At 60.4% G+C, this 83,990-nt stretch carries 80 protein-coding genes, 2 pseudogenes and 1 riboswitch (1 of these 83 running past the window's edge); of the genes and pseudogenes, 36 read left to right on the top strand and 46 right to left on the bottom strand.

What is annotated here, in order from left to right; all coding sequences use genetic code 11:
- Positions 1-149: 149 nt before the first annotated feature.
- The 21 genes from cobT to pduF form a co-directional block, all read right to left on the bottom strand.
- A complete protein-coding gene (gene cobT, locus ABLV76_RS10835) occupies positions 150-1,205 on the bottom strand; it encodes a nicotinate-nucleotide--dimethylbenzimidazole phosphoribosyltransferase (protein WP_023319039.1) in 1,056 nt (351 codons plus the stop codon).
- Between the two features lie 43 nt (positions 1,206-1,248).
- A complete protein-coding gene (gene cobU / locus ABLV76_RS10830) occupies positions 1,249-1,794 on the bottom strand; it encodes a bifunctional adenosylcobinamide kinase/adenosylcobinamide-phosphate guanylyltransferase (RefSeq protein ID WP_064150807.1) in 546 nt (181 codons plus the stop codon).
- A complete protein-coding gene (locus ABLV76_RS10825) occupies positions 1,788-3,311 on the bottom strand; it encodes a cobyric acid synthase (protein ID WP_049092079.1) in 1,524 nt (507 codons plus the stop codon). Before ABLV76_RS10825 ends, cobU begins: the two co-directional genes overlap by 7 nt.
- Entirely contained in the window at positions 3,308-4,132 is an 825-nt protein-coding gene (locus ABLV76_RS10820; RefSeq protein ID WP_049092080.1) for an energy-coupling factor ABC transporter ATP-binding protein, read from the bottom strand. The genes ABLV76_RS10825 and ABLV76_RS10820 overlap by 4 nt, the downstream gene beginning before the upstream one ends.
- An 8-nt stretch (positions 4,133-4,140) precedes the next feature.
- On the bottom strand, positions 4,141-4,818 hold the full coding sequence (locus tag ABLV76_RS10815) for an energy-coupling factor ABC transporter transmembrane protein (protein ID WP_049092081.1): 678 nt from the start codon (positions 4,816-4,818) through the stop codon (positions 4,141-4,143).
- The gene (locus tag ABLV76_RS10810; protein WP_004205507.1) at positions 4,805-5,086 is read right to left on the bottom strand and encodes an energy-coupling factor ABC transporter substrate-binding protein; all 282 of its coding nucleotides are present in this window, start codon (positions 5,084-5,086) and stop codon (positions 4,805-4,807) included. Before ABLV76_RS10810 ends, ABLV76_RS10815 begins: the two co-directional genes overlap by 14 nt.
- A 1-nt stretch (position 5,087) precedes the next feature.
- Entirely contained in the window at positions 5,088-5,825 is a 738-nt protein-coding gene (gene cbiM, locus ABLV76_RS10805) for a cobalt ECF transporter S component CbiM (RefSeq protein ID WP_004205506.1), read from the bottom strand.
- Positions 5,825-6,535, bottom strand: coding sequence for a cobalt-factor II C(20)-methyltransferase (locus ABLV76_RS10800; RefSeq protein WP_060656701.1), 711 nt, complete (start codon positions 6,533-6,535; stop codon positions 5,825-5,827). The genes cbiM and ABLV76_RS10800 overlap by 1 nt, the downstream gene beginning before the upstream one ends.
- Entirely contained in the window at positions 6,532-7,326 is a 795-nt protein-coding gene (locus ABLV76_RS10795; protein ID WP_017899205.1) for a sirohydrochlorin cobaltochelatase, read from the bottom strand. The genes ABLV76_RS10800 and ABLV76_RS10795 overlap by 4 nt, the downstream gene beginning before the upstream one ends.
- Before the next feature lie 10 nt (positions 7,327-7,336).
- Positions 7,337-8,122 carry a cobalt-precorrin-6A reductase gene (locus ABLV76_RS10790; RefSeq protein ID WP_205426324.1) on the bottom strand — a complete coding sequence of 262 codons (786 nt, stop codon included), beginning with the start codon at positions 8,120-8,122 and terminating at the stop codon, positions 7,337-7,339.
- A complete protein-coding gene (locus ABLV76_RS10785; protein ID WP_049003250.1) occupies positions 8,119-8,844 on the bottom strand; it encodes a precorrin-3B C(17)-methyltransferase in 726 nt (241 codons plus the stop codon). The genes ABLV76_RS10790 and ABLV76_RS10785 overlap by 4 nt, the downstream gene beginning before the upstream one ends.
- Positions 8,844-9,899 (bottom strand): cobalt-precorrin 5A hydrolase, encoded by a 1,056-nt coding sequence (gene cbiG, locus ABLV76_RS10780; protein WP_182937131.1) that lies wholly within the window; start codon positions 9,897-9,899, stop codon positions 8,844-8,846. The genes ABLV76_RS10785 and cbiG overlap by 1 nt, the downstream gene beginning before the upstream one ends.
- Positions 9,880-10,653 carry a cobalt-precorrin-4 methyltransferase gene (locus tag ABLV76_RS10775; RefSeq protein WP_004149602.1) on the bottom strand — a complete coding sequence of 258 codons (774 nt, stop codon included), beginning with the start codon at positions 10,651-10,653 and terminating at the stop codon, positions 9,880-9,882. Before ABLV76_RS10775 ends, cbiG begins: the two co-directional genes overlap by 20 nt.
- Entirely contained in the window at positions 10,646-11,215 is a 570-nt protein-coding gene (locus ABLV76_RS10770; RefSeq protein WP_023319048.1) for a decarboxylating cobalt-precorrin-6B (C(15))-methyltransferase, read from the bottom strand. Before ABLV76_RS10770 ends, ABLV76_RS10775 begins: the two co-directional genes overlap by 8 nt.
- The gene (locus ABLV76_RS10765; RefSeq protein ID WP_043520809.1) at positions 11,205-11,810 is read right to left on the bottom strand and encodes a cobalt-precorrin-7 (C(5))-methyltransferase; all 606 of its coding nucleotides are present in this window, start codon (positions 11,808-11,810) and stop codon (positions 11,205-11,207) included. Before ABLV76_RS10765 ends, ABLV76_RS10770 begins: the two co-directional genes overlap by 11 nt.
- Positions 11,804-12,943 (bottom strand): cobalt-precorrin-5B (C(1))-methyltransferase CbiD, encoded by a 1,140-nt coding sequence (gene cbiD / locus ABLV76_RS10760; protein ID WP_048295501.1) that lies wholly within the window; start codon positions 12,941-12,943, stop codon positions 11,804-11,806. The genes ABLV76_RS10765 and cbiD overlap by 7 nt, the downstream gene beginning before the upstream one ends.
- Positions 12,940-13,575, bottom strand: coding sequence for a cobalt-precorrin-8 methylmutase (locus ABLV76_RS10755; protein WP_004205491.1), 636 nt, complete (start codon positions 13,573-13,575; stop codon positions 12,940-12,942). The genes cbiD and ABLV76_RS10755 overlap by 4 nt, the downstream gene beginning before the upstream one ends.
- A 10-nt stretch (positions 13,576-13,585) precedes the next feature.
- Positions 13,586-14,545: an adenosylcobinamide-phosphate synthase CbiB gene (gene cbiB / locus ABLV76_RS10750; RefSeq protein ID WP_048295502.1), complete on the bottom strand. Its 960-nt coding sequence runs from the start codon at positions 14,543-14,545 to the stop codon at positions 13,586-13,588.
- Positions 14,542-15,918, bottom strand: a complete 1,377-nt coding sequence (locus ABLV76_RS10745; protein ID WP_048325584.1) for a cobyrinate a,c-diamide synthase — start codon at positions 15,916-15,918, stop codon at positions 14,542-14,544. The genes cbiB and ABLV76_RS10745 overlap by 4 nt, the downstream gene beginning before the upstream one ends.
- Before the next feature lie 92 nt (positions 15,919-16,010).
- Positions 16,011-16,189: riboswitch (cobalamin riboswitch) on the bottom strand.
- A 280-nt stretch (positions 16,190-16,469) separates the two neighbouring features.
- Positions 16,470-17,381, bottom strand: coding sequence for a regulatory protein PocR (pocR, locus tag ABLV76_RS10740; protein WP_004205486.1), 912 nt, complete (start codon positions 17,379-17,381; stop codon positions 16,470-16,472).
- A gap of 188 nt (positions 17,382-17,569) precedes the next feature.
- Positions 17,570-18,370, bottom strand: a complete 801-nt coding sequence (gene pduF / locus ABLV76_RS10735) for a propanediol diffusion facilitator PduF (RefSeq protein WP_004105118.1) — start codon at positions 18,368-18,370, stop codon at positions 17,570-17,572.
- 525 nt (positions 18,371-18,895) lie between these two features.
- Here pduF and pduA point away from each other — a divergent pair.
- The 21 genes from pduA (at position 18,896) to ABLV76_RS10630 (ending at position 35,673) form a co-directional block, all read left to right on the top strand.
- Entirely contained in the window at positions 18,896-19,180 is a 285-nt protein-coding gene (gene pduA, locus ABLV76_RS10730) for a propanediol utilization microcompartment protein PduA (RefSeq protein WP_001183618.1), read from the top strand.
- Positions 19,177-19,989: a propanediol utilization microcompartment protein PduB gene (pduB, locus tag ABLV76_RS10725; RefSeq protein ID WP_004205485.1), complete on the top strand. Its 813-nt coding sequence runs from the start codon at positions 19,177-19,179 to the stop codon at positions 19,987-19,989. The genes pduA and pduB overlap by 4 nt, the downstream gene beginning before the upstream one ends.
- An 18-nt stretch (positions 19,990-20,007) precedes the next feature.
- Positions 20,008-21,672, top strand: coding sequence for a propanediol dehydratase large subunit PduC (gene pduC / locus ABLV76_RS10720; protein ID WP_004105132.1), 1,665 nt, complete (start codon positions 20,008-20,010; stop codon positions 21,670-21,672).
- Positions 21,673-21,682: 10 nt separating this feature from the next.
- Entirely contained in the window at positions 21,683-22,357 is a 675-nt protein-coding gene (gene pduD / locus ABLV76_RS10715) for a propanediol dehydratase medium subunit PduD (RefSeq protein ID WP_043520824.1), read from the top strand.
- 14 nt (positions 22,358-22,371) lie between these two features.
- Positions 22,372-22,893, top strand: coding sequence for a propanediol dehydratase small subunit PduE (pduE, locus tag ABLV76_RS10710; RefSeq protein WP_004205482.1), 522 nt, complete (start codon positions 22,372-22,374; stop codon positions 22,891-22,893).
- A gap of 15 nt (positions 22,894-22,908) precedes the next feature.
- Positions 22,909-24,741 carry a propanediol dehydratase reactivase alpha subunit PduG gene (pduG, locus tag ABLV76_RS10705; protein WP_108433604.1) on the top strand — a complete coding sequence of 611 codons (1,833 nt, stop codon included), beginning with the start codon at positions 22,909-22,911 and terminating at the stop codon, positions 24,739-24,741.
- On the top strand, positions 24,731-25,081 hold the full coding sequence (gene pduH, locus ABLV76_RS10700) for a propanediol dehydratase reactivase beta subunit PduH (protein ID WP_004205479.1): 351 nt from the start codon (positions 24,731-24,733) through the stop codon (positions 25,079-25,081). Before pduG ends, pduH begins: the two co-directional genes overlap by 11 nt.
- Positions 25,082-25,100: 19 nt before the next feature.
- The gene (pduJ, locus tag ABLV76_RS10695) at positions 25,101-25,376 is read left to right on the top strand and encodes a propanediol utilization microcompartment protein PduJ (RefSeq protein WP_001057755.1); all 276 of its coding nucleotides are present in this window, start codon (positions 25,101-25,103) and stop codon (positions 25,374-25,376) included.
- A gap of 3 nt (positions 25,377-25,379) precedes the next feature.
- Complete coding sequence (locus ABLV76_RS10690; protein ID WP_085955473.1) at positions 25,380-25,862, top strand: BMC domain-containing protein; 483 nt, start codon at positions 25,380-25,382, stop codon at positions 25,860-25,862.
- Positions 25,862-26,494, top strand: coding sequence for a phosphate propanoyltransferase (locus tag ABLV76_RS10685; protein ID WP_064150829.1), 633 nt, complete (start codon positions 25,862-25,864; stop codon positions 26,492-26,494). The genes ABLV76_RS10690 and ABLV76_RS10685 overlap by 1 nt, the downstream gene beginning before the upstream one ends.
- Positions 26,491-26,982 (top strand): microcompartment protein PduM, encoded by a 492-nt coding sequence (gene pduM, locus ABLV76_RS10680; RefSeq protein ID WP_080841392.1) that lies wholly within the window; start codon positions 26,491-26,493, stop codon positions 26,980-26,982. Before ABLV76_RS10685 ends, pduM begins: the two co-directional genes overlap by 4 nt.
- Before the next feature lie 3 nt (positions 26,983-26,985).
- Positions 26,986-27,261, top strand: a complete 276-nt coding sequence (pduN, locus tag ABLV76_RS10675; RefSeq protein ID WP_000549823.1) for a propanediol utilization microcompartment protein PduN — start codon at positions 26,986-26,988, stop codon at positions 27,259-27,261.
- Positions 27,262-27,270: 9 nt separating this feature from the next.
- On the top strand, positions 27,271-28,281 hold the full coding sequence (pduO, locus tag ABLV76_RS10670; protein ID WP_348878306.1) for a two-domain cob(I)yrinic acid a,c-diamide adenosyltransferase PduO: 1,011 nt from the start codon (positions 27,271-27,273) through the stop codon (positions 28,279-28,281).
- A complete protein-coding gene (pduP, locus tag ABLV76_RS10665; RefSeq protein ID WP_348878305.1) occupies positions 28,278-29,672 on the top strand; it encodes a CoA-acylating propionaldehyde dehydrogenase PduP in 1,395 nt (464 codons plus the stop codon). Before pduO ends, pduP begins: the two co-directional genes overlap by 4 nt.
- Before the next feature lie 11 nt (positions 29,673-29,683).
- Positions 29,684-30,796 carry a 1-propanol dehydrogenase PduQ gene (gene pduQ / locus ABLV76_RS10660; RefSeq protein WP_348878304.1) on the top strand — a complete coding sequence of 371 codons (1,113 nt, stop codon included), beginning with the start codon at positions 29,684-29,686 and terminating at the stop codon, positions 30,794-30,796.
- A complete protein-coding gene (gene pduS / locus ABLV76_RS10655; RefSeq protein ID WP_348878303.1) occupies positions 30,793-32,148 on the top strand; it encodes a cobalamin reductase PduS in 1,356 nt (451 codons plus the stop codon). The genes pduQ and pduS overlap by 4 nt, the downstream gene beginning before the upstream one ends.
- Before the next feature lie 2 nt (positions 32,149-32,150).
- On the top strand, positions 32,151-32,705 hold the full coding sequence (pduT, locus tag ABLV76_RS10650; RefSeq protein ID WP_348878302.1) for a propanediol utilization microcompartment protein PduT: 555 nt from the start codon (positions 32,151-32,153) through the stop codon (positions 32,703-32,705).
- Positions 32,705-33,055, top strand: coding sequence for a propanediol utilization microcompartment protein PduU (gene pduU / locus ABLV76_RS10645; protein WP_004205469.1), 351 nt, complete (start codon positions 32,705-32,707; stop codon positions 33,053-33,055). The genes pduT and pduU overlap by 1 nt, the downstream gene beginning before the upstream one ends.
- Before the next feature lie 4 nt (positions 33,056-33,059).
- Positions 33,060-33,500 (top strand): propanediol utilization protein PduV, encoded by a 441-nt coding sequence (pduV, locus tag ABLV76_RS10640; RefSeq protein ID WP_065878777.1) that lies wholly within the window; start codon positions 33,060-33,062, stop codon positions 33,498-33,500.
- Positions 33,500-34,714 (top strand): acetate/propionate family kinase, encoded by a 1,215-nt coding sequence (locus ABLV76_RS10635; protein WP_048295864.1) that lies wholly within the window; start codon positions 33,500-33,502, stop codon positions 34,712-34,714. The genes pduV and ABLV76_RS10635 overlap by 1 nt, the downstream gene beginning before the upstream one ends.
- Before the next feature lie 92 nt (positions 34,715-34,806).
- On the top strand, positions 34,807-35,673 hold the full coding sequence (locus ABLV76_RS10630; protein WP_065696839.1) for an L-threonine kinase: 867 nt from the start codon (positions 34,807-34,809) through the stop codon (positions 35,671-35,673).
- A gap of 3 nt (positions 35,674-35,676) precedes the next feature.
- Here the strand turns inward: ABLV76_RS10630 and cobD are convergent, their stop codons facing one another.
- Together cobD and amiC are read right to left on the bottom strand one after the other, a co-directional pair.
- A complete protein-coding gene (gene cobD, locus ABLV76_RS10625) occupies positions 35,677-36,753 on the bottom strand; it encodes a threonine-phosphate decarboxylase CobD (RefSeq protein WP_043520857.1) in 1,077 nt (358 codons plus the stop codon).
- A 17-nt stretch (positions 36,754-36,770) separates the two neighbouring features.
- Positions 36,771-38,024, bottom strand: a complete 1,254-nt coding sequence (amiC, locus tag ABLV76_RS10620; protein WP_017899228.1) for an N-acetylmuramoyl-L-alanine amidase AmiC — start codon at positions 38,022-38,024, stop codon at positions 36,771-36,773.
- A 227-nt stretch (positions 38,025-38,251) separates the two neighbouring features.
- Here amiC and argA point away from each other — a divergent pair, with 227 nt between their 5' ends.
- Both argA and ABLV76_RS10610 read left to right on the top strand, forming a co-directional pair.
- On the top strand, positions 38,252-39,583 hold the full coding sequence (gene argA / locus ABLV76_RS10615) for an amino-acid N-acetyltransferase (RefSeq protein WP_004149616.1): 1,332 nt from the start codon (positions 38,252-38,254) through the stop codon (positions 39,581-39,583).
- A gap of 229 nt (positions 39,584-39,812) precedes the next feature.
- Entirely contained in the window at positions 39,813-40,133 is a 321-nt protein-coding gene (locus tag ABLV76_RS10610; RefSeq protein WP_017899229.1) for a hypothetical protein, read from the top strand.
- Between the two features lie 57 nt (positions 40,134-40,190).
- Here the strand turns inward: ABLV76_RS10610 and recD are convergent, their stop codons facing one another.
- The 12 genes from recD to rppH form a co-directional block, all read right to left on the bottom strand.
- A complete protein-coding gene (recD, locus tag ABLV76_RS10605) occupies positions 40,191-42,035 on the bottom strand; it encodes an exodeoxyribonuclease V subunit alpha (RefSeq protein ID WP_108433608.1) in 1,845 nt (614 codons plus the stop codon).
- Positions 42,032-45,568 carry an exodeoxyribonuclease V subunit beta gene (recB, locus tag ABLV76_RS10600; protein ID WP_017899231.1) on the bottom strand — a complete coding sequence of 1,179 codons (3,537 nt, stop codon included), beginning with the start codon at positions 45,566-45,568 and terminating at the stop codon, positions 42,032-42,034. Before recB ends, recD begins: the two co-directional genes overlap by 4 nt.
- Positions 45,565-48,450 carry a pitrilysin gene (gene ptrA, locus ABLV76_RS10595; RefSeq protein WP_017899232.1) on the bottom strand — a complete coding sequence of 962 codons (2,886 nt, stop codon included), beginning with the start codon at positions 48,448-48,450 and terminating at the stop codon, positions 45,565-45,567. Before ptrA ends, recB begins: the two co-directional genes overlap by 4 nt.
- Before the next feature lie 120 nt (positions 48,451-48,570).
- Positions 48,571-51,948, bottom strand: a complete 3,378-nt coding sequence (gene recC, locus ABLV76_RS10590) for an exodeoxyribonuclease V subunit gamma (protein WP_348878301.1) — start codon at positions 51,946-51,948, stop codon at positions 48,571-48,573.
- A gap of 12 nt (positions 51,949-51,960) precedes the next feature.
- Positions 51,961-52,284 (bottom strand): prepilin-type N-terminal cleavage/methylation domain-containing protein, encoded by a 324-nt coding sequence (locus ABLV76_RS10585; protein WP_004205450.1) that lies wholly within the window; start codon positions 52,282-52,284, stop codon positions 51,961-51,963.
- A complete protein-coding gene (locus ABLV76_RS10580; RefSeq protein ID WP_017899234.1) occupies positions 52,269-52,676 on the bottom strand; it encodes a DUF2509 family protein in 408 nt (135 codons plus the stop codon). The genes ABLV76_RS10585 and ABLV76_RS10580 overlap by 16 nt, the downstream gene beginning before the upstream one ends.
- A complete protein-coding gene (locus ABLV76_RS10575) occupies positions 52,673-53,230 on the bottom strand; it encodes a prepilin peptidase-dependent protein (protein WP_004205448.1) in 558 nt (185 codons plus the stop codon). The genes ABLV76_RS10580 and ABLV76_RS10575 overlap by 4 nt, the downstream gene beginning before the upstream one ends.
- Positions 53,227-53,778, bottom strand: a complete 552-nt coding sequence (locus ABLV76_RS10570) for a prepilin peptidase-dependent protein (RefSeq protein WP_004205447.1) — start codon at positions 53,776-53,778, stop codon at positions 53,227-53,229. The genes ABLV76_RS10575 and ABLV76_RS10570 overlap by 4 nt, the downstream gene beginning before the upstream one ends.
- A 189-nt stretch (positions 53,779-53,967) precedes the next feature.
- Positions 53,968-54,762 (bottom strand): thymidylate synthase, encoded by a 795-nt coding sequence (gene thyA, locus ABLV76_RS10565; protein WP_023319077.1) that lies wholly within the window; start codon positions 54,760-54,762, stop codon positions 53,968-53,970.
- A gap of 6 nt (positions 54,763-54,768) precedes the next feature.
- Entirely contained in the window at positions 54,769-55,644 is an 876-nt protein-coding gene (lgt, locus tag ABLV76_RS10560) for a prolipoprotein diacylglyceryl transferase (protein WP_064150842.1), read from the bottom strand.
- Between the two features lie 243 nt (positions 55,645-55,887).
- Positions 55,888-58,134 carry a phosphoenolpyruvate--protein phosphotransferase gene (ptsP, locus tag ABLV76_RS10555; RefSeq protein WP_004205444.1) on the bottom strand — a complete coding sequence of 749 codons (2,247 nt, stop codon included), beginning with the start codon at positions 58,132-58,134 and terminating at the stop codon, positions 55,888-55,890.
- Between the two features lie 12 nt (positions 58,135-58,146).
- Positions 58,147-58,677, bottom strand: a complete 531-nt coding sequence (rppH, locus tag ABLV76_RS10550; RefSeq protein WP_004205443.1) for an RNA pyrophosphohydrolase — start codon at positions 58,675-58,677, stop codon at positions 58,147-58,149.
- Between the two features lie 453 nt (positions 58,678-59,130).
- Here rppH and ABLV76_RS10545 point away from each other — a divergent pair.
- The 5 genes and pseudogenes from ABLV76_RS10545 to ABLV76_RS10525 all read left to right on the top strand — a co-directional run.
- A pseudogene (locus ABLV76_RS10545) lies at positions 59,131-59,271 on the top strand (hypothetical protein); the annotation flags it as partial.
- An 88-nt stretch (positions 59,272-59,359) separates the two neighbouring features.
- Positions 59,360-60,055, top strand: coding sequence for a DNA mismatch repair endonuclease MutH (gene mutH / locus ABLV76_RS10540; RefSeq protein ID WP_023319078.1), 696 nt, complete (start codon positions 59,360-59,362; stop codon positions 60,053-60,055).
- 63 nt (positions 60,056-60,118) lie between these two features.
- A complete protein-coding gene (locus ABLV76_RS10535; RefSeq protein ID WP_004205441.1) occupies positions 60,119-60,832 on the top strand; it encodes a TerC family protein in 714 nt (237 codons plus the stop codon).
- Between the two features lie 123 nt (positions 60,833-60,955).
- Positions 60,956-61,174: a YgdI/YgdR family lipoprotein gene (locus ABLV76_RS10530; protein ID WP_002915974.1), complete on the top strand. Its 219-nt coding sequence runs from the start codon at positions 60,956-60,958 to the stop codon at positions 61,172-61,174.
- 221 nt (positions 61,175-61,395) lie between these two features.
- Positions 61,396-62,436 (top strand): NADP(H)-dependent aldo-keto reductase, encoded by a 1,041-nt coding sequence (locus ABLV76_RS10525; RefSeq protein ID WP_017899237.1) that lies wholly within the window; start codon positions 61,396-61,398, stop codon positions 62,434-62,436.
- Positions 62,437-62,634: 198 nt separating this feature from the next.
- Here the strand turns inward: ABLV76_RS10525 and lplT are convergent, their stop codons facing one another.
- The 3 genes and pseudogenes from lplT to ABLV76_RS10510 all read right to left on the bottom strand — a co-directional run bounded on the left by lplT (position 62,635) and on the right by ABLV76_RS10510 (position 66,507).
- A complete protein-coding gene (gene lplT, locus ABLV76_RS10520; RefSeq protein WP_023319080.1) occupies positions 62,635-63,828 on the bottom strand; it encodes a lysophospholipid transporter LplT in 1,194 nt (397 codons plus the stop codon).
- Positions 63,821-65,980 (bottom strand): bifunctional acyl-ACP--phospholipid O-acyltransferase/long-chain-fatty-acid--ACP ligase, encoded by a 2,160-nt coding sequence (gene aas / locus ABLV76_RS10515; RefSeq protein ID WP_004205437.1) that lies wholly within the window; start codon positions 65,978-65,980, stop codon positions 63,821-63,823. Before aas ends, lplT begins: the two co-directional genes overlap by 8 nt.
- A gap of 262 nt (positions 65,981-66,242) precedes the next feature.
- Positions 66,243-66,507, bottom strand: a pseudogene (locus ABLV76_RS10510) (hypothetical protein).
- Positions 66,508-66,600: 93 nt separating this feature from the next.
- Here ABLV76_RS10510 and galR point away from each other — a divergent pair.
- Positions 66,601-67,617 carry an HTH-type transcriptional regulator GalR gene (galR, locus tag ABLV76_RS10505; RefSeq protein ID WP_002915981.1) on the top strand — a complete coding sequence of 339 codons (1,017 nt, stop codon included), beginning with the start codon at positions 66,601-66,603 and terminating at the stop codon, positions 67,615-67,617.
- Here the strand turns inward: galR and ABLV76_RS10500 are convergent.
- The 4 genes from ABLV76_RS10500 to ABLV76_RS10485 form a co-directional block, all read right to left on the bottom strand.
- Positions 67,578-68,057 (bottom strand): GNAT family N-acetyltransferase, encoded by a 480-nt coding sequence (locus ABLV76_RS10500; protein WP_017899241.1) that lies wholly within the window; start codon positions 68,055-68,057, stop codon positions 67,578-67,580. The genes galR and ABLV76_RS10500 overlap by 40 nt on opposite strands.
- Positions 68,054-68,827 (bottom strand): GntR family transcriptional regulator, encoded by a 774-nt coding sequence (locus tag ABLV76_RS10495; RefSeq protein WP_004205433.1) that lies wholly within the window; start codon positions 68,825-68,827, stop codon positions 68,054-68,056. The genes ABLV76_RS10500 and ABLV76_RS10495 overlap by 4 nt, the downstream gene beginning before the upstream one ends.
- 67 nt (positions 68,828-68,894) lie before the next feature.
- Entirely contained in the window at positions 68,895-70,322 is a 1,428-nt protein-coding gene (locus ABLV76_RS10490; protein WP_049004102.1) for a glycoside hydrolase family 1 protein, read from the bottom strand.
- Between the two features lie 7 nt (positions 70,323-70,329).
- Complete coding sequence (locus ABLV76_RS10485) at positions 70,330-71,667, bottom strand: PTS transporter subunit EIIC (protein ID WP_004205429.1); 1,338 nt, start codon at positions 71,665-71,667, stop codon at positions 70,330-70,332.
- 299 nt (positions 71,668-71,966) lie between these two features.
- Here ABLV76_RS10485 and ABLV76_RS10480 point away from each other — a divergent pair, with 299 nt between their 5' ends.
- The gene (locus ABLV76_RS10480; protein WP_074384267.1) at positions 71,967-72,968 is read left to right on the top strand and encodes a LacI family DNA-binding transcriptional regulator; all 1,002 of its coding nucleotides are present in this window, start codon (positions 71,967-71,969) and stop codon (positions 72,966-72,968) included.
- Here ABLV76_RS10480 and lysA read toward each other — a convergent pair.
- Positions 72,961-74,223: a diaminopimelate decarboxylase gene (lysA, locus tag ABLV76_RS10475; protein ID WP_004205426.1), complete on the bottom strand. Its 1,263-nt coding sequence runs from the start codon at positions 74,221-74,223 to the stop codon at positions 72,961-72,963. The two genes, ABLV76_RS10480 and lysA, sit on opposite strands and share 8 nt — an antisense overlap.
- Before the next feature lie 136 nt (positions 74,224-74,359).
- Here lysA and ABLV76_RS10470 point away from each other — a divergent pair, with 136 nt between their 5' ends.
- A complete protein-coding gene (locus ABLV76_RS10470) occupies positions 74,360-75,286 on the top strand; it encodes a LysR family transcriptional regulator (RefSeq protein WP_049115755.1) in 927 nt (308 codons plus the stop codon).
- Here the strand turns inward: ABLV76_RS10470 and ABLV76_RS10465 are convergent.
- The gene (locus tag ABLV76_RS10465; protein ID WP_004205421.1) at positions 75,252-75,965 is read right to left on the bottom strand and encodes an aspartate/glutamate racemase; all 714 of its coding nucleotides are present in this window, start codon (positions 75,963-75,965) and stop codon (positions 75,252-75,254) included. The genes ABLV76_RS10470 and ABLV76_RS10465 overlap by 35 nt on opposite strands.
- Before the next feature lie 139 nt (positions 75,966-76,104).
- Here ABLV76_RS10465 and ABLV76_RS10460 point away from each other — a divergent pair, with 139 nt between their 5' ends.
- The 5 genes from ABLV76_RS10460 to ABLV76_RS10440 all read left to right on the top strand — a co-directional run bounded on the left by ABLV76_RS10460 (position 76,105) and on the right by ABLV76_RS10440 (position 81,112).
- On the top strand, positions 76,105-76,431 hold the full coding sequence (locus ABLV76_RS10460) for a cupin domain-containing protein (RefSeq protein WP_060656725.1): 327 nt from the start codon (positions 76,105-76,107) through the stop codon (positions 76,429-76,431).
- Positions 76,432-76,883: 452 nt separating this feature from the next.
- Entirely contained in the window at positions 76,884-77,774 is an 891-nt protein-coding gene (locus ABLV76_RS10455; protein ID WP_004205419.1) for a sugar ABC transporter permease, read from the top strand.
- A complete protein-coding gene (locus tag ABLV76_RS10450; RefSeq protein WP_017899247.1) occupies positions 77,767-78,669 on the top strand; it encodes a carbohydrate ABC transporter permease in 903 nt (300 codons plus the stop codon). Before ABLV76_RS10455 ends, ABLV76_RS10450 begins: the two co-directional genes overlap by 8 nt.
- Positions 78,670-78,681: 12 nt before the next feature.
- A complete protein-coding gene (locus ABLV76_RS10445) occupies positions 78,682-79,809 on the top strand; it encodes an ABC transporter ATP-binding protein (RefSeq protein ID WP_004205417.1) in 1,128 nt (375 codons plus the stop codon).
- A 16-nt stretch (positions 79,810-79,825) separates the two neighbouring features.
- Entirely contained in the window at positions 79,826-81,112 is a 1,287-nt protein-coding gene (locus ABLV76_RS10440) for an ABC transporter substrate-binding protein (RefSeq protein ID WP_004205415.1), read from the top strand.
- Between the two features lie 71 nt (positions 81,113-81,183).
- Here ABLV76_RS10440 and ABLV76_RS10435 read toward each other — a convergent pair whose 3' ends face one another.
- Positions 81,184-82,527: a carbohydrate porin gene (locus ABLV76_RS10435; protein WP_127113174.1), complete on the bottom strand. Its 1,344-nt coding sequence runs from the start codon at positions 82,525-82,527 to the stop codon at positions 81,184-81,186.
- A 121-nt stretch (positions 82,528-82,648) separates the two neighbouring features.
- Positions 82,649-83,990, bottom strand: the 3' portion of a protein-coding gene (locus tag ABLV76_RS10430; RefSeq protein WP_017899250.1) for a glycoside hydrolase family 32 protein. It continues 92 nt past the right edge of the window; 1,342 of the gene's 1,434 nt are visible here — the last part of the coding sequence; the start codon falls outside the window, past its right edge; it ends in the stop codon at positions 82,649-82,651.

The raw sequence follows: 83,990 nt of genomic DNA, 5'->3' as shown, positions 1-83,990 counted from the left end.
CTCGTCGGGCTCATAACCCGAAGGTCGTCGGTTCAAATCCGGCCCCCGCAACCAACATCATAAACACCCTCAAGGGTGTTTTTTTGTTTCTGCCGCCGGCAAAACCTCTGCCGAAAACGGGAACGGCCATTGCCGCCCCCATCTCCTGCTTACCCCTTAGGTAACACAATATTGCTGGCCGCCAGCATGCCCATGCGATGGTACATCGCACAGGCCGCCTCGACGATCGGCATCGCCAGCGCCGCGCCGCTGCCTTCCCCCAGCCGCATACCCATATTGAGATACGGTTCGAGTCCGAGGTGCGCCAGCGCGATACGCGCCCCCTTCTCCGCCGAATAGTGGGACGGGATCAGATACGGTTTTACCGCCGGCGCTATCCGGCACGCCGCCAGCGCCGCCGCGTAAGAGAGAAAGCCATCCAGCACCACCGGCAGCCCGCAGGACGCCGCCCCCAGCATGACGCCGGTCATCCCCAGCAGATCAAATCCACCGACTTTGCTCAGCACGTCGAGGCCATCCTTCGGGTCGGGCTGATTAAGGGCGATAGCCCGCCGCACGACCTCCACCTTGTTGCCAACCTTCGCCAGCGGCAAATTGGCGCCAATCCCGACCACCTCCTGCGCATCGCTGCCGGTCAGGACGCTGACCATCGCCGCCGCCGGCGTGGTATTGGCCATCCCCAGTTCGCCGACGCCAAACAGAGTCACGCCCTCCTGCGCCAGCGCGCGGGTGTAGCGCATCACCTCCAGCAGCAGCTCCTGCCCCTGCTCGCGGCTCATGGCCGGGCCGCGGGCAATATTGCCGCAGCCCCGCGCCACCCGCATATTCACCACGCCGGGCAGCGGTTCGCTATCGATCCCGACATCAATCACGTGCACTTGCGCCCCGGCCTGGGCGGCGAGCACGCAGACGCCGGTGGTGCCGCGGGTCATATTGGCGGCCTGGATGGCCGTGACCGCCTTCGGCGAAATCGCCACCCCTTCGTCCCACACCCCATGGTCGGCGCACATCACCAGCAGGGCCTTTTTCGCCACCTGCGGCTGGCCGCCCAGGCCGGGCATTCCCGCCAGCTGCACCGCCAGCGCCTCCAGACGCCCGAGGCTGCCGGGGGGTTTGAGTAAGCCGTCGATGTGTTGCTGTGCCCGCGCCATGGCGTCGGCGTCCGGCGCGGGGATCGCCCGCAGTACCTCGTTTACGCTTTGCATACAGAATCCCTGCCAGGGCTGGCCCGGTCGGCCAGCGATTGAGTTATTTGATTTTGACGCCGATGCCGGAGACCACCAGCCAGACCGCATCCGCCGCGGCCGCCAGGCGCTGATTGACCCGCCCGGCGATATCACGAAAATGCCGCGCCAGGCGGTTCTCCGGCACAATGCCCATCCCCACCTCGTTGGTCACCAGCACGACGTGCGCCGGGCAGCGCTGACAGGCGGCAATCAGCACGCCAATTTCGTCATCAATAGCCCGCTCCATGGCGGCGTAATCCCAGCCGTCGGGGTCGCTGTCGCCGCCGAGCGCGAACAGCAGGTTGGTGACCATGGTGGTAATGCATTCCAGCAAAATCGCCTCCTCTGGGGCGCTATCCGGGGTGATCAGTTCATCAAGCTGCTGCCAGCGCTCGGCGGTGCGCCAGTGGGCGGGCCTGCCGTCGCGATGATGCTGGATCCTTGCGGCCATCTCGTCGTCAAATATTTGCGAGGTGGCGATATATAAAACCTGCGGCGCATCGGCAATCAGCGCCTCGGCATGGCGGCTTTTGCCGCTGCGCGCGCCGCCGGTAACCAAAGTCAGCATAGGGGCTCCTGATGTTGGCGCATGATGGCGTAAATTTGATCGATGGCGATATGTTCGCGCATGGCATCGGCCAGCAGGTCAAACTGGCGGGTTTTATAGCGGGCATACTCAAGGGCGCTGTCCAGCGGCGCCAGCCCTTTGCGCTGACGCAGGCCGTTGAGCAGCGCGCGGGTAAAGGCATCGTTGTCGAACAGGCCGTGCAGATAGGTGCCAAACGCCAGGCCGTCGTCGCTGACCGCGCCGTCTGCCACTGACTGTCCCGCTTTATGCAGCTGCAGCAGCGGCGCGCAGCCTGCCTCACGGCGCGTCTCGCCCATATGAATTTCGTAGCCACTGACCCGCAGCCCCGCCGCGTCGGCTAACCAGTCCGGGAGGTTAGCCTCCAGGGTCGCCTGCACCTGAGTGGTGGTTTTGCGCTGGGCGAAGTGGGTCACGGTCTTCAGCACCCCCAGTCCGGGCTGGGTGCCAAGGCCAGACTCCACCTCATCGATAATGGTTTCGCCGAGCATCTGATAGCCGCCGCAGATCCCCAGCAGCGGCACCTTGCGCAGCCGGGCCTGCTCGACCGCGTGCGCCATGCCGCTTTCACGCAGCCAGCACAGATCGCCGAGGGTATTTTTACTGCCCGGGAGAATGACCAGGTCGGCGTCGGCCAGCGCCTGCGGGTCGCGGACATAGCGCACCCGGACGTCAGGCTGCGCCGCCAGGGCGTTAAAGTCGGTAAAATTGGCGATATGCGGCAGGTGAACGACGGCGATGTCGATATCGCGCCGGTCGGTGCGGTGGTATTTCCCGGCCTGCAGCGCGACGCCGTCCTCATCCTCAAGGTCAACTTCAAGCCACGGCATAACGCCCAGCACCGGCACGCCGGTCAACGCCTCGATCTGCTCGATCCCCGAGCGCAGGAGCGCCACATCGCCGCGGAATTTATTGATAATCACGCCTTTCACCCGCGCTCGCTCCTCGGGCTGCAGCAGCGCCAGCGTGCCGTAAATCGCGGCAAATACCCCGCCGCGGTCGATGTCGGCCACCAGGATCACCGGGCACTGCGCCATTTCGGCCATGCCCATATTGACGATATCGCGGTCGCGCAGGTTAATTTCCGCCGGGCTGCCGGCCCCTTCCAGCACCAGCGCCTCATACTCCCCGGCCAGGCTCTGGTAGACCGCGAGGATCTGCTCGCGCAGGCGTGGCTTGTACTGGTGATAGCTCACCGCGTCCATGCTGGTCGCCACCTCCCCCATCAGCACCACCTGCGCCTGACGGTCGCTGGTGGGCTTGAGCAAAATCGGATTCATGCGGACATCCGGGGCGATCCCGGCTGCTTCGGCCTGGAAAATCTGCGCCCGGCCCATCTCTTTGCCATCCGGCGTAATGCCGGAGTTCAGCGCCATATTCTGTGATTTAAACGGCGCGGTGCGCAGTCCATCCTGATAAAAAATGCGGCACAGTCCCGCCACCAGCACGCTTTTCCCGACGTCGGAAGCGGTGCCCTGTAACATAATCGCCAGCGTCATGACGCCTCCTTAATCGCGCCTATCGCATCGTTGCGCATCCGCTGAAAAAACTCCGCTTCGGTTTTACACAGCGGCAGCCCCAGTTCGCTATGAAGTTTCACCAGCCACGGCTGGGTCAATCCCGCCCGGGCCATGGTCTCCGCGCAGGCAAACACCTCGCCGGGCTCCCCTTCGGCCAGCACTTCGCCGTGCCGCAGAACGTAAACGGCGTCGCTCACCTCATAGATCAGATCGATATCGTGGCTGGAGATCACTACGCGCCGCCCCTGCCCGACAATGCGCCGGATGATGGCGATCATCTGCGCGCGCCCGCGGGGATCGAGGCCCGCGGTGGGCTCGTCAAGCAGCAGGTAGCGCGCCTGCAGCACCAGCGCCCCGGCGATCGCCACCCGTTTTTTCTGCCCATGACTGAGGCACTGGATCGGCTGCTGGCGAAACCCCTGGGCATCGACGAGGGTCAGCGCCTCATCCACCCGGCGGGCGATCTCCTCTTCCGCCACCCCGAGGTTACGCAGACTAAAAGCGATATCGCTGTCGATATCGGTATAGAAGATTTGCTGGTCCGGATCCTGAAACACCGTCGCCACCTGCTGGCGCAGCGCCAGCAGACCGCGCTTGCTGTAATCCAGCGCCTCTCCCTGCCACAGCACCGCCCCCTGCTGCGGGCGCAGCAGGCCGCTCAGGTTCATAAACAGCGTCGACTTTCCGCAGCCGTTGGCCCCCACCAGGCCGGTCACCGCATGGCGGGAAAAATCCAGCGTCAGCCCTTTAAGCACCGGCTCATCCTGATAGCGAAACCAGAGATCGGTTGTGGCAAGCATACTTATCCTTAGAGGTGAAAATCACCCTGGTACAATTTGATATCCAGCGCCGTGCTCATCTGTTGATAGCGCAGGAGGACGCGGGTGAACAGCAGTCCCACCAGCATCGCCAGCGAGCGATAGCCCTGCGGCACGCTACCATAGCCAAAACGCAGGGTTTGCGCGCGGTGAATCGCCATCGCCTCGTCCAACAGAATAAAAATGAAGCGCCAGGTCAGCAGGATCTGCTCCGTCAGCAGCCGCGGTACACGACCGCGCTTGAGTAAAATAATCAACTGCGGGAAAGGCAGATTGAGCACCAGCCAGAGCGTCGCCGCCATCGCCGCCAGGCTGCGCCAGAAAGTCTCCCCGGCCACGGCCAGCCCCTGGGCGGAAATCCCTATCGAGAAAGCGCCCAGCCGAAAGCTCGCTAACAGCATCTGCGGGTCGCGGCTGACGCTGAACAGAATGGTCAGCACGCCGACCAGCAAAAAGCCAAAGGGCAGCGCCATCCAGCGGCACCAGCGCTTGAATGAGACCCGTAGCAGCCAGCAGGTCAGCGCGGCGGTTAGCGCCAGCGTCAGCGCCTGGCCCCATGCCGGAAGCGTAAAGGCCAGCGCCATCAGCAGCAGCCAGAGCAGAAACTTCCGCTCTGGCGCCACCTGCAGCCAGCGGCTCTGGTAGCTGAGTCGGTCAAACCCGGTCATCACGGCGCTGTCTGCCCCTCGCATATCCGAGAATGTAAAAAATCACCGCCGCGCCCAGCGAGCCCTGCAGGGTAAACAGCAGGCTCTCAATCTCGCCGCTCGCCGGTTCATATAGCGGCTGGAACCAGGGTTGATAATCCGGCGCCACCGCCTGGATCTGGCTCTCCGCTTCGCCGTCCGAGCCGCCAAACTCGCCGCCGTGGTTAATAAAAAATGGCAGGATCATCAGGGCGACCACCATCGCCAACAGGATCAGGGTCTTTTTCATATTAATGTCCCTCCGCGGCGATCAGTCGCCGTTTGGTTAGCTGATCGTAGATCATCACGGTGAGCAACCCTTCCGCGATGGCGATCGGGATCTGCGTCAGGCAGAAGATGCCCATAAACTTGGCGATCGATCCACCTGCTCCGGTTGCCGGATCGGGAAAGGCCACCCCGAGCTGGACGGAGGTGACAAAGTAGGTCATCAGATCCGCCAGCATGGCGCAGAGAAAGACCCCGACATCGCGACGGATCCCCGCCCGACAGGCCAGCTTCCACACCAGATAGCCGACCATCGGACCGATCACCGCCATCGACATCCCGTTGGCGCCAAGGGTGGTCAGGCCGCCATGCGCCAGCAGCAGCGCCTGGAACAGTAGAACGATCGCCCCCAGCACCGCCACTACGCCCGGCCCGAAGAGGATCACCGCCAGACCAACGCCGGTGGGATGCGAGCAGCTGCCGGTCACCGATGGGATCTTCAGCGCCGAAAGAACAAAAATAAACGCCCCGCAGAGAGCCAGCAGCACCTTCTGATTGCTCTCTTCCTGGACGATACGCCGCAGGCGCACCAGGCCGTACCACAGGCAGGGTAAAAACAGCAGCCACCACGCCAGCGCCCACATCGGCGGCAAAAAGCCCTCCATGATATGCATGGCGAACGCCTCCTGTGGGACGATGATCAGCAGAACAGCAGCCGCCAGCCCCCCATACGAAAGCTGCTTCAGCGATTGCACCTGATTCATTACGCCTCCTCCCACTGTTTGTTAACCAGGATGGTCGAGAAATAGGGCAGCGGCTGGTCATCGCTGACCTCGCGCAGGCTGCGCCAGCACTGCTCACCCGGCAGGGTGGCCTCTGACATCATCAGCGCCGCATCCAGCAGCCCCGCCTGCGCCAGCAGCGCCTTAATGCGGGCGAAGCGGCCGTAGACTTTCATCAGAACCAAACTGTCATGCTGGCGCAGCGCCGCGGCAATGTCCGCTTCCGGTGCGGTGCAGGAGATCACCGCCAGCGACTGCTGCTCCATGGCCAGCGGGGTTTTCGCCCGCGCAGCAATGGCGGCGAAGGAGGTAACGCCAGGGACAATCTCCAGCCAGTCCGGGCAGCCAATCCGCTGCAGCAGAAAGACCCAGGTGCTGAACAGCATGGCATCGCCGAGGGTGATAAATCCGACCTGCCTGCCCGCCGCCACTTCCTGGGCCAGCGCCGCGGCGACATCGTTCCACACCGCCTCTTTTTCCGCGCTGTCGGCGCTCATCGGAAAATGGCAGCAGCGGACCTCCGTGTGTGCGCCAAGGTACTCGCGCACGATGGAGAGGGCCAGGCTGTCGCCGCCTTTGCGACCGGCTGGCGCATACAGCACATCCAGCTGGCCGAGGATCCGCGCCGCACGCACAGTGATCAGATCGGCCGCCCCCGGCCCGGTGCTCAGGGCGTACAGTTTGCCGCTCATGCTGCTTTCTCCATCGCGTTATTCAGCGCCTGCTGCAGATGGGCGACGAACATCGCCCGCACAGCCGGATTTTCCCCTAACCCGCTCAGCCACGGCGTGGCCGTGATACCGGCGGCATTGAACAGCGTTTTCCAGGAGTCCTCTTCGTCCGAGGCCATATCGTTAATGGCGTGATCGCCGGCCACCAGCATCAGCGGCATCAGGTGCACGCCGGTCACGCCCTGGCGAGCGAGTTCGTTAATCACGATGTCCACTTCGGGATAGCTTTCCACCGCCCCCACCCGCGCCGGAAAACCCTGCACAGCCATCATATGATCCAGACAGGCGTAGGCCGCGAAGGCGTGGTGGCTGGCGCCATGCCCCATAAATACCACTCGCTCCGTCGCCGCCAGCGGCGGCATCTGCTGGCGCAGGGCCTGCATTAGCTGCACGTAATCGCCATGACCGCTCAACAGCGGCGCGCCCAGCGTCAGACGCTGAAAGCGCGGGCGCATGCTCTGCACTTCGCGAACGATCTTCTCGTACTCGTCGCCGTTGATAATGTGCAGGGACTGGATCGCCACATCCTGGTACCCCTGCTCGGCCAGCTTTTGCAGGGCCTGCAGCGGGGTATCGATATGGATGCCATCGCGCTGCTGCAGTTTGCGAATAATCATCCCCGAGGTGAAGGCGCGAAACAGCGTGCGGTCCGGGCAGCTGGCGGCCAGATCGCGCTCGCAGGCAGCGATGTTCTTCTCGCGGGTGTCGTGATAGCTGGTGCCAAAGCTCACCACCAGAAGTGCTTTTTTCATATCCTGTTCCTCAAGTCGCCGACAGCCAGCGCGTCAGCCGCGCAGCGAAATCGGCCTGGCTTTGCAGTAATTCATCGCCCGTCACCAGCGGCGCCGGACGGGTAATGACGATGCAGGGGATCCCCGCATCGAGACAGGGTTGTACTTTTTCCTGATAGCCCCCTTCCGCCCCAGAGGCTTTCGTCACCACGACGTCGGCCCGGCACTGGCGATAAAAGGCGGCGTTAAATTCAGCGCTGAACGGCCCGCAGAGGGCAAAGATCTCCCCCACGCCAAATCCCAGTTCGCTGCAGTGCTGAACTACCTCCGGCACCGGCAGCACCCGGGCAAGCAGCGTTTTATCCGCCAGCCCCGCCCGCCAGGCCGCCAGATCTTTGCTGCCGGTGGTCAGCAGGATCCGCTCGCCGAGGCGATGGGCTACCGCGCAGGCCTCGTTCAGATCGCCGACGACGTGAAGAAGCGGATGGCGCAGATCGCTCAGCTGCTCCGGCCTTTGATAGCGGCTGAGCAAGACTCCGACGCTGGCGCAGGCGCGTACAATATTCTCGCTGACCACCTCGGCGTAGGGGTGAGAGGCGTCGATTACCCAGCGGGTGCGTTGCGCCTTCAGCCACTCCGCCATCTGCTGCCACTCCATGCGCCCGCAGCGCACCTGGCCGCGAATATCCCCCGCCAGCTGCTGACCGGTGAGCGTCGCCACCGACAGGGTGTAGCGCACGCCGGCGGCGTCCAGCTGCTGGCAGATCGCCCGCGCATCGCTGGTGCCTCCGATAACCAGCACGTCGCCGTGGTTCACAGCGCGTAGCCTCGCGGGGTAATCATCAGACCGTTATCGATGTATGTCGCTTTGTTGCCGACGATCACCAGGCTGGTCATATCCACCGGGGCGAAATCCATCTCCCCGAGGGTGGTCAGCCATTTCTCCTGCTTTTTACGCCCGGCGGATTTGACCACGCCAACCGGCGTATCCGCGCTTTTGCTGGCCGCCAGCAGCGCAAAGGCGCGCGCCAGATGCCCTTCGCGGCCGCGGCTGCGGGGGTTGTAAAAACAGATAACGAAGTCCGCTTCCCCGGCGGCGACAATGCGTTTTTCAATCACCGACCACGGCGTCAGCAGATCGCTGAGGCTGATATGGCAGAAATCATGCATCAGCGGCGCGCCGAGCAGCGAGGCGGCGGCGATACTGGCCGTCATCCCCGGGATCAGGCGGACCTCAATGTCCAGCTGCTGCTTATTAACCAGCTCCAGCACCAACCCCGCCATGCCGTAGATGCCGGCGTCGCCGCTGCTGATCAGCGCAACGTTGTGCCCGGCCTGCGCCAGCTCGATGGCCGCCTGGCAGCGTTCAATCTCTTTGCACATGCCGGTTTTGATCACCTGCTTGTCACCGGTAAAGGCTTTTACCAGGTGGGTGTAGGTCTTGTAGCCCACCACAATCTCCGCCGCCTGCAGGGCCTCCACGGCTTCCATGGTCATCATCGCCTGCGAGCCAGGGCCAATTCCGATTACGCTTAACATCAGTGTGAAACTCCCAAAGTAATAGTGACGCCCTGCTCGCGCAGGGTTTCGCCGGACAGGTTTCCCTGACTCAGCAGCCAGGCCACCGGGCCGGAGACGCTGCCGACGCCGACCGTCTCCCGGACAAAAGACGAGGCCGGAAAGCGGTGCTCGTGCTCGCGCAGCGCCTCGGCGCTGAAGGTTTCGAACGGCACCCGGCAGCGATGAGCCAGCTGGCGGAGCCCCGGCTCGTTTGCCTTCAGGCTCACGCTGCCGATCGCTTTCAACGCCAGTGGGTCAAGGCGCTGGGCAGCAAGCTGGCGCTCCAGCAGCGTACTGAGCAGCGCGCAGGGGGTGTCGCGCCGGCAGCCGATCCCCGCCACCACCCGCTGGGGCACCAGCTTCCAGTGAGGTATCGGCAGCGGCGGCAGCGACCGGCGCAGGGTGATGCAGATCAGCGCGTCGAGCGACGGCAAGCGCGTAAGGTTCCTCACCGGAATAAAGCCGCGCTGGTCGCAGCGGCTTAGCGCCTCGGTAAATTCAGCGTCGCACCACAGTCCCACCCGCTTACCGCTCACCAGCATCTGATTAACGGTTTTCACCGTCGCGCGAAAATCGGTCATCCGGGCGTTCAGCTCAACAGCCAGTGTGTCGAGGGCGGCCAACTCGTTGACGTCGGTTGCGGTGGTGATCACCGGGTCGGCGCCGAGCATCCCGGCGAGATAGCGGGTCAGGGCATTGGCCCCCCCGGCATGGCCGGAGATCAGGCTGATGACGTGCCGGGCGCGCTCATCAATCACCACCACCGCCGGGTCGCTGAGCTTGTCATTCACCAGCGGCGCCAGCACCCGCACGGCAATCCCGGTGGCGCCGATAAAAATCAGCGCCGAAAAGCTGCTGAACGCCTCGCGGGCAGCGCTGGCAAAGCCGCCGTTAAAGGGGATAAACCCCTCCTCCTGCAGCGCCTCGCTGGTGTAGCAGGTGAGCGGCAGCATGGCCGCCAGCCTTTTTGCCAGCCGCACGCCGCCGGGCGTCAGGCAAAACAGGGCAATGGATTCAGGCTTTACGGTATTCATGGCTAAAATCCGCTGCGTACAGTTTGGAGTAGTGATACTCATCGCCGAGGAAGGGACCGACGAGGATCAGCGCCGTTTTGCGGATCCCGGCGTCGCGTACCTTATCGCCGATGTCCGCAAGGGTTCCGCGGACGGTCTGGCTTTCCGGCCAGGTGGCCTTATAGATCACCGCGACCGGGGTGGTCGCCGGGTAGCCGCCCTCCACCAGCCGCTCCGCCACCCGGTGAATACGCTGCACTGACAGGTAAATCGCCATCGAGGTCTGGTGGCTGGCAAAGGCCTCCAGCTGTTCGCGCGCAGGAACCGGCGTGCGCCCTTCCAGACGGGTAATAATCAGACTTTGCGATACCTCGGGCACCGTATATTCCACCCCCAGCTCCGCCGCCGCCCCGAGGAAGGCGCTGACGCCCGGCACCACCTGCCAGCGGATCCCGCGGCGGGTCAGCTCTTCGCCCTGCTCGCGCACCGAGCCGTACAGCGAGACGTCCCCCGTCTGCAGGCGCACCACCGTTTTTCCCGCCTTCACGCCCGCTTCCATCAGATCGAGGATCTGCTCCAGATGCAGCGCGGCGCTGTCGTGACACTCCGCCTGTGGCGGACAGTAGGCCAGCAGCTCGGTGTTGATCAGCGACCCGGCGTAGATCACCACCTGCGCCTGCTGCAGCAGACGGTAGCCTTTGAGAGTAATCAGTTCGCGATCGCCAGGACCGGCGCCGACGAACCACACGCAATGGGGATCAAAAGTCTCAGCCATGGTTTCCTTCCTTCTGACAGGCGATGACAAAAACGGGATTATGGGGTTTGAAGTAGTGGCCGCTGCCCAGCGTGGTCAGCGATGAGACGTTCAGCTGCAGGCAATCAATCTGTGTAATCCCCCGCTGCTGCAGATAGTCGAGAGCCGCATTCAGGTTCTCCTGCAGGATAAAAGTCATCACCAGACGGCCACCGGGATAGAGCTGCTGCCACGACCAGTCAATGAGCTCGTCGAGGCGGCCGCCGCTGCCGCCCATAAAAATGGCGTCGGCGCGTTCGGTCATCACCATCGGCGCTTCGCCGGGCAGGATCTCAATATTGCCGCAGGCGAAATGCTGGCGGTTTTCGTCCAGCAGCCGGAGAGCCGCGGGGTTGCGTTCGATGGCGGTTACCTGCAAAGAGGGATACTGCAGCGCCGCCTCAATCGACACGCTGCCGGTACCGGCGCCGATATCAATCAGGTGGCTTGCCCGGTGTAGCTCAAGTTTGGCCAGCGCCAGCGCGCGAACCGCCTCTTTGGTCATCGGCACCTTCTCGCCGCGCAGAAAAAGCTCATCTTTCATCGAGGATCACCACCGCGTTCATCTCATATTCACCGTCGACCTCACTGACCGGTAGCCAGTGGATCCGCTCGTTATCCATCGCCAGATTTTCGCCAATCACCATCCAGCGATACCCTTTACCCCGCGCCGCCAGCTGGGCGGCGATTTCCCGCGGCCCGCAGCGCCCGTCGGTCACCATCGCCACCTTGCGCTGGCGCGCCAGCTCATCAAAACAGACGTCCCGTCCGTGGCTGCTGGTCAGCCAGATATCGTTCATATCGATACCGGCCTTCGCGCAGAGATACTGCACCGCGCTGATGCCGGGGATAATGCGCACGCGCTCGATGCCAAAGTGGGCGATCAGCCGCGTGCCGATGCCGTAAAAGAGCGGGTCGCCTGAGGCCAGCACCACCACCTTCTGCGCTGCGCGTTCGCCGAGCCAGACCAGCAGTTCGGCAATATTGGCGCCCAGCGCAAACCGTTCGCCGCGAAATCCGGGGAACTGCTCTAAATGCCGCTTACCGCCTACCAGCGCATCCGCGCTGGCGACCGCATCTTGCGCCGCCGGCGTCATCAGATGCAGGCCTGACGGCCCCATGCCGACCACCGTTAACATGACATCTCCCGCGCAATCTCGGCGATCGGCCGATTGCTGCCGAGGACCTTGTTATCAAAGGAGAACATGATGGCGTCGCAGACGGGCGGCGCTTTGGTAAAGCGCAGCATCTGCATCACCCGCAGACAGATGCGTTCAGCAAGATGGTTATAGATAGGCTGAAAACCGTACGCGTCGATGTGCTCCATCGCCGCTTCGGTGGTATCGCATTCGCTCACCAGCTGCAGCAGCGCCAGCGGTGCCCCCTGCAGCGCCAGATGCGCGACCAGCGTTTCCATGCGCGCATCGGCGATATGGCTGTGGGTATGGAAGATCCCGGCGGCGACTTTAATCAACTTGCCGGGATGGCCAATCAGCACAATCTGACGGAACCCGAGGCGCACGGCCTCTTCAATCATGTAGCCGACGAAGTTGCTCATGGTGACCACCACCTGCGAGTCGATGCCCATCTGCTCACGGACGAAGCGCTCGCCGTGGTTCCCCGGCACCAGCACCACGCGCTCCAGTCCGGCGGCGCGTTTGATCTCCAGCTCGAGGGAGAGCGAGCGCTTCCAGCTCTCTTCCGACATCGGGGTGACGATCCCGGTGGTGCCGATAATCGAAATCCCGCCGAGGATCCCCAGCCGCGCGTTATAGGTTTTTTGCGCCCGCACCTCGCCCTCCGGGGCGAAAATCTCTACCGTCGCCCCGCGCGACGGGCCAATCGCCTCGCGCACCGCCGACTCGATGGTGTGCCGCGGGGTGCGGTTAATCGCCGGGCTGCCGATGGGCAGGCCGATCCCTTTGCGGGTGACTGTGCCGATACCTTCGCCGCCGCGCAGGGTTATCTCGCCGGAGTCGTCGAGCGTCACGCGGGCGAAAATCAGCATCCCGTGGGTGGCGTCAACGTCGTCGCCGCCGTCTTTACGGATGGCGGCGATCGCCTGCTGCCCTTCGACGTGCGGCGACTCGACGTTAAGGCACAGGGTCACGCCGGAAGGGGTGACAATGGAGACCTGATGAATGAGGTGCTGGCGCATCACCATCAGCGCCGCCACCTTTGCCGCCGCCGTGGCGCACGAGCCGGTGGTGTAGCCCTTGCGCAGGGCTTTGCCGTGATGCCACACCGGGTCGTCAAAGGCCTGATCGCTCATTGCGCCTCCCGCAGGTGGTACAGCAGGGCGTTCACAATTGCTGCCGCCACGTTGCTTCCCCCTTTGCGGCCGAGCGCAGCGATAGCCGGCAGGCCGCTCTCGCTGAGCGCCGCTTTCGACTCCGCGGCGCCGACGAACCCGACCGGCACCCCCACCACGCCGCCGATAGCCGTTTCGCGGTGTTCCAGCAGGCGAAACAACGCAGTTGGCGCATTGCCAAAGACAAACACTTTCTCCCCGGGCTCCTGCACCGCAATATCCACCGCCGCCATCGAGCGGGTCATCCCCCGGCTTTGCGCCTCGCGCACCACCCGCGGGTCGCTGATATAGCAGCGGCATTCGCCGCCAAAGCGGGCTAACAGGGTTTTGTTGATCCCGGACAGCGCCATGGTGGTATCGGTATACAGGGTGCAGGGCCGGCTCAGCGCCTCGCTCAGAGCGATCAGGGCATCCGGAGAAAACCACAGAATATCCAGCCACTCGAAGTCAGCGGTGGTGTGGATCACCCGCTTGATAATCGCCTCGTGCAGCGGGCTGGCGAAACGGTAGTCCGGTCGCGTTTCGGCGATGATCTCGCTGATAATGTCGAAGCTTTTCGCCTCAATCGCCTGCGGTTGTTGTATGTACTGCATCAGGTTCTCCTCAGGCCGCGCCGACCAGCCAGTAGCGCAGGCCGATAAACAGCGCCAGCGCCAGGGTTGACGCCACCCACATCAATCGAATGGTTCGGGAAATATCGTCCACCGCAATGTCGCGGACGGCGTCGCCTATCCAGGGTTTTTCAACGCGCTGGCCGAAGTAGTCGTTCGGGCCGCCAAGGCGGATCCCCAGCGCGCCGGCGACGGTCGCTTCCGGCCAGGCGCAGTTAGGACTGCTGTGCTGATAGCGATCGCGCCAGCCCGTCCGCAGCGCCCGGGCGCCATCTTCCCGACATACCACGGCGGCGAGGCTAAGCAGCAGCCAGCTCAGCCGGGCGGGAAGGAAGTTGGCCACATCGTCAAGACGGGCGCTGACCATGCCGATCGCCCGGTATTTTTCGTGCTTATAGCCGACCATGGAATCGAGGGTGTTGACCGCCTTATAGGCCATGGCCAGCGGCGCGCCGCCGAGCAGCAGGAAGAAGAGCGGCGCGATAATGCCGTCGACGGTGTTTTCCGCCACGGTTTCCACCACCGCGCGGTTAATCTGCTGCGGCTGGAGCTGTGTGGTGTCGCGCCCGACAATCCACGACAGCTTGCTACGGCTTTCCGCCAGATCCCCCGCGCGCAGCGGTCGCTCGACGTCCCGCGCCGACTGCGCCAGACAGCGCCCCGCCAGCACGGTGAAGATCATCCATACCTCCACCAGCCATCCCAGCCAGGGGTGGATCCCGCGCGCCAGCGCCAGTACGCCCCAGGCCACAGCCCACGTCAGGCCGGTCACCACCAGCCACATCACCCCGCCGCCAATGCGCAGCGCCCGCTCGCTATGGCAGACCCGCCGCACCACGCACTGGCTGATGTTGATCAGACGACCTATCCAGCGCACCGGATGCGGCCAGTGCGGCGGATCGCCAATGACGACATCGAGTATCCAGGCCACACACCAGGCGAGAAGAGTCATAGCGTCCTCCTTGCCGCCTGCAGCCAGTGGTTGAGCATGGTGGGTCGCTGGGCAAAATGGACATGGAGATAGCTGGCAAAGGCGCTGCCGGACTGCCATCCTCCCTGCCACTGCTGAAGCGTCTTGCCGTCCCGCTGTTTACGGCAGGCCAGCACGGCGGCGGTGGCGGGAGTAAAATCGGAGTAATGAAATTCATGGCCGCGCAGCCACTCGCCGGGGGCGGCCAGCAGCGTCTGCTGCTGCGCCTGCGCTTCGCAGTAGCCGAACCGGGTCAGACGCGTCCCCATCCGGCTGTAGCCGGGAATGATATCCGCCATCGCATAGCGCTCGCCGCCGGTGACCTCCAGGGCGGAGCCCAGATACATCAGGCCGCCGCACTCGGCGTAGATCGCCACCCCGCGCCGGTGCGCCGCGCGGAGCTGCGCCAGCATCTCCTGGTTGGCTGACAGGCCGGCCGCGTGCAGCTCCGGGTAGCCGCCGCCAAGCCAGATCATCTGGCAGGTCGGCAGCTGGCGATCGCGCAGCGGGCTAAAGCGCACGATCTTCACGCCGCAGCGGACCAGCAGCGCCAGGTTATCGGGATAATAAAAATTGAAGGCCTCGTCGTCGGCGAGGGCCAGCGTCAGCCCTTCGCCGGCGTCGGCGGCAAGCTGCTCCCCCCACTCGCCGGCCGGCAGGTTCGCCAGTTCGCTGAGGGACAGCAGCCGGTCGATGTCGAGGGTGCGCCCCAGCAGGCTGGCAAAATCCCGCCATGCCTGTTGATTAACCACCGACTCGCGGGCGGTCACCAGCCCCAGATGCCGCTCGGGCAGCGCCACGCCTTCCACGCGCGGCACATAACCGAGCACCGGCGCCTGGCAGTAGCGCTCAATGGCGCTTTTCAGCAGCTGGAAGTGGGTGTCGCTGTTGACGCGATTAACGATCACGCCGGCGATATTGAGGGCCGGATCAAAATGTTGAAAGCCCATCACCGTGGCGGCGATGGAGGTCGAGACCGCTTTGCCATCCACCAGCAAAATCACCGGGCAGCCAAGCTGTTTGGCCATCGCCGCGCTGCTGCAGTAGTTGGGGTCGGTGCCGTAGCCGTCATAGAGGCCCATCACCCCTTCAATGACTGCGATATCGGCCTGCTGCAGCTGGTCGGCAAACAGCGCGTTGAGTATCGGGGCGGGAAGCATAAAGCTGTCGAGATTGCGGGAGGCGACGCCGCTGATGGCGGTGTGCCAGGCGGTGTCTAAATAGTCTGGCCCCACTTTACAGGGTTGCACCCGCAAACCGCGCTGTTGGAGCAAGCTGAGCAGGCCGAGCGTCACGGTGGTTTTGCCACAACCGCTACCGGTACCCGCAAGAATGAACGCACGCCTGGTTGCCATACCCTGTCCTGTTCAGGTGGTCAGAGTATAGCTGCGCGCATGCCTGGTCCTGCGACCACGCACCGCTAAGCCACCCACTTCCCACCGAAGTTGTTGGTCTGTTACCGGCAGGCAGGTCTTCTGGCTTAGCTTCGTTCTCGCCCGCCCTTCCCAATCTTACGATCAGTGGTTTTTACGGGGTCGTCAGCATCACAGCAGCGGGGGCTGCGGGGGATTGACACCCCCTTCCCTGACACCAAACTGGTGTCGAACCTGTCGGTTTTATTCGCCGATGCGCCCTGCATCGGCGGTTAATGTTTCAAGCTTACTTTTACCGCCTTATCCCCCGCCAGAATGACGCCTGCGGAGTGAAGCGGTTTTGAATAATCATCGGTCTCGTATTAACGGACACTCTATCCCATCACAAAAATAAAAACTGGTGTAGTTTATCCCTCGAATATCATTATTTTGTTGCGCTATGACAATTTATTGCTCTACTGTCGTTTTTTTCATTTTATAATGATGAAGATACTCCGGGATATCAAAAATCGGCAATAGCAAAATATTGTCATTTAAAATGACTCAGTTTGTGATCCGGCATTAATTTGCTGACGAAACGCCTGCGGCGTTACCTGATAGGTCTGGCGAAACACTTTACAAAAATAGCTGGTTTGCGAAAAACCTAAATTCCGCGCAATGCTGGCAATGCTCCAGTCGCTGTGGCAAAGCAGCTCTTTTGCGCTCGCCATCCGCTGCTGATTGACCCAGGCGTTAAAGCCGATCCCCTGATATTTTTTAAACAATTTGCTGAAGTAGTACGGGCTGAGATAGACGTGCGCCGCCACCTCCTCCAGACGCAGTTCATCAGAGAGATGCGCGTCGATATAGCGCAGCGCCTTCTTCATTTTGCCATCGTGCGGCGAGGCCGCCCGGCTGCTCTGCGCCGGGTCGTTCTGCGGCGGGTTATCCTTGATAACCACGAAGTTAAGCTGTTTTTTCAGGCAATTCTCGACGATCAGCTTGAGCAGATCCGCAGAGGCGATAACCCGCGAATAGTCCATCTCAGGCACATCGCGAAACGCCTGAACCAGCGCCGGATCGTCCTGCCAGCGGTCATCCACGTTAAGGATGTCCACCAGTTCGATATCGTTGCTCAGACGAACCTGGCCGCAGAGCACAAAGCCCACAAGGTGCCCGGCGATAACCAGCGGAATGGAAAAATCGGTTAACCCGGCGTGGCAGCGGTAGATACAGAGCGCATCGGTTTTCGAGGCCTCGAGGCCGCCGCAGCGGTCGCTCATGCGACAGCGGGAGCTGTGCTGGGGGTGCTGGCGCATCAGTTGGCAGAAAGGGGTGAAGTTAAACAGTTCAGATATTTCATCACCGTGAATATTGACAACCACAACCGCCAGACTGGTGGCCTGCGCAAAATCCTGTGCGATTTTATTAATGAGTTCTGAGTTCAGTGTGCTCGCAGAAATCATGATAAAACCTCTCAGTTAATTTTTTGTTATAAATAAAACATTTCTTTAATATTCACTTCCTTTCATCATCATTTACCGCCAACGATAAAAGAATATTACGATAGCAAAAGTCTCCCATCCGTGGGAGACGTTTTTAGCCAGTTCGTGATACCGGTTCATGAAAATTTTTCGCTATTTCAGCGGATGCATTAATCCTCTAATTTACAGGTATTACACGGTAGATTATTACCAATCAGATAACGATAGATGGCCGCGCCGAGACAGGCGCCGATCAGCGGCGCAATAATCGGCACAATAAAGTACGGTATATCCCTTCCGCCGGTCATCGCGATATCGCCCCAACCCGCCATCCACGTAAACAGCTTCGGCCCAAAATCACGCGCCGGATTCATTGCAAAGCCGGTCAGCGGCCCGGTTGAAGCGCCAATGACCGCCACCAGCAGGCCGATCAGCAGCGGGGCCAGCGGCCCTTTCGGTACGCCGTTGCCGTCGTCGGTCAGCGCCATAATCATCCCCATCAGCATGGAGGTGATCACCACTTCAACCAGCGCCGCATGCCAGATGCTCAGCGATGCCGCCGGGTAGGTGCTGAAAATACTCGCCAGCTGCAGGCTCTCTACGCTGCCGCGCGCGATATGGTGGGCGGATTCAAACTCGGTAAACATCGTGCTGTACAGCACATAGGCCAGCACCGCGCCGCCAAAGGCGCCGGCAACCTGTGAAACGATATAGGGGAAAACTTTTCGTCCGGGAAAGCAGGCAAACAGCCATAACGCGACGGTCACCGCCGGGTTGAGATGGCCGCCGGAGATCCCCGAAGTCAGATACACGGCAAGCGAGATCCCCAGCCCCCAGATAATGCATATCTCCCACAGTCCGAGGCTGGCTCCCGCTACCTTTAACGCGCTCAGGCAGCCGATGCCGAAAAACAAAAATAGCCCGGTGCCCAAAAACTCGGCGGTACATTGCGCTTTTAACGAATCATTCATTATGACACCTTCTTAGCAGAGTTCGTGTCCTGACCAGCCAACATCCTGCTGGCAGTAGAGTACAACGGGCACCACTATATGAACTCCCGTCCGCAAATTGTTGGCAACCTGCTGACGGCAGCCTCCGGAAAATTCGGGCATCAATAACAAATTATTGTCATTAAATAACGCAGAATTGCATTGCTCACGCGCGGCTTTCGCCATTATGCCACCACCATGGCATGCAAAAATATTGCTAAAACCAGCTCATCGTTTTCCAACAAACATCACAAATCAGTTTCTCGCGCATAGCAGATAAAATTGAAATCGTCATGAACAAATTTGTAAATATGGAATATACAAAACAAGATAATCACATCAACACAAATAAAAATATTAATTAACATCAAACACTTAAATAAATAAAAGACAATTTTATATTATCCAATACCCACTATTTTTTCACCATCACATTGAAGTCAGCCATTCTTTTTCCTCGCATCTTCTTATAGTCCCCACTATCGGAACACTCCATGCGAGGTCTTTATGCAACAAGAAGCACTAGGAATGGTAGAAACCAAAGGCTTAACCGCAGCCATAGAGGCCGCTGATGCAATGGTTAAGTCAGCCAATGTGATGTTAGTGGGCTATGAAAAGATTGGCTCCGGGCTGGTCACCGTCATCGTGCGCGGCGATGTTGGCGCGGTGAAAGCGGCCACCGATGCCGGGGCCGCCGCCGCACGTAACGTGGGAGAAGTGAAAGCCGTACACGTCATCCCACGCCCTCACACCGATGTAGAAAAAATCTTACCGAAGGGAATTAGCCAATGAGCAGCAATGAGCTGGTTGAACAGATCATGGCTCAGGTGATTGCCCGTGTGGCAACGCCGGAACAGCAGGCCATCCCTACTGAAAACCATCCAATACGAGAGACAGCTATGGCAGAAAAAAGCTGCAGTTTAACGGAATTTGTCGGGACCGCCATTGGCGACACCCTTGGCCTGGTGATCGCCAACGTCGATACCGCCCTGCTGGACGCGATGAAGCTTGAAAAACGCTATCGCTCCATCGGCATTCTCGGCGCCCGCACCGGCGCAGGCCCGCACATTATGGCGGCGGACGAAGCGGTGAAAGCCACCAACACCGAAGTGGTCAGCATTGAGCTTCCGCGTGATACCAAAGGCGGCGCGGGCCACGGTTCGCTGATTATTTTAGGCGGCAACGACGTTTCCGACGTTAAGCGCGGTATCGAAGTCGCCCTGAAAGAGCTCGACCGCACCTTTGGCGATGTTTACGGCAATGAAGCCGGACATATCGAGCTGCAGTACACCGCCCGCGCCAGCTACGCCCTGGAAAAAGCCTTCGGCGCGCCGATTGGCCGCGCCTGCGGCATTATCGTCGGCGCACCGGCCTCCGTTGGCGTGCTGATGGCCGATACCGCCCTGAAGTCAGCCAACGTAGAAGTCGTGGCGTATAGCTCTCCGGCGCACGGCACAAGCTTCAGTAACGAAGCCATCCTGGTGATTTCCGGCGACTCCGGCGCGGTCCGCCAGGCAGTCACCTCCGCGCGCGAAATCGGTAAAACCGTCCTTGCGACCCTCGGTGCTGAACCGAAAAACGATCGCCCCTCCTACATCTGATACCCGCGAGGCTGATTCATGAGATCGAAAAGATTTGAAGCACTGGCGAAACGCCCTGTGAATCAGGACGGCTTCGTTAAGGAGTGGATCGAAGAAGGCTTTATCGCGATGGAAAGCCCGAACGATCCGAAACCGTCGATAAAAATCGTTAACGGCGCGGTGACCGAGCTGGACGGGAAACCGGTGAGCGATTTTGACCTGATCGACCACTTTATCGCCCGCTACGGTATCAACCTGAATCGCGCCGAAGAAGTGATGGCGATGGATTCGGTCAAACTGGCCAATATGCTCTGCGATCCGAACGTCAAGCGTAGCGAAATCGTCCCGCTGACCACCGCGATGACGCCGGCGAAAATTGTCGAAGTGGTTTCGCATATGAACGTGGTTGAGATGATGATGGCGATGCAGAAAATGCGCGCACGCCGTACCCCGTCTCAGCAGGCGCACGTCACTAACGTTAAAGATAACCCGGTACAGATTGCCGCCGACGCCGCTGAAGGCGCATGGCGCGGGTTTGACGAACAGGAAACCACCGTTGCGGTAGCGCGCTATGCGCCGTTCAACGCCATCGCGCTGCTGGTCGGCTCGCAGGTAGGCCGTCCGGGCGTGCTAACCCAGTGCTCGCTGGAAGAAGCGACCGAACTGAAGCTTGGCATGCTGGGCCACACCTGCTACGCCGAAACCATTTCCGTCTACGGTACCGAGCCGGTCTTCACCGACGGTGACGATACGCCATGGTCGAAAGGTTTCTTAGCTTCGTCCTACGCCTCCCGCGGCCTGAAAATGCGCTTCACCTCCGGCTCCGGCTCCGAAGTGCAGATGGGCTACGCCGAAGGCAAATCCATGCTGTATCTGGAAGCGCGCTGCATCTACATCACCAAAGCCGCCGGCGTTCAGGGGCTGCAAAACGGCTCGGTAAGCTGCATCGGCGTACCGTCTGCGGTGCCGTCAGGCATTCGCGCGGTGCTGGCGGAAAATCTGATCTGTTCGTCGCTGGATCTGGAGTGCGCCTCCAGTAACGACCAGACCTTCACCCACTCCGATATGCGTCGTACCGCGCGCCTGCTGATGCAGTTCCTGCCGGGAACCGACTTCATCTCCTCCGGTTATTCCGCGGTGCCGAACTACGACAACATGTTCGCCGGTTCCAACGAAGATGCCGAAGACTTTGACGACTACAACGTTATCCAGCGCGACCTGAAGGTCGACGGCGGTCTGCGTCCGGTTCGCGAAGAAGATGTTATCGCCATCCGTAACAAAGCCGCCCGCGCGCTGCAGGCCGTGTTTGCCGGAATGGGGCTGCCGCCGATTACCGATGAAGAAGTGGAAGCCGCGACCTACGCCCACGGTTCGAAAGATATGCCGGAGCGCAATATCGTCGAGGACATCAAGTTCGCCCAGGAGATCATCAATAAAAACCGCAACGGCCTGGAGGTGGTGAAAGCGCTGGCGCAGGGCGGGTTCACCGACGTGGCCCAGGACATGCTCAACATCCAGAAAGCCAAGCTGACCGGGGACTATCTGCATACCTCCGCAATCATCGTCGGCGACGGACAAGTGCTATCAGCCGTCAACGACGTTAACGATTATGCCGGTCCGGCAACGGGCTATCGCCTGCAGGGCGAACGCTGGGAAGAGATTAAAAACATCCCTGGCGCTCTTGATCCCAACGAGATTGATTAAGGGGTGAGAAATGGAAATTAATGAAAAATTGCTGCGCCAGATAATTGAAGAAGTGCTTAGCGAAATGAAGGGCAGCGATAAACCGGTCTCGTTTCATGCGCCGGCGGCCTCGACTGCGCCGCAGGCAACCGCGCCTGCTGCCGACGGCTTCCTGACGGAAGTCGGCGAAGCGCGTCAGGGCACGCAGCAGGACGAAGTGATTATCGCCGTCGGCCCGGCTTTCGGCCTGGCGCAGACCGTCAATATCGTCGGCATACCGCATAAGAGCATTTTGCGCGAAGTGATTGCCGGTATTGAAGAAGAAGGCATTAAGGCGCGCGTGATCCGCTGCTTTAAATCCTCGGATGTCGCCTTTGTGGCGGTGGAAGGCAACCGCCTGAGCGGCTCCGGCATCTCTATCGGCATCCAGTCAAAAGGCACCACCGTTATCCACCAGCAGGGCCTGCCGCCGCTCTCTAACCTGGAGCTGTTCCCCCAGGCGCCGCTGCTGACCCTGGAAACCTATCGTCAGATTGGTAAGAACGCCGCCCGCTATGCGAAACGCGAATCGCCGCAGCCGGTCCCGACGCTGAACGACCAGATGGCGCGGCCAAAATACCAGGCGAAATCGGCCATTTTGCACATTAAAGAGACCAAGTACGTGGTGACGGGCAAAAACCCGCAGGAACTGCGCGTGGCGCTTTGATAAAGGATAACTCCATGAATACCGACGCAATTGAATCGATGGTGCGCGACGTATTAAGCCGTATGAACAGCCTGCAGGGCGAGGCGCCAGCGGCGGCTCCGGCGGCTGGCGGCGCGCCCCGTAGCGCAAAGGTCAGCGACTACCCGCTGGCGAATAAGCACCCGGAATGGGTGAAAACCGCCACCAATAAAACGCTGGACGACTTTACGCTGGAAAACGTGCTGAGCAATAAAGTCACCGCTCAGGATATGCGTATTACCCCGGAAACGCTGCGCTTACAGGCTTCTATCGCCAGGGACGCGGGCCGCGACCGGTTGGCGATGAACTTCGAACGCGCCGCCGAACTGACCGCGGTACCGGACGATCGCATTCTTGAAATCTACAACGCCCTCCGCCCCTATCGCTCGACGAAAGAGGAGCTGCTGACGATCGCCGACGATCTCGAAAGCCGCTACCAGGCGAAGATCTGCGCCGCTTTCGTTCGCGAAGCGGCAACGCTGTACGTCGAGCGTAAAAAACTCAAGGGCGACGATTAATTACAGGGGCATGTGATGCGATATATAGCTGGCATTGATATCGGCAACTCATCGACGGAAGTCGCCCTGGCGACCCTGAATGAGGCTGGCGCGCTGACGATTACGCACAGCGCACTGGCGGAAACCACCGGGATCAAAGGCACGTTGCGTAACGTGTTCGGCATTCAGGAGGCCCTCGCTCTCGTTGCAAAGCGCGCGGGGATCAATGTCAGCGATATTTCGCTCATCCGCATTAACGAAGCCACGCCGGTGATTGGCGATGTGGCGATGGAAACCATTACCGAAACCATCATCACCGAATCAACCATGATCGGCCATAACCCGAAAACGCCCGGCGGCGCGGGGCTTGGCGTGGGCATCACCATTACGCCGCAGGAGCTGTTAACCCGCCCGGCGGACGCGCCCTATATCCTGGTGGTGTCGTCGGCGTTTGACTTTGCCGATATCGCCAGCGTGATTAACGCTTCCCTGCGCGCCGGATATCAGATTACCGGCGTCATTTTGCAACGTGACGATGGCGTGCTGGTCAGCAACCGGCTGGAAAAACCGCTGCCGATCGTTGACGAAGTGCTGTACATCGACCGCATTCCGCTGGGGATGCTGGCGGCAATTGAGGTCGCCGTCCCGGGGAAGGTCATCGAAACGCTCTCTAACCCCTACGGCATCGCCACCGTATTCCACCTCAACGCCGAGGAGACGAAAAACATCGTCCCGATGGCGCGAGCGCTGATTGGCAACCGTTCCGCCGTGGTGGTCAAAACGCCATCCGGTGACGTCAAAGCGCGCGCGATACCCGCCGGTAACATTGAGCTGCTGGCCCAGGGCCGGAGCGTGCGCGTGGATGTCGCCGCCGGAGCCGAAGCCATCATGAAAGCGGTCGACGGCTGCGGCAAACTCGATAACGTCACCGGCGAGTCGGGGACCAATATCGGCGGCATGCTGGAACACGTGCGCCAGACCATGGCCGAGCTGACCAACAAGCCCAGCAGCGAGATTTTCATTCAGGATCTGCTGGCCGTTGACACCTCGGTTCCGGTGAGCGTCACCGGCGGTCTGGCCGGGGAGTTCTCGCTGGAGCAGGCCGTGGGCATCGCCTCCATGGTGAAATCTGACCGTTTGCAGATGGCGATGATTGCCCGCGAGATCGAGCAGAAGCTCAATATCGACGTACAGATCGGCGGTGCAGAGGCCGAAGCCGCCATTCTCGGCGCGCTGACCACCCCCGGCACCACGCGTCCGCTGGCGATCCTCGACCTGGGCGCAGGCTCCACCGATGCCTCCATCATCAACCCCAAAGGCGAAATCATCGCCACTCACCTCGCCGGAGCTGGCGATATGGTGACGATGATCATTGCCCGCGAGCTGGGGCTGGAGGATCGCTACCTGGCGGAAGAGATCAAAAAATATCCACTGGCGAAAGTCGAAAGTCTGTTCCATCTGCGCCACGAGGACGGCAGCGTGCAGTTCTTCTCCACGCCGCTGCCCCCCGCCGTATTCGCCCGCGTCTGCGTGGTGAAACCGGACGAACTGGTGCCGCTTCCCGGCGACTTAGCGCTGGAAAAAGTGCGCGCCATTCGCCGCAGCGCCAAAGAGCGCGTCTTTGTCACCAACGCCCTGCGCGCGCTGCGCCAGGTCAGCCCGACCGGCAACATTCGCGATATCCCCTTCGTGGTGTTGGTGGGCGGCTCGTCCCTCGATTTTGAGATCCCTCAGCTGGTCACCGATGCGCTGGCGCACTACCGGCTGGTGGCCGGGCGAGGAAATATTCGCGGCAGCGAAGGCCCCAGAAACGCGGTAGCTACCGGGCTGATTCTCTCCTGGCATAAGGAGTTTGCACATGGACAGTAATCACAGCGCCCCGGCTATTGTGATCGCCGCCATCGACGGCTGCGACGGCTTGTGGCGCGAAGTGCTGCTGGGTATCGAAGAGGAAGGCATTCCTTTCCTGCTCCAGCATCACCCGGCCGGGGATGTCGTGGACAGCGCCTGGCAGGCGGCGCGCAGCTCGCCGCTGCTGGTCGGCATCGCCTGCGACCGCCATACGCTGGTCGTGCACTACAAGAATTTACCCGCATCGGCGCCGCTTTTTACGCTGATGCATCATCAGGACAGTCAGGCCCACCGCAACACCGGTAATAACGCGGCACGGCTGGTCAAAGGGATCCCTTTCCGGGATCTGAATAGCTAAGCAACAGGAGAACAGCAGTATGAATAACGCACTGGGACTGGTTGAAACAAAAGGGTTAGTAGGCGCCATTGAAGCCGCCGATGCCATGGTGAAATCGGCCAACGTGCAGCTGGTCGGCTACGAAAAAATTGGCTCGGGTCTGGTGACCGTCATGGTTCGCGGCGATGTCGGCGCGGTCAAAGCGGCGGTGGATGCGGGCAGCGCGGCGGCAAGCGTGGTGGGTGAAGTGAAATCCTGCCACGTGATCCCGCGTCCGCACAGCGACGTTGAGGCCATTTTACCGAAATCAGCCTGATTGATGGCGAATAAGGAGCACCGCGTGAAGCAATCACTGGGATTACTTGAAGTTTGTGGTCTGGCACTGGCTATTAGCTGCGCCGATATCATGGCGAAATCCGCTTCTATCACGCTGGTCGCCCTCGAAAAGACCAATGGTTCAGGCTGGATGGTCATTAAAATTACCGGTGATGTGGCCTCAGTACAGGCGGCCATCACCACCGGTGCACAGTTTGCCGAACAGCGAAACGGTCTGGTGGCTCATAAAGTCATCGCCAGACCCGGAGAAGGGATCCTGCCAGCAGAGGCTCCCCCACCCTCCGTCATGGAACCTGAGCCTGAAGAGTCAGAGACGGCTGATGTCGTTTCTGAAGCGCCAGCAGAAGAGCCCCTCCAGCAACAAGGCGTGGTGAGCTGCAACCTGTGCCTGGATCCAAAATGTCCGCGCCAGAAGGGCGAGCCGCGCACCCTTTGCATTCATCCCGGCAAGCGAGGTGAAGCGTAATGGATAAACAGCTTCTCGAATCAACGGTCAGTAAAGTCCTCGACGAGATGCGTCTGCGGCCCATTCCGCTGGGGGTTTCAAATCGTCATATCCACCTGTCGGCGTCGGATTATGAACGCCTGTTTCCCGGTCATCCCATCAGCGAGAAAAAAGCGCTGCTGCAGCCGGGACAGTACGCTGCGGAGCAAACCGTCACCCTGGTAGGGCCGAAGGGGCAGCTTAAAAATGTGCGCCTGCTCGGCCCGCTGCGCTCGGTAAGTCAGGTGGAAATCTCGCGTACCGATGCCAGAACCCTGGGGGTGGCGGCGCCGCTGAGAATGTCCGGCGATCTGAAGGGGACGCCGGGCATCCGTCTGGTCAGCCCTTTTGGCGAGCTAGAACTCTCGACAGGGGTTATCGTCGCACAGCGGCATATCCATATGTCGCCGCTCGATGCGCTGATCCTGCGGGTCTCGCACGGCGATATGGTTTCGGTGGCCATTGAAGGCGACGAGCGCGGGCTGATCTTCAACAACGTGGCGGTTCGCGTTTCACCGGACATGCGTCTCGAAATGCACATTGATACCGATGAAGCCAACGCCGCCGGCGCTGATAACCCGCAGGCCTTTGCCCGGCTGGTAGGCCCGCGATGAACGGCGAAATTCTGCAGCGCATTGTGGAGGAGATTGTCTCCCGGCTGCAGCGTCGCGCCCATAGCACGGCGACGTTGAGCGTTGCGCAGCTCCGTGATGCCGACTGTCCAGCGCTGTTCTGTCAGCACGCCTCGCTGCGCATTCTGCTCGTTGACCTGCCGCTGCTGGCTCAGCTTGCTGATGCGGAAACCGACGATGCCGCGGCGCGGAAAATTCACGAGGCGCTGGCTTTCGGCATCCGCGTGCAGCTCACCCTGCACAGCCAGCTGCTGCCGGTTATCCCGCTCAAAAAACTGGCGCGCCTGCCGGTGATATTCACCGACGAGCGCGGACGGCCGCTGATCCTGCATGCAGGTTCAGTGCTGAGCTATCGCGACGTCGCGCAGCTGGGCCAGGGGCGTCTGGTTATCCACCGCAAATGCATCGTGACCGCGCTGGCGCGCGAAGCGGCACAGGCGCGGCATATTCAATTCATTAAGCAGGAGTAAATCATGCATCTGGCACGAGTCACGGGCGCGGTTGTCTCCACGCAAAAATCGCCTTCCCTGATCGGCAAAAAGCTGCTGCTGGTGCGGCGGGTCAGCGCCGATGGCGAACTCCCCGCCTCCCCCACCTCCGGCGATGAAGTCGCCGTCGATTCCGTCGGCGCGGGGATCGGCGAGCTGGTTCTGCTCAGCGGCGGCTCCAGCGCCAGGCACGTTTTTTCCGGGCCAAACGAGGCCATCGACCTCGCCGTTGTCGGCATTGTCGATACGCTTTCACGTTAAGGAGCGAATATGGCGATTTATACCCGAACGGGTGACGCTGGCACCACCTCACTCTTTACCGGCCTGCGGGTAAGCAAAACGCATCCGCGGGTTGAAGCTTACGGCACGCTGGACGAGCTGAACGCCGCGCTGAGCCTGTGCGCCTGCGCCGCCGCGGATCAAAATCACCGCGCCTTACTCGAGGCCATCCAGCAGCAAATATTCTGGTTTAGCGCAGAACTGGCCAGCGACAGCGAACAGCCGTCGCCCAAACAGCGCTACATCAGCAGCGAGGAGATTTCCACCCTGGAAGCCGCTATCGATCGGGCCATGGCCCGCGTCGAACCGCTGCATAGCTTTATTTTACCCGGCCGCTGCGAAGCCGCGAGCCGCCTGCATTTTGCCCGCACGCTGGCCCGCCGCGCCGAACGCCGTCTGGTTGAGCTGGCGGCGGAAGTTAACGTGCGCCAGGTGCTGATGCGCTACATCAACCGCTTATCAGACTGCCTGTACGCCCTGGCCCGCGCGGAAGATAGCGATGCGCACCAGAACAATATTATCCGTGAGGTGAGCAGGCGCTATCTGGCCGCCAGCCAGCCGAGCCACAGCAAGGAGACGACGCCCGTGGCGCTCTCATTCCACGATCTGCACCAGCTCACCCGCGCCGCGGTTGAGCGCGCGCAGCAGCTTCAGGTGCCGGTGGTGATTAGCATCGTTGATGCCCACGGTACGGAAACCGTCACCTGGCGGATGCCGGACGCCCTGCTGGTCAGCAGCGAACTGGCGCCGAAAAAGGCCTGGACCGCGGTGGCGATGAAAACGGCGACCCATGAGCTGAGCGATGTCGTTCAGCCGGGCGCGGCGCTTTACGGCCTCGAAACGCATTTACAGGGAAAAGTGGTCACCTTTGGCGGCGGTTACGCCCTGTGGCGCGACGGCTTATTAATTGGGGGTCTTGGCATCAGCGGCGGCAGCGTTGAACAGGACATGGACATAGCACAGACCGCCATTGCGGCCATTAACGTGGGAACACATCAATGAATACTTCTGAACTCGAAACCCTGATTCGCACCATTCTTAGCGAGCAATTAACCACGCCAGCGCAAACGCCGGTCCAGCCGCAGGGCAAAGGGATTTTCCAGTCCGTCAGCGAGGCCATCGACGCCGCGCACCAGGCGTTCTTACGTTATCAGCAGTGCCCGCTAAAAACCCGCAGCGCCATCATCAGCGCAATACGTCAGGAGCTGACGCCGCTGCTGGCGAGCCTGGCGGAAGAGAGCGCCAATGAAACGGGGATGGGCAACAAAGAAGATAAATTCCTGAAAAACAAGGCCGCGCTCGACAACACGCCGGGCGTAGAAGATCTCACCACCACCGCGCTGACCGGCGACGGCGGCATGGTGCTCTTTGAATACTCACCGTTTGGCGTTATCGGGTCCGTCGCGCCAAGCACCAACCCGACGGAAACCATCATCAACAACAGCATCAGCATGCTGGCGGCAGGCAACAGCGTCTACTTCAGCCCGCATCCGGGAGCAAAAAAGGTCTCTCTCAAGCTCATCAGCCTGATAGAGGAGATTGCCTTCCGCTGCTGCGGCATCCGCAATCTGGTGGTCACCGTGGCGGAACCGACGTTTGAAGCCACCCAGCAAATGATGGCCCACCCGCGCATCGCGGTGCTGGCCATTACCGGCGGCCCGGGTATTGTGGCAATGGGCATGAAGAGCGGTAAAAAAGTGATTGGCGCAGGCGCAGGCAACCCGCCCTGTATCGTTGATGAAACGGCGGATTTGGTGAAGGCGGCGGAAGATATCATCAACGGCGCTTCGTTCGATTACAACCTGCCCTGCATCGCCGAGAAGAGCCTGATTGTGGTGGAGAGCGTGGCTGAACGCCTGGTGCAGCAAATGCAAACCTTCGGCGCGCTGCAGCTCAGTCCAGCCGATACCGACAAACTCCGAGCCGCCTGCCTGCCTGAAGGCCAGGCAAACAAAAAACTGGTCGGCAAAAGCCCGTCGGCCATGCTGGAAGCTGCCGGGATCGCCGTGCCGGCGAAAGCGCCGCGTCTGCTGATTGCTATCGTCAACGCCGATGACCCGTGGGTCACCAGCGAACAGCTGATGCCGATGCTGCCGGTAGTGAAAGTCCGCGATTTCGATAGCGCGCTGGCGCTGGCCCTCAAGGTTGAAGAGGGGCTGCATCATACCGCCATTATGCACTCGCAGAACGTGTCGCGCCTGAACCTCGCGGCCCGCACCCTGCAAACCTCGATATTCGTCAAGAACGGCCCCTCCTATGCCGGGATCGGCGTCGGCGGCGAAGGTTTTACCACCTTTACCATTGCCACGCCAACCGGTGAAGGGACAACCTCGGCGCGCACCTTTGCCCGCTCCCGGCGCTGCGTGCTGACCAACGGCTTTTCCATCCGCTAACCGAGGTCGCGATGAATACTTTCTCACTACAAACGCGGTTGTACAGCGGTCAGGGCAGTCTGGCGGTGCTCAAGCGCTTTACCAATAAGCACATCTGGATAATCTGCGATGGCTTTCTGGCGCGTTCGCCGCTGCTGGATACCCTGCGTAACGCGTTGCCCGCAGATAACCGCATCAGCGTCTTTAGCGAGATAACGCCGGACCCTACTATCCATACCGTGGTGCAGGGGATTGCGCAAATGCAGGCCCTGCGTCCGCAGGTGGTCATCGGCTTCGGCGGCGGTTCGGCAATGGACGCGGCGAAAGCTATCGTCTGGTTCAGCCAGCAGAGCGGCATCAACATCGAAACCTGCGTGGCCATACCAACCACCAGCGGCACCGGCTCGGAAGTGACCAGCGCCTGCGTAATTAGCGACCCGGATAAAGGCATTAAGTATCCACTGTTCAACAATGCGCTGTATCCGGATATGGCGATCCTGGACCCGGAGCTGGTGGTCAGCGTACCGCCGCAGATTACGGCCAACACCGGTATGGACGTGCTGACCCATGCGCTGGAGGCGTGGGTTTCGCCGCACGCCAGCGACTTTACCGACGCGCTGGCGGAAAAAGCCGCCAAACTGGTGTTCCTGTATCTGCTCACGGCGGTGGAAAAAGGTGACTGCGTGGCGACGCGTGGGAAAATGCATAACGCCTCAACCCTCGCCGGGATGGCCTTCAGCCAGGCGGGATTAGGGCTTAACCATGCCATAGCTCACCAGCTTGGCGGGCAGTTTCATCTGCCGCATGGCCTGGCCAACGCGCTGCTGTTAACCCAGGTTATCCGCTTTAACGCCGGCAATCCACGCGCCGGCAAACGCTACGCGCGGCTGGCCAAAGCCTGCGGCTTTTGCCCGGCAGAAGCCAACGACATCACGGCGATCAATGCGCTGATTCAGCAGATCGAACGACTCAAGCAGAGCTGTGCGCTTCCCTCGCTGGCCGTTGCGCTTAAAGAAGGAAGATCCGACTTTTCCGCACGTATTCCGGCGATGGTGCAGGCCGCGCTGGCGGACGTCACGTTGCGCACCAACCCGCGCCCGGCTAGCGCCGGGGAAATTCGCGAACTGCTGGAGGAACTGCTATGAATAGCGCGGTCAACGCGGTTGAAATAACCCATAGCGCCGATGAAATCCGCGAGCGCGTGCGCGCAGCGGGCGTCGTCGGCGCGGGCGGAGCGGGGTTTCCCGCCCACGTTAAGCTACAGGCGCAGGTAGAGATTTTTCTGGTCAACGCCGCCGAGTGCGAACCGATGCTCAAAGTTGACCAACAGCTGATGTGGCAGCAGGCTGCTCGCCTTGTGCGCGGCGTGCAGTACGCCATGACGGCGACCGGCGCGCGCGAAGGGGTCATTGCCCTGAAAGAAAAATACCGCCGGGCTATCGACGCCCTTACCCCGCTGCTGCCTGCCGGTATCCGTCTGCATATTCTGCCGGATGTCTATCCCGCGGGCGATGAAGTGCTGACCGTCTGGCTGGCAACCGGTCGCCGGGTCGCGCCCGCCGCGCTGCCGGCCAGCGTCGGCGTGGTGGTCAATAACGTACAAACGGTACTGAATATTGCCCGTGCGGTTGAGCAGCAGTTTGCGGTGACCCGCCGCACGCTGACCGTTAACGGCGCGGTCGCCCGACCGCTGACCGTCACGGTCCCCATCGGCATGCCGCTGCGCGAAGTACTGGCGCTGGCGGGCGGCGCGACGGTCGATGACCCCGGTTTTATTAACGGCGGTCCGATGATGGGCGGCCTGATCACCTCTCTCGATAACCCGGTGACCAAAACCACCGGCGGCCTGCTGGTGCTGCCGAAAAGCCATCCGCTTATTCAGCGGAGAATGCAGGACGAACGCACGGTGCTTTCCGTGGCTCGCACCGTCTGCGAGCAGTGCCGGCTGTGTACCGATCTCTGCCCACGGCATCTGATCGGCCACGAACTCTCTCCGCACCTGCTGGTGCGGGCAGTGAACTTTCATCAGGCCGCTACGCCGCAGCTGCTGCTTAGCGCCCTCACCTGCTCGGAGTGCAACGTCTGCGAAAGCGTGGCCTGCCCGGTCGGCATTTCGCCGATGCGCATCAACCGCATGCTGAAACGCGAGCTGCGCGCGCAAAACCAGCGCTATGAAGGGCCGCTGTATCCTGCCGACGAAATGGCGAAATACCGCCTCGTACCGGTGAAGCGATTGATCGCCAAACTGGGATTAAGCTCCTGGTACCAGGAGGCGCCGCTGGTTGAAGACGAACCATCGGTAGAAAAAGTGACTTTGCAGCTGCGCCAGCATATCGGCGCCGGCGCGGTGCCCAACGTTGCGGTTGGGGAACGCGTTACGCGCGGACAATGCGTTGCCGATATTCCGGCAGGCGCATTAGGCGCGCCGGTTCACGCCAGTATTGACGGCGTTATTGCGGCCATCAGCGAACAGGCCATCACGGTTGTAAGAGGTTAACCATGTCTCAGGCTATAGGAATTTTAGAACTCACCAGCATTGCCAAAGGGATGGAACTCGGCGATGCGATGCTGAAAAGCGCCAACGTTAATCTGCTGGTCAGCAAGACCATCTGTCCGGGGAAGTTTTTGCTGATGCTCGGCGGCGATATCGGCGCTATCCAGCAGGCCATTGAAACCGGTACGTCGCAGGCCGGTGAGATGCTCGTCGACAGCCTGGTGCTGGCGAATATTCATCCCAGCGTACTTCCGGCCATCAGCGGCCTGAATAACGTCGATAAGCGTCAGGCGATAGGTATCGTCGAAACCTGGAGCGTGGCGGCCTGCATCAGCGCCGCTGACCGGGCGGTAAAAGGCTCAAACGTCACCCTGGTGCGGGTGCATATGGCCTTCGGCATCGGGGGTAAATGCTACATGGTGGTGGCGGGCGACGTTTCTGACGTCAACAACGCCGTGACGGTTGCCAGCGAAAGCGCGGGCGAAAAAGGGCTGCTGGTTTACCGCTCGGTGATCCCGCGCCCGCATGAAGCCATGTGGCGACAGATGGTGGAGGGATGATGGAAAGACAGCCAACAACGGATCGCATGATTCAGGAATACGTTCCCGGGAAACAGGTTACCCTCGCGCACCTGATTGCCAATCCGGGGAAAGATCTCTTTAAGAAGCTGGGTCTGCAGGATGCGGTATCCGCCATTGGCATCCTCACCATTACGCCCAGCGAGGCGTCGATTATCGCCTGCGATATCGCCACTAAATCCGGCGCAGTAGAAATTGGTTTTCTTGACCGCTTTACCGGCGCCGTGGTGCTGACCGGCGACGTTTCCGCCGTCGAGTATGCCCTCAAGCAGGTGACGCGCACGCTGGGTGAAATGATGCAGTTTACAACCTGCACTATCACCCGGACGTAACGCGATGAAACGTCTGATGCTTATCGGTCCCAGCCAGTGTGGGAAAACCTCGCTCACCCAGGGTCTGCGAGGTGAAGCGCTCCATTACAAGAAAACTCAGGCGATTGAGTGGTCGCCAATGGCCATCGACACGCCGGGCGAATATCTGGAGAACCGCTGCCTTTATAGCGCCCTGTTAACCAGCGCCTGCGAGGCCGACGTTATCGCGCTGGTGCTGAATGCCGATGCCCAGTGGTCGCCGTTTTCTCCGGGGTTTACCGTCCCGATGAATCGCCCGACCATCGGCCTGGTCACCAAAGCTGACCTCGCTGACCCGCAGCGTATCTCGCTTATCGGAGAGTGGCTTAAGCAGGCTGGCGCCCGGCAGATTTTTGTTACCAGCGCGCTGAATAACCTGGGTCTTGATGCCGTGCTGGATTTTCTGAATTCGAAGGAACCTTTATGATGTCTTACAAAATCATGGCCATTAACGCCGGCAGTTCATCGTTAAAATTCCAGCTGCTGGAGATGCCGCAGGGCGACATGCTCTGCCAGGGATTAATCGAACGTATCGGCATGGCAAACGCCCAGGTGACTCTCAAAACGCCGGAGCAGAAATGGCAGGAGACGGCGCCGATCGCCGATCACCGTGAAGCCGTCACCCTGCTGCTTGAAAAGCTCCTCAACCATCGGATTATCCAGAGCTTGCAGGATATCGATGGCGTCGGCCACCGCGTGGCGCACGGCGGGGAGCGCTTTAAGGATTCGACGCCGGTCACCGATGAAACCTTAGCGGAAATCGAGCGCCTGGCAGAGCTGGCCCCGCTGCATAACCCGGTAAATGCCTTAGGCATCAAAGTGTTCCGCCAGCTGCTGCCCGACGCGCCGTCGGTGGCGGTGTTTGATACCGCTTTTCACCAGACGCTGGATGAGCGCGCCTTTATCTATCCGCTGCCGTGGCGCTACTACAGCGAGCTGGGCATTCGCCGTTACGGCTTCCACGGCACCAGCCATAAGTACGTCAGCGCGACGCTGGCGGAAAAGCTGGGCGTACCATTGAGCGCTCTGCGCGTAGTGTGCTGTCATCTCGGCAACGGCAGCAGCGTTTGCGCCATCAAAGGCGGGCGTTCGGTTAACACTTCAATGGGCTTTACGCCGCAGTCTGGGGTGATGATGGGCACCCGCAGCGGCGATATCGATCCGTCGATTCTACCGTGGCTGGCGCTGCATGAGGGTAAAACGCCGGAGCAGCTGAATCAGCTGCTGAATAACGAGTCCGGCCTGCTGGGCGTTTCCGGCGTCTCGCACGATTATCGCGATGTCGAGCAGGCGGCGGACAGCGGTAATCGTCAGGCAGCCCTGGCGCTCTCGCTGTTTGCTGAGCGCATTCGCGCCACTATCGGCAGCTATATTATGCAGATGGGCGGCCTGGACGCGCTGATCTTTACCGGCGGCATCGGCGAAAACTCCGCCCGAGCCAGGAGCGCCATCTGCCATAACCTGAATTTCCTCGGGCTCTCGGTCGATGAAGAGAAAAACCAGCACAACGCCACCTTTATTCAGGCCGAAAATGCGATGGTCAAAGTGGCGGTGATCAAAACTAATGAAGAGCTGATGATCGCCCGCGATGTGATGCGCCTGGCGCTGCCGCAGGCGCGCGAGCTGGCGGTACCAGCCTAAACGACGCCTCTCCCCTTTGCGGAGAATCATGGTAACCGGCGGGTCGCCGTGCCACTATGCGCCCTGGCGAAGGTAAGCGGAAAGGTGAAAACGTGGCCGTTGCACAATGTCCCGCCTCATGCGGAGAACTTATCCAGGGCTGGATCCTCGGCAGCGAGAAGCTGGTCTCCTGCCCGGTGGACTGGTACAGCACCGTCGAGGTCGAGACCGGCAAACCGCGCAACGATGAGCGGCCGCTGTCGCGGGCGATGGTCGACCAACTGCTGGCCCACTGGGGCTACCCGGCGGCGCTGAGTCAGCAGATCCGCATCACCCTGCACTCGACGATCCCGGTAGCCAAAGGGATGGCCAGCAGCACCGCCGATATCGCCGCCACCGCGGTGGCCACCGCCCATCATCTGGGCCACGCGCTGGATGAGCCGACGCTGGCGCGTCTGTGCGTCGCGCTGGAGCCCACCGACAGCACCCTGTTCCACCAACTGACGCTGTTCGATCATAATACCGCCGCTACCCAAATCGCCTGCCCTGCGCCACCGGCGCTCGACCTGTTAGTGCTGGAGAGCCCGCTGACGCTGCGTACCACCGACTACCATCAGCTGCCGCGCGAGGCGGGTCTGCTGGCTAACGCCTCCCGGCTGCAGCTGGCGTGGGAGAAAGTGCAGCAGGCCTGCCAGCATGGCAGCCCGCAGCTGCTGGGCGAAGCGGCCACTATTAGCGCCATCGCCAGCCAGCAGCTGTTGCCCAAGCCGGGGTTTGACGCGCTGCTGGAGCTGGTGGAAAGCGCAGGATTGTATGGCCTCAACGTGGCGCACAGCGGCAGCGTCGTCGGCCTGCTGCTGGACCGCCGTCGTCATGACGTGGATTTTTTGCAATGGCGGCTGGCAGAGCGCGGCATCGCCGCCCACTGGCCGCAACAGCATCTGCTGGCGATGGTGCCGGGGGGCGTCACCCTGCAGTAGGGCTCAGGCCAGCGCCCGGCGCAGCGCCGCCAGCAGCTGGTCGTTTTCGCCGGCGCTGCGGATCGCCACCCGGAAATAGCGGCTATCCAGCCCCGGGTAGTTGGCGCAGCTGCGGATCAACACGTGCTGGCGCAGCAGGGCGTATTGCAGGTCAAGATCGGGTCTGTCACAGCGCAAGAACAGGTAGTTGGCGCGCCCGGGCCACACGGTCAGCCCGGCCATCTCCTGAAGCTGCGCGTAGAAACGCGCTCCCTCCTCCTGCAGCCACTGCCAGGTGGCCCGCTGATACGCCCGGTCCTGAAGAATGATCTCCCCGGCCAGAGCGGCATAGGCATTGATGGACCATGGCATTTGTCGCTCGCGCAGCCGGGCCACCGCCCGGGCGTCAGCGTTGAGCAGGTAGCCTAGACGCAGCCCCGGAATAGCATAAAATTTGGTCAGCGAGCGCAGAACCCAAACGTGCGGATACTGCGCCAACAGGGGAATAAACCCCGGCTGATCGGGAATAAAGTCGAGGAAGGCTTCATCGAGGATCAGGCTGATATTCAGCGCCCGACAGCGTTGCGCAATGGCTTCCAGCAGGCCACGCTCCGGCAGCAGACCAGTGGGGTTGTTCGGGGTGCAGAGAAACAGGCAGTCCAGCGCCGGCGTGAGAGCATTGAGGATCCCGTCGGTCAGCTGCCAGCCATCGCGCTCCTGCAGGGCATACTCCACCACCTCGCAGTCCACAGTCTGCAGCGCGCGCCGGTACTCTGCGAATCCGGGAATGACGATCATCGCCCGCCGCGGCTTAAGGCCGTGGACAAGGGTGAAGATCGATTCAGTTTCGCCGTTGCCGGCGAGGATATGCGCCGCCGGCAGCCGATGGTGGGCTGCCAGCGCCTGATGCAGCTGTTGATACTCAACGTCAGGGTAGCGCTCGGCGCAGCCGGGATTGTCGACGATCGCCTGCCTGAGCGAGGCGGGCATTCCCAGCGGATTGATGTTGGCGCTAAAGTCCAGCAGTTCGCCGGGCGCAATGCCCAGCAGGGCGGCGGCCTCGCGGATATTGCCGCCATGGGCGCTTTTCAGTAAGGCCATGTCCCTTTCCTGTGTGGTTATCCGCGGCGGGCCAGCGTCGCACCGTCGGCGAAGTAGGCTTTAATCCCGGCGAGGATCGACTCGGCCACCTGCTGCTGGAATTTGGCCGTTTTCAGCTTCCGCTCCTCTTCCACGTTACTGATAAACGCCGTCTCCACCAGAATGGAGGGGATATCCGGCGCCTTCAGCACCGCAAAGCCCGCCTGCTCTACCCGGTTCTTGTGCAGGTTATTGATATTGCCCATTTTCTCCAGCACTGCCTTACCAAATTTGAGGCTGTCGGCGATGGTGAGGGACTGCACCATATCGAACATGGTGTGGTCGACATAGCGATCGCCGCTCTTGCTGACCCCACCGATCAGATCCGAGGCGTTCTGCGTCTGGGCGAGATATTTTGCCGCGGTACTGGTGGCCCCCTTGGTGGAGAGCGCAAACACCGAGGAGCCGCTGGGCTGGCGGCTGGTAAAGGCGTCGGCGTGAATCGAAACGAACAGGTCGGCGCGCTGCTTCTGCGCCTTGGCGACACGCACCTTCAACGGGATAAACACGTCTTCGTTGCGGGTCATATAGGCCTTCATATTGCCTTCTTTGTCGATTAGCGCCCGCAGGCGGCGGGCAATTTGCAGCACCACGTCTTTCTCGCGGGTGCGATACTTGCCCACGGCGCCAGAGTCTTCGCCACCGTGGCCGGGATCGAGCATGATGACAATCGGCCGGTCGCGCCCGGCTTTGCCCGGCTGCGGCCCGCTTTGCGCCGGCGGCACCTGTCGCTCCAGATCGCCTTTGTTGTAATCCTCGAGCAGCGCCAGTAGCGGATCCTGAACATCGGTGGCGTTGGCGGGGTAGAGATCCATCACCAGACGCTCTTTAAAGCCAGCTACCGGCGCGAGGGCAAACAGCTGCGGCTTAACGTTCTGCTTGAGCTCGAAGACCATGCGCACGGTTTGCGGATCAAACTGGCCCACGCGGGCGGACTTAATAAAGGGATCGTCATCGCGGATCTGCCCCCCCATGCCTTTCAGCACCGAGTTGAGATTAACCCCTTCCAGATCCACCACCACCCGTTCCGGATTACTGAGGGCAAACTGCCGGTATTTCAGCACATGATTCGATTCCACCGTGACGCGCGTGTAGGTCGATGCTGGCCAGACGCGAACAGCGACCACCCGCGCGGCGGCGGCCAGCCCAACGGGGCTCACGCTCATTAACCACATGGCGCCCGCGCCCTGCAGCAGACGGCGACGGCTTAATCCAGAGTTGTTTCCCGACATGCCACTCCCAAGCAATAAAAACGCATTTATACCCAAAACAAACAGATTGACCAGAAACTTTAACGAAAGGCATATAACCTGTCATCTATAAAAGGGTAAACATTCATTGACACCCTGCGCCGGGTCACATGTTTTTCGTGGCTTAGCCTCAAATTGGGGCTTGCGTTTAACGGCAAAACAGAATAAAAATACAATAATTACGAATAATCATGCATTGAGGGTTTGTCATGGTGAAGGAACGTCGCACTGAACTGGTAGAAGGATTCCGCCATTCTGTTCCCTATATAAATGCCCATCGGGGAAAAACGTTTGTCATCATGCTGGGCGGCGAAGCCATTGAGCATGAAAATTTTTCAAATATTGTCAATGACATAGGACTATTGCATAGCCTGGGCATTCGCCTGGTGGTGGTCTATGGCGCCCGCCCGCAGATTGACGCTAATCTCGCCGAGCACCACCACGAGCCGGTCTATCACAAGCAGACGCGAGTGACTGACGCCAAAACGCTGGAGCTGGTTAAGCAGGCGGCGGGGATGCTGCAGCTGGAGATCACCGCCCGCCTGTCGATGAGCCTCAACAACACCCCGCTGCAGGGGGCCCATATCAATGTCGTCAGCGGCAACTTTATCATCGCCCAGCCGCTGGGCGTCGATGACGGCGTCGATTATTGCCACAGCGGGCGCATTCGCCGCATTGACGAAGAGGCGATTCATCGCCAGCTCGACAGCGGCGCCATTGTCCTGATGGGGCCGGTCGCGGTGTCGGTCACCGGCGAGAGCTTTAACCTGACTTCGGAGGAGATCGCCACCCAGCTGGCCATCAAGCTGAAGGCGGAGAAAATGATCGGCTTCTGTTCGTCGCAAGGGGTTTACAACCAGGCCGGGGAAATTGTCTCTGAACTGTTCCCCAATGAAGCGCAGGCCCGCGTCGAAGAGCTGGAAGCGGACGAAGATTATAACTCTGGCACCGTGCGCTTCCTGCGCGGGGCGGTGAAGGCCTGCCGCAGCGGCGTGCGGCGCTGCCACCTGATCAGCTATCAGGAAAATGGCGCGCTGCTGCAGGAGCTGTTCTCACGCGACGGCATCGGCACCCAAATCGTCATGGAGAGCGCGGAGCAGATCCGTCGGGCGACCATCAACGATATCGGCGGTATTCTTGAGCTCATAAGCCCGCTGGAGCAGCAAGGCATCCTGGTGCGCCGCTCCCGCGAACAGCTGGAGATGGAGATCGACAAGTTCACCATTATTCAGCGCGATAACACCACCATCGCCTGCGCCGCCCTCTACCCTTTCCCGGAAGAGAAGATCGGCGAAATGGCCTGCGTGGCGGTGCATCCGGATTACCGGAGCTCGTCGCGGGGAGAGGTGCTGCTGGAGCGTATTGCCGCCCAGGCCAGACAGATGGGCCTGAGCAAGCTGTTCGTGTTAACCACCCGCAGCATCCACTGGTTCCAGGAGCGCGGCTTCACGCCGGTGGATATCGACCTGCTGCCGGAGAGTAAAAAGCAAATGTATAACTATCAGCGCCGGTCGAAGGTGCTGATGGCCGACCTCGCTTAGCTCCTTCTCCCCCCTTTCTAACGGCCCGGGATAGCGCGACGCTCATCGCGTTATCCCCGAGGCCGGTATCCCCCTCTTCGCGCCGATCTGACGTGCGGCACGCGGGCTAAATTCCTGGTTTCCGCGCAGACCATATCTTTCTCGCTGGCTCACCGATATGCTACTGGCTGTCGACAGGATATCGACTGGCGCCACGGTCACCACCCGCCCTGCAAGGATCGCTTAACGAATGGAAACCCAACCGAACTGGCTGGTCAGACATATCAACCTCATTACCGCCGCGGTCGCCCTCTATCCGTGGTTGCTGTTGATTTTGTTGCTCTGGGACAACCAGCGCCATCATCAGAATGGCTATGCCGCGCTTGGCGCCGCCGTGGCGATATTATTTCTGCTGGCCCTGACGTCCGGCATGAATCTTCTCATCTCCTCGCTGGTGATTTTTTGTGCCCGCTGTTCCACCCCACCGCTGGCCGGCGGCGCAGCAGTCCGCTTTTTCGCCATGAACTCGATCTCGGCGCTCTGGCTTATCCCTCTGTTCTTCAGTTACTGATTTTTCCGCCAGCCCGGGCAACGGCTGCAGCATTTTCCATCGCCCGGACCCGGCGTCTCAGGGGGCTTCGCGCCCGGCGAAAATCTCCGCCAGGCCGCTGCGCCGCTCGGTGCGGGTCACAATGGCCTGGGAGAGCACCTGCTCGTCGGCATAGAGCGACAATCGCCGTTTTGCGCGGGTGATCGCGGTATAGACCAGTTCGCGTGTCACCAGAGGAACGCTGCGCGCCGGCAGGATCAGCGCCGCATGGTCGAACTCGGAGCCCTGCGATTTATGCACGGTCATCGCCCAGGCGGTGTCATGCTCCGGCAGGCGGCTCGGCTGCACCGACTTGATGACGCCGTCGGGCATCAGGAACCATACCCGCAGCTCGCCGTTGCGCTCCAGGGCGATGCCGATATCGCCGTTAAACAGCCCCAGCGCGCTGTCGTTGCGCGCGATCATAATCGGCCGGCCGTCATACCAGCGGGAGTGGCGCGGCAGGGCGATCGCCCGCTGGCGGTTGAGCCGCTGCTCCAGCCGCTCATTGACGCCGCTCACGCCGTACGGCCCTTCCCGCAGCGCGCACAGCAGCTGAAATTCGCTGAAGGCGGCCAGCATGGCCTGCGGTTCCGCCCGCTCGCGGCGCAGCTGCAGGTAGTGCTCATAGCCCTGCTGGGCCGCGCCGAGCATGGCTTCGTACTCTTCGGTCGTACTGAGGGGATGAAGCGCGATATCGTCAAACGGCTGGCGCAGCGTGGCCTTCACCGCCGCGCGCGCGCCAGCGTTCACCGCCCGCGCCAGGCTCCCGATGCCGGAGTGACTGCCGAAGCGATAGCTCTTTTGCAGCAGGCACAAGCTGTCTCTCAGCGCGCCAGCGATAGCCCCCTCGCCCGCTGGTACCGGCGAACCGGTCAGCCGGGTCAGCTCCTGCGCCCGCGCGGCGGTGTAGCCCGAGCTCGCCCAGGCGCAGATATCGCCCAGCACCGCCCCCGCTTCTACCGAGGCCAGCTGGTCACGATCGCCGAGGAAGATCACCCGCCCGTGAGCCGGCAGCGCGTCGATGAGCCGCGACATCATCGGCAGGTCGATCATCGAGGCTTCATCCACCACCAGCACGTCGAGATGCAGCGGGTTGCCGGCGTGATAGCGCATGCGCTGGCTGCCTGGCTGGGCGCCCAGCAGACGATGCAGCGTGCTGGCCTCGGTGGGAATCAACGCTTTCTGCGCGTCGGTCAGCGGCAGTTTTCTCAGCGCCGCGCCCAGCGATTCGGTCAGGCGCGCCGCCGCTTTCCCCGTCGGCGCCGCCAGACGAATACGACAGCGCGGACTATCTTCAATCTGGATCAGCGCCGCCAGAAGTTTGGCCACGGTGGTGGTCTTCCCGGTCCCGGGACCGCCGGAGATCACCGAGATGCGGCGGGTCAGCGCCACCGCCGCGGCAACTTTTTGCCAGTCGGTTTCGCCGGTAGCAGGGAACAGGGCATTGAGGGTTGCCGCCAGCCGGGCCTCATCCATCTCCAGCACCCGGTTGGCTTCGTTGAAGAAGCGGGCGACGGTCAGCTCGTTGCGCCACATCCGGTTCAGATAGAGCCGGTCGCCGCATAAAATCATCGGCGCCGGGGCATCGCCGCAGCTCACCGCCGACGAAGCGAGCAGCAGCGCGGGCCAGTCCTCCGGCGCGCCGGCGTCGGCCAGCAGCCGATCGCGGATCTCCCCCGCTTTCCCGCTGAGCGCCTCGTCGCCGCTCAGCCGCGAGAGCGGCAGGCACACGTGCCCCTCGCCGGCATCGCGGCTCAGCAAGGCCGCCGCCAGCTTGACCGCCGGCGGATCGTTTTGCGCCACCATCAGGGCAAACTGGACGTCCAGCGGCCGCAGCAGACGCTGCTCCACCGCCGCCAGCAGTAGTTGATCAAAAGTCATGAGGCCTCCTCCTGAGTTTCTCCGGCAAAAAGCTGATCCAGACCGTCAATCAGCGGTCGCACCGGCCGGGTAGTGAAGATCCCCTGCCCCCCCTCCTGACCGTCCATGCCGCGCAGGAAGAGATAAATCACGCCGCCGAAGTGGCGGTCATAGTCGTAATCGGCCAGCCGGTGGCGCAGATAGCGGTGCAGCGCCAGGCTGTACAGCTGATACTGCAGATCGTAGCGGTGGGCCCGCATCGCCTGCTCCATCGCCGGCCGGGTATAGGCCTCGCGATCTTCCCCCAGCCAGTTGGATTTGTAATCCAGCAGGTAATAGCGGCCTTCGTGGCGGAAGACCAGATCGATAAAACCCTTCAGCATGCCGCGCACCTGGCGGAAATCCAGCGGCGGCGTGTCGGCGGAAAGGGGATCGTACTGGCGGATAAGCGCATCAAGGCGCTCCGCCGTCAGCAGCTGCGCGATGGGCAGGTAAAATGCCATTTCCACCTGTTTATCCCGCGCCGCAAGCTGATTGAGCGCGATATCCGGCCCCGGCAGGCGGGTCTTCAGCACGCCCCCCAGCCAGTCGGTCAGCACCGGCGCCCACTGTGCGTCAAATCCGCTCAGCTGCAGTTTCTCCGCCATCCATCCGTCCGGCACCGGCTGGGTAAAGTCCAGTTCCTCAAACAGACTGTGCAGGAAGGTCCCCGGCGCAGCGCCGCGCGGGAACTGGTGCGGGGTCAGCTGCGGCTCTTCCACCACCTCGCCGACGCCGACGGCATCGATATCCAGACGTGGCAGCAGATCCTGCCCGCTGCTGAAGCCATGCTGCTGCAGACCGGAATAGCTGGTTACCCGCCAGTCATCGGCGATGCGGCGCTGCAGCTCGCGCGCCGATAGCGGGGGGATGCTCGCCGCCGGCGCCTGCCACGGGGTCAGATCCAGCTCGCCCGGCCTCTGCAATGCAATATCGCCATGGCAGAAGTCCGCTAAGCGCGCGGCCAGCCCGGCGGCATCCATGGCTTCGCCCGCCTGCAGCAGCCGCCCCAGGGCGCTCAGATGAAAATCGCTGTTGCCGGACTTTCGGCTGCTGAGGGGCGCTACGCCGAGGCTGCAGTGCCAGACCGCGCGGGTCAAGGCGACGTACAGCAGGCGCAGATCTTCCGCCAGCCGTTCCGCCTCCGCCAGTTCGAGGCTGGCCTCATCCTGGCCCAGATCCAGCACCGCCGCGAACGTCTCGCGATCGTGATAGAACGCCTGGTCCTGTTTGCGAAACCGGGCGATAAACGGCAGCCAGACCAGGGGATATTCCAGCCCTTTTGACTTATGAATAGTGACGATTTGCACCAGGTGCTTATCGCTTTCCAGACGCATCTGCTGGCTGGCAGCGTTGCTGTCCGGCTCGGCGATATGCTGCGTCAGCCAGCGCACCAGGGCATGCTCGCTTTCCAGCTGGCTGGCCGCCTCCTGCAGCAGTTCGCTGATGTGCAATATGTCGGTTAAGCGCCGCTCGCCGCCCCGGGTCGCCAGCAGGTTCTCGGCGATATGCCGGGCCGTCATCAGCGCCCGCAGCATCGGCATCACCCCGCGCTGACGCCAGATCTGGCGGTATTCACTGAACTCCTCCACCAGCGCGTCCCACGCCTGCTCATCTTGATTGAGATTTTCAATATCCCGCGCGGTCAGGCCAAACATCGAGGTCGCCAGCGCGCTGCGCAGGGTATTTTCCCGCTCCGGGGACAACACCGCCTGCAGCAGCCAGAGCAGCTCTTGGGCCTCCAGCGTCTCAAAAACGCTGTCGCGGTTGGAGAGGTAGACCGAAGGGATGCCCAGCGCCTGCAGCGCTTCACGCACCTGCGCCGCCTCCAGCCGGTTGCGCACCAGCACGGTAATATCCGAAGCCTGCACCGGGCGCGAGGTTTCCCCACGCCACAGCAGCGCGCGCCCCTGCTGACCAGCGCTTAGCCAGTCGCGGATCTGCGTGGCGCAGAGCTGCGCCATAAACGTCTGATAATCGCCGGCGCCCACGGTGTCGCCGGGCATCAACCAGACGTTCATCGCCGGTACGTCCGCCGCGTCAACGGTAAAGCGCAGCCCCTGGTTCTTCGCCGCCGCCTTCACCGGCAGGAACGGGATCTCGCGAAACATGAAGGGGTTATCGCTGAGGCTGAACAGCCGGTTGACGCTGCCCACCATGCCCGGCGAGGAGCGCCAGTTGGTGTCTAGCGTGTAGTGCGCAGCAACGTCGCCGCGCGCTTTCATATAGGTAAAGATATCGGCGCCGCGAAAGGCGTAGATGGCCTGCTTCGGATCGCCGATCAGCAGCAGCGCCGTCTCCGGCTGCTGGCGCCAGATACGGCGGAAAATCCGGTACTGTTGGGGGTCGGTGTCCTGAAATTCGTCGATCATCGCCACCGGAAAACGCTGGCGAATGGCGCTGGCCAGCGCCTCGCCGCTGTCGCCGCGCAGCGCCTCGTCAAGCCGGCTGAGCATATCGTCAAACCCCAGCTCGCCGCGGCGGCGCTTTTCGCGCGCGACCGCATCGCGGATCTCGACCATCGCTCTCGCCAGCACCAGATCGGTGAGCGTCAGCGACGAGGCCAGCAGCGATTCTACGGCGCTAAACAGAGGATGTACGGGCGGTTCGCCACCGGCTTTGGTACGCTCAAGCAGAAACGACTGGGCAAATTTCTCCAGCGCGTCGGGTAACTGATAGCTCAACGTCTCTTCCTGCGCCCAGGCGGTCACTTTCTCAAGCCATTTGCCCTGGTTGCCGCGATTGAACTTCCGCCGGTCAAGACCCGAATCTTCAAGCACGCCTTCGATCTCGCCCACCTGCTCGCGCCACTGCTGCTTGAGCGAGTCAATGCGGTCGATGATTTGCTGATGGCGTTCGGCCAGCGTCTCGTCGGCGGCTGGCGGCGACTTAAGCTGCGGCGCTTCGCCCTGCAGCCAGCGGTCAAGGGACTTCAGCAGATCGCGCGGCCCTTTCCAGACATCGTGTATCACCGCCGCGATATCGCGGGTCAGCGGATAACAGTGACGGCGCCAGAAGTCGGCGCAGGCCTGATAGCGCAGGCGGGATTCATCCTCTATCAGCTGCTGCTCGAACAGCATGCCCGATTCGAAGGCGTTAAGGCTCAGCATCCGCTGGCAAAAACCGTGGATGGTGAACACCGCCGCCTCGTCCATCTGCCGTTCAGCCAGCAGCAATGTCTTTACGGCGTCGTCTTTATCGACGATCTCCGCCAGCAGCGCGCTGTAGAGCGGGTTATCGGATTCACCGCGCATACAGGCGATGCGCAGCTCGTGGATGTTGCTGCGGATACGCCCGCGCAGCTCTTCGGTCGCCGCCTCGGTAAAGGTCACCACCAGCAGTTCTTCAACGCTGATGGCGCGGGGATAGGCTGCCTCGCCGCCCAGCCCCAGCAGCAGCCGCAGATACAGCGCGGCGATGGTAAAGGTTTTTCCGGTGCCCGCAGAGGCTTCTATCAGGCGCTCGCCCCTCAAGGGCAAGCGCAGGGGATCCAAAGACTCAGCGGTGTCGGTCATTCATTCTCTCGCATCAGGGGTAAGGATTGCTGCAATGCGCTGACGTTTTCCCACACTTTGCCGCCTGCCGGCTGGGCATAGTCCGCTTTGCCATTCTGGCTACCGGAAATCTGGGACAATATCGTCATGCCCTGCGGCTCCACCACCGTCTGATGGAAGAAGTCAGCAAGTTTTTGCGGCGTCAGCAGTTTAATCTGAGCCACTACTTTATCACGTGAATCAAAACGCATATTACCGCGATCGAAATCTTTGCTCAGTTTCGATGCCTCTTCGCCCAGCGTCTGCGGCGCCTGCATCATCTGGCTTATCACCGCTTGCTGGAGCTGGGCAAACTCTTCCGGCTTCATCGCCCGCAGCTTCGCCTCCGCGGTGGGGAAGAAGGCCTGGAACCGCTGCCAGAGGAAAGCCGGCTGCTTATCGCTACTTTGCAGCAGGAAGCCCATGCCCCACTGACGTCCCACGTTCATCGGGAAGGCAAAGACCGCGTAGCCGAGCTGCTCTTCGGTACGCAGCTGGTTATAGAACCACGGCTGAATAATCTGTCCCAGCAGGGTGCTGGCGGCGGTGCTGCTGAACTCATCCACGTTGGGCGGCGCGAACACCGCGGCCAGCGCAGAGTCGGTGCTGTTGCCCGTTTTGTTGAAGATCGCCAGCTGCTGCCGGTTCACCACTACATCTTTATTGCGGCACCATTCGTTGCCGTCAGCGCCCAGCTGCTGCTGGATCTGGCGAGCCAGCGTCGTGGCGGCATCGGCGGACATATTGCCGATCACCATCAGTTCAGGGCGTCCCTTGGTTTTCAGGTTGGCGCGGTAGTCGAGCACCTCCTGCAAGGTGATGGAAGGCAGCAACGCCCGGCGTACTTCGCGCTGGAAATACGGAACCTGGGAGACCATCTGGATCGGCATTATCGCCTGATCGTAGGCTTTGCCCTTCTCAGCGGAGTCCATCATTTGCGCATACCACGATTTGGCCTGCTCCAGCTGCTCCTCGGTCGGCGTATAGCTGAAGTACCCCTGCAGCAGGTCGCTGAACAGCGCCGGCAGGTGCTGGGTGTAGCCGTTGGCATTGACCATTAACCCGTTATTGGCGCCGGTGGAGAACGAAATGCCGCCGACCGCCGCCTGGTTACTGAGCTGATCGAGGGCGATGCCGGCGAGATAATCGTTGAGGGCAAACATCACCTGCCGGCGAGCGCTGTCCATCGCCTGGGGATTACGCAGCACCAGGGAGATATCCGCCTTCGGCTCGCTGGCGAAATACTGGCTCGGGGCATAAACCACCCGCAGCGTCGGTTCATCGAGGATCAGCTGCGGGTGCGGCCAGGCTTTATCGCTTTTGATGAGGGTGAAATCATCCGGAATATAGGGGTTGAGCACCGGCAGCTGCAGCTTGATGGCCTGCGCTTTTTGCTGCCAGTCAGCGAAGGTCTGCTCGCTAATCTTATCCACCTGATACGGCGCATCGACAAAATAGGCGGTCTTGTTATGCGGTTCCTGCGGGCTGATATACCAGATGCGCGCGTTCTGCGGGGTCATCATCGCCAGCCGGTCTTTAATCGCCTGCGGGTCGTACCGATCGGCAATGTTGACCACGTCCAGCGCATGCTCGACCGGCACCCGGATCATGGTATCCGCCAGCCATTCCACGTAATCCATATCACGGTTGATCGACGGATAGCGGAAATCCAGCGCCAGCACATGCGCCAGCTCGTCAAAGTAACGTTTGTCGACGCCCTGGGTACGCAGGAGGTCGAGGTAGCTGAATATGGCCGCCGTCACTTCGTCGCGGTGCGCCAGGCCTTTATCGGTGAGGGTGGCAGAGATCGCCAGCACGCCGCTGTTGCCGTTCACCACCGGGTCAGAATCCGCGCGGATGCCTTCCGCCAGTCCCTGCTTTTGCAGCCAGTCGGAGAGCGTCCCCGGGCTGCGGTTGCCGATCAGGTAAGTGACCAGCTCATCGGTTTTGCTGCGGAAGCGATCGCTGTTGTTGTCGATGCGAAACTCGACGCGCAGCACTTTACGCGGCATCGCCGGCACATAGTGAATAATGATGCCTTTTTGCGCATCGGTTACCACCGGCACGCTTATTTCCGGCCTGCTGATTTGACGATTCGGCACGCGGCCAAAGGTGTCAGCGGCCATGCGCGCCAGCTCCGGCAACGGCTTGTTGCTGTAGATCACCGCCTTCATCAGATTGGCGGAGTACCAGCTATCGCGGAAGGTATGCAGCGCATCAAGTACCGGGCTGCCGGGCTTATCGCTGAGCGTCTCGAGGTTGCCGCCAGAAAAGTGGGCCGCCGGGTGAGCCGGGTTAATGGTTTCTGCGCTGACCTGAGCCATGCGCATCCCGTCTCGCGTCCGGGCCATGGTTAGCTCGGCGTTGACCGCGTTACGTTCGCGGTCGGCATATTTTTTATCCAGCAGCGGCGCGGCAATGGCATCCGCCAGGCGGTCTACGGCCCCGTCCAGCGCATTATTCTCCACTTCGAGATAGAACGCGGTGCGGTAGGGCGCGGTGCTGGCGTTATGGCTGCCGCCGTGCAGTTTAAGAAACTCTGCCAGACTGTCAGGCTGGGGATATTTTTGTGACCCCATCAGCGTCATATGTTCCAGAAAATGCGCCAGCCCCTGATGATCGGCCGGATCCTGCAGGGATCCCACCGGCACCACCAGCGCCGACAGCGATTTCACCGCCTGCGGATCGGAAACCAGCAGCACGACCATGTCGTTATCAAGACGGATCGCCTGATACTGACGCGTATCTTTTTCGCTTTTGCGGATCGTCTCCTGAACAGGCTGCCATCCGGTGTCGGCCTGACTAAACGGCGCCCAGAGGGCGGCCAGCACAACAAAAATCTTGAACCATAAACTGCGGGGCATTCACGAACCTCATCATTAACAAACTTGCGCTGCACAGCGTGCAGCCTTTTATGTCCATCAGTCCGTGATACGTTGCGCATAATAAATGAACCGCCATTCACTGCGCAATTTTTATACTATTTAAATTTGTGTGGACTGATGGTAACGATATAGCGGTAACAGATAACGCTGCGTCTGGGCAATGATTTCTTCGTAATGCGCCGGCTCCAGCGAACGCCACAGGCGTTGATACCAGATATCGGCCCCCTCCCCGCTGACCACCATGTTACCTTCGTAGGTCTGCAGGAATTTGCTCCGCGCTTTCTGCTGCGTCTCTTCGTCCATTAAAATGACATCCTTTTCGGCGTCATAACAGGCTTTCAGCCAGGCGCCACCGCTTTCCGGCAGCAGCAGCAGCGGCTGCGACATCCCCAGCAAATAGCCATCCACCAGCTCATTCAGGTACGCCTGCGCCTCGGCGGGCGCCAGCGGCGGAAAACGCCACTCTCCCTCTTTACGCACAAACAGCCGGCTCTCGCCGGTACCGCCGCTGGCACAGTAGACAAGGTGTTCCAGCCAAAGTTGCATCCCCTGGGAGACGCTCAGCAGCGAAGGCCGCCAGCGCAGCAGCCCGTCCGGCTGCACCTGCTGCAGCCAGCCGGTCAGATTTACGCCGCCGCACTGGAGATCGATCTCCATGCTCTGCGCCTGCTGGCGCTCGGCCATCACCCGCTCGGCCAGGGCCTGCATCTCCAGTCGCTGCGTCTCCCACACCAGTTCGCCAAAGGCGCCATACGGCAGCTCGCCGGCGGCGCGGAAGCGGCGGAACATGGCCGAGACGTCCTGCTCCTCGATAAGGGTATTAAGCAATTGCTGGTTCAGTTGATAACGGCTCAGCCCTTCCAGGGTGAAGGGCTCGTCATCGGGAATATCATCCTCTTCCGCACGGAAATTGACCCGCAGACGCTGCTGAAAGAACGCGCGAACCGGGTGCTGCCAGAAGCGCAGGAGCTGCTCGAACGGCAGGCTGTCTATCGGCGGCGGGGTAAGCGGTTGAATGAAGTCGCTATGCGCCTCCCCCTGCTGGCCGGCGGCAGCCAGCCATTCCCGGGCGTAGCTCTTATTCTCGTTATCCTGGAAATTAGCGACGTCGAACGGCATGCGGGTATGCAGATGGGTGATGTGGGCTTTAACCCGCGCCTCGCTGGCGTCGCAATCAAGCTCCTCATCGCCGGCGAGACAGTGGCTCTGGCCGACGTAATCCACCAGCTCCTGCACCAGCACCGAGGGAAAGCGCTCGCTGTTGTCCTGGATAGAACGGCCGATGTAGCTGATATACAGCGTCTGTTCGGCGGACATCAGCGCCTCCAGGAACAGGTAGCGGTCATCATCGCGCCGGCTGCGGTCGCCGCGCTGCGGCTTCTGGCTCATTAAATCAAAACCCAGCGGCGGCAGCGTTCGCGGATAAACCCCATCGTTCATCCCCAGCAGGCAAACCACTTTGAAAGGAATAGAGCGCATCGGCATCAGGGTGCAGATATTGACCGGGCCGGCGAGAAAGCGCTGGCTGATCCGTTGCTGATCGAGGCGCTGGGCCAGCTCATCGCGCAGCAGCGTCAACGGCACCTGGTCGCCATACTGCGCCTCCAGACCGCTATCAATCACCGCCAGCCACTGCTGCTCAATCAGCGCCAGCGCCGCTTCGGTCTCACTGTCCGGCAGAAAAAAGTCATTCAGCAGATCGCGACAGACCGGCAGCCACTCCGCCAGCGGCCGCTGTTGGGCGAGACCGCGTCGCCACAGGTTAAGCTGCATCAGCAGCGATGCGAGGTTACCTACCAGCTCGGCGATCAAACCGCTGGATTCGTCATAGGGCAGCACCGACTGCCATTCGCCCTCCCGGCTGTCCATCGCGTAGCCCAGCAGCATGCGGGTAAGGCCGAACCGCCAGGTGTGCTGGCCGGTCGCCGGCAGGTCCAGCTCACGGACGTTGTCGTCATCCATTCCCCAGCGGACCCCGGACTCGTTGACCCACTGGCGCAGGTAGCGCAGACCCTCTTCATTGATGTTAAAGCGCGCCGCCAGCACCGGCACGTCCAGCAGCGCCAGCACATCTTCGCTGGCGAAGCGGCTGTCGGGCAGCGAGAGCAAAGTGATAAACGCCTGCAGCACCGGGTGCGACTCGCGGGCGCGGCGATCGTATATCGCCCACGGCAGCCAGCGGTCGCCGCTGGCGGCGCCAAACACCGCCTGTATATAGGGGCTGTAGCTGTCGATATCCGCCACCATGACGATGATATCCCGCGGCGTGAGCGTCGGATCCGCCTCCAGCATCGCCAGCAGCCGATCGTGCAGAACCTCCACTTCACGCTGCGGACTGTGGCAGACATGAATGCTCAGGCTGCGGTCATCCTGCGCCAGCGGACGTTTGTCGCGACTGTGGGCGAAAGCCTCCGCGCTCTGCCCGGCCACCGCCGCGTTGCGCAGTTCCAGGATATCCGACTGTAGATTATGCAACAGGTTATCGGGAACGATATCGACAAAGGCGTCCAGCTCCTCATAGCGCTCCAGCCCCGCCAGCAGGTAGATATAATCGCGCCCCAATTTACCCCAGGAGGCGAGCAACGGGTTGCCGACATCCTGCTCCCCGGCGTCATTAAACAACCCCGGCGCCTGCTCGGTGTCGCGAAACAGGGGTAGCGCGCGCGCCTCGCGGTGATGGCGCCGCTGACGCGATAGCAGCTTCGCCAGGAACGCCGGATCTTTAATATCACCCCAGTAATAGCGGCAGGGGTTGGTGAACAGCACATAGACATCGACATGCTTACCCAGCGCCTGCAGCGCCTGAAGATAGACCGGCGGCAGCGCGGAAATTCCACAGATAAAGACGCGCGACGGCAGCCCGGCGGGCGGTTCATCCGCCTTTTCCAGGGCGCTGATAAAGCGCTGATAGAGATTGGCGCGGTGCCACTGCGGCTGCCCCAGCTCGGCGGTATAGCGCACCAGCGCTTTCCACAGCGGCGCCTGCCACTGCTGGGCGTCGCCGAGGCCGTCAACCCGCTGGTCGGCCTCCCAGCGCATCAGCCATTCCGGGCGATAAACCAGATATTGGTCATAGAGGTCCGCTACCCGGGCGGCCAGCTGAAACAGCTTGCGCTTGTCGCCGTCATCGCTCAGATACTGGCGCAGCAGGATAAAATCGTCCTCTTCCAGGTGCTGCGGCAGGAGAGTCATCAGCTTCCAGCTCATGCTCTGCTTGCTGAAGGCGCTTTCGCCAGGGATATCCTTCAGGACGCGCACGAACATATCCCAGATAAAGCTCGCCGGCAGCGGGAACTCGATGTTGGCGGCAATGCCGAAGCGCGAGGCCAGGGTCATCTGCAGCCACTGCGCCATACCGGTACTCTGCACCAGCACCATTTCAGTCTGAAAAGGGTCATCCAGCCGCTGGCGCTCGACGATAAACTCCATCAACGCTTCGAGAACATCCAGCCGGTTTGAGTGGTAAACCCTTAACATAATTGCTCCTGACTACTGGCTGACCGGGCAATGCAGCCGGGTCATCTGCGCCCGCTTTGCAACGGGCATACTGATCGTTACCGTGATGCTGACACATCTTTGCGCCGATGTCTGCATACGGCTTACCTGTCCGCCTGCCGGCGGAGACGGCGCAGAGAGCTGACTATAGCGCCAGGCGTCGCGCCATAGCTGACGCGTCTTGTTCAGCTGGTGGACCCCTTGCGCCATTCCGCGCTGATAGCCGCCCAGCGCGGTGACCGTTAGCACCATCAGCGCCATCGCCAGAACGGTCTCCGGCAGGCTAAAACCCCGCTGGCGCTTCATGGCATTTGACATAGGCTCACCTCCCTGAGCGGGCAAAAATCGCTCCAGCCATGGGCGGAGAAATGCACTTGCCCGCCGCGCACCTCGCCGGACTGCCAGACCTGCACCTCGCCGCTGGCGCTGCTGAGCAGCAGCGAACCGTCGTCGAAGATGCGCAGACAGGCGCGCCAGCCCTGCTGCGCCTGCTCGCGGCAGGCCAGCGGCGCCTGCGCCGACCAGGCCTGCTGTTTTCCCCACTGTAGCGCCGAATGGGCCACCGCCGTATCGCGGATCGCCTGCGTTTCGCTGGTGGTTTGCGCCAGCAGCGCCCGCTGCTGCAGGTTAAGCCCCTCCAGGAGCAGGCTGCCGAGAGTCAGCAACAGGAGCACCATCAACAGCGACGACATTCCACGCTGGCGGATCACAGGTTATACCCCGTCACCCGCTGCTCCACCTCGGCCGCCAGACCCATCTGCCGGGCAGAGCGCGCTGCCAGCGTCACGCTCAGTTCCGGCGCGAAGCCCTCGGTCAGCCGATGCTGCACCGCAAAGCGCGTCACCACGATAGCGGCCGGATTGGTGATTTTCTCCCATCCGCTTCCGCGGCAGTCGCTGGCTCCGCGCAGAGTCTCCAGCGCGCCGTCGCGCAGGCGAAAGCCGGTGCTCTCCGCCGCTGCCGCGGGGGAGGTTTCCCATGTCCCATTGCTGTTCGCGTCCCAGCGCACAATCAGGCACTCGCCGTCGGCGGCGAGCTCCAGCCCGGCTCCGCCGCACACTCCCCGGCAGTATCCGGCGCGCTGCAGATGCTTCCCCACGGCATGCACCCGCTGCCACAATTCGTTCTCCAGGGCCAGCTGTTCGCCCTGACGCAGAATATGGCGCTGCAGAGCGGGTAGAAAGCGGCAGGCGCCGATCAGCAGCAGCGAGCCTATCGCCATGGCAATAAGCGCCTCCGCGAGGGAAAATCCGCGGCGGCTCACTGACATCCTCCTGCGCTGTCACTGCGGCATAAACGAATCCGCCCCCAGTGTGAAATCACAATGCTCCAGCTGCCGGCCTCGCTCTGCAGACGCAGATTCCCCGCCCAGGCGGTGCTGCGCAGGCCATAGAATCCCAGGCCAGGGGTGACGCCTGCCAGCGAGATCCCCGGCCAGCGCGGGCGCAGCGTTAAGGGCGACCCGGAGGCGCACGCCGGCCCCTCCCCCTGGGCACTCAGGCACCATCCCTCTTCATCCTGGCCGACGCGAAGCACGCGGTCCCGGTTGTAGGCGTTGGCGTCATCGCGCAGGAAAACCAGGAAATCCCGCACCTGAACGGCGGTTTGCCACAGTCGTTGCTGCTGCTGCCAGCGCTGCCAGCCGTACAGGCCGCCGACGCTGAGGATCATCATTAACGTCAGCGTCACCAGGGTTTCCATCAGGGTATAACCATGTTCTCTGTTCATGGCGCAGAGTATGCCGCTGCGGTTAGCCCTGGCGCGACGACGGAAAATGGCTTTCCCGGCCAGACACGCAAAAAAGGTTTGCATGACCAACAGCAGAACATTTTTTTGCGAGCCTCTTTCCAGCTTTCCCGCCCACCAACGCCTGCGGCCAGCGGGCGGGATGAAGCGTTCCTATCGTAATGGCAACGAGGGTAGCCCCCCTATTCAGGTGGTGAAAACGGCATAAAAAAACCGGCGCCATCAGACGCCGGTTGGTCATATCTGCAGAGGGGGTTAAATCGCCACCGGCGCTTTGATTCCCGGGTGCGGATCGTAACCTTCAATCTCGAAGTCTTCAAAGCGGTAGTCGAATATCGACGCCGGCTTGCGTTTGATGACCAGCTTCGGCAGCGGACGCGGTTCGCGGCTCAGCTGCAGATTGGTCTGCTCGAGATGGTTGCTGTACAGATGAGTGTCGCCACCGGTCCAGACGAAATCGCCGACCTGCAGATCGCACTGCTGCGCCACCATATGCACCAGCAGCGCGTAGCTGGCGATGTTGAACGGCAGGCCGAGGAATACGTCGCAGGAGCGCTGATACAGCTGGCAGGAGAGCTTGCCGTCAGCGACGTAGAACTGGAAGAAGGCGTGGCACGGCGCCAGGGCCATTTTATCCAGCTCGCCGACGTTCCACGCCGAGACGATGATCCGGCGGGAGTCCGGGTCGTTTTTCAGCTGGTCCATCACTGTGCTGATCTGGTCGATATGACGACCGTCCGGCGCAGGCCAGGAACGCCACTGTTTGCCGTAGACCGGTCCCAGGTCGCCATTTTCATCTGCCCACTCGTCCCAGATGGTGACGTTGTTGTCGTGCAGATAGGCGATGTTGGTGTCGCCCTGCAGGAACCACAGCAGTTCATGGATGATGGAGCGTAAATGACAGCGCTTGGTGGTCACCAGCGGGAAGCCTTCCTGCAGGTTAAAACGCATCTGATGGCCGAAAATAGAGATCGTGCCAGTGCCGGTGCGGTCATTTTTTGGCGTGCCCTCGGCGAGCACTTTCTGCATCAAATCAAGATACTGTTTCATGGTTCCTCAAGAATTCAGTTGCTGCGGACGGTGGCGGTAAGCCCAAACCATCATGATGATACCCGCAAGCACCATCGGGATCGAAAGAATCTGCCCCATGCTGATGTACTGCACCCAGCCGCCGGTGAACTGGGCGTCGGGCTGGCGGAAGAATTCCACGATAATGCGGAACAGGCCGTAGCCAATCAGGAACAGGCCGGAAACGGAACCGGTCGGGCGAGGTTTACGGATAAACAGGTTCAGGATCAGGAACAGCACCACGCCTTCCAGCGCCAGCTCGTACAGCTGCGACGCGTGGCGCGGCAGCGCGCCGTAGGTATCGAACAGCGATTGCCATTCCGGATGGCTCGGCAGCAGCGCCAGGTCTTCGGCACGGGAGCCCGGGAAAATCATCGTGTAGTGGAAGCTCGGGTCCACTCGGCCCCACAGCTCGCCGTTGATAAAGTTGCCCAGACGCCCGGCGCCAAGGCCAAACGGGATCAGCGGCGCGATAAAATCGGAGACCTGGAAGAAGGTGCGTTTGGTGCGTCTGGCGAAGATAATCATCACCAGGATCACGCCGATCAGGCCACCGTGGAACGACATGCCGCCGTCCCAGACGCGGAACAGATACAACGGATCGGCAAGAAATACCGGCAGGTTGTAGAACAGCACGTAACCGATACGGCCGCCCAGAAAGACGCCGAGGAAGCCCGCGTAAAGCAGGTTTTCCACTTCATTTTTCGTCCAGCCGCTGCCCGGACGATTCGCCCGACGGGTGGCCAGCCACATCGCAAAGACAAAGCCCACCAGGTACATCAAACCGTACCAGTGGAGGGAGACCGGGCCTAGAGAAAAAATGACCGGATCGAACTCCGGAAAATGCAGGTAGCCACTATTCATCTGTCACCATAAAGACTTGTTATTCCGCCGAAAGTGGACAGCGGTGATGATCCATGCCCGATTCAAACGGGCACGCCGAAGGAGGCGAATCATAGCATAAGCCAGGAGTGCGATCCGCGCCGGCGTGTAAAAGATATGTATACGGATGCTAACAGAAGCCGTTTCACCGGCTGTACTGTATTTTGCCGGATGGTGTGAACAGAGTATTCCCGGGTTACGGCTTACGCCTCACCCGGGCTATCGCTACCGCCCGCCGCGGATCAGGCCGCCGAGACCGCGACGCTCCATAAAGGCCGCCACCTGATGGCGCACCTCGGCAGTCATCTGGGCTTCGAGGCTGCGACGAGACAGCTCCTGCGCCTCTTCGATATCGATGCGGCGCAGCAGATATTTCACCCTCGCCACCGAGCGGCCGTTCATCGACAGGTGGCGATAACCGAGACCGACAAGGATCGTCACGCACATCGGGTCGCCTGCCATCTCGCCGCACAGTCGCAGATCGATGCCAAAGCGCTCCGCGTCATGAGCGATCATCGCCAGCGCCCGCAATACCGCAGGATGCAGGCTGTCATACATGCTGGCGACCCGGGTATTGTTACGGTCGACGGCCAGCAGGTACTGGGTCAGGTCGTTCGTTCCTACCGAGATAAAATCGATCCGGCTGGCCAGCTGCGGCAGCATAAAGACCATCGACGGCACCTCCAGCATCACCCCCAGACGCGGACGCGGGATGGCGTAGCCGATCATCTCTTCCACTTCCCGACTGGCGCGGTCGATCAGTCGGCGGGCCTCATCGACCTCTTCCAGACTGGTCACCATCGGCAGCAAAATGCTGAGGTTGCCGGTGGCGGCGTTGGCGCGCAGCATCGCCCGCACCTGGATCAAAAAGATCTCCGGCTGATCGAGGGTGATGCGGATCCCGCGCCAGCCGAGGCATGGGTTCTCTTCACTGATCGGCATGTACGGCAGCTGTTTATCCGCGCCGATGTCCAGGGTACGCAGGGTCACCGGTTTGCTGTTAAACATCTGCAGCATGCCCTGATACTGGGCGACCTGCTCCTCTTCAGAGGGGAAGCCGCTCTGCAGCATAAAGGGAATTTCGGTACGGTACAGACCAATGCCGTCCACAAAACTGCCGAGCTTCTCTTCGTGCTCCGGGCTTAAGCCGGCGTTGAGCATGACTTTTACCCGCTCGCCGCTTTTCAACTCCGACGCACGCTGGAGATCGTCCTCCGCCAGGCGGCTGAGCTCGTTCTCTTCACTGATAAGGCGCTGATATTCCTGTAACAGAACAGGTTCAGGATCCACCAGCAGCTCACCGCGATAGCCATCGACAATCAGCGTATGGCCATGCAACAGCGAGGGCTGAATATCGGCGCCCATCACCGTTGGGATGCCAAGGGCCCGCACCATAATGGCGGCATGGGAGTTGGCGGCGCCATCGCGCACTACCACGCCGGCCAGGCGATCCTGCGGCACTTCGGCGAGGGTGGTGGCCGACAGCTCGTCCGCCACGAGGATAATGCGCGCCGGCCAGGTGTTGGGGCCCTGAATACTGTCGTCGAGATGGAACAGCAGACGCTGACCCAGCGTGCGCAGGTCGCCGGCCCGCTCTTTCAGATAGCCGTCGCTCAGCGCGGCAAACTGTTCGGCGAACTTCTCAATGATCTTTTTGACCGCCCACTCGGCGACGGCGCCTTTGTCGACTTCGGCAAAGAGCTCGCGACGCAGGCGGGCGTCGGAGAGCAGGTGCGAATAGAGATCGAAGATCGCCGCCGTCTCTTTTTGCGCGCCGGCGGCGTAGCGTTTGCTGTAGCGACGAAACTCGTTGGCCGCTTCTTCCAGCGCGCCGGTCAGGCGTTCACGTTCCGAGGCGGTATCCAGCGTCGAGGCTTCATACACCTGTTCCATCAGCGGCAGGCTGACGTCCATCCAGCCCTCGGCGATCGCCACCCCGGAAGAGGCAGGCAGCGCGCGAATGCGCGTCTGACGATACTGGCCAAACAGGGCGTTCAGCTGGGACTGGGAGAGGATCGCCGCCATCTGGGTGGCGAGGGTGACGAGGAAAGACTCTTCGCTTTCATCAAACTGGCGCAGCTCACGCTGCTGGACCACCAGCACGCCCAACAGCTGGCGGCGCTGGATGATCGGCACGCCAAGGAAGGCGCGGAAGCGGTCCTCTTTGACGGCGGGGATATACTTGAAGCTGGGGTGTTTTTGCGCATCGGCGAGGTTGATGGGCTCCGCCAGGCGGCCAACCAGCCCCACCAGGCCTTCATCGAACGCCAGCGCAACGGTGCGCCCGCGAGGTTTTTTTAACCCGCGGGTGGCCATCAGGTAATAGCAGCGTCGGTCATTGTCAGCCAGGTAAACCGAGCAGACTTCCGTCTCCATCGCCTGGCAGACATCTGTCACCAGAATATCCAGCGCCTCGTTTAAACGCGGCGCACTCGCGACCTTCTCGACTATTTCTCGCAACCGAGTGAGCATAATGTGCGTGGCTTAACCTCTTTTACGTCGATAAGCAGGCGCGCTTTGCGGCTTAGGGGCGCTCTCCGCCAGCGACATGGTTACGCTGGCGAACTCTTTCATCACCCGGCGGTAGACGTCGCGTTTGAACGACACCACCTGACGAACCGGGTACCAGTAACTCACCCAGCGCCAGCCATCAAATTCAGGCGTGCTGCTGGTTTGCATATTGATGTCCGCGTCGTTACCGATCAACTGCAAAAGAAACCACTTTTGTTTCTGGCCGATACAAACCGGCTTTGTGTCCCAACGCACCAAACGTTTAGGCAACTTGTAACGCAGCCAGTTACGGGTTGAGGCCAGGATCCGCACATCTTTACGGCTTAACCCGACCTCTTCAAACAATTCCCGATACATCGCCTGCTCTGCGGATTCTCCTGGATTTATGCCCCCTTGCGGGAACTGCCACGAGTGCTGACCATAGCGTCGGGCCCACATGACCTGGCCCTGACGATTACAGATTACAATACCGACATTTGGGCGGTAGCCATCGTCATCAATCACCGGACTACCTCAAGATAAGCTTCAATGTGAATGATTGTTTCACACTCGTCGGAAACGGTAAACCACTCTGTTCGCACACTGAGAACGGATAACATTTGAATAACTCACAGTAATTGCCAGAGTTATAAACAGCGAAAGCGCCCGACGGCCGATTTTATTCACTTTTTCTGTGGATAGAGTTGTGAAGAAGTACGGAATTAACCCGGGAAAACCCGGAGTAATCTGAACATCGCACCGCTAACACCTTCTAATAATGATAGCATATTCATTGAGTTAGAATATATTCCTTTCACTTATTACAGCATAACGTGACGATCATCACACATACGATCCGCCGACTGATGAAAGATCGAACAATGTCGATTTTATCCACAGATTACGCGCAGGTCGCGGGCAGATTTTCTCTAAAAATTCGATTTTCGTCGCACGTCAAGGCTGTAAATCGAACCAGTAGTGGGGCTTTTCCCCAGTTATCCCACTTTTCTGTGGATAACATGGTGTAAGATCCTGTTTATTGTCAGTGACCAGTTCTGGAAAACCTGTTTTCATGGTTTTCACCTGCAGCGCAATGACCTTAAAAAGGCATATAAATCATGGGATTGGTATAGTTACTCAGAAAACGGTAAACTCTATCCACAACGCGCAAAATTAGCGCTCATTTTTTAGCCAAAGGTGTCACCCTATGCCCGCTATCGCTCCTCTCTCCTCTCCGCCGCAAAGTCAGGAACAGCTGTTGGCCCAGGCCCGACAGCTGGCCGGCTATACGCTGGGCGAGCTGGCGGCGCTGGCCGGGATCCCCATTCCCCGCGATCTGAAGCGTGATAAAGGCTGGACGGGCATCCTGCTGGAGCTGTGGCTGGGGGCCAGCGCGGGCAGTAAACCCGAACAGGATTTCGCCGCGCTGGGGGTGGAGCTCAAAACGATCCCTATCGACAGCCGGGGTCGTCCGCTGGAGACCACCTTTGTCTGCGTCGCTCCGTTAACCGGCAATAGCGGCGTCACCTGGGAGAGCAGCCATGTGCGGCATAAGCTGCAGCGCGTCCTGTGGATCCCGGTGGAAGGAGAGCGCACCATTCCTCTGGCGGCGCGACGCGTCGGCGCACCGCTGCTGTGGAGTCCGAACGAAGAAGAGGAGCGCCAGCTGCGCATGGACTGGGAAGAGCTGATGGATCTTATTGTCCTCGGTGAGGTGGAGCGCATTACCGCCCGCCACGGCGAGGTGCTGCAGTTAAGACCGAAAGCGGCCAACAGCAAGGCGTTGACCGAAGCCATCGGCGCCCGCGGGGAGACGATCCTCACCCTGCCGCGCGGTTTCTACCTGAAAAAGAATTTCACCGCCGCCCTGCTCGCCCGCCATTTCTTGTTACAACACGATTAATTTTTTGTTCTGCGTTGGGGCGTGCATATAATTGCTGCTTTCTATTTTGCAGGACTTTGAACAATGTTATTTGCATGGATAACCGATCCTAACGCCTGGCTGGCGCTGGGCACCTTGACGCTGCTGGAGATCGTGCTCGGGATCGATAATATTATTTTTCTCTCTCTGGTCGTGGCCAAGCTCCCCACCGCCCAGCGCGCTCACGCGCGACGGATCGGTTTAATGGGGGCGATGGTCATGCGCCTGGCGCTGCTGGCCTCTATCGCCTGGGTCGTTAAGCTGACCAACCCGCTCTTCACCGTCCTCGGTCAGGAGATTTCGTTTCGCGATCTGATCTTGCTGTTAGGCGGACTGTTCCTTATCTGGAAAGCCAGTAAAGAGATCCATGAGTCTATCGAAGGTGAAGAGGAGGGGCTGAAAACTAACGTTCACTCCTTCCTCGGCGCCATCGTGCAGATCATGCTGCTGGACATCATCTTTAGCCTCGACTCGGTGATCACCGCCGTCGGTCTGTCGGACCATCTGTTTATTATGATGGCGGCGGTCGTGATTGCGGTGGGGGTAATGATGTTCGCCGCACGACCTATCGGCGATTTCGTTGACCGTCATCCGTCGGTGAAAATGCTGGCGCTGTCGTTCCTGATCCTCGTCGGCTTTACCCTAATGCTGGAAAGTTTCGACGTCCATGTGCCGAAGGGATACATCTACTTCGCCATGTTCTTCTCTATTGCCGTTGAGAGTCTTAACCTGCTGCGCAATAAGAAAAACCCGCTGTAAACCACAAAATTGCAGCCTGGTCACAGGCTGCAACCCTTTTTCAGACTTTACTGCTTTTTATGTCTCACAAATCAGGCTATTAATAGACGGGTATGGGGTGCAGCTACTCAAGAGGTGATGACGATGAAAAAATGGGCAGTATTGATTTCCGCCGTAGGACTGGCGTTCTCGGTTTCCGGTTGCAGCAGCGATTACGTCATGGCGACCAAAGATGGGCGCATGATCCTGACCGACGGTAAACCTACCGTGGATGACGATACCGGTCTTATCAGCTACGAAGATCAGCAGGGTAATAAAATGCAGATCAATCGTGACGACGTTTCGCAAATCATTAAGCGTTAATTTTTCCCCGTCGGCCCCAGCCTCTGTTGACGCTGCGCTTACCGACAACCAGCCTTCTGAGAAGAGTCGGGACACACCAGGACACCGCGGGTTCCACCCACCGCCCCTCCTCGTCACCCGGCTTTTTTGATTTTTTTACTTCCTCTTTTTCTCACCCTCTGCCATGTTGATACTCCTTTGTCGGGGAATGCCTGACCTTATAAATAAAAAGGAAGCTGGCTATGCAGTATCACCGTATCCCACACAGTTCACTTGAAATCAGCACCCTCGGGCTGGGAACTATGACCTTTGGCGAGCAGAACAGCGAGGCCGATGCCCATCAGCAGCTCGATTACGCAGTCGCCAACGGCATCAATCTGATCGATGTCGCCGAAATGTACCCTGTCCCGCCGCGCCCGGAAACTCAGGGGCTAACTGAAACCTACGTCGGCAACTGGCTGGCGAAACGCGGCAATCGCGAAAAGCTGGTGCTCGCCTCGAAGGTCAGCGGGCCCGCGCGCAATAACGACAGCAGTATTCGACCAAACCACGTCCTGGACCGGAAAAATATCCGCGAGGCGCTGCACGCCAGCCTGAAGCGTCTGCAGACCGATTATCTCGACCTGTACCAGGTACACTGGCCGCAGCGCCCCACCAACTGCTTTGGCAAACTGGGCTACACCTGGGCCGACGCCGCCCCTGCGGTGACGCTGCTGGATACCCTCGAAGCGCTGACCGAGTTCCAGCGCGCCGGCAAGATCCGCTACATCGGCGTATCGAATGAAACCGCCTTCGGCGTGATGCGTTATCTGCACCTGGCGGATAAGCACGACCTGCCGCGGATCGTGACGATTCAGAATCCTTACAGCCTGCTGAACCGCAGCTTTGAAGTCGGCCTCGCGGAAGTGAGTCAGTTCGAAGGCGTGGAGCTGCTGGCCTACTCCTGCCTGGCTTTCGGCACCCTGACCGGGAAGTACCTCAACGGCGCGAAGCCGGCGGGGGCGCGCAATACGCTGTTCAGCCGCTTTACGCGCTACAGCGGCGAGCAGTCGCAGAAAGCGGTGGCGGCCTATGTGGATATCGCCCGACGTCACGGCCTCGATCCGGCGCAAATGGCGCTGGCCTTTGTGCGTCGGCAGCGGTTTGTCGCCAGCACCCTGCTGGGGGCGACGACCATGGCGCAGCTGCAGGCCAACGTGGAAAGTTTGCAGCTTGAGCTGAGCGAAGAGGTATTAGCGGAGATTGAAGCGGTGCATCAGGTTTATACCTACCCGGCACCGTAGCACGACCTGTCGACGCCAGCTTCTGGCGTCGCGTTGTTGCCCGGTGGCGGCTACGCCTTACCGGGCCTACGCTACCCAGGGCGGGTAGCCGCCTCAGTAGCCGCGGTAGCCCGGGTCAGGCGCAAGCCGCAACCCGGGGGTTTCTCTCTGCCGCGCGCCTGGCAGGGGCGACGATTTCAAGTCAACCGCGACGAGAAGTTATTTACGCCGCCCCCAGACCCACAGCGCGGCGATGGCCACAGCAAACACCGCGCCAAAGCCTATTCCCACAGCGACCGGCGGCACGCCCACACTCACCGCCAGAGAATAGAGCCCCAGCATCAGCAGCATCGCCACGTTTTCGCCCAGGTTCTGTACCGCAATGGCGTTACCCGCCCCGACCGAATGTTTCCCGCGCTCCTGCAGCAGCGCGTTCAACGGCACGATAAAGAAGCCGCCGAACACCCCGAGCAGCAGCAACAGACCGAACGCCGGCAGCAGCGACTGCTGCACGGCAAAGGCTATCACCGCGATACCGATCAAAATCCCGGCCGGCATACAGCGCGACACTGTCTCCAGGGTCACCAGCTTCGCCGCCGCCCCGGCTCCCAGTACAATCCCCACCGCCACCATCGCATTAAGATAGGTAGGCATGGCGTTGCTGGTAATGCCCAGCGCCACCGGCACCCAGATCACCAGCAGGAAGCGCAGGGTCACGCCAGCGCCCCAGAACAGGCTGGTGCCCATCAGCGAAAAGCGGGTTTCGCCGTTGCGCCACAGCGTGCGGCAGGCGCTGAAGAAGCTGTGCGTCATCGGCTTGAAACGCCATGACTGCCCCGGACGCGCCGCCGGCAGCCTGGGTATCCACAGGTTAGCCACCACCGCCCCACCGTAGACCAGCGCGCAGACGATCAGCGCCGCCAGCACGTGCCAGTCGGCGAGGATCCCGCCGGCCATGGAGCCCAGCAGGATCGCCGCGATGGTCGAGGACTCCATCAGTCCGTTAGCCTTCACTAACTTATCGCCGGTGGTCAGTTCGCCGAGAATGCCATACTTGGCCGGCGAATAGGCGGCGGCGCCAATCCCCACCAGCGTATAGCCGATAAACGGATTCACGCCGAAGCAGATACAGCCGGCGCCAAGCAGCTTCAGGCCGTTGGCCACCATCATTACCCGGCCTTTGGCAAAGCTGTCGGCGAACTGGCCGACAAAGGGGGCAAAAAGGATGTAAGCGCCCACAAACAACATCTGCAGGACCGGCTGGCTCCACTCCGGATAATAGAGCTGCTTCATCAGCGCCAGGGTGGCGAAGAGAAGCGCATTGTCGCCGAAGGCCGACAGGAACTGGGCGCAGATCACCGCCATCATCCCTTTCGAATACAGCGACGGGTTAGTATGCACTGACTCACTCATGGGTTGTTTCCGCCTCGTCGACCATATTTTTCAGGGTGACATAGTCTGGCTTGCCGCTGCCGAGCACCGGCAGCTGTTTCAGCCAGCGTATATCGCGCGGCACCGCCAGCTCCGGTACGCCGTGCTGGCGAGCGTAGCGCAGCAGGGCTTCGCGAGTCAGTTCATTATCGGTGGTAAACAGCACCAGCGCCTCGCCTTTGCTGGCGTCCTGTTTAATCGCCGTGGCGTGCATTTTGTCCGGCGACGCGCCGAGGGCCACCTGCTCCACCATCTCAAGAGAGATCATTTCGCCAGCGATTTTGGCGAAGCGCTTCGCACGGCCCTGGATGCGGACATAGCCCTGCTCATCGAAAGTCACGATATCGCCGGTGTCATACCAGCCCGCTTCCTTTTCGCCGTGTTGATTTTCCGCCGTCGGCGCTTCCAGCACCCCGGGATTTTCCACCCGCAGGTAGCCTTTCATAATGTTCGGCCCTTTCAGCTGCAGTCGTCCCCCCTGCTCAATGCCAGGCATCGCCAGCAGGCGGGCGTCCATCCCCGGCAGAATCCGCCCCACGGTGCCGACCTTCGCCGCCATGGGCACGTTGATCGAGACCACCGGGGCGCACTCGGTCACACCGTAGCCTTCGAGAATACGTAGGCCGAATTTATCCTGCCACAGCTGTTTGGTGCTCTCCTGCAGCTTCTCCGCCCCGGCGACCACGTAGCGGAGACGATAGAAATCATAGGGGTTAGCGAAGCGAGCATAGTTGGCGAGGAAGGTTGAGGTGCCGAACAGCACCGTGCAGTTGCGATCGTAGACCAGCTCAGGCACCACGCGATAGTGCAGCGGGCTGGGATAGAGAAACACCTCCGCGCCGGTAAGCAGCGGCGTCAGCAGGCCGACAGTGAGGCCAAAAGAGTGGAACAGCGGCAGCGCCGACATAAAGCGGTCGTTAGCGGTAAAGTCGGCGATGGTTTTGATCTGCTCGACGTTGGCCAGCAGGCTTTTATGGCTGTGCACCACCCCTTTCGGGTTGCCCTCCGAGCCGGAGGTGAAGAGGATCATCGCCGCGTCTTCCGGCTGCTGCTTAACCTGCGCCAGACGCGGCGCCAGCAGATGGCCGAAAATCCACAGTTTGTCTGCGGGGGTGATATCGCCTTTGAGATCTTCCAGGAACACCCAACGCACCTGGGTCAACTGCTCCGGCAGGTGCCAGAGCTTGCCTTTATCGAGGAAGGTGCGCGAGGTAAAAATGGTCTTGAGTTCCGCGGCGGCGATGGCGCTGCTGAGTCCTTTCACCCCGGCGGTATAGTTCATCATCGCCGGAATGCGCCCGCGGGCGATCGCGCCGAAAATCACCGCTGCGCTGATGCCGGCGTTGGGTAGCATCAGGCCTATCTTCTCGCCCTGCTGACTGTATTTTTCCAGAATGCGGGCGACAAACAGGGTTTTGGTCAGCAGCTTGCGATAGGTATCCGGCTGGAAGTTGATATCCTCCACGCAGGGTTTGCGCGCGCCGAAGCGGTCTTGCGCCGCCAGCAGCGACTCATACAGGGTTTCCCGCGGGCGCACCGCCATCCGGGCCTCCATCATGATCTGATGCAGCATTTCCCCGGCGATTTTGCGCCGGTCGCGGGCGCGCGGCGCCTCGGGCATCGGCAGATGGGTAGGCGGCAGCAGGTGCAGCTGAATCCGCGGGAACAGGCGACGCTTTACCAGCCCCTTCAGCCGGCTGAAGGGCGTCAGTTCAGCGCCTTCAATGCGCAGCGGCACGATGGTCGCCTGCGATTTGGCGGCGACAAAGGCGGCGCCGTCATAAATTTTCATCAGCGAGCCGCTGACCGAGATTCGCCCTTCCGGGAAGATGACCACCGGCCGCCCCTGTTCGATCAGGCGCACCAGATGTTTGATCGACATCGGCTTGGTCGGGTCCAGCGGCACAAAATCGATAATCGGCGTCAGCGCGCGCATAAACCAGCGCTGGCTGATTGAGGTATAGACGGCAAAAACCGGTCGGACCGGCAAAAACAACGCCAGCAGAATGCCGTCGAGGAAAGAGACGTGGTTCGGGGTAATTAAGACTTTTTGCTGGTGCAAAGCCTGCGTGTCGCCGGTCAGTCTGACCCGGTATAACCCCTTGAACAGCAGTCTGAAAAATCCCAATAGCATAACAACTCCATGTGACCGGTGATGAGTCAAAGCAGGTTACACGAGAAGGCGTGGGAAAGCAGTGCGGCGGGGGGATTTTCAGAATAAAAAAAACCTGCGCATCCGCGCAGGCTGGTGTAAGACGTCCAGTACGAAGAGCGTACCTGAGAAACTCACCTATCAATACCTCTGGGATCTCGATTGTCGCGTTTTTCGCCCGCTTCGGGCCAGCGGGAAAACGCAAGTGAGTGAGCCTAAGTGCAACCAGTTATTACGATTTTCGCTATCTGTAACAACGCCGGCGACGGGCAAAAAAAAACCTGCGCATCTGCGCAGGCTGGTGTAAGTAAAGTGGTCAACTTGACGTTGACTCCACCTATCAATACCTCTGGGAGAGCCAGAATATCAACCTGCTCGGCGGACAAACCAGCGAACATTCGCAACAGCGCATCGCAAAGTGTAAGCAAAGGTTTGTATTTCCCCGAGCCGGTTTCAATTACTGATAGCGTCAATGTAAACAGGTCACCGATAAGCCCGCTCTGAATCACATTTGCGCCATTCCTTCGCCGCCGCGCCTTGAATCTGCCGCTCTTTCCCGTAACATAGCAGTATGTAAACGCTTACCCTATAAAAGGCATGGTATGGCGACAATTAAGGATGTAGCCCGACTCGCAGGAGTCTCCGTCGCTACCGTCTCCCGCGTCATCAACAACTCTCCCAAAGCCAGCGAAGCCTCGCGTCAGTCCGTGGGCGCGGCGATGGAAACCCTCAACTATCACCCCAACGCGAACGCCCGGGCGCTGGCCCAGCAGTCCACGGAAACCGTCGGCCTGGTGGTGGGCGATGTCTCCGACCCCTTCTTCGGCGCGATGGTCAAAGCCGTCGAACAGGTAGCCTACCGCACCGGCAATTTTTTGCTGATTGGCAATGGCTACCACAACGTGCAAAAGGAGCGCCAGGCGATAGAGCAGCTGATCCGCCACCGCTGCGCGGCGCTGGTGGTGCACGCCAAAATGATCCCCGATGAGGAACTCGCCGGGCTGATGAAACAGATCCCCGGCATGGTGCTGATCAACCGCATCCTGCCCGGATATGAAACCCGCTGCGTGGCGCTGGACGATCGCTACGGCGCCTGGCTGGCGACCCGTCATCTGATCCAGCAGGGGCACACGCGTATCGGCTATCTGTGCTCAAACCACGATATCTCTGATGCGGAAGATCGCCTGCAGGGGTACTACGCGGCGCTGGAGGAGAGCGGCCTGCCGTGCAACGACCGGCTGGTCACGTTTGCCGAGCCGGATGAAAGCGGCGGCGAACAGGCGATGACCGAACTGCTTGGCCGCGGCCGCCACTTTAGCGCCGTCGCCTGCTATAACGACTCGATGGCCGCCGGCGCGATGGGGGTGCTGAACGACAACGGTATCGACGTCCCGCGGGAAATTTCGCTGATCGGCTTCGACGATGTCCTGATTTCGCGCTATGTCCGCCCGCGGCTGACCACTGTCCGTTACCCGATCGTCACAATGGCGACCCAGGCGGCCGAGCTGGCCTTAGCCCTGGCGGAGCAGCGCCCGGCGCCGGAGATCACCCACCTGTTCAGCCCGACGCTGGTGCGCCGTCATTCGGTGGTGGCCCCGCAGGAAGGCGATAAGTCGTAGCGATAGAGATGCACGGCGGTGGCCGGGTAATCCAGCCCCTCGCCGATGTAACGCCAGCCGAAGCGTTCATAAAAATCGCGGCAGGTGGAGTAGAGATAAAGCTCCTGATAGCCCGCGCGGCGGGCATAATCGATCACATGCCGCTGCAGCTGTCCGGCCAGCCCCTGACCGCGAGCGGCGGGCGCGACGTACAGCGCCGCCAGCCAGGGAAACAGATCCTGGCGGCTTATCAAATCGCAGCGCCAGAGGCCAATCGTTCCGAGCAGTTGCTCCCCTTCCACGGCAATAAAGGTCAGCGGTAGCGCCTCCGCCGTCTGGCTATGCTGCACAATGCTGGCGAAAAATTCCCGCGGCAGCGCCTCGCCGCCAAAGGCCTGCCACAGCCAGTCGGTCACCTGCCGGGCGAACTGCGGCGCGGCGTACAGCGGCAGGATCGTCATACCAGCTTCCCCTGAAAAATCGGCACCGAATCGAACAGATAGCCGTCAAAGTCCGGGGCGTCTTCATCGGACAGCTCCAGCAGACTGTTTTTGACGTTTTCCAGATGCTGCCACATCGCCTGCCAGGCGCCCATCACATCGCGACGCCGCAGCGCGGCGAGCAGCGTCTGCCGGTCGCCGAGCCACTTCAGCCGCCAGGCGCGGCTGGCAATATGCACATTGAACTGCTGCCACAGCGGGCTGCTGTCCATCTGCAGCCAGATCCGCTCCACCGTCGCCAACAGCATCTGGTTCTGCGTCGCCCCGGCCAGCACCAGATGGAACAGGCGGGCGTTATCCTGGGCGGTGTCGTTGAGGGCGATAGCCCGCTGCTCCTGCTCGATAATCCGCTTCAGATTGTCGATATCGGCGCGGGTGGCCATTTTCGCGGCAAAGGCGGCGATATTGCTCTCCAGCAGCTGGCGCGCCTGGAGAATTTCAAACGGACCGACGTCGCTGCTGAGCAACTGCTCTTCTTCGCTGTCGTTTTCATGCGGGATACGCATGACGTACACCCCGGATCCCTGACGGATATCCACCGTCCCCTGCAGCTCCAGCATCAGCAGCGCTTCGCGCACAATGGTCCGGCTGACGCCATAGGTTTCGGCAATATGGCGTTCCGGCGGCAAACGCGACCCGACCGGGTAGCGCCCCTGCGCAATCTGGGCGCGCAGGTCATCACCAATCTCCTGATAGGGCTTCTTTTCCGGCGGAATTATCGCTTTTTCCACAAAATCACCTGTGCGTTACATGCCTGCGAGTCGAATACGCCGCTATCTTAGCAAAGATTGCTCCCGGCTAGCGGTATTCATCGTCGATATCCAGCACCAGCTCACGCCGTTCGCCGAGCTGACGAAACCAGTGCGCCGAAGCTTTGGGCCGCCGGGCGCGATGGTTTTGCAGATCGATTTCGATTAGCCCGTAGCGGTTTTTAAAGGCGTTCATCGGCGACACGTTGTCGGTAAACGCCCACAGCATATAGCCCTGGCAGTTGGCCCCTGCCTCGCGGGCGCGCAGGGTGTGCCAGAGATGTTCGCTGATAAAACGAATGCGGTAGCTGTCATCGATGACGCCTTCGCGGTTACGGAACTGGCCTTCGTTTTCCACCCCCATCCCGCTCTCGGCCACGAACCACGGGATGTTGCGATAGTCATTTTTGATCCGCATCGCCATATCAAAGATGATTTGCGGGTAGATTTCCCAGCCGCGGGAGGCGTTCATCCGCCGGCCGGGCAGCTCAAACGGCTCATAATACCAGGCTGGATGGAACGGGGTATGCGGATGCCAGGCCCGCGACGGGGCTTTGACCCGGTGCGGATAGTAAAGGTTAATCCCCAGCTCATCGACGGTGTGCTCGCGGATAATCGCCAGCTCCTCCGCGCTGGCCTCCCACGTCACCTGATGCTGCTCAAGCAGCGCGAGAAGCGCCGGCGGCCAGACCCCGTGCACCAGCGGGTCGAGAAACATACGGTTGTAGAACAGATCGTAGATCTCCGCCGCGCGCAGGTCATGCGGGGCGCGGGAGCGTGGGTAGGTCACCTCCGGATTGAGGATGCAGCCAACGGTCCCGGGATAGCCGAGTTCGCGAAATCGCTTCACCACGCAGGCGGTCGCCAGCACCTTATGGTAGTTCCACTGCATCCAGGTGCTGGTGTTCTGCTCATAGGGCCAGCGCAGGGCATCCAGATAGACCCGGGTCTGCACCACGATCGGCTCATTAAAGGTAAACCAGCGGGTTACCTTCAGGTGGTAGCGGGCAAAGACCTGCTCCGCGTAGCGCACAAACAGCTCAACCACTTTTTTCGACCCCCAGCCGCCATACTTTTCCAGCAGATAGCCCGGTAATTCGTAATGCTCAAGGCAGATCATCGGCGTAATGCCGTTGGCCAGTAGCGCATCGAACAGCTGGTCGTAATAGGCCGCATACTCCTCATCCACCGTGACGTTTTCATAGTCGATCAGAAAGCGCGACCAGTTGATCGAGGTGCGGTAGTGGGTCAGCCCGGCCAGCTTCATCAGCTGCACGTCTTCCTGAAAGCGGTTAATAAAATCGGTAGCCACCGCTGGGCCATAGCCGTTATGCCAGACGTGGCGGTCGTTTTTGTACCAGAGATCGGGCCAGGAGTCCTGCCCCGGTTTTTTCCCGCTCCAGCCCTCGGTCTGCCAGGCGGAAGCCGCCGCGCCAAGGATAAAATCATCGGGAATGGTCATCCGTACGGTAGTCATAGGCTCCTCAGACAGGGTTGGCGGTCTGTTGATTGTCGGCCTGACGCTGTGCGGCATCGGCACGGCGGGAGGCAATTTTGACGAAAGGCAGATAGATAAGCACCGCGACGACGATGCAGATAAGCTGGGTCACCACCGCTCCCATCGAGCCGGCGGTGGACAGCCAGGCGTTGATCAGCGGCGGCGTGGTCCAGGGCACCATCACCACCGCCTTGCCGGCGAAGCCGGTCAGGGTGGCGAAATAGCCGATGCTGCCGGTCACCAGCGGGGTGATGATAAACGGGATGGCGAGGATCGGGTTGAGCATGATCGGCATCCCGAAGATCACCGGCTCGTTAATATTGAACAGCCCCGGGCCTATCGACAGCTTGGCGATCTCTTTCATCTCTTTGCGCCTGGTGGCGATCATCACCGCAATCAGCAGGCCGATGGTCAGCCCCGAGCCGCCGATGCTCATGTAAACATCCCAGAAGGGCATCGTGATGATGTTCGGTACCTCTTTCCCCTGCTCAAAGGCGCTCATATTGACGGTGATCGCCCCCAGCAGCAGCGGCTCGCGGATCGGCTTGATCATCTGGTTGCCGTGAATACCGATCACCCAGAACAGCTGGGCGACGAACATCAGCAGCAGGATCCCCGGCAGGCTCTGCACCACCCGCTCCAGCGGCTGCTGCACCACCTGGTAGACCGCATCGTAGAGATACATTCCCGTCAGCTGGTGGAAGAGAAAACCAAAGGTGGCGATCGCGGTGGTGGTGATGATCGCCGGGATCAGCGCGGAAAAAGAGGCAGAAACGTTCGGCGGCACGGTATCCGGCATCTTGATCTTCAGCCCCTTGCGCCCCTCCAGCCAGCAGTAAATCTCGACCGACAGAATGGCGATGAACATTCCGAGGAACAGACTACGGGTATCGGAGAACTGACGCAGCAGGACATCTTTCACCACGTGCATCTGGCCATCGACCATCATCTCCACCGTGGTCGGCGTGACGCAGATAAAGCAGATCACCGCCAGCAGGCCGGGAAACAGGCTTTTGATGCCGTTGATCCGCCCCAGCTCAATGCCGATCAGAAACACGGCGCCGATATTGAGGAAGTTGAGCGTGGCGTAGTTCAGCGCGCTGGTGATCGGCTTCAGAGCCGCGAGAAAGGAGAGTGAGGAAAAGCTGGCGAGCCCATTCTTCGGATCCAGCACCATATTGGAGATCAGCACCGAAAAGGCCCCGACGATGATCACCGGCATCAGGGTAATAAACGCCGATTTGATCGCCATAATGTAGCGATAGCTGTTGAATGTCGTCGCGAAACGCCCCAGCGCGTCGATCAGTTTGTCCTGTAATGCCATAAAAGAGTACCTCAGAGTAAAGGGCTTATTGCGGCCAGGTGGACAGCCAGTGACTTTTGGCATACCAAAACATAGTCGCCAGGCAAAAATTGTTCTGTGACAGCGCTCGCAACCCGCTTCGTGGTATCCCAAATATCGATAAAAACAGCCATTGGCATACCAGATAACGCCGGTTGGTCAGTTCCTGCTAAAAGCGTGATCGCGATGGTTTTTCCGCCCCGCCCCGTCGATATGTCCCTTTTCGGTCTGTGATAAACTGCGCCTTACCACGTGAAATCAGGAATCGATAAATGGCTACAATGCTGGATGTCTCAATTCGCGCAGGCGTCTCGAAAGCGACGGTTTCCCGCGTGTTGAACGGCACAGGTCAGGTGAAAGAGAGCACCCGCCAACAGGTCTTTAAAGCGATGGAAGAGCTGGGCTACCGGCCGAATTTCCTTGCCCGCTCGCTGGCCAATCAGACCAGCAACAGTATCGGGCTGGTTGTCTCCACCTTTGACGGCTTCTACTTTGGCCGTCTGCTGCAGCAGGCGTCACGCCAGACAGAAGCCTGGGGAAAACAGCTTATCGTCACCGACGGCCATGATACGCCGGAGCGCGAAGAGGAAGCGGTGCAGATGCTCGCCGACCGGCAGTGCGATGCGATCATCCTCTATACCCGGCATATGAGCGAGAAGGCGATCATGTCGCTGATTAACTCGATCGCCATGCCGCTGGTGGTGATTAACCGTGATGTGGCGCAGGCCCGCGAACGCTGCGTGTTTTTCGAACAGCAGGAAGCCGCCTTCCAGGCCATGGAGTATCTGATTACCCAGGGCCACCGCGATATCGCCTGCATCACCGTCCCGATGCACACCCCCACCGGCCAGGCGCGCCTGCAGGGCTATCGCAACGCGCTGATAAAACATGGTATTGAATGGGATCCGAGCCGGGTGAAATACGGGGACTCGACGATGACCCGCGGCTACGAGCTGTGCCGGGAACTGCTGGACGAGAAAGCCCGCTTCAGCGCGCTGTTTTCCTGTAACGATGATATGGCGCTGGGGGCCTCAAAGGCGCTGCATCAGGCGGGGCTGCGTATTCCGCAGGATGTGTCGCTGTTTGGCTTCGACGATGCGCCAAGCGCGAAATGGCTGGAGCCGGGGCTGTCGACGGTCTATCTGCCCATCGACAACATGATCACCACGGCTATCGATCAGGCGATCAAGCTTGCTAATCAGCAGCCGATCGAAACGATCCCGCCGTTCACCGGCACGCTGGTGTTGCGCGAGTCGGTAACGACGGGACCTTTTTTTAAATAAGCTCTAAGGCCAGCAGCTCCTGGATGGTCTGGCGACGACGGATCAGCCGCGCCTTGCCGCCATCAAACAGCACCTCCGGCAGCAACGGACGGCTGTTATAGTTGGATGACATCGAGGCCCCGTAGGCGCCCGTGTCATGGAGCACCAGATAATCCCCTGGGGCCACCGCAGGCAGCAGACGGGTCTCGACTTTACCCCCTTCCTGCTGGGTAAAGACGTCTCCGGACTCGCACAGCGGCCCGGCCACCACGGTCTCCACCTGCGGCGCGGCGCTGAGATCGCGCCCATCCGCCGCCAGAGCGGTGATATGGTGATAGCTGCCGTACATCGCCGGGCGCATCAGGTCGTTAAAGCCGGCGTCAATCAGCACGAAGTGGCGGCTGCCCATCTCTTTCACGCTGCGCACCTGCGACACCAGCACGCCGGACTCGGCCACCAGGAAGCGTCCGGGTTCAATCTCCAGTTTCACCGGGTGCCCCAGATGGGTGGCGATCTGCTCCCGGGCGCGGTTCCACAGGCCGTAATAGTGGGCGGTGTCGATGGCCTCTTCACCCTCGCGGTAAGGAATAGACAGGCCGCCGCCGGCGGAGATGGCCTGCAGATCCTGGCCAAAGTCGACAACCTGGCGCACCATCGCGCCGCACACCTGCTCCAGGTGACCGTAGTCGACGCCAGAGCCGATATGCATATGGATCCCCACCAGCTGCAGCTGATAACGACGCATCACTTCCAGCGCCGCCGGCAGATGGCTGTACCAGATGCCATGCTTGCTGTTCTCACCGCCGGTATTGGTTTTCTGGCTGTGGCCGTGGCCAAAGCCCGGGTTGACGCGCAGCCAGACGCGATGGCCCGGCGACACCTCCCCCAGCTGGCTTAGCATGTCGATCGAACCGGCGTTCACCGGGATCTGTAACGCCTTGACGCGATCGAGGGTGGCGTCGTCGATCAGATCGGCGGTGAAGACAATATCCTCTGGATTCTGCTGCGGATCGTAGCCTGCCGCCAGCGCACGCTCGATCTCCCCCAGCGACACCGAGTCCACCTTCACCCCCTGCTCACGCATCAGACGCAGAATATGGATGTTAGAGCAGGCTTTTTGCGCAAAACGCACCACGTCAAACTGGCTGAGCTGGGCAATCTGGCGGCGAATAATCTGCGCATCATAGACCCAGACCGGGCAGCCAAATTCCGCCGGCAGGCGCAGCAGGTTGTCCGCGGTTAGATCGGTATCAGTGGCGTAAAGAGAATGTGGCATAAAAACTCCGGTGCAGTGCGTGTGTTGGTCGCTGTTTTTTCTGATTACGCCACAGTGCCTGACTAATAAAAAATATCGTTTTATCGCGACTCTATGCAAAAATGATATGGTTACAGCCGAGCCTCAGGGAGACCGCATGCCAGCCGTCAATTTGCGCCATATCGAAATCTTTCACGCGGTGATGACCACCGGCAACCTGACCGAAGCCGCGAGGATGCTGCACACCTCGCAACCCACCGTCAGCCGCGAGCTGGCGCGCTTTGAGAAGGTGCTCGGCCTTCAGCTGTTTGAGCGGACCCGCGGTCGCCTGCAGCCAACCGTGCAGGGCCTGCGCCTGTTTGAGGAGGTTCAGCGTTCCTGGTACGGCCTGGACCGCATCGTCAGCGCCGCCGAGAGCCTGCGCGAGTTTCGCCAGGGCGAGCTGTCGATCGCCTGCCTGCCGGTGTTTTCCCAGTCCTTTCTGCCGCTGCTGTTGCCGCCGTTTCTCGCCCGCTACCCGGAGGTCAGCCTGCAGATCGTCCCTCAGGAGTCGCCGCTGCTGGAGGAGTGGCTCTCCGCCCAGCGCCATGACCTTGGCCTGACGGAGACCTTGCATACCCCGGCGGGCACCGAACGCACGCCGCTGCTGACGCTGAATGAAGTCTGCGTGCTGCCTGCCGGCCATCCGCTGGCGGCGCAGACGACGCTGACCCCCGCCGATTTTCAGGGCGAAAACTACATCAGCCTGTCGCGCACCGACAGCTATCGCCAGCTGCTCGACGCCCTGTTCATAGAGCATCAGGTTAAACGGCGGATGGTGGTCGAAACCCACAGCGCGGCCTCGATCTGCGCTATGGTACGCGCCGGCGCCGGGATCTCGGTGGTTAACCCGCTGACCGCCCTGGACTATGCCGATAGCGGCGTGGTGGTGCGCCGCTTCAGCGTTGAGGTGCCGTTTACCGTCAGCCTGATCCGCCCGCTCCATCGCCCGCGCTCGGCGCTGGTCGATGCCTTCGTGACGCACCTGCAGCAGAGTCTGCCGCAGATCCTCACGCCGCTGGCGTCGGTCCTGCAGAGAGCATAAAGTTGACCGCGTCTTCCGCATGGATCGCCGCGGTGTCAAAGACCGGCAGCGGGCTGAGCTCGGCAGGCACCAGCAGGCCTATCTCCGTACAGCCGAAAATAACCCCTTCCGCTCCCTGCTCCGCCAGGGCGGCGATCGTCTGCAGATAATAGTCCCGCGATGCCTCGCTGAAGGTGCCGAGACAGAGCTCGTCGAAGATGATCTGATTGATCCGCGCCCGATCGTCGGCCTCGGGGATCAGCGTCTCGATGGCAAACTGCTCCTGCAGACGACCGCGGTAAAAGGTCTGCTCCATGGTATAGCGGGTGCCCAGCAGCGCGACCCGCCGCTGGCCTTTGGCGGCAATCGCCCGCCCGGTGGCATCGGCGATATGCAGAAAGGGAACCTGGCAGCGGGCGGCGATGGCATCCGCTACCTTGTGCATAGTGTTGGTGCACAGAACAATGCCCTCGGCACCCGCCTGCTGGAGCCCGACCGCGGCTTCCGCAAGGATCGCCCCGGCGCGATCCCAGTCGCCGGCGGACTGACAGGCTTCAATGTCGTGAAAATCGACGCTGTGCAACACCAGGCTGGCGGAGTGCAGCCCGCCCAGTCGCGCCTTCACGCCTTCATTAATCAGGCGATAGTAAGGGATCGTTGACTCCCAGCTCATGCCGCCTAACAGGCCAATGGTTTTCATCTTCTGCTCCTTATGTCGTTTCTGCCAGTGAAACAAACTTGTGATCAACTTTCCACTTCTCTGGCCGCGTATTTCTTTTTCATGAAGAGTGGGATAAGTTAAGTGAAACAATGTTTCATTTTAACAACAGGATCGCCCGATGTTTATTTTCCATAAAGACACCACCCTTGAAGACCTCGGCAATGGCGTAACCCGCCGCATTCTGGCCCACGACGGCAAAATGATGGCCGTAGAGGTGAATTTTGCCGCCGGCGCCGTCGGCCCGCTGCATAACCATCCTCACGAACAGCTCACCTATGTGCTCTCGGGCGAGTTCGAGTTCACTATCGGCGAGGAGACGCGCGTCGTCAGCGCTGGCGATACGCTGTATAAGCAGCCGGGGATCATGCACGGCTGCGTCTGTTTGCAGCCCGGCACGCTGCTCGACACCTTTACCCCGATCCGCGAAGATTTTCTCGCACGCTGATGAAAAACGGGGGCGATCGCCGCCCCCGATTCAGGTTTCACAGCACGCGCTAAAAAAGATGCCGCCCCAATCATTATCCTGGTAATAATATTTCCCGCTCAGTTCAGACTGATTGTTCCTTGTTTTCAAGCTCCCTCAGATCCTTAAAGTGCTTACCACCTCACCTTTTTGAAACATCGTTTCGACTTTGATCACATTTCCATCCAGATCTGCATGACGCGGAAATAAATCGCAATAAAATGAAATTAAAACGGTGTTTTATAAAAAACAGATCAGCATAAAAAAGAGCCTGACGGCCCCTCCATGTTGGGCCAGATAAAACTTAAGCCATTCATTAACAAGGATATGTTAACCAGAGGAAACGTTCAGACTTTTTGCGTTGGTCGCGGCAAAAGGCCGACAGCGCCGCGTCACCCGATCCGTATTACAACTCGTAAGCCAGGTAGGTATGTATGAATGAAAACAAGCTGCTGGGATTGGCATGGATATCGCCCTATATCATCGGGCTGATTGTCTTTACTGCTTTTCCTTTTGTTTCATCTTTCTTTCTCAGTTTTACTGAGTACGACTTGATGAGTCCGCCGGTATTTAACGGCATTGAAAACTATCGCTATATGTTGACCGAGGATAGCCTGTTCTGGAAATCGATGGGGGTGACATTTGCCTACGTCTTTTTAACCATCCCCTTAAAACTGGCTTTCGCCCTCGGCATTGCCTTTGTGCTCAATTTCAAACTGCGCGGCATCGGCTTTTTCCGCACCGCCTACTACATCCCGTCGATCCTCGGCAGCTCGGTGGCGATTGCCGTGCTGTGGCGCGCCCTGTTCGCCATTGACGGCCTGCTGAACAGCTTTCTCGCCGTCTTTGGCATCGATGCCGTCAACTGGCTGGGGGAACCCTCGCTGGCTTTAATGTCGGTCACCCTGCTGCGCGTCTGGCAGTTTGGCTCCGCGATGGTCATCTTCCTCGCCGCCCTGCAGAACGTCCCGCAGTCGCAGTATGAGGCGGCAATGATCGACGGCGCCTCGAAGTGGCAGATGTTTATGAAGGTCACCGTGCCGCTGATCACCCCGGTGATTTTCTTCAACTTTATTATGCAGACTACCCAGGCGTTCCAGGAGTTTACCGGCCCGTACGTGATAACCGGCGGCGGCCCGACCTATTACACCTACCTGTTCTCGCTCTACATCTACGATACCGCCTTTAAGTATTTCGACATGGGCTATGGCGCCGCGCTGGCGTGGGTGCTGTTCCTCGTCGTGGCGGTCTTTGCGTCGATCGCCTTTAAGTCATCGAAATACTGGGTCTTCTACTCCGCCGATAAGGGAGGCAAAAATGGCTGATATTCAACAGATGGCGCCGGTGATAAGCGACGCCGATCGTGAGGTCGCCCGTACGCTGCGCCGGGAAAAAGTGAGCCGGGTGGTGCGCTACGTCGTGCTGATATTCGTCGGCCTGCTGATGCTCTACCCGCTGGCGTGGATGTTCTCCGCCTCGTTCAAGCCGAACCATGAGATCTTCACCACCCTCGGGCTGTGGCCGACCCACGCCACCTGGGACGGGTTTATCAACGGCTGGAAGACCGGCACCGAATACCATTTCGGCCACTATATGCTGAACACCTTTAAGTATGTGATCCCGAAGGTGGTGTTAACCATCATCTCCTCCACTATCGTGGCGTACGGCTTTGCGCGCTTTGAGATCCCGTGGAAGAAGTTCTGGTTCGCGACGCTCATCACCACCATGCTGCTGCCGAGCACCGTCCTGCTGATCCCGCAGTACCTGATGTTCCGTGAAATGGGAATGCTGAACAGCTATCTGCCGCTGTATCTGCCGCTGGCCTTCGCCACCCAGGGATTCTTTGTCTTTATGCTGATCCAGTTTCTGCGCGGCGTCCCGCGGGATATGGAAGAGGCGGCGCAGATCGACGGCTGCAACTCCATCCAGGTGCTGTGGTATGTGGTGGTGCCGATCCTCAAGCCGGCCATTATCTCGGTGGCGCTGTTCCAGTTCATGTGGTCGATGAACGACTTTATCGGTCCGCTGATCTACGTCTACAGCGTCGATAAGTATCCCATCGCGCTGGCGCTCAAAATGTCTATTGACGTCACGGAAGGCGCGCCGTGGAACGAAATTCTGGCAATGGCGAGCATCTCCATTCTGCCGTCCATCATCGTCTTCTTCCTGGCTCAACGCTACTTCGTGCAGGGCGTGACCAGCAGCGGAATCAAAGGTTAAGAGGGAAATATCATGGCTGAAGTGATTTTCAACAAACTGGAAAAAGTTTACTCCAACGGGTTTAAAGCGGTGCATGGTATCGACCTGAAGATTGCCGATGGCGAATTTATGGTGATCGTCGGCCCTTCCGGCTGCGCCAAATCGACCACCCTGCGCATGCTGGCGGGTCTGGAGACCATCAGCGGCGGCGAGGTGCGGATCGGCGACAAGATCGTCAACAACCTGGCGCCTAAATCCCGTGGTATCGCGATGGTGTTCCAGAACTACGCTCTCTATCCGCATATGACGGTGCGGGAAAACCTCGCCTTCGGCCTGAAGCTGAGCAAGCTGCCCAAGGCGCAGATTGATCGGCAGGTGGAGGAAGCGGCGAAAATCCTCGAACTGGAGGAGCTGCTGGAACGTCTGCCGCGCCAGCTCTCCGGCGGCCAGGCGCAGCGCGTGGCGGTGGGCCGGGCGATCGTCAAAAAACCGGACGTCTTCCTGTTCGACGAGCCGCTCTCCAACCTGGACGCCAAGCTGCGCGCCTCGATGCGCATTCGCATTTCCGATCTGCATAAGCAGTTGAAAAAATCCGGTAAACCGGCGACCACCGTCTACGTTACCCACGATCAGACGGAAGCGATGACCATGGGCGACCGCATCTGCGTGATGAAGCTCGGCCACATTATGCAGGTCGATACCCCGGACAACCTTTACCACCAGCCGAAAAATATGTTTGTCGCCGGCTTTATCGGCGCGCCGGAGATGAATATTCGCCCCAGCCAGCTGGTTGAGCACGACGGCCGCCTGTGCCTGACCCTTGGCGACCAGCGCCTGCCGTTGAACGACCGTCTGGCGGAGAAAGTCGGCGCCTATCAGCATCAGGAGGTGTTCTACGGGGTCCGCCCGGAATTCGTGTCGCTCTCCGACGCACCGTTCGCCGAAGGCAGCTGCATGGGCGAGATGGTGCGGGTGGAAAACATGGGTCATGAGTTCTTTGTCTATCTGCAGGTCGCGGGCTACGAGCTGACCGCTCGCGTGCCGTCGGACGATGCGAAGCCGATGATTGCTAAGGGACTGAATCGAAAAGTCTATTTCACCTTTGATCTTAACAAGTGTCACATCTTTGACGCCAAAACCGAACAGAACCTCTCTCTGTGAACCCTGGAGCATAACAATGAAAAACGTGCTGATAAGCGCCACCCTCTCCGCCACCCTGGGCCTTAGCGCCTTCTCCTCGCTGGCGCAGGATGTCGACCTGCGCATGTCCTGGTGGGGGGGCAATGGCCGCCATCAGGTGACCCTCAAGGCGCTGGAGGCTTTTCACCAGCAATATCCTGATATCAATGTTAAAGCGGAATATACCGGCTGGGACGGCCATCTTTCGCGCCTGACCACCCAGATAGCCGGCGGCACCGAGCCTGACGTGATGCAGACCAACTGGAACTGGCTGCCGATCTTTTCGAAAAATGGCGATGGCTTTTACGATCTCAATACCCTGAAAGACGAGATCGATCTCAGCCAGTTTGACGCCAAAGAGCTGCAGTCCACCACGGTCAACGGCAAGCTCAACGGCATCCCGGTGTCGGTCACCGCCCGCGTTTTCTACTTTAACGACGAAGCGTGGAAAAAGGCGGGCATCCCCTTCCCGAAAACCTGGGATGAACTGCTGGCGGCGGGGAAAACTTTCGAAAGCAAACTCGGGAAACAGTACTACCCGGTGGTGCTTGAGCACCAGGACGTGCTGGCCCTGCTCAACTCTTACATGGTGCAAAAATACAACCAGCCGGCCATCGATGAGAAGGGCCGCAAATTCTCCTACAGCAAAGCGCAGTGGGCGGACTTCTTCGGCATGTATAAGAAGCTTATCGACAGCCATGTGATGCCGGACACCCGCTACTATGCCTCGTTCGGCAAGAGCAACATGTACGAGATGAAGCCGTGGATCCAGGGTGAATGGGGCGGGACCTACATGTGGAACTCCACCATCAATAAATATTCCGACAATCTGAAGCCGCCGGCGAAGCTGGTGCTGGGGGAATACCCGATGCTCCCCGGCGCCACCGATGCCGGACTGTTCTTCAAGCCTGCGCAGATGCTGTCCATTGGCAAATCGACGAAAAACCCGCAGGCGGCGGCGAAATTGATTAACTTCCTGCTGAACAGTAAAGAAGGGGTGGATATTCTGGGTCTGGAGCGTGGCGTGCCGCTGAGCAAAGCGGCGGTCACCTACCTGACCGAGGACGGGATCATCAAAGCCGACGATCCGGCGGTGTCCGGCCTGAAGCTGGCGCAATCCCTGCCCACCACCCTGCCGGTCTCGCCGTACTTCGACGACCCACAGATCGTCGCCCAGTTCGGCACCACCCTGCAGTACATCGACTACGGTAAAAAGTCGGTGGAAGAAGCGGCCGAGGACTTCCAGCGCCAGACCGACCGCATTCTGCGCCGCGCGATGCGTTAACCTGCCCACCTGAACTCTCCCGCGGCGTCCGCCGCGGGAGAGCCTGCCTGAGTATCCTGTCAGAAGAAATATCAGAAGAAATATTTAAAGCGCACCCGGGCGCCATAGCGTTCGTCGGGATTCCCGCTCTTCGCCGCCGTGGAATCGAGCCACGAGGCGTAGGCGCCAAGGTAAATATTGAAGTTCGGCATCGCCATAATATTCGGCAACTGCCAGGATGTATGCACGGTATGGATGTCATAGCGCCCCGGCGCGAGGATTGCGCAGTCGCCATCGCACTCGCCATTCACCCCGGCCATGTTGAACTGATCGATTTTGTTATGCGCGTAGATATAGCCCAGCTCCACGCGATGCCACAGGGCATTGATTCCGGCGCTGAAGTCGGTTTCATCCGCCGCGTCCAGCAGGGCAGTACTCAGATTGACCACCGCCCCATCGTGCGGATCGCTTTTCAGGGTGTTCCAGCTCATGGTCATCCCGTAGCCGGTGCGGTTTGACTGGTCGACCCAGCGCCCGCTCTGATTCTGATAGCCGTAGGCGTTGTTGACGAGGTTGCTCTCAATCGCTGCCGCCGCCGACCAGGCGCCGGACTGCCACACCGCCACCGGCCGCACGTACACCACGTTTTTGCGGTTTTCCAGCGCATTACCGTGATAGTTCTGATCGACAAACAGCGAACTGCCGTCCTCCACCAGGGTATTGACCTCGAAATACCAGTTATCTACGGTTTTGCTGAACAAGAGGTTGCCGCCGCTGCTGCTGCGCCCGCGCCCCTCTTTCATCATGTAAATATAGCCATAGCCGTCGGAATAAAGGTCGTTGGCGGTATTTCCTGAATATTCAATAAAGGTATCCTGATTCAGGGGGAACATATCCCAGGCTTCAAAGCGGCCTATTTTTATTTTCCAGTCATCCTGCTGACCAAAGAAAAATACCGCATCGTCGAGATTCATTTTGCCATCCATATCCGCCAGCGGCTGCACGCTGAATCCGGCATATTTCCCGTCGTCGCCATTACGTCTGCCATCAAAACCCAGCAGAATACGGCCGTTAATATCCCAGCGCTCTTTCTCGCCGGGCGCCCAACTTTTATTCGCGCTGGTTTTGACCGACGTCAGGCTACCGGTGCGGCTGGCGCCATCAAGATTAAATTCGACGTCGCCATAAAATTTTAATTCGCCATTGTCGTTCAGCTGCAGGCGCGGCGTAGCCGGCGCCGCGCGGGCGACCGTCGTGGCCTGCTGCTGGCCTTTCAGCGTCTTAATCTCCGCCTCTGCGCTGGCGGCGCGCTCCTCCGTCGCCTTCAGCCGCTGCTCCATTTGCGCCAGCCGCTCTTCCAGCGATAACGGCGCCTGCGCCATCGCCTGTGGCAGATACAGAGACGTGAGAAAACACCCGACCCAGATTTTATTCATCGGTAAACCCTTTTATTATGGAATGAACTGAATTTTTTATTAATGGGTAATGCACGACGATACAGGCAATAATAACCCGCCCATCGTCAAAGACGGGTTATTAACGACAACAGCCTTTTTATTATTCGAGCTGCCAGGCTCCGGCTTCGGTTAATGCCGCCGAACCGCTCCAGGCAAATAACGCTAATTCACGGCGGGGAGCCTGCGGATAGATACGGCTGCTCAGGCAGGCCTCGCCGTCATTGACAAAAACCTCCACCGAAGAGCTATCGAAAAATATCCGCAGATTGAGATCCGCCCCGGCGGTCAACGGTACGCTGCGCGTCCCGCACAGGCCATACTGCGGATAATGCCGCTCCAGCACCAGACGCTGCTGTTGGGCATCCACGTAGAGGCGCAGGCCATCGCCAAAGCGCAGACCATACTGCTCGGCGCTGCTGCTGGCGCAGTTCCAGCGCAGGTTGACCTCCATCGCCTCGCAGTTGTCGACCATAGTGGTCTGCTGATTGTTCAGGGTGCTTACCGGCCACGGGAACCAGGCGCCGCGCAGGCTCTCCACTTCTTTCGCCGGGCGCATCTGCAGGCGGTTATCCGCGCTCAGGCTCAGCTCGCGCGGCAGGGAGAGCATGCCCGCCCAGCCGTCCTGCTGCTCCGGCAGCGGCGATTCCCACATATCCAGCCAGCCAATCACGATCCGCCGGCCATCGGGGGTGGCGAAGCTTTGCGGCGCATAGAAATCGTGGCCGTGATCCATCTCCGTGAACTCGCCGTGACGGACGAATCGCTGCCCCGGCTGCCACTCGCCGATCAGATAGCCGCTCTGGAACAGGTTGCGGTTGCGGAACCCCTCGGCCTGCATCCCCTGCGGGGAAAACATCAGGACGCGTTTGCCGCTGAGGGTGAAGAAGTCCGGGCACTCCCACATATAGCCCATGGTGCTTTCCGCTTCATCCAGCACCCCCGCGTCCTGCCACTGGCGCAGATCGGCTGAACGGTACAGCCGTACCTGACCGGTGTCGCCTTCGCGCGCGCCGACGATCATGTACCAGCTGTCTCCCTCCCGCCAGACCTTCGGGTCGCGGAAATGGTGCATGCCCGGCGGAGTGTCGACCACCATCCCCTGGCGCTCGAAGTGGATCCCGTCCCGGCTGGTGGCCAGGCACTGTACCTGATACAGATTGGCTTCGTCGCCAGGGTCGCCGTGGAATTTATGCCCGGTGTAAATCAGCGCCAGGGTATCGCCATCGACCACCGCCGAGCCGGAGAAGCAGCCGTCTTTATCCTCCGGCCCCTCCGGCGCCAGGGCCACCGGCAGATGCTCCCAGTGCACCAGATCCTTGCTCCGTGCATGCCCCCAGTGCATCGGCCCCCACTGGGTGGAGTACGGGTGATGTTGATAAAAAGCATGGTACCAGCCGTCGAACCACACCAGACCGTTTGGGTCGTTGATCCACCCGGCGCGG

This window comes from Klebsiella sp. GB_Kp047 (assembly GCF_040065235.1).
Classification (GTDB): Bacteria; Pseudomonadota; Gammaproteobacteria; order Enterobacterales; family Enterobacteriaceae; genus Klebsiella; species Klebsiella quasipneumoniae.
The sequence above is the reverse complement of the archived record's forward strand: the minus strand, read 5'-3'. Positions and strand labels throughout refer to the sequence as shown.

What these genes read in the sequence shown, in the direction of transcription:
- cobT (WP_023319039.1), bottom strand. Translation starts at nt 1,205, where the DNA reads ATGCAAAGCGTAAACGAGGTACTGCGGGCGATCCCCGCGCCGGACGCC.
- cobU (WP_064150807.1), bottom strand. Translation starts at nt 1,794, where the DNA reads ATGCTGACTTTGGTTACCGGCGGCGCGCGCAGCGGCAAAAGCCGCCAT.
- ABLV76_RS10825 (WP_049092079.1), bottom strand. Translation starts at nt 3,311, where the DNA reads ATGACGCTGGCGATTATGTTACAGGGCACCGCTTCCGACGTCGGGAAA.
- ABLV76_RS10820 (WP_049092080.1), bottom strand. Translation starts at nt 4,132, where the DNA reads ATGCTTGCCACAACCGATCTCTGGTTTCGCTATCAGGATGAGCCGGTG.
- ABLV76_RS10815 (WP_049092081.1), bottom strand. Translation starts at nt 4,818, where the DNA reads ATGACCGGGTTTGACCGACTCAGCTACCAGAGCCGCTGGCTGCAGGTG.
- ABLV76_RS10810 (WP_004205507.1), bottom strand. Translation starts at nt 5,086, where the DNA reads ATGAAAAAGACCCTGATCCTGTTGGCGATGGTGGTCGCCCTGATGATC.
- cbiM (WP_004205506.1), bottom strand. Translation starts at nt 5,825, where the DNA reads ATGAATCAGGTGCAATCGCTGAAGCAGCTTTCGTATGGGGGGCTGGCG.
- ABLV76_RS10800 (WP_060656701.1), bottom strand. Translation starts at nt 6,535, where the DNA reads ATGAGCGGCAAACTGTACGCCCTGAGCACCGGGCCGGGGGCGGCCGAT.
- ABLV76_RS10795 (WP_017899205.1), bottom strand. Translation starts at nt 7,326, where the DNA reads ATGAAAAAAGCACTTCTGGTGGTGAGCTTTGGCACCAGCTATCACGAC.
- ABLV76_RS10785 (WP_049003250.1), bottom strand. Translation starts at nt 8,844, where the DNA reads ATGTTAAGCGTAATCGGAATTGGCCCTGGCTCGCAGGCGATGATGACC.
- cbiG (WP_182937131.1), bottom strand. Translation starts at nt 9,899, where the DNA reads ATGAATACCGTAAAGCCTGAATCCATTGCCCTGTTTTGCCTGACGCCC.
- ABLV76_RS10775 (WP_004149602.1), bottom strand. Translation starts at nt 10,653, where the DNA reads ATGGCTGAGACTTTTGATCCCCATTGCGTGTGGTTCGTCGGCGCCGGT.
- ABLV76_RS10770 (WP_023319048.1), bottom strand. Translation starts at nt 11,215, where the DNA reads ATGAAAGATGAGCTTTTTCTGCGCGGCGAGAAGGTGCCGATGACCAAA.
- ABLV76_RS10765 (WP_043520809.1), bottom strand. Translation starts at nt 11,810, where the DNA reads ATGTTAACGGTGGTCGGCATGGGGCCGTCAGGCCTGCATCTGATGACG.
- cbiD (WP_048295501.1), bottom strand. Translation starts at nt 12,943, where the DNA reads ATGAGCGATCAGGCCTTTGACGACCCGGTGTGGCATCACGGCAAAGCC.
- ABLV76_RS10755 (WP_004205491.1), bottom strand. Translation starts at nt 13,575, where the DNA reads ATGCAGTACATACAACAACCGCAGGCGATTGAGGCGAAAAGCTTCGAC.
- cbiB (WP_048295502.1), bottom strand. Translation starts at nt 14,545, where the DNA reads ATGACTCTTCTCGCCTGGTGTGTGGCCTGGATACTCGATGTCGTCATT.
- ABLV76_RS10745 (WP_048325584.1), bottom strand. Translation starts at nt 15,918, where the DNA reads ATGGCAACCAGGCGTGCGTTCATTCTTGCGGGTACCGGTAGCGGTTGT.
- pocR (WP_004205486.1), bottom strand. Translation starts at nt 17,381, where the DNA reads ATGATTTCTGCGAGCACACTGAACTCAGAACTCATTAATAAAATCGCA.
- pduF (WP_004105118.1), bottom strand. Translation starts at nt 18,370, where the DNA reads ATGAATGATTCGTTAAAAGCGCAATGTACCGCCGAGTTTTTGGGCACC.
- pduA (WP_001183618.1), top strand. Translation starts at nt 18,896, where the DNA reads ATGCAACAAGAAGCACTAGGAATGGTAGAAACCAAAGGCTTAACCGCA.
- pduB (WP_004205485.1), top strand. Translation starts at nt 19,177, where the DNA reads ATGAGCAGCAATGAGCTGGTTGAACAGATCATGGCTCAGGTGATTGCC.
- pduC (WP_004105132.1), top strand. Translation starts at nt 20,008, where the DNA reads ATGAGATCGAAAAGATTTGAAGCACTGGCGAAACGCCCTGTGAATCAG.
- pduD (WP_043520824.1), top strand. Translation starts at nt 21,683, where the DNA reads ATGGAAATTAATGAAAAATTGCTGCGCCAGATAATTGAAGAAGTGCTT.
- pduE (WP_004205482.1), top strand. Translation starts at nt 22,372, where the DNA reads ATGAATACCGACGCAATTGAATCGATGGTGCGCGACGTATTAAGCCGT.
- pduG (WP_108433604.1), top strand. Translation starts at nt 22,909, where the DNA reads ATGCGATATATAGCTGGCATTGATATCGGCAACTCATCGACGGAAGTC.
- pduH (WP_004205479.1), top strand. Translation starts at nt 24,731, where the DNA reads ATGGACAGTAATCACAGCGCCCCGGCTATTGTGATCGCCGCCATCGAC.
- pduJ (WP_001057755.1), top strand. Translation starts at nt 25,101, where the DNA reads ATGAATAACGCACTGGGACTGGTTGAAACAAAAGGGTTAGTAGGCGCC.
- ABLV76_RS10690 (WP_085955473.1), top strand. Translation starts at nt 25,380, where the DNA reads ATGGCGAATAAGGAGCACCGCGTGAAGCAATCACTGGGATTACTTGAA.
- ABLV76_RS10685 (WP_064150829.1), top strand. Translation starts at nt 25,862, where the DNA reads ATGGATAAACAGCTTCTCGAATCAACGGTCAGTAAAGTCCTCGACGAG.
- pduM (WP_080841392.1), top strand. Translation starts at nt 26,491, where the DNA reads ATGAACGGCGAAATTCTGCAGCGCATTGTGGAGGAGATTGTCTCCCGG.
- pduN (WP_000549823.1), top strand. Translation starts at nt 26,986, where the DNA reads ATGCATCTGGCACGAGTCACGGGCGCGGTTGTCTCCACGCAAAAATCG.
- pduO (WP_348878306.1), top strand. Translation starts at nt 27,271, where the DNA reads ATGGCGATTTATACCCGAACGGGTGACGCTGGCACCACCTCACTCTTT.
- pduP (WP_348878305.1), top strand. Translation starts at nt 28,278, where the DNA reads ATGAATACTTCTGAACTCGAAACCCTGATTCGCACCATTCTTAGCGAG.
- pduQ (WP_348878304.1), top strand. Translation starts at nt 29,684, where the DNA reads ATGAATACTTTCTCACTACAAACGCGGTTGTACAGCGGTCAGGGCAGT.
- pduS (WP_348878303.1), top strand. Translation starts at nt 30,793, where the DNA reads ATGAATAGCGCGGTCAACGCGGTTGAAATAACCCATAGCGCCGATGAA.
- pduT (WP_348878302.1), top strand. Translation starts at nt 32,151, where the DNA reads ATGTCTCAGGCTATAGGAATTTTAGAACTCACCAGCATTGCCAAAGGG.
- pduU (WP_004205469.1), top strand. Translation starts at nt 32,705, where the DNA reads ATGGAAAGACAGCCAACAACGGATCGCATGATTCAGGAATACGTTCCC.
- pduV (WP_065878777.1), top strand. Translation starts at nt 33,060, where the DNA reads ATGAAACGTCTGATGCTTATCGGTCCCAGCCAGTGTGGGAAAACCTCG.
- ABLV76_RS10635 (WP_048295864.1), top strand. Translation starts at nt 33,500, where the DNA reads ATGTCTTACAAAATCATGGCCATTAACGCCGGCAGTTCATCGTTAAAA.
- cobD (WP_043520857.1), bottom strand. Translation starts at nt 36,753, where the DNA reads ATGGCCTTACTGAAAAGCGCCCATGGCGGCAATATCCGCGAGGCCGCC.
- amiC (WP_017899228.1), bottom strand. Translation starts at nt 38,024, where the DNA reads ATGTCGGGAAACAACTCTGGATTAAGCCGTCGCCGTCTGCTGCAGGGC.
- argA (WP_004149616.1), top strand. Translation starts at nt 38,252, where the DNA reads ATGGTGAAGGAACGTCGCACTGAACTGGTAGAAGGATTCCGCCATTCT.
- ABLV76_RS10610 (WP_017899229.1), top strand. Translation starts at nt 39,813, where the DNA reads ATGGAAACCCAACCGAACTGGCTGGTCAGACATATCAACCTCATTACC.
- recD (WP_108433608.1), bottom strand. Translation starts at nt 42,035, where the DNA reads ATGACTTTTGATCAACTACTGCTGGCGGCGGTGGAGCAGCGTCTGCTG.
- recB (WP_017899231.1), bottom strand. Translation starts at nt 45,568, where the DNA reads ATGACCGACACCGCTGAGTCTTTGGATCCCCTGCGCTTGCCCTTGAGG.
- ptrA (WP_017899232.1), bottom strand. Translation starts at nt 48,450, where the DNA reads ATGCCCCGCAGTTTATGGTTCAAGATTTTTGTTGTGCTGGCCGCCCTC.
- recC (WP_348878301.1), bottom strand. Translation starts at nt 51,948, where the DNA reads ATGTTAAGGGTTTACCACTCAAACCGGCTGGATGTTCTCGAAGCGTTG.
- ABLV76_RS10585 (WP_004205450.1), bottom strand. Translation starts at nt 52,284, where the DNA reads ATGTCAAATGCCATGAAGCGCCAGCGGGGTTTTAGCCTGCCGGAGACC.
- ABLV76_RS10570 (WP_004205447.1), bottom strand. Translation starts at nt 53,778, where the DNA reads ATGCAAACCTTTTTTGCGTGTCTGGCCGGGAAAGCCATTTTCCGTCGT.
- thyA (WP_023319077.1), bottom strand. Translation starts at nt 54,762, where the DNA reads ATGAAACAGTATCTTGATTTGATGCAGAAAGTGCTCGCCGAGGGCACG.
- lgt (WP_064150842.1), bottom strand. Translation starts at nt 55,644, where the DNA reads ATGAATAGTGGCTACCTGCATTTTCCGGAGTTCGATCCGGTCATTTTT.
- ptsP (WP_004205444.1), bottom strand. Translation starts at nt 58,134, where the DNA reads ATGCTCACTCGGTTGCGAGAAATAGTCGAGAAGGTCGCGAGTGCGCCG.
- mutH (WP_023319078.1), top strand. Translation starts at nt 59,360, where the DNA reads ATGCCCGCTATCGCTCCTCTCTCCTCTCCGCCGCAAAGTCAGGAACAG.
- ABLV76_RS10535 (WP_004205441.1), top strand. Translation starts at nt 60,119, where the DNA reads ATGTTATTTGCATGGATAACCGATCCTAACGCCTGGCTGGCGCTGGGC.
- ABLV76_RS10530 (WP_002915974.1), top strand. Translation starts at nt 60,956, where the DNA reads ATGAAAAAATGGGCAGTATTGATTTCCGCCGTAGGACTGGCGTTCTCG.
- ABLV76_RS10525 (WP_017899237.1), top strand. Translation starts at nt 61,396, where the DNA reads ATGCAGTATCACCGTATCCCACACAGTTCACTTGAAATCAGCACCCTC.
- lplT (WP_023319080.1), bottom strand. Translation starts at nt 63,828, where the DNA reads ATGAGTGAGTCAGTGCATACTAACCCGTCGCTGTATTCGAAAGGGATG.
- aas (WP_004205437.1), bottom strand. Translation starts at nt 65,980, where the DNA reads ATGCTATTGGGATTTTTCAGACTGCTGTTCAAGGGGTTATACCGGGTC.
- galR (WP_002915981.1), top strand. Translation starts at nt 66,601, where the DNA reads ATGGCGACAATTAAGGATGTAGCCCGACTCGCAGGAGTCTCCGTCGCT.
- ABLV76_RS10500 (WP_017899241.1), bottom strand. Translation starts at nt 68,057, where the DNA reads ATGACGATCCTGCCGCTGTACGCCGCGCCGCAGTTCGCCCGGCAGGTG.
- ABLV76_RS10490 (WP_049004102.1), bottom strand. Translation starts at nt 70,322, where the DNA reads ATGACTACCGTACGGATGACCATTCCCGATGATTTTATCCTTGGCGCG.
- ABLV76_RS10485 (WP_004205429.1), bottom strand. Translation starts at nt 71,667, where the DNA reads ATGGCATTACAGGACAAACTGATCGACGCGCTGGGGCGTTTCGCGACG.
- ABLV76_RS10480 (WP_074384267.1), top strand. Translation starts at nt 71,967, where the DNA reads ATGCTGGATGTCTCAATTCGCGCAGGCGTCTCGAAAGCGACGGTTTCC.
- lysA (WP_004205426.1), bottom strand. Translation starts at nt 74,223, where the DNA reads ATGCCACATTCTCTTTACGCCACTGATACCGATCTAACCGCGGACAAC.
- ABLV76_RS10470 (WP_049115755.1), top strand. Translation starts at nt 74,360, where the DNA reads ATGCCAGCCGTCAATTTGCGCCATATCGAAATCTTTCACGCGGTGATG.
- ABLV76_RS10465 (WP_004205421.1), bottom strand. Translation starts at nt 75,965, where the DNA reads ATGAAAACCATTGGCCTGTTAGGCGGCATGAGCTGGGAGTCAACGATC.
- ABLV76_RS10460 (WP_060656725.1), top strand. Translation starts at nt 76,105, where the DNA reads ATGTTTATTTTCCATAAAGACACCACCCTTGAAGACCTCGGCAATGGC.
- ABLV76_RS10455 (WP_004205419.1), top strand. Translation starts at nt 76,884, where the DNA reads ATGAATGAAAACAAGCTGCTGGGATTGGCATGGATATCGCCCTATATC.
- ABLV76_RS10450 (WP_017899247.1), top strand. Translation starts at nt 77,767, where the DNA reads ATGGCTGATATTCAACAGATGGCGCCGGTGATAAGCGACGCCGATCGT.
- ABLV76_RS10445 (WP_004205417.1), top strand. Translation starts at nt 78,682, where the DNA reads ATGGCTGAAGTGATTTTCAACAAACTGGAAAAAGTTTACTCCAACGGG.
- ABLV76_RS10440 (WP_004205415.1), top strand. Translation starts at nt 79,826, where the DNA reads ATGAAAAACGTGCTGATAAGCGCCACCCTCTCCGCCACCCTGGGCCTT.
- ABLV76_RS10435 (WP_127113174.1), bottom strand. Translation starts at nt 82,527, where the DNA reads ATGAATAAAATCTGGGTCGGGTGTTTTCTCACGTCTCTGTATCTGCCA.